The following is a 109,753-nucleotide window of genomic DNA, read 5'->3' as shown; positions in this document are numbered from 1 at the left end:
GTCTGGGTAGCGAGGCTCTTCACCTCGCTCGCGACCACGGCGAAGCCGCGCCCGGCCTCGCCGGCCTTTGCCGCCTCGATCGTGGCGTTGAGCGCGAGAAGGTTCGTCTGCCCGGCGATGTCATTGATCAGGCGCACGACGTCACCGATCCGCGCCGCACCCTCGGCCAGGCCGCGCACCGTGGCGTCGGTCGCCCGCGCCTGGGCCACCGCCTGCCCAGCAACGGCCGCAGCCTCCGAGACCTGCCGGGCGATCTCTCGGACGGAGGAGGCCATCTCCTCCGCCGCCGCGGCGACGGTTTCGGTGCTCTGCGCGGCCTCCCGGGCACTAACCGCTCCATCCGCCGCGCGCTCCGCCGTGCTCACCGCAAGCCCCGTCAGCGCCGCTGCCCCCTCGCGGACGGCCGCCGCCGAGGACTGGACGCGGTGCGCGATGGCCTCGAGGCCGCGCTGGACGTCGTCAGCGAGCGCCAGCGGCACCTACTGCTCCCGCGCCGCCGCCTGCTCATTCCGCACGGCGGCCTTGGCTTCCGCCTAGCGGGCGCGCCCGACGACGTTCTGCATCGCCGAGACGGCGCGGGCGAGCACGCCGATCTGGTCGCGGCGCGCGCTGGCGGCCTGCGTATGCGCGTCGATCGTGGTGTTCCCCTCGGCGACCCCCTGAACGGCCGCGGCCAAGTGCCCGATCGGCCGCAGCGACGTGGCGATGATCAGCCACAGAGCCAGCCCACCAAGCACCAACGCGCCGCCGCCGACGATGGCGGCGCGCAGGCGCATGCCTGTCAGTGTGGCGTTGATCTAATCGAGTGTTGCGCATGGGCCGCCATCCCCAGCACCCGTCCTTGGGCATCCTTTAGCGGCACGAAGCGGGAGATCCGCGGCACCCCATTCAAGGCAAAGCGCTGGATCGGCGGCTCGCCACGGCGCAGGACCGTTTCCAACACCGTCGGCTCGGTGACCTTCGTGCTCAGCACGCGCGGCGCGACGGCACCGCTGACCGCCACCCGCACGTCCTTGTGCATGATCGCCGCCGAGTTGCCGCTGGCCCTCTCCAGCAGCTCCACGCCCTCACTCCAGCCATTCAGGCGCTGCTGCCCGGTATAGAGCCCATCGGTACGCTCATCGAGCGGACCGAACTCCTTGATGCGCTCCACCAGCATGTTCAGGCGCGACTCCACGCCAAGGAGGAGCTGCGCCGTTAGCTCGGCTTCGGCTTTCTGCAGCAGCAGTCAGTTGCTGCTGCCCAGGGCAAGGGAGAGTAGCAGCAGTGCTCCCCCGATCAGGCCCGCGCTGAGCGGCACGCGGTCGAGAAGGCGGGATGAGGCTCTGCGCATTGTAAGGTCCGGAAGGCTAAGGAGACCCACACCGTCCGATGCAGGCGTGAAGGCTTTGTATCGCCAGGCGAGTGGAACGGCCTTTCGGCCGATCACCACAAACGCCCTCAGCCGAGAAAGCCGTCCAGCGCCGCCAGCACCTCCTCCGGCGCTTCCTCGGCCAGATAATGCCCGCTGTTCACCGGGCCGCCAGCGATCGTTCCGTCCGCGAAGTCGCGCCAGAGCTTCAGCGGCTCATACCACTGACCGATCCGCCCCTTCGCGCCCCAGAGCACGAGCATCGGGCATCCCACCCGAACCCCCGTCGTGCGCGATACCCGATCGTGCTCCAGGTCGATCCCCGTCGCTGCGCGGTAATCCTCGCAGATGGACTCGACGGTGCCGTCCAGTTGGAGGGCCGCGATGTAGTCCGCCCGCGCCTCCGGGTGGAAGAAGCCGTCATCCTTCGGCTCGCGCGAGGTCTGCAGGCGGAACCAGTCCTCCACGTCCCGGCGGATCATCCGCTCGGGCAGGGGGTGCTTCTGCGCCAGGAAGAACCAGTGCCAGTAGCCGAGCGCGAAGCCCATGTCGGTGCGCTCGAAATGCGCGAGGGTCGGCACGATGTCCATTACGCAGAGCCGTTCGACCCGCGCCGCGTGATCCAGCGCCAGGCGATGGGCCACCCGCGCGCCCCGGTCATGGGCGACGACGCCGAAGCGCTCATGCCCCAGCCCCTCCATCAGCGCCGCCATGTCCGCGGCCATAGCCCGCTTCGAGAAGGCGGCGCTGTCCGCGGAGATTGGCGGCTTGCCACTGAAGCCGTAGCCGCGCAGGTCCGGGCAGATCACCTCGAAGCGCCGTGCGAGAACCGGGGCCACCCGGTGCCACATCGCGTGGGTCTGCGGGTTTCCGTGCAGCAGCAGCAGTGGCGGACCCTCGCCCCCGCGTCGCAGCCGCAGCCGCACCCCGTTCGCCTCGCGGGTCTCCAGCGTGAAGCCCTCGAAAATCATGCCGCCTCCCCCAAGCACCCATGGCGCCAGCCATTACGGCGCCGTGGAACGAGCGCCTATCCTGGCCCGCCTGCGGCGAGCCGTCAGCCCGTTCCCCTGCACCGCGATCCATGCCATCGCTCACCCCAACTGCCGCGCCCGGCGCGGCCCGCCAGAAGGGAAGGGGCCTCTACCATGAGCATCCGCATCACCCGCCGCCATGCGCTCGCCCTGCCTCCTGCGCTCGCGACCGGCACGGCGGCGCGGGCGCAAGCTTCCTGGAGCCCAGGGCGCCCGGTAACGCTCGTCGTGCCCTATCCGGCTGGCGGCCCAACGGACGTGCTCGCCCGCCTCGTCGCCGGCGAGCTGGCGAAGGACCTGAACTCCCCTGTCGTGGTGGAGAACATCGCCGGCGGCGGCGGCGCCATCGGCAGCCGTCGCGTTGCGACCGGCCCGGCGGACGGCACCTCCATCATGCTCGCCTCGAACCAGACCCACGCCACCAACATCTCCCTCCTGCCGGATGGCGGCGGCTACGATCCGGTGCGCGACTTCGTGCCCCTCGCGGGGCTGGCGGACCTGCAGCATATCCTCGTCGTCCGCCCTGACCTGCCGGTGGGAAGCGTGGCGGAACTGCTCGCCCTCGCGCGCGCCGAGCCTGGCAAGCTCACCTGCGCCTCCACTGGCCAGGGATCCGCCTCCCACCTCACGCTCGAGCTGTTCCGGGCAAAGACCGGCGTGGACATGGTGCATGTCCCCTATCGCGGCTCCTCGCCGATGCTGAACGACCTGCTGGGCGGACATGTGCAGCTCTCCTTCGCCACGACCCCCACGGTTCTGACCCAGGTGCAGTCGGGCAAGCTCCGCGCCCTTGCCGTCGCTTCCCCCAACCGTTCCCCGCATCTGCCGAACCTGCCCACCCTGGCCGAGGCCGGCGTGCAGGGCGTCGAGGCCGATGCCTGGTTCGCGCTCTTTGCCCCCGCCGCGGTACCCGCTGCCGCTCTCGCGAGGCTCCGCGAACTAACCCTCGCAGCCATGGAGCGCGAGCCCGTCCGCACCCGCACCACCGAGGTCGGGATGACCGTGCATGTCCGCCCCGCCGAAGCCATGGCGTCCTTCCTGCGCGAGGACATCGCCCGCTGGGCCGAGGTCATCCGCACCGCGAACGTGAAGCCGGAATAGGGCGGGGGTTGGCCGCGCGGCGATGCGCGTCCTCGTCACCGGGGCAGCCGGCTTCCTCGGCGCCCGTCTCGCGGCCGCCCTCGCCGCCGATCCGCGAGTCTCTGCCGTGACGGGCCTCGACCGGGTGCCCGCCGGCGGCACACCCGGATTCATCACCGCAGAGATGGCCGATTTCGAGCGCGCTGCCCCGGCCGCCGACCTCGTGCTCCACGCGGCCGCCATTACCAGCCAGGCCAGCGAAGTCGATCCAGAGGCGGCCCATGCCGTCAACATCGACGGCGCCCGCGCCCTGCTCCGCTGGGCCCGTGCGCAGCCGAGCCCGCCCCGCATTCTCTACCTCTCCAGCGTCGCCGTGCTGGGGCATGGGGAACCGGTGGCGACGGAGGACTCTCGGCCGGCCCCGCGCTCCACCTATGGCACCACGAAAATCGTCGCGGAGGCCCTTCTCCAAGACGCTACCCGCCGCGGGGAGGCCAATGCGGTCATCCTCCGCCTGCCCGTGACCATCATCCGCACTGCTACCCGCATCGCCCCGCCCGGCGCCGGCTTCGTCTCGGACCTGATCGATTCCGCCCTGCGCGGGCGCCCCTTCACCGCGCCCCTGCCACCGGACCACGCCATTCCCGTCGCCTCGGTGAAGGCGGTCACCGCCCTGGCCCTTCGGGCAGCGCTTGGACCCGTACCTGCCCGGCTACTGCACGTCCCGTCACTCGCCGCATCCGTTGACTTGGCCCGGGCCGCCCTTTTGAGGTGCGGCTTCCCGGTGGAGGGCATCGGCTGCGCTCCCGACCCGGGCATTGTGCGCCTCGTTGCCGGCTGGCCCGCCCGGCTTGGCACGCTTTATCCCGCCTTCTCCGAGGACATCGCCGACCCAAGCCTCGAATCCATTATCCGCGCCTATGCTGCCCAGATCAGCCCTCGACGAGCAGTCATGAAAATGCCGCCGGCTCCGTTCGGAACCGGCGGCTGACAGCCGCATTGAGGAAACCAGAGGGCTCCTACCGCCCCCGCGCCCGCGCCTTGCGGGCCGCGTAGCGCCTGTCCCGCTCCGCCTTGGCCTCGATCAGGGCGAGCCGCGCCTGCTCCGCAGCCTCGGCCGCCTGCCGGGCCAGTTCCGCCTGGCGGGCCTCCTCCTCGGCGATAAGGCGCAGGCGCTCCGCCTCCTGGCGCGCCTTCTCCTCCTCCTTCAAGCGGCGGCGCTCCGCCTCGCGAACCTCGCGCGCCTCGATGATCCGCCGACGCTCCTCCTGTCGGGCGAGCACGGCCGGGTCATCCGCTGCCGGACGCGCCTTAAAGCGCTCCAGCAGGGCCTTCTTGGCCTCCATGGAATTCTTGCTGCGGTCGCTGAACTCTGTGCCCTTGAGGGTTCGCATCGTCGCTCTCTGCTGTGGGATCCCGCGGCCGGGGCTTGGACAGGATAACCGTGTCGGAATGGCCGCGTTGCGGGATGCGCGTCAGGTGGCATCACCGGGCGGAAAAAGAAAGCCTGTTGCCGCAGCTTGCAGCCATGTCCCCGTGGGTGGGCAAGCTCCCCGCTGGCGGCACTTGCCCACTCAGGGGCGAAAAAGATGGCCGCCAATCTCAGGGATCGGCGGCCAAGTCAAACAGGGAGGCTTCACGTCTAGGAGACGCGGGATCCAGAAGAATCCGTTCGGGTCAATCACCGAACAACCAGAAGGCTAAATCCAGCACCGTCATGCACGACACGCAAAGACCCGTTGCCAGCCATGCGCATCCAGCATCGAGTGCCGCTACATTCCCGCCAGTTCCGCCACCAAGAAGTCCCGGAACACCGCCACGCGCTTGGAATTCCGCATCTCTTCCGGATAGACGAAGAAGGCTTCGATCTTCGGCGCCTTTATCTCCGTCAGCACAGGCACGAGCTCAGCCAAGTCCTCACCCATGTAGTCGGGCAGTGCCGCCAGCCCGAGCCCGGACCGGACGGCCCGAAGCATGGCAGTCAGCGAGTTGACCTCCACCACCGCGCGGCGGGGCGAACCCGGCCGGCGCCCGGCCTCGGCCAGCCAGTTGATGTCGTCCACGGGAGGCCGGTAGTCGCCGTAGATGATCAGCCGATGCGCATCCAGGTCCTCCGCCCGGGTCGGCATTCCCGCGCTGCGCAGGTATTCCGGCGATCCCACCACCTTCCAGCCGAAGGTCGCGATGTGCCGCTGGATCAGGTCCGGCTGCCGCGGCGGGTGCATGCGGATCGCGAGATCGGCCTCGCGCATCGCCAGGTCCAGCTCGGTGTCGTCCAGCAACAGCGTGACGGTCACCTCCGGGTGCAGCTTGAGGAACTTCTCGAGTCGTGGCGCCAACCAAGTGGAGCCGAAGCCGGTCGTGGTCGTCACCTTCAGCCGGCCCGCTGCCCTTTCCCGGCTCTCGGTCAGCAACGCCTCGGTCATGGCGAGCTTGGCGAAAACCTCCCGCACCGTCTTGTTCAGCGTCTCGCCCTGTTCCGTCAGGATCAGTCCACGGGCATGACGGTGGAAGAGCGGCACCGCCAGGCTTTCCTCCAGCGCCTGGATCTGCCGGGAGACGGCCGACTGGCTGAGATTCAGCGTGTCCCCCGCATGGGTGAAGGACCCGGCCTCCGCCACTGCGTGGAACACCCGCAGCTTGTCCCAATCGAGCGGCATCAGGCGTCCACCGCGTCATAAGCGGCAGGGGAGGGGGCGTCGTCGGGCATATGCGCGAGCCACTTCTCGGCATCGAGCGCCGCCATGCAGCCGCTCCCTGCTGCTGTCACCGCCTGGCGATAGATGCGGTCCTGCACGTCGCCCGCGGCGAAGACGCCCGGCACGCTCGTCCGGGCCGACCCTTTCTCCGTCACGATATAGCCGTCCTCGTCTGTCTCGAGTTGCCCCCGGAACAGAGCGGTGGCGGGGTCGTGCCCGATGGCCACGAACATGCCGTGCACCGGCAACTCGAAATGCCCGCCACCCACCACGTCGCGCAGCTTCAGGGCCCGCAGTGCCGGGAAGCGATCCTCCGTCGCCAGCGCCGCCTCCACGGTGGTGTTCCAGAGGATCGAGATCTTCGGGTGCTTGAAAAGCCGCTCCTGCATGATCCGCTCCGCTCGCAGGCTGTCCCGCCGATGGATAAGCGTCACCTTGGAGGCGAGGCCGGCAAGATAGAGCGCCTCCTCCACGGCGGAATTGCCGCCGCCGATGACCGCCACTTCCTTGCCTCGGAAGAAGAAGCCGTCGCAGGTCGCGCAGGCCGAGACGCCGAAGCCGGACAGCTCCTTCTCTCCAGGAATCCCCAGCCAACGTGCTTGCGCGCCGGTCGCGATCACTATGGCGGAGGCCTCATAGTGGTCCCCCGAGTCCCCGACTGCCCGGAAGGGCCGCCCCTCCAGCACCACCTCGGTCACCACGTCCTGGATGATGCGCGTGCCCACGTGCTCTGCCTGCGCGCGCATCTGGTCCATCAGCCAAGGCCCTTGCACGGCCGCCGCAAAGCCGGGGTAGTTCTCCACATCCGTGGTGATGGTCAGCTGCCCGCCCGGCTGCAGCCCGGCGACCAGGATCGGCTCCAGCCCGGCGCGCGCCGCGTAGATAGCCGCGGTATAGCCCGCGGGGCCGGCGCCAAGGATGAGGAGTCGCGTGCGGTGGGTCTCGGCCACGTGAATGTCCCGGATGCAATGCAGAGTCGCGGCCGCACCATATCGGTGCGCGCCCCGTGTTGCACCACCCCAGGACAGGCCAAGGAGCCAAGCGCCCTTGAAGCCCTCCCCCCGGACGGGGGATAGTCCACTTCGTGAAGCGCCCGGGTCACACGGCCCGCACCCAGCCCTCAGAAGCGGTCCCCGTCAGCAGCCCCATGTCGGCCCCGAGAGAAGCACCGCCCTTGAGAGAACTCGGCCCCGCCAGCCTCGACGCGACCGACCGCGAGATCCTCCGTGAGCTACAGGCCGATGGCCGGATGACCAACGTGGCCCTTGCCGCCCGCGTCGGCCTCTCCGCTCCCCCCTGTCTCCGCCGGGTCCGCCGCCTGGAGGAAACAGGTATCATCCGAGGCTACCACGCGGACGTGGAGCCCGCCGCCCTCGGCTGGGAGATTACCTTCTTCGCGATCGTCGGCCTCGAGAGCCAGAAGCTCCCGGTGCTGGAAGCCTTCGAGGCCATGGTCCGCGATTGGCCGGAGGTGCGGGAGTGCCACATGATCCGCGGCGGGGGCGACTTCCTGCTGCGGCTTGTCGCCCGCAACCCTGCGCATGAGAACGAACTCACCAACCGTCTTACCGGCGCGCCGACGGTCATGTTGGTTCGCACCCTCCAGACGATCCGAACCTCGAAAGACGAGGCCGGAGTTCCGGTGGAGGGCTGACACCAATGCCCCTTCCGGGCGCCACGCGTGGGGCGCCCGCTGCACCGCCCTGCGCGGCTACCCGCGGCGAACCACGTAGTGCCCGGCCTCGAGTGCCGCGACGATCGCCGCGCCCTGCACCGAGTCCCGCACCTCTACCATCAGCTCCAACTCCGCCGTCTGTACGGAGGGGGAGGCGAAGAGGCGCTGGTGACTCACCTCGATCACGTTGCCCCCGGCTGCCGCGACGCGGGTGGAGATATCGGCGAGGACCCCCGGCCGGTCAGGGATCTCGAGGTGCAGCCGGAGGAAGCGTCCGTCCCTCAGGAGGTTCCGCAGCAATACGTTGGCAAGGATGCGCGGGTCGATGTTGCCGCCGCAGACCGTGGTTGCCACGCGCTTGCCCGCGAAGAGGGCAGGAAAAGCCAGTACCGCCGCCAGCCCCACGGCGCCGGCACCCTCGGCCGTCACCTTGGCATTCTCCGCCAGCACGGCGATGGCCTGTTCCACCACCGACTCGGGCACTACCAGCACCTCGATGCCCAGGTCGCGCAGCATGGCGAAAGGCAACTCACCCACGTCGCGCACGGCGATACCTTCGCAGACCGTGGGGCCGCCGACCGAGACGGGCTGCCCCGCCAGGCGCTGTGCCATGGCGGGATAGCCCTGGACCTCGACGCCGTAGATCTTGAGCCCGGGCCGCGCCTCCGCGGCGGCCGCGACGCAGCCGGCCAGAAGCCCGCCCCCGCCGACTGGCAGGATCAGCGCGTCCAGCTCGCCGGCATCCTCCAGGATCTCCAGCGCCATGGTTCCCTGGCCCGCGATGACGGCGGGGTCGTCATAGGGATGGACGAAGACCAGTCCCTCGCGCAGCGCCAGCTCATGGGCATGGGCCGCGGCTTCGGCCAGCGTTTCCCCGTGCAGCACGACGTTGGCGCCCCAGCCCTCGGTCCGCACCACCTTCGTCGCCGGCGTGAAGCGGGGCATGACGATGGTCGCGGCCACTCCGCGCAGCGCCGCGTGCCGCGCAACAGCCTGGGCATGGTTGCCGGCCGACATGGCAATGACCCCTGCCGCCCGCTCCCGCGCGGAGAGCAGAGCCAGCCGATTCGCCGCGCCGCGCTCCTTGAAGGCTCCGGTCGCCTGCAGGTTGTCGAGTTTCAGCAGCACCTCGGCGCCCGCGATCCGGCGGATCGCCTGCGGTTCCACCAGCGGCGTCCGCAGCACCGCGCCCCGGATCCGCTCCGCCGCCGCCTGCACGTCGGCCAGCGTCACCGCGGCGGGCGTGATCCCGGCCGGGACCATCGGGCCAGGCGCCACGGCGTTCGCCGGAGAGGGGGCCACCGCCCGTGCGAGGGACACGCGCCCGCCCCTAGCTGTAGGAGACGGCGGTGATCTCGACGGAGCGCGCGCCGCCCGGGGCGGGCACCTCGACGCTGTCGCCGACCTTTCGCCCGATCAAGGCGCGGGCTAGCGGGGAGGAGATGGAGATCGACCCGTTCTTCATGTCGGCTTCGTAGGCGCCGATGATCCGGTAGGTCTTCTCCTCCTCCGTCTCTTCGTCGACGATCGTGACCTTCGCCCCGAAGCGGACCTGATCGCCCGAGAGGCGCGAGACGTCGATGACCTCCACGGAGGGGATGACGGTCTCGAGGTCTGCGATGCGGCCCTCAATGAAGGACTGCTTCTCGCGGGCCGCGTGATACTCGGCGTTCTCCGAGAGATCGCCATGCGCGCGAGCCTCCGCAATCGCCCGGATCACGGCCGGCCGCTCCTCCGCACGGAGGACACGGAGCTCATCCTCAAGGCGCGCAAGCCCTTCGGCGGTCATCGGGAACTTCTGCACGGGCGGTGATCCCCCCAATTGCGACACGGACTCACGAGCGCCACCCGGCGCGCCCGCGAAGAGCACCGGATGGCCGAAGATGCGGCCGCCGCGCGGCCCCCGGGCCAAGCCCGGGAATTGCGCGGCGGGTAAAACGCTTTGGGGCGGGCGCCGGCCTTCCCAATCATGGGAAATCACCGGACCCGCCCCATTCGATGCAGACCCTCGCGGACCCGCTACGAGAACGAAGGCCGAAAATACGCCTGCAACGGCGCCACATCAAGGGTTCCGGCCCGGAGTGCCGCGATGGCGTGCACCGCCGCCCGCGCTCCGGCCACCGTCGTGTAGTGCGGAACCCCCTGCGTCAGGGCGCCGCGCCGGATGTCGAAGCTGTCGCTGACCGACCGTCCGCCGCCCGTTGTGTTGATCACAAGCTGAATGTCACCGGACTTGATGGCGTCCACGCAGTGGGGCCGCCCCTCCAGTACCTTGTTCACCACGCGAACGGCCAAGCCCGCCTCACGTAGCCGGACCGCGGTACCGCGGGTGGCCAGCAGGTCGAAGCCCATCTCCGACAGTCGCCGGGCGAGTGAGACGGCGTGCGCCTTGTCCGAATCCTTGACTGAGACGAAGGCCGTGCCTCCCTCCGGCAGTTTCACTCCCGCGCCCATCTGGGACTTGAGGAAGGCCCGCTCGAAGGAGAGGTCGAGGCCCATCACCTCGCCGGTGGACTTCATCTCCGGCCCGAGCAGCACGTCCACGCCAGGGAAGCGGTTGAAGGGGAAGACCGCCTCCTTCACCGCCACGTGGCGCGAGATGGTGGTGTCGTCGAGGTTGAACTCGGCCAGCTTGGCGCCAGCCATCACCCGCGCGCCGATCTTGGCCACGGGGATGCCGGTGGCCTTGGCCACGAAGGGCACGGTGCGGCTGGCGCGCGGGTTGACCTCGAGGACGAAGATCTCCCCGTCCTTCACCGCGTACTGCACGTTCATCAGCCCGCGCACCTTGAGGGCGCGCGCCATTGCCTCAGTCTCGGCCTTCAGCTCCGTCACGATGGAGGGCGGCAGGGAGTAGGGTGGCAGCGAGCAGGCGCTGTCGCCCGAATGGATCCCCGCCTCCTCGATGTGCTCCATCACCCCCGCGACATAGACCTCGCCGGCCTCGTCGGCGATGCAGTCCACATCCACCTCGATCGCGTCCTGCAGGTACTGGTCGATGAGGATCGGGTTCTCGCCCGAGACCTTCACCGCCTCCTTACCGAAGCGAAGAAGCTGCTCGTGGTTGTGGGCGATCTCCATCGCCCGCCCGCCCAGCACGTAGGAGGGGCGCACCACCACAGGGTAGCCGATGCGCTCCACCTCGCGCTCCGCCTCCTCAAGGTTGCGGGCGATGCCGTTCTGCGGCTGCTTCAGGCCGAGGCCCTTCAGCAGCTGCTGGAAGCGCTCACGGTCCTCGGCGATGTCGATGGCCTCTGCGGAGGTGCCGAGAATGGGGATGCCCGCCTTGTCCAGCGCCTGGGAGAGCTTGAGCGGCGTCTGCCCACCATACTGCACGATACAGCCGAGGACGGTTCCCCGCTCCTGCTCCTTGCGGATGAGGGCGATCACGTCCTCCTCCGTCAGCGGCTCGAAGTAGAGGCGGTCCGAGGTGTCGTAGTCGGTCGAGACCGTCTCCGGGTTGCAGTTGACCATGATCGTCTCGAAGCCGGCCTCGCGCAGGGCGTAGGCGGCATGGACGCAGCAGTAGTCGAACTCGATGCCCTGGCCGATCCGGTTCGGCCCGCCGCCGAGGATCACCACCTTCTTCCGGTCGGTCGGATCGCTCTCGCAAACGGGCGCCCCGAACCCGCCCTCATAGGTCGAGTACATGTAGGGCGTGCCCGAAGCGAACTCGGCCGCGCAGGTGTCGATCCGCTTATAGACCGGCTTCACCCCGAGCCGAGCGCGGCGCGCCTCCACCTCCGGCGCCTGAAGCCCCGTGAGCTTCGCCAGGCGCTTGTCGGAGAAGCCCAGCGCCTTGAGCTTGCGCATGCCGCTGGCATCGGTTGGCAGCCCGTCCCGGATCACCCCGGCCTCGGCGGCCACGATCTTCTCGATCTCCCGCAGGAACCAGGGGTCGAACTTGCAGGCCGCATGGATCGCCTCGACGTCCAGCCCGGCCCGGAAGGCCTGGGCCACCGTCAGCATCCGGTCGGGCGTGGGCGTCGCGAGGGCCGCGATATAGGCCTCGGGCGAGCCGTCTCCGGGAACGGGGATGTCGTCCAGGCCGGAGAAGCCCGTCTCCAGGCTGCGAAGCCCCTTCTGCAGCGCCTCGGGGAAGGAGCGGCCGATGGCCATCGCCTCGCCGACCGACTTCATGCTGGTGGTCAGAGTGTTCGGCGTGCCCGGGAACTTCTCGAAGGTGAAGCGCGGGATCTTCACGACCACGTAGTCAATGGTCGGCTCGAAGGCCGCCGGCGTGGTGCCCGTGATGTCGTTCGCCAGCTCGTCCAGCGTGTAGCCGACCGCCAGCTTCGCCGCGACCTTGGCGATGGGGAAGCCCGTCGCCTTGGAGGCCAGCGCCGAGGACCGCGACACGCGCGGGTTCATCTCGATCACCACCATGCGCCCGTCGGCGGGGTTGATGCCGAACTGCACGTTCGAGCCGCCGGTATCGACGCCGATCTCGCGCAGGCACGCGATCGAGGCGTCGCGCATCCGCTGGTATTCCTTGTCCGTCAGCGTCAGCGCGGGCGCGATGGTCACGGAATCGCCGGTGTGGACGCCCATCGGGTCGAGGTTCTCGATGGAGCAGACGATGATGCAGTTGTCCGCGCTATCGCGGACCACCTCCATCTCGAACTCCTTCCAGCCGAGCACGCTCTCCTCGATCAGCACCTCGGTCGTCATCGACGCATCGAGGCCGGAGGCGACGATCTGCTCGAATTCCTCGCGATTATAGGCGATGCCGCCGCCCGTGCCGCCGAGGGTGAAGGAGGGCCGGATGACGCAGGGCAGCTTCACCAGCTCCAGCCCGGCGCGCGCCTCCTCCATCGTGTGGGCGATGTGGCTGCGCGGGCTCTCAATGCCGATCTTCGTCATGGCATCGCGGAACTTCAGCCGGTCCTCGGCCTTGTCGATCACCTCGGCCTTGGCGCCGATCAGCTCGCAGCCATACTTCGCGAGAGCCCCGGAAGCGTCGAGCTTCAGCGCGGTGTTTAGCGCAGTCTGCCCGCCCATGGTCGGCAGGATGGCGTCCGGCCGCTCCTTGGCGATGATCTTCTCCACCACCTCGGGCGTGATCGGCTCGACATAGGTGGCGTCCGCCAGTTCCGGGTCGGTCATGATGGTGGCGGGGTTGGAGTTCACCAGGATCACCCGGTAGCCCTCGGCACGCAGCGCCTTGCAGGCCTGGGCGCCGGAATAGTCGAACTCGCAGGCCTGGCCGATGATGATCGGCCCGGCGCCGATGATCATGATGGACTTGATGTCGGTGCGCTTCGGCATGGCTCAGGCCCCCTGGGGCAAGGATGGAAGGTGTGCGCCGTGGGCGGCGCTGGGATCGGAAGGGCGCTGCGTCATCGCGCGCGCCCGAGGAACGGCTTCAGGATGAGGAACAGCAGCAGGTGCACCCCGGCCCAGAGCGCCGCGGCCACCGCGCGCCCCGTCTCAAACCCTTCGCCCGAAAAGAACACCACGCCGCCGAGCGCGAGGAAGGAAATTGCCACCCCGCCCGTCCAGGCGCGGTCCCGCGGCTGCCCGACGCGGGTCAGTGCCCACCAAGCGAGCAGCGAGAGCGGCAGGGCGAGGAACAGCAGCCGTATCACGGGTGCTTCTCCCTGAGGGCGAGGGTCGGCACGCTATCCCGCCTTCGCCATCATCCCGGTGAAGCGATGGAACAGGTAATGGCTGTCGCTCGGGCCGGGCGAGGCCTCCGGGTGGTACTGCACGGAGAAGGCCCGCTTCGCCTCGCAGGAGATGCCCTCGTTGGAGCCATCGAAGAGGCTCACATGCGTTACCTTAACGCCCTCGGGCAACGACTTGTCGTCCACCGCGAAGCCGTGGTTCTGCGAGGTGATCTCCACCCGGCCTGTGGCGAGATCCTTCACCGGCTGGTTCGCGCCCCGGTGCCCGCGGTCGAGCTTGTAGGTCTTCGCGCCAAGGGCGAGGGCCAGCAGCTGGTGCCCGAGGCAGATGCCGAAAACCGGCTTGCCGGCCTCGAGCACGCCCTGGATGGCCGGCACCGCGTACCCCGCCGTCGCGGCCGGGTCGCCGGGGCCGTTGGAGAGGAAGACCCCATCCGGCGCGTGGCGCAGGATCTCCTCGGCGGTGGCGGTGGCAGGCACCACGGTCACCTCGCAGCCGGCATCGGCCAGGCAGCGCAGGATGTTCCGCTTCGCCCCGTAATCGACGGCCACCACCTTGTGCTTCGGCGCCGTCTGCTTCCCGTAGCCCTCGCCCCAGGCCCAGAGGCTCTCGTCCCAGGAGTAGGACTGGCGGCAGGAGACCTCCTTCGCGAGGTCCATCCCCTCCAGCCCTGGCCAGCCCGCGGCCTCGGCCCTGAGCGCGGCGAGGTCGAACACCCCGTCCGGCGCATGGCAGATCACCCCGTTCGGCGGCCCTCCGTCGCGGATCATCACCGTCAGCGCCCGCGTATCGACGCCGGAGATGCCTGGCATGCCGTGGCTCTTGAGCCAGTCGTCCAGGTGGCGCGTCGCGCGGTAATTGGAGGGCTCGGTGAGATCGGCCTTCACGACCAGCCCGAGGGCGGCCGCCGTCGTTGCCTCCACATCCTCTGCGTTGGCGCCGACATTGCCGATGTGGGGGAAGGTGAAGGTGATGATCTGCCCGGCATAGGAGGGGTCGGTCAGCGTCTCCTGATAGCCGGTCATGCCGGTGTTGAAGCAGACCTCGCCCACGCGCTTGCCCGCGGCGCCGAAGCCGCGCCCCCAGAACACCGCGCCGTTCCCGAGGACGAGGCAGGCGGTCGCCCCCTCGGGCACCGCATCGGCCGTCCGGTTCGGGGCAGGGGTCATCGTGGGCTCCTGGGTGGAAGATATCGTGTGATCAGTTTCGGCGCGTGGGAGATCCTCCAGCGCCAACCCGGTGGCGGCGAGCACCGCTGGCCAGTGGCGTGGCGGAATGGCGCGTGCCTGCCGCCACTTGCGGATGGCTTCAGTGCCAACGCCGCAATGGGCCGCGGCGGCGCTGGCGCCGCCCATGAGGGTCAGGATCTGCTCGACCGTCCGCATCAGCTAGATATGTGGGAAAGAACTTCCCAATGGAAGGGGAAATGCGGTCGAGCATTGGGAAACCACTTCCCATTCCTTCGCGGTATCACGGCTGGGGCAGACGTGCGCCGCGTTCCCCTCTAAACCGCGCCCCCTTGTCAGATGGAGACCCGAGATGAGCCTGCGCGCCCGCTTCACTGAGGAAATGAAGGCCTCCATGCGCGCTGGGGACAGCGCCCGCACCTCCACGATCCGTATGATTTTGGCCAAGCTAAAGGACGCCGACATCGCCGCCCGCCCCTCAGGCGTGGAGGCAATCCCGGACGAGGCCGTTACCTCTCTCCTCCGTGGAATGGTGAAGTCCCGCCGCGAATCGGTGGAGATGTATCGCCAGGGCAGCCGCGAAGAACTCGCCGCCAAGGAGGAGGCCGAGATCGCCGTGATCGAGTCCTTCCTGCCACAGCAGATGGACGACGCCGCCATGCAGGCCGCCGTGAAGGAGGCCGTCGCCGAGACCGGTGCGACCTCGATCAAGGAGATGGGCAAGGTCATGGCTGCCCTGAAGGCAAAACACGCGGCGGTGCTGGACATGGCTAAGGCCGGTCCGATGGTGAAGACCGCGCTCGGCGGCTGAGAACTCTACTTCTAAGGCCGTCAAATCGGTAAAGAGGGGGTAGGATGGCTCTCCCCCCCAGCTTTCTCGACGAGCTTCGCGCCCGTACGCCTCTTGCGCCTCTCATCGGCCGCCGGGTCCGGCTGACCCGCAACGGCCGCCAGTGGAAAGGCTGCTGCCCCTTCCACAACGAGAAGACTCCCTCCTTCTACGTCTATGACGACCATTATCACTGCTTCGGCTGCGGCCAGCACGGCGACGCCATCGGCTTCACCATGCAGACCGAAGGCCTGCAGTTCCGCGAGGCCATTGAGCGCCTCGCGGGCGAGGCCGGGCTGGAAGTCCCCCGCGAGAGCCCGCGGCAGGTCGCGCGCGAGGCCCGCGCGAAGGACATTCACGAGGTTCTCCAGGCGGCCTGCGAGGCCATGCAGCGCCGTCTGCACGGTGCGGAGGGCCGGCCGGCGCTCGATTACCTCCGCCGCCGCGGCCTGACCGACGGGACCATCGCCCGCTTCGGCCTCGGCTGGTCCGGCGGGGGCCGCGGCGCGCTGGCCGCAGACCTTGCGCCGCTGGGGATCGAGCCCCGGCAACTGGCGGAGGCCGGTCTCACCAAACCCGCGGAGGGGCGGGAAGGGGCCTTCAACGACTTCTTCTACAACCGCGTCATGTTCCCTATCCGGGACCGCCGAGGCCGGATCGTCTCCTTTGGCGGCCGCATCCTCGGGGACGGCCAGCCGAAATACCTGAACGGCCCCGAGACCGACGTCTTCTCCAAGCGCCGCACCCTCTATGGCCTGGACATGGCGCGGGAGGCCGTCTTCCGCGGGAAGGCGCGGCTGATCGTCGCCGAGGGCTACATGGACGTGATCGCCCTCCATCAGGCGGGCTTCGAGGGCGCCATCGCCCCCCTCGGCACGGCGCTGACGCCCGAGCAGATGGAGGAGATCTGGCGCGTCACGCCCGAGCCGGTCCTCTGCCTCGATGGCGATGCCGCCGGCCTTCGCGCCGCCGCGCGCGCGAGCGAGATGGTCCTTCCCCTGATCGGCACCGAGCGCACGCTGCACTTCGCGACCTTGCCACTCGGCCAGGATCCGGACGACCTCATCGGGAAGAAGGGCGCCGCCGGCTTCGAGGCCGTGCTCGCCGCCGCAAGACCCCTCTCGACCGCCCTCTACGACCTCATGTCCGAGGGGAGGGCGCTCGGCACGCCGGAAGGCCGCGCCGCGTTTCGCAACGACCTGGCCGCCGCGGCCGGGCGTATCTCCGACAAATCCCTCGCGGCCGAGTACCGCAAGGCCCTGCTGGACCGCTTTTTCGAGAGCGCGCGACCGCAGCGCCCCGCGCGCCAGCCCTTCACGCCCGGCCCCCGTAAGGGCGGCGCCCCCTTCCGGCCGCCCCCGCGCCTTCCTCCCCGCGCCGCGCCCAAGGCGGGACACGCGCGAGTGGAGCAGGCTCGATGCCTGCTGGCCATCACCCTCGCCCATCCCTGGCTGCTCGACGAGGTGGAGGAGGCCTTCGCCCTGCTCGACCTTCCCCACGGCCACCCCTCGGCACTCCAGGCCGGCCTGCTGGCGTGGCATGCAGGACGCGCCCTCACGGATGTGTCAGAAGCCGATGGTGCTTCGCTTGACTCTGCTGATTTGGTTGACCACTTGAATGAGACCGGCCTGGAGGAGGCCCGGGCCTGGGTCATGGGCGCGACCGGCCTCCCGAGGGAGGCGAGCCCCGATGCCCAGCCCGCGGAAGCCCTCGACGGCTGGTGGCACTTCTTCGGCTTCCTTCGGGGTGAGGGCGCGCTGGTCGAGGATCTGGAGGCGGCAGGACGCGATCTGGTGGCGGCGAACGACGCCGCTGCGCAGGCACGCGTGATCCGCCTGAGCCAGGCCCTCTCCGCTCTTCGCCGCGGCGAGACGGGGTTGGAGGCGGGGCTGGAGAGCGGCGTCGGCAGCGCCTCTCCATAGTATAGAGACCTTTTTTCCTCCGGCGGCGGCCGCACCCGCTGCCCGGAGGGCATATCCGTGGCGGGAGACGAGCATGGCGACCAAGGTGGCGAACGGCACGGAGACGACGGAGCACCGCGACGACGCAGTCGAAGGTGCGATGCTCGACAGCCTCCTGGCCTCCGTCAAGAAGCTGATGGCGAAGGGCAAGGAGCGTGGGTACATCACCTACGACGAGTTCAACGCCGCGCTCCCTCAGGGCCAGGTTTCCTCGGAGCAGATCGAGGACACGATGGCGCTCTTCTCCGAGATGGGGATCAACCTCGTCGAGGCCGAGGAGAGCGCGGACGACGACGCCGAGAAGAAGGTTGCGCCCAAGGCCGAGGGCGAGGAAGGCGACGAGGAGAAGGAAAAGTCCGAGGACGAGGAGTCCGGCGGCAACGTGGACGAGGAATCCCTCGGCCGCACCGACGATCCCGTCCGCATGTATCTCCGCGAGATGGGCAGCGTGGAGCTGCTCTCGCGAGAGGGCGAGATCGCCATCGCCAAGCGGATCGAGGCTGGCCGCGACATGATGATCGGCGGGCTCTGTGAGAGCCCGCTCACCTTCCGTGCCATCGTCGGCTGGCACGAGGCCGTGCGCGACGGGAAGATGCTGCTGCGCGACGTCATCGACCTCGAGGCCACCAACAACGCCGACATGCCCGACGGCCCGCCGCCGGAGGCCGAGGAGTTCGAAGAAGGCGAGGAGGGCGAGGGTGTCGGCCTCTCCCTATCTGCCCTCGAGGAGAAGTTGAAGCCCGAGGCGCTGGCCGCCTTCGAGGCGATCGAGGCCGGCTACGCCAAGCTCGAGAAGATGTCCGCCAAGCGGATGGACACCTACACCTCTGGCGGCGAACTCGCCGGCCGCTCGGAGAAGTCCTACGAAAAGCAGCGCCTTGAGATCGTGGCGCTCGTGCAGAAGGTGCACCTGCACAACAATCGGATCGAGGAGTTGGTCGACCAGATCAAGGGCCTCTACCGCCGCCTCGTCGGCCTTGAGGGCCAGGTGCTGCGCCTGGCGGAAAGCCACAAGGTCAAGCGTGCCGAGTTCCTTGAGCATTGGGCCGGCGCCGAGATGGATCCCGCCTGGTTCGACCGCATTGCGAAGCTCAAGGGCAAGGGCTGGCAGGCCTTCGTCGCCAACTCGCGCGAGGACGCGGAGAACATCCGCGCCGAGATCGGCAAGGTCGCGGCGCTCACCGGCCTGCCGGTGGGCGAGTACAAGCGCGTCTACGCCACGGTGTCCCGCGGTGAGCGCGACATGACCCAGGCGAAGAAGGAGATGATCGAGGCCAACCTCCGCCTCGTGATCTCCATCGCCAAGAAGTACACCAACCGTGGCCTGCAGTTCCTGGACCTCATCCAGGAGGGCAATATCGGCCTGATGAAGGCGGTCGATAAGTTCGAGTACCGCCGCGGCTACAAGTTCTCCACCTACGCCACCTGGTGGATCCGGCAGGCGATCACGCGTTCGATCGCGGACCAGGCGCGGACCATCCGCATCCCCGTCCATATGATCGAGACGATCAACAAGCTCGTCCGCACCTCGCGCCAGATGTTGCACGAGATCGGGCGCGAGCCGCAGCCGGAGGAGTTGGCCGAGAAGCTCGGCATGCCGCTGGAGAAGGTCCGCAAGGTTCTCAAGATCGCCAAGGAGCCGATCTCCCTCGAGACGCCGATCGGCGACGAGGAGGACAGCCACCTCGGCGACTTCATCGAGGACAAGGCCGCCATCATCCCGCTGGACGCCGCCATCCAATCCAACCTGCGTGAGGCGACCACGCGCGTCCTCTCCAACCTTACCCCGCGCGAGGAACGTGTCCTGCGAATGCGCTTCGGCATCGGCATGAACACCGACCACACGCTGGAGGAGGTCGGGCAGCAGTTCAACGTGACGCGCGAGCGCATCCGGCAGATCGAGGCCAAGGCGCTGCGCAAGCTCAAGCATCCGACCCGCAGCCGCAAGCTGCGCTCTTTCCTCGACAACTAAGCGCCGGAATGTCCACGACCCCCGTCCAGGTCGAGGTCACCTTCCTCCGCATGGAGCGTCCGCCGGCCGATCGGCCGGCGGCGCTTCCTGCCGAAACCTTCGTGCTGCCGGTGCCGGACTGTACCGTCGGCTTCTACCGCTACCTTTATGACGGCGTTGGCCGGAACCATTGCTGGTGGCTCCGCCGCACCCTGCCCGATGCCCGCATCGCCGCCATCCTCCGGGACCCGGCGACCTCGATTCAGGTTCTCTACCGCAACGGGGAGCCCGCGGGCTTCCACGAGATCGAGCGCCGCTGGGACGGCACGACCAACCTCTCCTATTTCGGCCTCATGCCGCACGCGATCGGCCAGGGTCTGGGCCGCGCCTTCCTGCGTCACGCGATCGATGCCGCCTGGTCGGGCCCTTGCTCGCTACTGACGGTGAACACCTGCACCGCGGACCATCCTCGCGCCCTGCCGAATTATCTCTCGGCTGGGTTCCGCGTGATCCGGCGGGTGCGCGAGGAATGGCCCGTGCCCGACAACCTAGGACTTCGGCTGCCGCTGCGCGCCGGATAGGCGCGGTCCGCGGGATTAGTGCTCCCGCGCGAACTCCTCCACCACACTGAAGCCGCGCGTGGCGACCGCGATGAAGTGCACCCAGAGCGACTGGGAGAGCGCCTGCACATCCTTGTCGCGCGCCGCCCGCTCGCTCGCGAGGGAATAGGCTGACATCCATTCCCGCATGGCGAAGTTATCGCGGGCTGGCCCGGTCAGGCCCTGGGCCTCGCTCATGTTGATGATGCGCGAGGCCACCACCCTCCGGCCCCACCGCGTCCGCTGGTCCGGCGTCAGCTGGTCCCAGGCCAGGGCCGCCTCCAGGTCAGCGGCTTTCATCGCGCTCCTCCCCGATCCGTCTCCCGCTCGCGCAACAGCGAGGCGCCGTCACGAAGAGCAATTTACGGTCGCTGGAACGCGCTTGTCCCGCGGGCAACCCTGGGCCTGACGGGCTTGTGTCCGGAGCCGATGCGGCGCGGGGGGCCTCGTCGCGCTGCTGCCACAGCCGGGTGGAGAATGGATGCCCCGCCCTGGTGCAGGGCGGGGCGATGCCGGCTGCTACTTAGCCGCGGCGGCCGCAATACCCTGCTGGATCAGCTCCGCCGCCTTCTCGACCGAACCCCAGCCCGTGATCTTCACCCACTTCCCCGGCTCCAGATCCTTGTAGCGGGCGAAGAAATGCTCGATCTGCTGGCGCGTGATCTTCGGCAGGTCGTCGCAGCTGCGGATGTCGGAGAAATAGGGGTGCAGCTTGTCGTGCGGCACGCAGACGATCTTCTCGTCCTGCCCCGCCTCGTCTTCCATCAGCAGCACGCCGATGGGCCGGCAGCGGATGACGCAGCCCGGCACCACGGCGGCGGGGATCAGCACCAGCGCGTCGGTCGGGTCGCCGTCATCAGCGATGGTGCCGGGGATGAAACCGTAGGCCGCCGGGTAGTTCATGGGGGTGAAGAGGAAGCGGTCCACCACCACCGCGCCGCTGTCCTTATCCAGCTCGTACTTCACCGAGGAGCCCTCGGGGATTTCGATGACCACGTTGATGTCGTGCGGCGGGGCCTTGCCGCTGGGGATCAGGCTCGGGTTCATTCGGGCGGTGGTCCTGGCTCTCGTGGCCCCGGCCGGGGGCGGCCGAGGCGCATCGCCGCGGAATGCGACGAAATGTCGCGGCGGCTCTAGCAGCGCGGGCCCCGACCGGCAATTCGCCCGCTTGCGGGGCGCCCGCTCCCTCGCCAGCATGGCGCAGCCGAAACGGGAAAACGAGGGGAACGCCATGCCACAACGAGAGATCGCCCGCCGCGCGTTGCTGGCCGCGCCCCTGCTCGCGGCCCCGCTCGCCGCGCCTGCCCTGTTTGCCCCCCGCCATGCGCAGGCTCAGCAAGCGGCCGCCCAGCCGCTGATCGTCCGCAAGCAGGTCTTCGAGGCCGGCGAGTACCGCACCCGCGGCGGGGGCGTCGTGCCCAATGCGCGAATCGGGTACCAGACTGCAGGCACCCTCAACGCCGCCGGCGACAACGCTGTGCTCATCACCCATTTCTTCTCGGCTAACAGCCACGCCTTCGGCCGCTTCTCGCCAACGGGTCCCGCCGGGTACTGGGACAACATCGTCGGCCCGGGCAAGGCAATCGATACGGACCGCTTCTTCGTTATCTCCTCCGACACGCTGGTGAATCTGAACCTCAACGACGCCGCCACTACCAGTACCGGCCCGGCCACCATCGATCCCTCCACCGGCCGCCCCTTCGGCATGACCTTCCCGGTGGTTTCCATGCGGGACTTCATCGAGGTGCAGAAGCGCCTCCTCGACAGCCTCGGCGTGAAACGCCTCGCCCTCGTCGCCGGCCCCTCCATGGGCGCGTTGCAGGCCATCGAGTGGGCCTGCGCCTATCCGGAGATGATCGACCGCGTCATGCCCTCGGTCGTCACCGGGGAGTTCGACGCCTTCCTCCTCGGCTGGATGGAGATCTGGGAGGTTCCGATCCGCATGGACCCCAACTGGCGCAACGGCGACTACTACGGGGCCGGGCGCGAGCCCCCCGTACGGGGCCTCTCGGAGGCGCTGAAGATCGTCACGCTCCAGGCCCGGGACCGCGGCAGCCTGACGCAGTTCGGCCGCCGCGCCGTCGAGGGCCAGGATCCCGCCAAGCGGATCGGCGATAGCTTCGCGGTGGAGCGCTTCCTCGACGAGGCCGCAACCGCCCGCGCCAAGACCGCTGATGCGAACGCCTTCATCTATCTCACCCGTGCCAATCAGCTCTTCCTGAACGAGTATCAGGACAGCGCTGAGGCCCTCTCCCGCAGCAAGGCGAGTTGGCTCGTCCTGCCGGCTCCGGGGGACCGCATCTTCCCCATCGCCTATGGTCGTGATCTCGGCGAGACGCTCCGCAAGGCCGGCCGGCCTGTAACGGTCTTCGAACTGGAGGGCGGCCTCGGCCATCTGGAGGGTGTCGCGAGCATGAACAAGGCCGAAGGCGCGATCCGCACCTTCCTCGGGACCTAAGGCTGATCTAAGGATCGCGCGGGGAGGGCCGGTAGCTCAACGGTTAGAGCTGGCCGCTCATAACGGCTTGGTTGCGGGTTCGATTCCTGCCCGGCCCATCCCCCCTCTATCGCCCGAGCAGTCCCCGCAACAGGTCCTGAACCCGTGGCTCGCGTGCCCGGGGCGCCGGTGCCACGGGGGCGACGCCCACCGCTGGCGCTTCACCCCGCGCGACGGCGAGCTGCGCCGCGCAGTCCGGCGCGGCCGCCGCTGCCCCGCGCCCGCCGAGCAACCCTTCCGCCAGGGCTCCCAAGGCCGCGGTATCCGCGTCGTCCGAGCGTCGTGCCAGCCCGCCCAGCACCCCGGCCGCCGCGGCGGCGGCCGCATTCGGATCCACCGAGAAGCGCGGCGCGCTGAAACGGCCGGTCACCCCCAGCGGCGTCGTGATCGAGAGGTCTCCTACCCGCACCACAGGCCGAAGGCGGAAGGCCAGGGTCTCGTCACCGAGATTGGCCGCGCCTGCCCCGGTGGTGCTCGCCACCCGCGTCTCCAGCAACAGGGCGCGCGACTGCGCCACCCCACCGGAGAGGTCGAAGCGCAGCGCGAGGCAGCGCAACTCCGTCGCGCCTCCCAGCGCCTCGCCGGGTATCACGCCGCGCAGTGCGACCGTAGCGCCGGCCAGCAGCCGCTGGTCAATGTGCCCGCCCGTCATCGCCAGGCCGACATGGCCGGAAAGGCTCGCCGCCAGAGCGCGCGTTCCTGCCCCCTGGCCTGCCAGGGAAAGGTCCAGGGCCGCCGGTCCGGATACGGGCGATGAAAGGCCTAGCGCCCGGAACAGCGGCCCTGCATCAACGCCACCCTCACCGCTGCGCAGCGCGAGGGAAAGGCGCGGCACCGCTCCGTCCGCCTCTAGGGAGAAGGTTCCGGCAACCGGCCCGCCTGGGGTCATCGCGGAGAACCGCTCCCCCGCCAGCTTCCGGCCGCCGAGCACCGCGCGCAACGAGACATCACGCCAATCGGCGCCGCCGGACCGCAGCAGGGCGACCGTCGCCTCCGCATCGAGGTTGAACCCGGCATTCCGCACCGCCGAGAGATCAACGGGCTGATCGGGGATCACTCGCCCGTTCGGCCGCGCGGCCGCCGGAGCGGTGGAGGGCGGTGCCTCCGGCGTCGCTGGTGCGGAGGCCGGATTCGCCGCGGGAGCCGGGGCTGGCGGCTGAACCCTAAGCGCGTCCACGTCTACCCGCTCCATCGCGGCGCGCAGCAGCCCGCTCGGCACAGGCCCCACCCGCCAGCCGAAGCTCGCCCGCCCCGCTGCCTCGCGGGAGGCGAGAACGAACTCCTGGAGGTCTACGCCATCCCCCAGCACATGCGCCCGGCCGTCAAACGCCGCCTCGTGCAGGCCCGGCAACCCGGCGATGCCGGCGCGCTGCCCCAGCGCACGTAGGTCCGGCACCCGCAACGCGAAGGCCCAGTCTGTTCCTGCCAGCGTGCGCCCCGGCGCGAGCGCCCCCTGCACGGTCCCAGCCACCCCCTCGCCCTCGAGGCTGATCGCCAGCGGCCCCGCTCCGTCCGCCAGCACCTTCCCGAGCGTGGGGCCCTGCACACCAAAATTCACTGCCAGCCCGCCGCTGCGTAGCGACCCGCCGAGCGTAACCGGCGCCTCCGGGGAGGCCGCCGTGAACTGGAGCGGTCCGGCGGTGATCTCCCGGCTCCCGGCGCGCAGCGCCACCTCGTTCAGCGAGGCGTGCAGCGAGCGCAGCCCCGCGCCCGCCTCCGTTTCGACCACGAGGGAGAGGCCGCGTGCCTCGGGCAGCGCCACGCCCGGCAGGGCGGGCGCCAGCCGCGCCGCCGTGTCCGCCGTCGCCGCTACGCGCGCGCGCCAGGCTCCGCGGAAGGGAAGCGACAGGCTGCCGTTCGTCTCCGCGTTCAGGCCGGGCGCGGAAAGCCCCAGCCGGAACGGCCACTCCGAGGCCGCCTCCCCCAGCAGCGCCGCGAGCGGCCCCGACGTGCCGTTCGCCGTCGCCGTGACGCCGCGCGCCACCACCTCTCCCTCCGCGAGGATCCCACTCTCGGAACCGCGCAGCAGGAGGCGGGGCAACTCTAATACCTCCTCGCGGCCACCGGCACGCCAAGTGACCCGGCCAGCTTCGACCGCGACGGTCGCCACATCCAGGTCCAAGGGGCGCGGCGGTGGCGTGGCAGAGGTTGGAGCGGGGGCGGTCTCCGGCTTCGCGGCTCGCGCGAACTGCCAGTTGCCGTGCCCTTCCGCATCCACCTCCAGCAGCAGGTCCGCGCCGACAATGGTCAGCTTACGCACCTCCACCCGGCGCGACAGGAGCGGCAGGAGTGCCACCTCCGCCTCGATCCGTCGAGCGCGCAGCATGTCCGGCCGGGAGCCGCCGGGGGCATTCGACAGCACAGGTCCATCGAGCGTGATCGCCGGCACCAGCGAGGCCCGCAGCCCCACGGGGCCGGAGAGACTGAACTCCCGCCCTGTCGCGCTCCGCACCGCCGCCTCCACCCGGGGCCGGACGGCGTCGGAATTCAGCAGCAGGAGTAGTGCCCCATAGCCCGCCATTAGCAGGGCCAGCAGGACCACGAGCAGCCAGACCAGCCAGGGTCGCATCCGGCGGCGCGCGGGCCGCGGAGCCGATGCCTCAGCGAGCGCCATCTCAGCGCACCCGCTTCGGCGGCGGCGTGCGCGGCCGATCGAAACCAAGGAACTCGAAGCTCTCCTTCATGTGCGGCGGCAGCGGTGCCGAGACTGAGAGCGTGCCGCCCTCGGGATGTGGCACCTCGATTGTCCGAGCGTGCAGGTGCAGCAGTCCCGACATACCCTCCAGATGCGCGGCCGCCCCGCCATACTTGCCATCGCCAAGAATCGGGCATTTCAATGCGGCCGCCGCATGAACGCGCAGCTGGTGCGTGCGCCCGGTCAGCGGGTTCATCTCCAGCCAGGAGACGTGCTTGCGGGCATTATCCACCACGCGGAAGTCCGTGATGGCAGCGGCGCCGTCCTCTCCCTCTTCGGCCGGCGCTGTGCGTTCCCCGCGGGAGCCGCCCTGCCGGGCAAGAGGCATGTTGATCCGTCCGGCCAGCGGGTGCGGCCGCCCCACCACCAGCGCCCAGTAGGTTTTGTGCGCGTCCCGTCCGCGGAAGGCGGCCGCCAGGCGTGACGCCGCCGCTGCGCTCCGCGCCAGCAGCAACACGCCGGAGGTGTCCCGGTCCAGCCGGTGCACGAGCTTCGGCCGTTCCTCATGCCCGAAGCGCAGCGCGTCCAGCATGCCGTCGAGGTGCCGCGTGATGCTCGGGCCGCCCTGCACCGGCAGGCCGTGTGGCTTGTCGAGCGCGATGACGGAATCGTCGCGGTAGATCACCATCCGTTCCAGCATCGCCGCGTCGCGCTCGGACACCGCGGGGCGCACGGGCTCGGGGGAGGGGGCCTCGGGCATCGGCGGCACCCGGATCTCCTGCCCCGGCTGCAGGCGCGTACCCGTCTCCGCCCGCTTGCCGTCCACCCGTACCTGGCCAGTGCGCAGCATCTTCTGCAACGCGCCCTGGGTAAGGTTGGGGTGGTGGCGACGGAACCAGCGGTCCAGCCGCAGGTCGGCCTCATCGGGGAGAACGGTGCGAAGGGTGATGCTCATGCTGGGCAGCGTGTAGCACCCGGGCGAGCCTCCCATGCACCCCGGCGCTTCGCAGGTTCGGTCAAATCCCGCGAGACCGGGACAGGCACTCGGTTGGCAGCTTGGCTTAGCCGCGCCGCGGGGGCTTGCACGCCATCCGGGCTCGTTCTCAAACAGCGAGGCGACGACGCGAGGAACGCCCCATGACCGTGCAGGCCCGAGCCCCCATTCACCCGGAGGACCTCGCCCTCGTTCAGGACTGGTTCCGCAAGCTGGCCGAGCACGTCCGGGCCGTGGACTTCGCCCCCGCCCGGCCCCTCTTCGCCGAGGATTTCATCGCCTTCGGCACCTACAACGATTTCGTCAGCGGCCGCGACCACGCCGAGAACAACCAGTGGCGCAAGGTCTGGCCCACCATCGACGGCTTCACCTGGCGCCTCGACGGCGTGCAGGCCGTCGTCTCGCCGGACCGCCGCCATGCCACCGGGATGGCCGTGTGGGACTCCACCGGCTACCGCGAGGACGGTACCCCCTTCGACCGGCTCGGCCGCGCCACCGTCACCTTCGCGCGCGAGACGGTCGGCGACCCGTGGGTCGCCACCCACACCCATATGTCGCTTTTCCGGGGCACGCCCGATGTGTCGCACGGCCGGAAGCCCTCACGCAGCTGAACTAGCCGCGGGTGAATCTCAGCATGAGGTTGTTCGCCGGCATCTCCCGTAGTTCGGGTTCCCCGAACCCCTCGGACGCGGCCAGTGCGGCCACGGCCTCAAGGTCCCGCACGCCCCAGGCGGGGTCGCGCGAGCGCAGGTCCGCGTCGAAACCCGCGTTGCTCGGGGCGGTGTGCGCGCCGCCCCTCCGATAGGGACCGTAGAGGATCAGCGGCGCTCCGGACGCTAGCCGCGCCGCCGCGCCGCGCATCAGGCCCTCTGCTGCCGACCAGGGCGCAATGTGAATCATGTTGATGCAGAGCACGGCATCCACCGCGTCCACCGGCCATTTCGCCGCGGTCACATCCAGCCTCAGGGCGGGGCGGATATTTGCCGCGCCCGCCGCCCAGGCGTTAACGCTCGCGAGCGCCGCCGGATCGGGGTCGCTCGGCTGGAAGACCAGCCGCGGCAGCGCCGCCGCGAAATGCGCTGCGTGCTCGCCGGTTCCGCTCGCAACCTCCAGCACCAGGCCTTCCGACGGCAGCCATTCCCGCAGCACTGCCAGGATTGGTTCGCGGTTCCGCGCCGCCGCGGGCGCGTGCCGGCGTGCGTCCTCGCTCATGCCGCGCGCTGTCCCAGCAGCCAACCTAGTGTGAAGGCCCCGAGCCCGCCCGCGATCGTCACGCCGAGATAGAGCGCGGCGAGGGCAGGGGAGCGCTGGAACAACGCCCCCGTATCCAGCGAGAAAGCCGAGAAGGTGGTGAAGCCGCCCAGGACTCCCGTCACCAGGAAGAGCCGCAACTCGGGTGCCAGCGCTGCGCCCGCGGCCATCGCGCCCCCGATCACGCCAATCACCAAGCTGCCGATTACGTTCACCGTCAATGTGCCCCAGGGGAACTCCGCGCCGAAATGCCGCAGCGCCAACACCCCCACGAGGTACCGAAGCACCGAGCCGACCGCACCCCCCGCCGCTACGCAGAGCACCGGCACCGCTGAAAGCGGGTTCACCGGCCGCCTTCCCGGATCTCTTCCCGCAGGGCTTCGAGCCGTTCCAGATGCCGCGCGACCCGCGCTTCCGCGCCCCGCTCGGTTGGGCGGTAGAGCCGCAGCCGCTCCATGCCGTCCGGAAAGTAGTTGGCGCCGGAGAAGCCCTCCTCCGTGTCGTGGTCGTAGGCGTAGTCCCGTCCATAGCCGAGGCTCTTCATAAGCTTCGTCGGCGCATTGAGGATGTTCGCGGGCGGCATCAGGCTCCCTGTCTCGGCAGCGGCCGCCTGCGCCGCCTTCCAGGCAGCATAAGCGGCGTTGGACTTCGGTGCCGCGGCCAGGTGGAGCACCAACTGCGCCAGCGCCAGCTCCCCCTCCGGGCTGCCCAGCCGCTCGTAGCTTTCCCAGGCCGCCAGGGCGAGGTTCAGGGAGGACGGATCCGCCGCCCCCACGTCCTCCGAAGCGAAACGCAGCAAACGTCGGGCGATGTAGCGCGCGTCCTCGCCCCCCTTGATCATCCGCGCGAACCAGTAGAGCGCGGCATCGGGGTCCGAGCCTCTCAGGGACTTATGAAGGGCGGAGATGAGGTTGTAGTGCTCCTCCCGATCCTTGTCGTAGAGCGCGGCCCGGCGCGCGAGCAGCGAGGAAAGGCCCGCCACATCCAGCGGCCGCGTTCCAACGGGTAGGGCCTGCAACTGCTCCGCCATGTTCAGCAGGTAGCGCCCGTCGCCATCCGCCATGGCCCGGAGCGTTGCGCGTGCGGCCTCGTCGAGCGGCAGTGGGCGCCCGCCCTCCGCCTCGGCGCGCGCGAGCAGCAATTCCAGCGCCGCATCGTCCAGCCGCTTGAGCACCATCACCTGGCAGCGCGACAGCAGCGCGCCGTTGAGCGCAAAGGAGGGGTTCTCGGTCGTTGCGCCCACCAGAACGACGGTCCCGTCCTCGACCACCGGTAGGAAGCCGTCCTGCTGCGCCCGGTTGAAGCGGTGGATCTCGTCCACGAAGAGTAGCGTCACCTGCCCGTTGGCGCGCCGCATCCGCGCCTCGTCGAAGGCGCGCTTGAGGTCGGCCACCCCCGAGAAGACCGCGGAGATGGAGACGAAGCGCAGCCCCGCCTCCTCGGCCAGGAGCCGTGCGATGGTGGTCTTGCCTACGCCGGGCGGGCCCCAGAGGATCAAGGAGGCCAACGCCCCCCGATCCAGCATCCGCCGCAGTGAGCCTTCCTCGCCGAGCAACTGATCCTGTCCTACCACCTCGGCCAGCATCCGCGGCCGCAGCCGGTCCGCCAGGGGGCGCGGCCCGGCAGATGCCGCCGCGCCGGGCTCCGGTGAGGGTGCTGGCTCGTTGGCGCCGAACAGATCCTGGGAGGCAGGGCGACGGGGAGGCATCCGCCAAGGATAGGACATGCGGTGCGGCGCTTCGATGGGCGCGAGCCGCCGATCCGGGCTAGAAACGCGAAACGGAGGAACGATCATGCCTAAGCCGACCCGCCGCGCAACCATCCAGACCTTGGGCGCCGCCATTCTCGCCCTACCGGCGCTGCACGCCCGCCCGGTCCAGGCCCAGGTGCCCTGGCCGAACCGCCCGATCCGCTTGCTCGCCCCCTATACGCCCGGCGGCGGCGTGGACACGACCGCGCGCCTCCTCGCCACCCCTATGGGCGCGGCGCTAGGCCAGCCTGTGGTGGTGGAGAACCGCCCCGGTGCCGGCGGCAGCCTCGGCGCCGGCGAGCTGGCGCGCTCGGCCCCGGACGGTAATACCATCATGGTCGATGCCCTCGCCCATGTCGTGAACCCCTTTGTCCTGCGCGGCCTGCCCTTCGACTACGCCACCGCTTTTGCTCCGATCAGCGAGGTCGTCGTCCTGCCTCAGATCCTGGTGGTGGACCCGAGCAAGGTCCCGGTCCGGACCCTCCCGGAATTCATCGCCTGGGCAAAGTCCCGTCCCAATCTCTCCTACGGTTCCTCCGGCAACGCGACGGCAGCCCATCTCGCGGCCGCGCTCTTTCTTCAGCGCGCCGGGCTCGACATCCAGCACATCCCTTACCGCGGCGGCACCGCGGCGCTGCAGGACGTAATGGGCGGCAGCATCGCTTTCGTCTTCGGTACCGTCTCCTCCTCCATCCAGCTCGTCCGCGACGGGCGGCTGACCGCGCTGGGCGTCACCACCGCTGCCCGAATCCCGCCGCTGCCGGATGTGCCGACCATCGCGGAGCAGGGCTTCCCCGGCTACGAGCTGAACGAGTGGAACGGCCTCTACGCCCCCGCTCGCACTCCCGGACCAATCATCGCGAAGCTGTTCGAGGCATCCAGGGCGGCGCTGGCCGACGAGACAGTGAAGCAGCGCCTTGAGGCGCTGGGTGCCATTCCGGTCGGCACCGATCCCGCGACCTTCGCCGCCTATGTAACCGCCCAGCGCGCGGCAATGGGCGAGATCGTGCGGAGCGCGAAGATCGAGGCCGGCTGAGCGCGCGCCCTCAGCGGCGCGGCGGGCCCAGCCGCGGCTCGGCCCGGCGGCCCGCCTCTCGGCCGCCCTCCGGCCAGGCGGGCGGCGGGGGAATGGGCGGTGTCATCCGCGGCGCGCGCTCATCCCGATAACGCTCATCGCCCAGCGAGGCCCCAGGACGCATCATCGGCTCGTCGTAGGAATCATCGGCCACGACCGCCCGGCGCCGCATCCCGGGCTCCGGCAGGCGCATCGCCAGGCTACGGATCTCCTGCTGCACCTCGTCCAGCTGAGCCTCGATCGCGTCCAGACGCGACTTCGTGCCGAAAACGCTGAAGGGCATCATTACGAAGGCCAGGACGAAGAGCAGCCCCAGCAAGAGGATGACGAGCCCGCTCCATTCCGGCAGTCCCGGGATCGCCAGCCTCGCGGCGAGTTCCGAATTCAGCACGCCGCGTCCCTCCGTCCAGTCAGGTCACCCGCCCGTCACGCTCATGTGCCGGCCGACCGAGGGGCGGGCGTCCCGCCCGATGACGAAATCATGCCCCTTCGGCTTGCGGGCAATGGCTGAGAGGATCGCGTCCCGCAACCCCGCATCGCCGATGGAAGGGTCGCGCAATGGTGCCCGCAGGTCCGCCGCGTCCTCCTGGCCGAGGCACATGTAAAGGGTGCCCGTGCAGGTCAGCCGTACCCGGTTGCAGGATTCGCAGAAATTATGAGTCATCGGCGTGATGAAGCCGAGGCGGCGCCCGGTCTCGGCCACTGTATCATATCGGGCCGGGCCGCCGGTCCGATGCTCGCTCGGCACCAGGGTCCAGCGCTCGGCAATCCGGCGCCGGATGGTCGAGAGGGAGAGATACTGGTCCGTCCGGTCGCCGGTGATCTCGCCCATCGGCATGGTCTCGATGAGCGTCAGGTCGAAGCCGTGCTCGCCGCACCAGGCGATCATGCGGTCGTACTCGTGCTCGTTCACGCCCTTGAGGGCAACCGCGTTGATCTTCACCTCGAGCCCCGCTGCCTTGGCCGCGAAGATCCCGTCCAGTGTGCTGTCGAGCTTCCCCCAACGGGTGACGGCGGCGAAGGTCTGGGGATCCAGCGTGTCCATCGACACGTTGATCCGCCGAACGCCTGCCCGGAACAGGTCGTCCGCCATCTTCGTGAGCTGGGTGCCGTTGGTGGTGACCGTCAGCTCCCGCAGCCCGACGCCGGCTTCCTTCGGTCCGATCCGGCGCCCCAGCGCCTCAAAGAGCTGGATCACCCCCCGCCGCACGAGAGGTTCGCCCCCGGTCAGCCGGATGCGCTCGACACCGAGGTCGATGAACGCGCCACAGAGGCGCTCCAGCTCCTCTAGCGTGAGCAGCTCCCGCTTCGGGAGGAAGGTCATGTCCTCCGCCATGCAGTAGACACAGCGGAGGTCGCAGCGATCCGTCACCGACACGCGGAGATAGGAGATCCGCCGGCCGAACGGATCGAGCATGGAGGGGGTACTCCGTCGGGAAAAGGTGTAGCTGGGACGTTGCCGCCTGGGATTTGGGCCGCCTACCCCGGCTTTCGCAAGGGCGTGCCTATGCCAGCAGCGCAATGGCGCCCGCCAGGACGAGCGCCCCAAAGGCGAATCGGCGGTACCAGACAGTCGGGATCACGTGGAACAGCCGGGCTCCGACCCGGACGCAGAGCACCATCAGCGGCAGCAGCACGGCGGTGCGGACCAGGGCAGTTGCGTCGATCAACCCTCCCGCCAGTGGCGCGACCACCGCGACAATTGCGATGAGCCCGAAGAAGAGGATGAGGTTGGCCCGGTGCCGCCGCGCCTCCTCAGGCCCGGAGAGAAAATAGAGGATAATGGGCGGCCCCGACATGCCCGTGGCCCCCTTCAGCAGCCCGCCGATGCCCCCGACGGCGATGTTCAGCCAGAGCGGCCTCGCCCCGCGATAGCGCCAGGGCGAGAGCAGCAGCAGCCCGAAGACGAGGACCAGCCCCCCGATCGCCCGCCGCAAGGCCAGCCCGTCTGCGTAGAGCAGCACGCCTGCTCCGAGAGGCGTGGCGATTACGGCGGCGAGCCCGATCGGCAGTACCATCGCCCGGTCCGCTTCCTTGAAGGAGCGGGGCAGGAGCTGGATGGAGACGATCAGCTCCATCAGCAGAAGTACCGGCACCCCTTCGCGAGGGCCCCAGAGCGTGGAGAGTATCGGCGCGAGCAGGATTGCCGTGCCGAATCCGGAGTAGCCCCGCATCACGCCCGCCACGACGACGCCGAGCGCGGCGAGCAGGAAGGAGGGGGTCAGTACCGCGCCGGAAAATACGTCGTTGAGGCCGCTCACCGGCCTGGGCGGCCCGGTGGCACGCCGTCGAGGATCTCGAGAACGGTTAGTCCCGTATTAATCAGCAGCTTGCCAGCGTTCTCGAAGTTGACGGTGACCCGATCTCCGATGACGGACTGCACCTGGCCGGTGCCCCAATCGGGACGAGCGGGATGCCGGACGTATTGGCCGGGCTCAAAGATACTGTTCATGTGATATCGCCGTCCGCTCCCGGTTCTGCCCAGCGGTTGCCGGGATGCGACTTCTCTGGCCGGTCGCTTTACTAGCCATCAAGCACGGGAGTGGCAAAAGCGGCACTCTCAACAGGAGCGCACGGATGAATGTGCTGTCCCTCGCACAGGACCTCAGTGCGCGTATTTGCCACGATATCGGCGGCCCCCTGGGCGCGCTGTCAGGTGCCCTCGACCTTGCGGAGGTGGAGCCTGTCGAGGCCCTCTCGGTTGCCCGGGATGGGGCCACGGCCATGCGGCTGCGGCTGCGGCTCTGGCGCGCAGTCGCCGGGGCCGGCGCCGGGCCGCTCGGCCGCAGCGGGCTCGCGGAGCTGCTCGACGGTACCCTTTCCAGCGGCCGAGTCGTGGCCGACTTGTCGGGGTTGCCGGAAGCGCCACTTCCCGCCCCCCTCGCCCAGGCCGCCCTTGCCGCCGTCATGCTCGGGAGCGAGGCGCTGCCGCGCGGCGGCACGGTCTATCTGGCGGGGGAGGCAAGCGGGCTCGCGATCTGGCCCGAGGGACGGAACGCGGCCTGGCCGCACTGCCTCACCGCCGCCCTCGCCGGTGACGAGGTCAGCGGCCCGCGGGACGTGATGGCGCCCCTGCTGCTGCATCTCGCCGCGGCGGCCGGCATGGGGCCGGCCCTTGCCATGGGCCGCGAGGGCGCGGCCGCGCCGCTGACGCTCATGCGGCAGGTGGTCGCCGCTGACGCGTCGCGCCGCTGAGCATCGGCGCGGCTTTACCAATTCTTCGAGAGTTGCGCCGCATCCTGACCCCCGCAGATGGTTCGCGGGGTTCGCATGGACGACTTGATCGCAGACTTCCTTACCGAAACGAGCGAGGGCTTGGCTGGGCTGGATGCGGCGCTCCTCCGGCTCGAGCGTCATCCGGACGACCCGCGTACGATTGGTGAGATCTTCCGCCTCATCCACACAATTAAGGGGACCTGTGGCTTCCTCGGCCTCGGTCGCCTCGAGCGGGTCGCCCATGCCGGCGAGAACGTCCTCGGCCGCTACCGGGATGGCTCACTGACCGTCACCTCCGGCGGTGTCTCGCTCATCCTGCGGGTGGTCGACCGGGTGCGGGAGATCATGGCCGGGCTGGAAGCCTCCGGTTCGGAACCTGCGGGCGACGACAGCGCGATCATCGCCGAGTTGGATGCGGTCTTCGCCGGCGAGACCCCTGCGGAAGATGCCGCCCGCGCTGCAGATGCCGACCCCGAGGCAGCTGTGCCTGCGGCGAAGCCGGCCGGCCGCGCGAGGTCCGGCGGTACCAAGACGGCCAGTTCGTCGAGGGCCGAAGCGGCCGCCGCAGCGGAGAAGCCTGGCCGTGACCGGCGCGCGAAGCCTGCCCCTGCCAAGGTGCCGGAACCGGCCCCCGCCGTCGAAGTGCCTGCGGCGGCCGCCCAGGTCGCGGCCCCGCCTGCCGAACCAGTCCAGGCCATGGAGGGCGTTGGCGTGGCGCAGACGCTCCGCGTCAACGTGGACGTGCTTGAGAGCCTGATGACGCTCGTGAGCGAGCTTGTGCTGACGCGCAACCAGCTTCTCCAACTTTCCCGCGCGCGGAACGATAGCGCGCTGACGGGACCGCTGCAGCGTCTGTCGCACATCACCTCCGAGTTGCAAGAGGGCGTGATGAAGACCCGCATGCAGCCGATCGGCAATGCCTGGAAGGGCCTGCCGCGTCTCGTCCGCGATCTGTCGCGCGAGTTGGGCAAGAAGATCGAGCTGGAGATGCGGGGCGCCGACACCGAGCTCGACCGGCAGGTGCTGGAGATGATCCGCGACCCGCTGACGCACATGGTTCGCAACTCCGGCGACCACGGGCTGGAGGGGCCGGCGGAGCGGCGCGAGGCGGGCAAGCCCGAGGCCGGGCGCATCCTGCTCGACGCCTATCACGAGGGCGGGCACATCATCATTGAGGTTGGCGACGACGGGCGTGGCCTGCCGGTGGAGAAGATCCGCACGAAGGCCATCGCACAGGGCTTGGCGACCGAACAGGAACTGGCCGGCATGGGGGAGCGGGACATCCAGCGCTTCATCTTCCGGGCCGGCTTCTCCACCGCCGCCGCCGTCACCTCCGTCTCAGGCCGCGGTGTCGGCATGGACGTGGTGAAGACCAACGTTGAGAAGATCGGTGGCACGATCGATCTCCGCTCGCGCGAAGGGAAGGGAACGACCTTCCTTATCAAAATTCCCCTGACGCTCGCGATCGTCTCCGCGTTGATTGTGGACGCCGGCGGCGAGCGCTTTGCCATTCCACAGATCGGCGTGGTCGAGCTGGTGCGGGCCGGCGACGGCGTGATGCACATCAAGGACGCGCCGGTGCTGCGCCTGCGCGACCGGCTGCTCCCCCTCGTCTCCTTGTCTCGCCTGCTGCGTCTTGATGAGCGACGCGTGAAAGAGGGGGAGGCCGAGCGCGGCGGCTTCGTGGTGGTGACCCAGATCGGGCAGAACCTCTTCGGCATCATCGTGGACCGCGTGTTCGACACCGAGGAGATCGTGGTGAAGCCGGTGGCGCCGATCCTGCGCCATGTCACGATGTTCAGCGGCAATACGATCCTCGGCGACGGATCGGTGATCATGATCCTGGACCCCAACGGCATTGCCCGCGCGACCGGAGTCGGTGCGGAGGGCGTGCAGGAAGAGCGCCGCAGCACGGCTGTCACGACCGCCACCTCGGCCGAGCGTCTGTCGCTGCTGCTGTTCCGTGCGGGCGATGGTGGACCACGCGCCGTTCCGCTCGGCCTCGTCGCGCGCCTCGAGGATCTGCCCGCGGAGCGCATCGAAATGTCCCATGGCAAGCCAGTTGTGCAGTATCGCGGTGCGCTGATGCCGTTGGTTCCGATCGCCGACGGGTGGACGCTGCCGCCGCCCGGCGGGCGCCAGGCGGTGCTCGTCTTCGACGATAGCGGCCGTGCCATGGGCTTGGCGGTGGACGAGATCCTCGACGTCGTCGAGGAGTCGTTGAAGATCGAGAGCGGCCAGGATCGCCCAGGATATCTCGGTACCGCCGTCATCTCGGGCCGCGCGACGGAGGTGGTGGACTGCGCCTGGTGGCTCCGGCAGGCAGGCGCGGACTGGTTCGGACCGCAGCGCCCGGCATCGGCTCGCCGCGCGCGCGTGCTGGTCGTGGAGGATAGCGCCTTCTTCCGCAACATGCTCGTCCCCGCACTCAGCGCTGCAGGCTTCGAGGTGACGGCGACGGCGAGCGGTGCACAGGCAATCAAGCTGCGGGAGGCCGGCGAGAGCTTCGATGCTATCGTTTCCGATATTGAGATGCCCGAACTTGACGGGCTCGGTATGGCGCGAGCCATCCGCGACGGTGGCAGCTGGCACGAGACGCCGCTCATCGCGCTGACCTCACATACTGACGACGCCTCGGTTCGCCGCAGCCGGGACGCTGGCTTCATGGATCACGTGCCCAAGTTCGATCGTGATGCGCTGCTTGGAGCGCTGCGCAGTTGCCTGGCCGCCACCAAGGCGCCCGGCGGGCACTGAGCCTTTCCCCGACATACAGAAGGAGATGCCCATGGAAGCCGCTCTTGCCCCTCGCCGCACGGCCGTTCCCGCCGCCGCCGAGACGTCCGTTCTCACCCTGACCGTCGCGGGCCAGCTCTGCGGTGTGCCGGTGCTCGGCGTGCGCGACATCCTCGGCTCGCAGGCGATCACCCCCATCCCGCTTGCGCCTCCCGAGGTTGCGGGGGGGCTCAACCTCCGCGGCAGGATCGTGACAGCAGTTGATCTTCGGCTCCGCCTGGGCCTGCCCGCGCGGGAGGCCGGTGGCCCTCCGCCAATGAGCGTGGTTGTGGAAGGAGGGGGCGAGCTCTACGCGCTGCTCGCCGACTCCGTGGGTGACGTTCTAGCTCTTCCGGAGGCCGGACTGGCATCCAACCTACCGACGCTCGACCCACTCTGGCGCGAGGTGTGCGCCGGCGTGCACCAGGATGTTCCCGACAGCAGCGGTGCGGCAGGGGCACGGCTCCTGATCATGCTGGATGTTGAGCGCATCTTGGATATTGGTTGAGGGAGCGAAAGATGCCGGACTGCCTGGTAGTCGACGACAGCCGCACCGTGCGTCGCGTCGCGCGGCGGATGCTGGAAGCACAAGGCTTCGTGGTACGCGAGGCCGAGGACGGCCAGCAGGCGCTGGAAGCCTGCCGGGCAGCCCTTCCCTCGCTCGTGCTGCTGGACTGGAACATGCCAGTGATGGACGGCATCACCTTCCTGCGCCTTGCACGGCAGGAGTTCGGCTCGGATGAGCCGCGCATCATGCTTTGCACGACGGAGACCGACTTTTCACGTATCATAACGGCGCTGGAGGGCGGCGCTCAGGAATACATCATGAAGCCGTTTGACGAGGAGATTCTGGTCGGCAAGCTCGAGGTGCTCGGATTGCTACCGGACCAGGCGGCGTGAGCGATCCTTCTTCACACTCGCCCTTTGTCCAGGCCCTCACGCGCCGCGTGCGCGTGATGATCTGCGACGACAGTCCAACGGTGCGCGGCATCCTCGCGCGTCTTCTGGAGGTCGATCCCGAGATCGAGGTGGTGGCGCGTGTCGCTGACGGGCAGCAGGCGCTGAATGTTCTTGGCGAGGCGCAGCCGGATGTCGTGCTGCTCGATCTCGAAATGCCGGTAATGGACGGCATGACCGCGCTTCCGAAGCTGCTGCGGGCTGATTCGAGACTGGCCGTGATCGTCGCGAGCGCGGTGACGCAGCGTGGGGCGGCGGAGGCTATGGCGGCCCTGCGCGCCGGCGCGTCCGACTACATTCCGAAGCCTGGTGCTGGCCAGGGCGGAGCCTCGGATCCGGTATTCCGCGCTGAGCTGCTGGAGAAGGTGAAGGGCTGGGCGCGCATGCGCCGGAGGACGGCGGCGCAGGCTTCGTCCGGGGTCACTCCGTCGCCGGCCATTACGCCGACACCGCAGGCAGCGCCGAACGCGCCCCCCCAAGCCAATCCGGCTCTGCCGAGCCGCGGCCAAGGTGGAGAGGGGCCGAGGGGCGTTACTCCCTTGTCGGCGCCGGGCATTGGGAGGCCGCCTGTCCGAAGCGCGCCTGTCGCGCCGATTGCTCCAAACCGGGCAAGCTCGCCAACGCAGGCGACGAACGGTCGGCCGCCGCAGCCGCCGTTGCGGTCGATAAAGCCGCGCTCACCACAGTCGGCTCAGCCGCCAGTTCTGCTCGCGGTCGGATCATCGACCGGCGGCCCGCAAGCGCTGGCTGCTTTCCTCCGCGGCCTTACCCAGCTGCCGCCGGTGCCGGTCGTCATTGTGCAACATATGCCGGCCGGCTTTACGGCCATGCTGGCGGACCACCTGGACCGCCTCGGCCCACTTCGAATTGCCGAAGCGAAGGAGGCGGAGGGGCTCCGCCCCGGGCATGTCTATGTTGCGCCTGGCGACCGGCATTTGCTGGTCGAGCGCGGGTCGGCCGGCTTACTCGCCCGGCTGCGGGACGATTCGCCGGAGCACTTCTGCCGCCCGGCCGTGGACCCGATGCTGCGCAGCGCGGTGCAGTCCTGCGAAGGGCGCGTGCTCGCCGTCATTCTGACGGGCATGGGACAGGATGGTTTTGAGGGCTGCCGAAGTGTCGTTGCCGCCGGCGGCACGGTGTTCGCACAGGATGAGGCGTCCTCGGTCGTTTGGGGAATGCCCGGCGCGGTGGTGCGCGGCGGGCTCGCGCAGGAGGTTCTGCCGCCCGAGCGGCTGGGCGCTCGAGCTTCGGCCTTCCTGGCCGGGGCAGGTTTTCAGGCCGGGAGGATGGCGTCGTGAGCGGAGCGGCCTTCGAGACGATCGCGGGGCTTGTCCGCACGCGTGCCGGAATCGTTCTGGGGGCGGACAAGGCCTACATGCTCGACACGCGCCTTGGCGGGTTAATGCGCGAGCACGGCCTGGAAAGCCTGGACGCCGTGGCGGCGAAGCTGCGCGCGCCGGCGAGCGAACGGTTGGCAGCCGCAGTGACGGAGGCGCTGACCACCAATGAGTCCTTCTTTTTTCGCGACGGCAAACCCTTCGATCACCTTCGCCGCATCCTGCCGAAGCTGGCGGTAGCGCGTTCGGGCGGCCAGCGCCTTCGCGTGCTCTCCGCGGCCTGTTCCACCGGGCAGGAGGCTTATTCGATTGCAATGGTGGTCGAGGGTCTCGGGCTGGCTGGGCGGGTCGAGGTGCTAGGCACCGATCTCAGCACCGACGTCGTACGCCGGGCGCGAGAGGGACTCTACTCGCAGTTCGAGGTCCAGCGCGGCTTGCCCGTGCAGATGCTTGTGAAGCACTTCAGGCAGGAGGGTGCCCAGTGGCGCGTCTCTCCTGCTATTCGCGCCCTCGCCCGCTTCGAGACGGGCAACCTGCTGGCGGATCTGCGGTCGCTGGGCACGTTTGACGTTATCTTCTGCCGGAACGTCCTTATCTACTTCGACGCACCGACCAAAACGCGAGTGCTATCAGCGCTCGCGGGGCGGCTGGCACCGGACGGCGTTCTCTATCTTGGTGGCGCAGAAACCGTGCTCGGGCTGACCGACCGCTTCGCAACGGTTGAGGGCGAGCGTGGAGTCTATGCACCCGTCGTACGCAATCTTTTGGCTGGATAGTCATGGAGTTCGTGGTGCACGGGTCCAAACCCCGGCCCTGAAAGCGCGTTCCGGCGGTCCTTCCCCTTAAGAAGTGGGGGAACCGCCAGAGCTGTGCCAGAGTATTGGGGGCGGCCGCCCCTCAGGTCAGGCCGCTGCGTAGGTCGCCTCACCCGAGGCATTCTGCACCGGGGTTCCAAGCGCGTTGCTTCCGCCGAAAGCTTGGCGAGTGATGGAGGGGGTGGGGTCCCGCAGCACATAGCCGCGACCCCAGACGGTACCGATAAGATCCTCACAGCCTGCCTGAGCGAGCTTCTTGCGCAGCTTGCAGATGAACACGTCGATGATCTTCACCTCAGGTTCGTCCATTCCACCGTAGAGATGGTTGAGGAAGGCTTCCTTGGTCATGACCATGCCTTTGCGGAGGGTCAGCAGTTCAAGGATGGCGTATTCCTTGCCAGTCAAGTGGACCGGGCGACCGCCAACAGTCGCCTCACGAGCGCCGAGATCAAGGTTCAGTCGGCCGACGGTGATGCTCGGCTGAGCGAAGCCTTTCGTGCGGCGAATGATAGCCTGGATGCGGGCGATCAGCTCCTGGCTGTCGAAGGGCTTCACAAGGAAGTCGTCGGCGCCGAGGCCAAAGCCCTTCACCTTCGCTCCGGGCCGTGAAAGGCCGGAAAGGATGAGAACCGGAGTGGTGCTGCGCCCGGCGCGGAGCCGCCGGACGACCTCGTAGCCCTCCATGTCCGGAAGCATGATGTCGAGCACGACGATATCGTAGTCATAGAGCCGCGCGAGCTCGAGAGCCTCCTCACCGGTGTCGGCCGCGTCGACGATCATCCCTTGTGTCTTAAGCATGAGGGTCACCCCGCGGGAGGTGGTCAGGTCATCTTCTACCAGCAGGACGCGCATCGTTTCGTTCCTCACTCGTTCCAAGGTCATTAAGACAACTTATGCGCGAAAAATGAAGAGGTTTTTTACCTCGCGATCGTATTAAGAGGTGAGGCAAGGATCAAAAAATGCTCGATGACCGCCAGGGTTTTGCTGATCGAATGCTTAAGTCCGCAGCCGAACTGCTCAAAATCAATGTGTTTAGTAGCTTTGGTAGGATCCGCTCGGTGCAGGGTCTAGGGATGAACGTTGCTGGCTTGTATCCTAATCCACCAATCGGTGGTTGTATTCGTGTCGCTGTTGCTGGTCAGGTAGAAATACACGCAGAGGTTGTGTCGGGGAGCGATGCCGGAGTGTTGGCTGTTGGGCGCCGAGAGCTTGACGGTCTGACTGTAGGGGCGCGCGTAGAGCACGTGGGGCGCCTTGTCGTTCAACCTGATGTTGCCTGGCTTGGCCGCGTCGTCGACCCCACCGGCAGGCCGATCGACGGCCGTGGGCCACTGCCGTCGGGCCCTGTGCCCCGGCTCTTACGCGCCCCGCCGCCCGAAGCCGGAACGCGAGCCAGGCTCGGTCCGCGTGTGGATCTCGGAATAAGGGCGCTGGACGCCTTCACCACCTGTCGCCGCGGACAGCGGCTCGGCCTTTTCGCTGCGTCGGGCGTCGGCAAGTCAAGCCTGATGGCCATGCTAGCGCGCCATGCGGATTGCGATGTTGCCGTCATCGGGCTGGTTGGGGAGCGCGGGCGCGAGCTGCGGGAGTTTATTGAGGACGATCTCGGCCCCGAGGGCCTGGCCCGCAGCGTGGTGGTCTGCGCGACCTCCGATCAGGCGCCACTGATGCGGAGGGACGCGGCACTGGCCGCCATGGCCGTGGCCGAGCACTTCCGCGACGAGGGCAAGCGCGTCCTGCTGATGATGGACACCGTGACCCGCTTCGCCATGGCCTTGCGTGAGATCGGTCTCTCGGCCGGCGAGCCGCCGGCGACGCGCGGCTTTCCGCCGAGCGTCTTTGCTGAGCTGCCGCGGCTGCTCGAGCGGGCGGGTCCCGGCGCGGAGGGCTGCGCGGGGTCCATCACGGGTCTCTTCACCGTTCTTGTCGAGGGCGACGACCACGACGAGCCGGTGGCGGACGCGGTGCGCGGCATTCTTGATGGCCACGTCGTCCTGGATCGCCGAATCGGCGAGGGCGGTCGCTACCCTGCCGTGGACGTGCTCCGCAGCCTCTCGCGAACCGTCCCCGGCTGCCTGGAGCCGGCGGAGCGCTCGATCCTCGGACGGGCGCGGCGAATCCTCGCGCTCCACCGGGACATGGCAGACATGGTGCGCCTCGGCGCCTACCGGGCCGGCAGCGACCCCGCGGTTGACGAGGCAGTGCGGCTCGCCCCGGCGATTGAGGCCGTGCTGCGTCAGGGCAAGGAGGAGACGGGCAGCGTGGCCGGTGCCTTCGCCGCCCTGTCGCTCGCCATGGGGCCGGAGTCGTGAAGCGCGACCCGCTGGCCGTGCTGGCGCGCCTGAGAGGCGCCGAGGTCATGGCTGCGAGGCGCAGGATCGCAGAGGAGGCGATGTTCCATCAGGCCGCCGAAGAAAGCGCGCGGGCGGCGGCCTCTGCCCTCGTGGAGGAAGGCAGGCATAGCGGGGACTACGCGGCCTGGCTGCCGCGTGGCATGGCGCTGCGGGATGCCGCGGCTGCGGAGACGGAGCGGGCCGCGCTGCGCGTGTCCGATGCCGGCGCTGCCCTGGCCGCTGCGCGGGCCGCCGAGCGCGCCGTCGAGTCGCTTGCCGAGAAGCGCGCGGAGGAGGTGCGGCGCGCCCTCATGCGGGCCGAGCAGCGCGCGCTGGATGAGGCGGGAGCCCGGCGGGCTCAGCCCCAGCCCCGGTCGCCCGAAGCCTGACCTCCGGGAGGGATCGGGCTGGCCGACATGGCCTCGTCCAACAGCCCGGCGGCGCTGCCGACCGCGTCGTAGAGCTCCGCGTAGTCCTCGATGACGAAGTATACGGGCTGGACCTCATCGATCCGATAGGTGCTGCGGAGCACTCGCCGCAGATCGAAGCGAAGGCGGCGCGGCGCCGCCGAGAGCGCGTGCAGGGTCTCCGTGCGGGAGGACAGGATGCCGGCACCGTAGGCGCGCAGTCCGTCCCGCTCGGCGATGAGGCCGAACTCGACCATAAACCAGTAGAAGCGAGCCAGCGGTGCGAGTTGGCCGCGCCGCTCGGCTTGCAGTCCCAACTGCCCGTAGGCCTCCAGGAAGTCGGCGTAGTGCCGGTTGGTCAGCAGTGGGACGTGCCCGAGGAAGTCGTGAAAGATGTCGGGTTCGACGATGTAGTCGAGCTCCTCCGGCCGCCGGATCCACTCGGTGACGGGAAAACAGCGTTTTGCGAGCAGCGCGAAGAACTGGGCGTCCGGCAAGAGGCCCGGACAGGGAACCAGGCGCCAGCCCGTCGCGCCCTCCAGGATCTCGGAAGCATTGGAGAGGTCTGGCACGGCCTCGTCGCAGCGAAGACAGTCAAGTCCTTCCAGCCAGGCGGAGGCGGCCCGCCCGGGGAAGATGCCGCGCTGGCGGGTCACGAGGGCTCGCCAGGTGGCGTGGTCCGCCGCAGAGCGCTCCACAGCGGCATCGGGTAGCGTTCCGTCCGGTTGGGCGCGGTCGTAGTCGCCCCGCAAGCCCCGAGGCAGCGTCTCGGTGCCGATGATGCCGGTGGCCGGCTTTGTCGTGCCATCCATCTCGTCGTCTCCCTTCTTGTGCGGAGCCTAGCCGGCCTCGCGCGGCGAAAAGCGGCGAAACAGGCGTGTGGCTCGGCTATGAAGAGGGAGATTCGCTTCAGAGGACGGTCACAAGTGGTGAAAACAACTCCTCAGCTCGATGCGATCGATCGGCGGATGCTGCGCGCCCTTCAACGGGATGGTCGGCTATCGGTCGTAGCGTTGGCCGAGCAGGTCGGCCTTTCCCCCACGCCGTGCCAGCGCCGGTTGCGGCGCCTGGAGGAGCAGGGCGTCATCGGGCGCTACGCGGCGGTGCTCGATCCGGGGCGTGTCGGCCTGCCCTTGCAGGCCTTTGTGATGGTCGCGTTGTCCAGCCATGCGGAGGAGGTGGTGGAAGGCTTCCAGAAGGCTCTTTCCGCCCGGCCGGAAGTGCTGGCCGCCTACGCGATGAGTGGGGAGATGGATTATCTGCTGCACATCCTGGCCGCGGATTTCGAATCCTATGCCGATTTCGCCATGCGGGCCCTGTTACGCATGCCCGGAGTGAAGGAGACGAAATCCTCCTTCGTGCTTGCCGCACTCAAGCCGCCGGGCGAGGTGCCAGTCTGAGGCCGAGTTGGCGTAATTGGGTTTCTGATAACGTGCCCCTGTTCTCGTGCCGCCGAACGATGCGTGCTGTTCTGATGGCGGGCAAATTACGCAACGATGGGCTTACTACGACAAGAGAGGTGCCACTTCCGAAGGGGTGCTCCTTGTCCCCGCCTCAAACAGACGTCACCGGACGTATCACCTTCGTCAACGATGCCTTCGTAAGGGTCAGCGCCTTCGCGCAGAGGGAGCTTGTCGGCGCCTCCCTAACATCGTCCGCCACCCGCACATGCCGCGGACTGCCTTTGGCGACCTTCGGACGACGGTGCAGAGCGGTATGGTATAGGAAGGCCTTGTGAAGAACCGGGCGAGAGCCGACGGCTTCTACTGGGTGCGGGCGAACGTCACTCGCGGCCAGGGGCAGGCTGGTCCTTAATGGCGGCGAGCAGGGTACCGGCCTCACCTTCGACACGCCGCTCATGCTGCCGGTGACGCTCGTCAACGGAACTCGACAGGCGGCCTGAGGTGGACCCGGACCTGGCCGCGGCCTAGCCTTCCCGGCAACGGGTAAGGAGGAAGCTTTGGCCAGGATCGGCTTCGTAGGGCTGGGCAATATGGGCGCGCCGATGGCACGTAGCCTCGCCCGCGCCGGCCATCAGGTCTCCGTCTACGACCTCTCGGCAGAGGCGATGGCGCGCGCTGAGGGGACCACGCACGCAGCGTCGGGCGTGGAGGCGGCGCGGGGCGCGGAATTCGTTATCACCATGCTGCCGGCCGGCAGGCACGTGCGCGATGCCTGGCTGGGGGAGGGAGGCCTGGCTGCCGCCGCTCCGGAAGGAGCGGTGCTGATCGATTGCTCCACCATTGATGTCGCCACGGCCCGGGAGGTAGCGGCCGCGGCGAACCAGCCCTTCCTGGACGCGCCGGTGTCAGGCGGCGTCATGGGGGCAGAGGCGGCGACCCTCACCTTCATGGTTGGTGGACCCGCGGCGGGGTTTGCCCGTGCAGAGCCGCTGTTCCGTGCCATGGGGCGCACGGTGGTCCATTGCGGCGAAGCGGGGGCCGGGCAGGCGGCGAAAGCCTGCAACAACATGCTGCTTGCCATCAGCATGATCGGAACTTGCGAGGCCTTCATCCTCGCTGAGAAGCTCGGCCTCTCGCACGAGGCATTGTTCGAGGTTGCCTCCAAGTCCTCCGGCCAGTGCTGGTCGCTGACCACCTACTGCCCTGTGCCGGGTCCGGTTCCGGCAAGCCCCGCGAACCGCGACTATAGCCCGGGCTTCGCCGCGGCGCTGATGTTGAAGGATCTCGGCCTTGCGCAGCAGGCGGCTGAGGACACCGGGGCGGAGACGCCGATGGGTGCCCAGGCGCTGGGCTTATACCGGCGCTTCGTGGAGCAGGGAGGCGCCGAGACGGACTTCTCCGGGATTATCGGGATGTTGCGGGCCGGGGCGAGCTGATTCGCGCGGGGCCGCAACCCGCGGGCCCCGCGTGCCTTCTGATGGCGGCGAGGCCGATGGGGGGAAGCCGGGCGGGAATCGCCGGGCGTCGGGTGTCGCGGCAGAGGCTTCATGACACTTGACCAAGGGCTGGCCTTCGCGCTGATGGCAGCGACCATCGGCTTCTTTCTTTGGGGGCGGTTTGCTTACGACGCCGTGGCGCTGGGTGCGCTGCTTGCCGGCGTCCTCATCGGCGTCGTTCCCGCGAGCAAGGCCTTCGAAGGCTTTTCCGACGACGTGGTGCTAATCGTCGCCGCAGCGCTCGTGATCAGCTCGGCCGTCGCGAAGTCGGGCGCCGTGGAGACGATCATGCGCCCGGTGACGCCGAGGCTGCGCACGGCTTCCGTGCAGGTGCCGGTGCTCGTCGCCGTGACCATGCTGCTCTCCATGATCACCAAGAATGTCGGCGCGCTGGCGATCATGATGCCGGTCGCGCTCCAACTCGCGCGGCGCACGGGCACGCCGGTGGCGGCGATGCTGATGCCGATGGCGGCGGCGGCCATGGTCGGCGGCGTGGTCACGCTGGTGGGCACGGCACCCAACATCATCATGTCGCGTGTCCGGCAGGAGCTGACCGGCACCGCCTTCGGCATGTTCGACTACACGCCCGTCGGGCTCGGAGTCTGCGCGGTGGCGCTCCTCTTCCTCTCCGTCGGGTGGCGGCTGCTGCCGGGGGGGCGGCGCGGCGCGGCCTCGATGGGAGCGGCCTTCAACATCGGCAGCTACACGCTGGAAGCGCGTGTGCCTGAGGGCGGCGAGGCCGTGGGCCTGACTGTGGCGGGGCTGGAGGCTCTGGCCGAGGGAGAGGTGCGCGTCTCCGGCATCCTGCCACCGGACACGGCCCAGGAAGGGAAGGCTCCGGAACGCTCTCGCCGGTTGATGGCCAATTCTTTCCCCGCCGAGCCGCCCCAGCAGGACAGGCGCCTGGCCGCGGGCGAGGCGGTTCTGTTGCGGGGCGAGCCCGAGGAGTTGGAGCAATTGGTCGCCCGCGCCGGGTTGACTCTGGCCGAGGACAAGTCGCCGCCGGACGACCCGGAGACCGAGGAGGACGACCAGCGCGTGATGGAGGGGGTGATCACCGGAGATAGTCCGCTGGTCGGCCGCACCCCGGCCGCGGTGACGCTCCGCACCCGGCACGGCATGTCTCTGCTGGCGGTCAGCCGTCGCGGCGAGCAGCAGATCCGGAGCAGCCTGTCCCACCTGCGGTTGCGGGCAGGAGACGTGGTTCTGCTGCGAGGCCTCGCCGCCGCCATGCCGGACCGCCTGGGGGAGTTGCGCGTGCTGCCGCTGGCCGAGCGCGAGATGGCGCTGGGCAAGGGACGGCGTTCCTGGATCCCGCTCGGGGTGCTGGCCGTGGCGATGGCGCTGGTGGCGATCGGTGCGATGCCGATCGCGGTCGCCTTTTTCGGGGCCGTGGTCGCCCTGCTCGTCCTGCGGGTGATGACGACGCGGGAAGCCTATGAGGCGGTGGATTGGCCGGTGGTTGTCCTGCTGGCGGCGCTCATCCCGGTAAGCGGTGCCATCCAGCACACCGGCGGAACGGACCTGCTGGCTGGCTGGCTGACCGGTGCGGTGCAGGGCCTGCCGGGGATGGCGGCGCTGGCCGTGACCATGGTTCTGGCCATGGCAGTAACACCCTTCCTGAACAATGCAGCGACCGTGCTGGTAATGGGGCCCATCGCAGCGACCCTGGCCGGCAAGCTGGGGCTGAGCCCGGATCCCTTCCTGATGGCGGTAGCACTGGGGGCAGCAAGTGACTTCCTTACCCCGATCGGACACCAGTGCAACACGCTGGTGATGGGGCCGGGCGGATACCGCTTCGGTGACTACGCACGGCTGGGATTGCCGCTCTCGATCCTGATGCTGGGGGCGGGTGTGCCGCTGATTGCGTATTTCTGGCCGCTGACGCCACACTGAAAGAGACGGAGAAAGCCCCTCAGCGCCAGCGGCGGTGCATCCAGAGCCACTGCCCCGGGTGCTCCCGCACCCAGCCAGCGATGACATCGTTGATCACCTGCGTGGCCGCCGGCACGTCGACCAGCCCCTCGGCATCCCGCGGCATGGGAATGGGATCGGTCAGCTCGAGGCGGAAGCGGCTGCCCTCCAGGCGGATCGCACGGGCGCCACGCACGGGGCAGTCGAAGCGTCGGGCAAGGTTGGCCAGCAGCGGATTGGCCTGGGCGGGGCGGCCGAGAAAATCGATGCGCGGGCCGCGGCCGAAGCGCTGGTCCACCACCATGCCGACGACGGCGCGCCGCTGAAGGGCCTTGGCGAGCTTCGTGGGCGCCATCAGGCCGGCCGGGATCAGCTCTCCCATGGCATTCTGTCGCAAGGCGAGGATCGCCTCCGCGATCGGGCGGCTGTTCGGCGTGCGGTAGAGCACGGCGGCATCGAGCCCGTGGCGGGCGGCAGCGACGGCCGGCAGCTCCCAGTTCGCGAGATGGGCGGCGAAGATGAGGACGGGGCCGCCGTTCTCCCGCAACTCGGCGAAGCGGGCATAGGTCGCGTCGTCCACCTGGATGCGGCCGGCGGGGTCGCGCGCCTCGGTCAGGTCCCAGATGCGGTCGATATGGACGTACTCGCAGGCGACACGGCCGAGATTGTCCCAGGCCTCGTCGGCGATCCGCCGGTGCCAGGCCGCGTCCTTTTCCGGAAAGGCCGCCCGGATGTTGTCCATCGCGATGCGGTGGGCCGAGGTGAAGGGGCCGAGGCGGCGGGCCACGGCCGCGCCGACGCGGGGCGCGAGATCCGGGCCGAGCGCGCGGGGCACGGCGAAGCCAAGCTTGGTCAGGGCCGCCAGGGCGGCGTCGGCCGGGCCTCCGCCGCGGGCCATGGCTAGATCGTCACCACGATCTTGCCGAAGACGCGACGGCTCTCCAGCCGGTCCAGTCCTTCCGCGAAGTTCTCGAGCGGAATGACGCGGTCGAGCACGGGAGACATGCCGCCGGCCATCTTCGCCAGCCCGTCCGCCACGTTGCGCATGGAAGCGCCGAAGGAACCGAAGATGCGGAGCTGGCGCTGGAAGATCATCATCAGGTTCGTCTCGGCCGAGACGCCCGAGGTGCTGCCGCAGGTAACGAGCCGCCCGCCCATCTTCAGCGCGAGGAGGGAGCCTGCCCAGGTGGTGGCGCCGACATGCTCGAACACCACGTCCACACCGGCCTTGTTCGTCAGGCGCCGGGCAACGGAGGCGAAGTTCTTCTCGCTGTAGTTCACGACGTGATCGGCGCCGAGCTCCTTCGCCTTCGCGCACTTCTCATCGTCACCGGCGGTCGCGATGACGGTGCAGCCGAGCGCCTTCGCCTCCTTGATGGCGACGGTACCGATGCCCGAGCCCGCGGCTTGTATGAGGATCGTCTCGCCGGGTTGCAGCTTCGCGTTGTCGAAGAGCATGTGCTCGACGGTTGAGAAGGTGACGGCGGCGCAGGCGGCGTCGTTGTCGGAAACGGCTTCAGGCACGCGCACCATCAAGCGCGCCTTCTGGTTCACGTAATCCCGCGCGAAGCCGTCGAGGTGGAAGCCCATGACGCCCGCGACGTTCTCGCAGAGGTTGTCGCGGCCTTCCACGCAGGCGCGGCAGTGGCCGCAGGTCTGGGCGCCGTAAGGGGCGACGCGGTCGCCGACCTTCCAGCCTTCCACGCCCTCGCCGAGTGCCACGATCTCGCCGACCGCCTCGGCGCCGACGCAGATGGGAAGCTGGCGCTGGGCGAAGGCCATGCCGCGCCAGCCCCAGACGTCGATATGATTCAGGGCGATGGCGCGCATTCGGAGCCGTGCCTCGCCCGGGGCGGGCGGCGGAGGCTCGGGGATGTCCTCAAGGCGTAGGTCGCGGTCGCCGTGCAGGCGAAGGGCGCGCATCAGGCGGGCTCCGCCGAGAGGACGAGGCAGACATTCTGCCCGCCGAAGCCGAAGGAGTTGGAGAGAACGTGGCGCACCGTCGCGTCGCGCGCGACGTTGGGCACGACGTCGAGCGTTATGCTCGGGTCGGGCTCGTCGTGGTTGATGGTAGGTGGCAGGCGCTGGTCGCGGATGGTGAGCAGGGAGAAGACCGCCTCCAGCGCACCCGCGGCGGAAAGGGTATGGCCGATCATGCTCTTGTTCGAGGAGATGGGCGGCGCGCTCTCGCCGAAGACGGCGCGCATGCCAAAGTTCTCCATCTTATCGTTCTCCGGCGTGCCGGTGCCGTGGCCGTTGACGTAGGAGATGTCGCCCGGCTCCAGGCCCGCATCGGCGAGGGCGTTCCTCATCGCGCCCACGATGGCCCGGCCATCGGGGTTGGAACGGGTGCGGTGAAAGTTGTCCGCGCGCTCGCCCGCGCCGGAGACAAGGCCGAGGATGGTGGCGCCGCGCGCCTTGGCTGTCTCGTAGTTCTCCAGCACAAGCGCGCCGGCGCCCTCGGACATGACGAAGCCCGCCCGGTTCTTCTCGAAGGGGCGGGAGGCCTTGGCCGGGTCGTCGTTGCGGGTGGAGAGGGCGGAGAGGAGGGAGAAGCGGATCAGCGCCTCGGGCTGCACGGTGCTGTCAGCGCCGAGCGCGATGCAGGCGTCGCACTCGCCGCGCTGGATAGCCTCCACGCCGAGCTGGATGGCAGTGGCGCCGGTGGCGCAGGCGGTGGTGACGGAGATGGGGGCGCCGCGCGTGCCGAAGCGGGCGGCCAGGCGCTCGCCCACGCCGCCGTAGAGGAAGGTCTCGTACACGTCCCTCCGGCCCTCCGCCTGCTTCGTCATCGCGGCATAGGAGGGGTCATGAGCGCGGCGGGCGAGGTCGAAGCGCGTCGGCCACTCCACTTCCACGGGCGGCATGCCGAGGAAGAGGGGGCCGGGGAAGGCGCCCTTGCTGCCGATGCCGGCCTCGCCGACGGCCTCCTCGATAGCCATGCCGGCCATGCGCTCCACCCGCACGGGGCTGGTGAGGCCCTCGTCGTTCGGGAGGTCCACCGTGCCGGCGATGGTGGTCTTCAGGTGGTCGGTCGGGAAGCGGGTAATGCGGCGGATGCCCGACTGGCCCGCGAGCAGGCGCGACCAGTTGTCCTTTACGCCAAAGCCGAGGGAGGTAACGGCACCGATGCCGGTGACGGCGACGAGGGGGCGGCCGAGATGGTCGCGCATGGCTCAGGACTCCGCGCGGGACAGGGTGGCCAGAGCTTCGCCGCGCCACTGGCCGAAGCCGGTGACCAGGACGCGCGCGGGCGCGTCCTCCGGGTCCATCGCCGGGTCGGCCGGGTCCATGGGGGCGTAGAAGCCACCCCTGTGCAGGGCGAGGGCGGCCAGCGCCACATGGGTGGGGAAGGCGCCCTCCACCCCGTGGCCGATGAGGCTGGCGGGGCGGCGGACGGGGGCGGCGACCTCGCGCAGGAAAGCCTCCTCCTCCTCCCAGGCACCGGGGGCACCGGTGGCGCCGGAGATGACGGCATCGACGCCCTGCGGCGCCACGCGCGGGAGAAGAGCGCGGGCGGATGTGGCGGCCTCGCCCGGTGCCGCGCGGCGGGTGGCGTTGCTGGCGACGGCATCGAGCCGCGCGAGGATCCGGGCGCCGCGGGTGCGGGCGTGCTCCTCCGTCTCCAGGACGAGGAAGCCGGCCATGCCGCCGAGGACCATGCCGGGCTGCCCGCGCTGCGAGAGCGGCCTGTGCGGCCCCTGCCAGAGCCCGTCCTCGCCGCGGTAGAGCAGCAAAAGGTCCCAGCGCTGCGCAGTCATGGCGCCGCCGACGAGGGCGATGCCACCGCGCCCTTCGGCGAGGCGGGCATGGGCGATGCGGAGCGCGTCCGCGGCAGCGCTCTCCTCCCCCATGAAGGTGCGGGAGGAGCCGGTGACGCCGTGGACGATGGAGATGTTGCCGGCCAGCAGGTTGGAGAGCTGCGCCAGGAACAGCGTGGGCCGCAGGCCGGTGGCCAGCAGCTCGTTCAGCCGCGCACCGTTGTTGGCGTCTGCCAGTTCGGCGTTTACCTGCTCGTCCAGCGCCAAGTCACGCTCGCCGCCGCCGGCGGCGACGATCAGGTGCATGTCCTCCACCAGCCCGCGCGCGTTCGCGTCGTCGATGGCCAGGCCCGCGGCATAGGTTCCCAGGCGCTGCCAGGGCTCCATCTGCCGCTGGTCACCCTTCTTCGGGATCTGCCGGTCGAGCGTTAGGGGCGGCAGCGGGTGCACGGGCCAGGGCGCGTAGGTCTCGTTGTCCACCACGGGCGCGGTGCCGGCGGAAAGGGCGTCCCAATGCGCCTCGGGGCCCTCACCGAGGGCGGTGACGAGGCCGATGCCGGTGATGACGACGTCCCGGGGCGTCATGCGCCGTATCCCGGCAGGCCGATCCGCGCGGCGTTGGCGCGCATGGCGGCCTCCAGTTCGGGATTGGGGAAAGGCATGGAGCGCAGAAGGATCTCGGCCTCGGCGATGCGCTTGCCCCTGCTTGTCAACCTCGCCTCAGTCACCGTGTAGCCGGAGCCCTCGTGGCTAATGCGGGCGGTGACGTCGAGCGGCGCGTCGGGACCAACGAAGGAGCGGAACTTCGCCTCCTTCACGGTCATCAGGAACGGCATGCGCGCGAAGCCGTTGCGCCCGAGGATGAGCCAGCCGCTGGCCTGCGCCATGGTCTCCACCAGCAGCACGCCGGGTACCAGAGGATGTCCGGGGAAGTGCCCCTCGAAGACCGGGGAGGCCTCCGGCACGCGGCTTTCCACCACGATGGCGTCGCCGTCCAGCGACACCACCCGGTCGATCATCTGGAAGTATTCAAGGCGCATCCGCGCCTCAGCCCGCCTTGGCGGCGACCAGCTCGTCGATGCGGGCCGCGAGGTTCTTCATGACGAAGTAGTGGTCCGCGGGCTTCTCGCCGGCATTCACCTCCTGCGTCCACTTCTCCACCGGCACCTTGATCCCGAAGGCCTTGTCGATCGCGAAGACGATATCGAGGAAGTCGAGGCTGTCGATGCCGAGATCCTCGGTCACGTGGCTGTCCGGCGTGATGCTGTCACGCGCAACCTCGCTGTTCTCCGCGATGATATCGGCCACCCGGTCGAAGGTGGGAGAGGTCTCGGCAGCCATAGGGCGGTTCCTGGTCGGGCGCGGCCGCGCTGCGCAGGGCACCGGGCCGGGTACTGGATGATCGGCGCGGGTGATGGACCGGAATCGGGTGGAAAGTCCAGGGGCGGGCCGATCCGTCGGGGCGGGTCAGGGCTGCGCCGCGCCGCTACCGGGAGAGCCGGTGCCCGCGGGACCGGGTGCGCCGAACAGCCCGAGCGCCCGGTCCAGCAGCAGCGCGAGCCAGGCGGTGAAGATCGCGCCCTGCAGGACATAGGACGGGTTGGCATTGGCAAGGCCGGTCACGATGGGCGTGCCGAGGCAGCGCGCGCCCGCAACAGCCCCGACCGCGGTCGTTGCGACGGAGAGGGTGAGCGCGACCCGCATCCCCGCCAGCAGCACCGGCCGGGCGAGGGGCAGTTCCACGTCCCGCAGGCGCTGCCAGGGCGAGAAGCCCAGGCCCCGCGCCGCCTCGGTCGCGCTGGCCGGGACTGACTCGAGGCCGGACACCGTGGCGCGAAGAACCGGCAGGGCCGCGTAGAGGACGAGGGCGAGCAGCGTGGGCGCCGCCCCGAAGCCGAGCAGCGGCAGAGCCAGCGCGACGGCCGCGACCGGCGGGATGCCCTGGGCAAGGGAGAAGACCGCATCCAGCAGCGGCCGCATCCGCCGTCCCGCCGGGCGCGTGGCGAGGATGCCGGCGGGGATGCCAATGAGGGCCGCCAGCCCCACGGCGCCGAGCGAGAGGACGAGATGCCAGCCGAGGAGCAGGAGCCAGGAGTCCTGCTGGAAGGTCGGCCGCGCGACCTCGGGGAAGAGGGCGTGCCAGAGCGCCTCGGCCCGCGGGGCGGCGAGAAGGGCGGCCAGGAAGGCCAGGGTCTCGGCGGCGAGGCGGGCGGCGCGCGCGCGCCTCACGGGGCGGAGGCGCGGAGGATCGCGGCCATGCTCAGGTGCCGCGGCGGCGCTCCCTCCAAGGACACGCTGCCGGTGCCATGGGCGAGCATGAGCAGGAGGGCGTCCTCCAGCGTGGCGCCGGCCGGCAAGCCGGGGGAGCCGAGCGCCGGACCATCCTCGGCCGCACCGGCTGCGGGCAGGGCGGCGAGCCGGTGAAGGGCCAGGGCGCCGGTCCGCACCATCCGCCGCACCGCCTCAGGCGCTCCCGGGCCGAGTACCTCGGCGGGCGGGCCTTCGGCGACCAGCCGCCCCTCCGCCATCACCGCGATCCGGTCGGCCAGGACGAGGGCTTCCTCCAGGTCGTGGGTGACGAGCAGGATCGTCTTGCCGGTTTCCGCATGGATGCGCCGAAGGGCCACCTGAAGTCCCCGCCGCGTGCCTGGGTCCAGCGCCGAGAACGGCTCGTCCATCAGCAGGACGGGCGGGTCCGCCGCCAGGGCGCGGGCGAGGCCAACCCGCTGCGCCTGCCCGCCCGAGAGCGTCGCCGGCCGCCGGTCGCGATAGGCGCCGGGATCGAGCCCAACCATCTCCAGCAGGGCGTCCACTCGCGCTTCGACGCGCGGGCGGTCCCAGCCGAGCAGGCGAGGGACCGTCGCCACGTTCGCAGCCACGCTGCGATGGGGAAAGAGGCCGACTGACTGGATGACGTAGCCAATGCCGCGCCGGAGCGCCTGGGGGTCGATCCCCGCTACGTCCCGCCCGCCGAGGAGGACGCGCCCGGCCGTGGGCTCGATCAGGCGGTTGACCGTCCTTAGCAGGGTGGACTTGCCCGAGCCGCTCTCGCCCAGCAGCACGCAGAGGGCGCCCGCCGGTACCTCGAAGCTGACGCCGCGCAGGGCCTCGAGCGCTCCGTACTGGTGCGACACCCCGTCGAAGCGGATCATGCGGGCACCAGCCGGGCGAGCAGGGCGAGGCCGGCATCCACGACCAGCGAGAGAGCCAGGACCGGGAACACGCCCAGCAGGATAAGGTCCGTGGCCAACTGGCCGATCCCCTGGAAGACCAGCGTGCCCAGCCCGCCGCCGCCGACCAGGGCGGCCAGCGTGGCCAGCCCCACAGCCTGCACCGCAGCCAAGCGCAGCGCTCCGAGCATGACGCCCGCCCCGAGCGGCACGCGAAGGCCCCAGAGAACCCCGGACGGAGAAAGACCCTGGCCACGAGCGGCCTCCACTAGATCCGCCGGGGCGACGCGCAGGCCGGAGAGGATCCCCCGGGCGAGCGGCAGGACGAGGTAGGCCGCGATGCCGAGAATGGCGGGGGCAGGGCCGATGCCGCCCAGGCCGAGCTCCCGTAGCACCGGAAACGCCGAGGCGAGGGCAGCGAGCGGCGCGATCAACAGTCCGAAGAGGGCGAGGGAGGGGATCACCTGAATGCTGGAGGCGGCGGTGAGGAAGGCTGCCTCCAGGCGAGGACGGCCCATGGCGAGGGCCGAGAAGGGAACGGCCAGCATCAGCGCGAGGAGGAGCGCGGCGAGGGAGAGCGCGACATGCCCCGCGAGGGCGTCGCGCAGTTCGGCTGCGCGGCCGGCGGCTTCGCGCATGAGGGAAAGGGAGTCGAGCACCCCGGTCGCTCCGAGCACGGTGAGGCCGAAAAGGCCGACGAGGAGCGGAAGCGCCGGCATGCCGCCCCGCATCACGGCCGCTGCGGCAAGGGCAAGGGAGAGGACGAGCAGGGAGAGCCAGGCGCCCGCGGCGGGCGCGGCGCGCGCCACGGTGCTGTCGGCGGGCAGCGCGGCCGCCGTGCCGAGGCCGACCGTGGCCGAGAGGAAGAGGATAGCCAGGATTGTCGCAGCCTCGGGCAGCCAGGAAAGCCGCGGACGACAGGCGGAGAGCAACGTCCCGAGGAGGGAGAGATAATAAAGCACCGCGGCGGCAAGCACCGGTGGGTTGCCCGGCAAAGCAGCCGCGCGCGGCGATAGCAGCCGGTTGGGCGCGATCGAGATCCAGCCGAGCAGCGGGGGAAGCAGAGCTGCCGCCAGGGCGAGGGGAATCAGGGCCGTCATGCCAACGGCGCGCGGGGCGTTTGCGCTGGCTGCGCGCGGCACCTGCGGGCTCAGCCGGCCTGCCCGACGCTGCGCAGGTGCTCGCGGGCGACGTCGCGCAGCGGCCGGCCCTCCACCACGACCGCGGCGTTCAGCGCCTGCAGCCGCTCGAGTGTCAGGCTGGCGAAGGCTGGCCCCAGCCAAGCCTGCAACTCGGGCAGCCGGCGGGTCACCTCTCCGCGCACGCAGGGGGCGGGCTGATAGACGATCTGCGCGCCCTTGGTGTCCTCCAGCACGCGCAGGGAGAGGGCGGCGATGGCGCCGTCCGTGCCGTAGACCATGGCGGCATTCACCCCGTTCAGTCCCTCCCCGGCCGCACGCATGGTGACCGCCGTGTCGCCACCCGGCAGCACGAGCAGTTGCGAGGAGGAGAGGATGAAGCCGTAGGCGCGCTGGAAGGCGGGCAGGGCAGCGGGGCTCTCCACGAACTCGGCGGAGGCCGCGAGCTTGAGGGTGCCGCCGCCTGCGAGATAGCGGGCCAGATCCTCCAGGCTGCGCAATCCCCCCCGGCCGGCGAGATCGCCCCGCACGGCGATCGCCCAGGTGTTGTTGGCGGGCGCGGGGCGCAGCCAGGCGATGTCGTTGCGCGCGCCGTCCAGTTCCTTCACGCGTTCATAGGCGGTGTCGGCGCGCTTCCAGGCGGGGTCGTCCTCCTGCTGGAAAAAGAAGGCGCCATTGCCGGTGTATTCCGGATAGAGGTCCACCTCCCCCGCCAGAATCGCCTGCCGAAGGATGCGGGTTGGGCCGAGCTGGAGCCGGGCGCGAACGGCCACGCCCCGCGCCTCGAGAGCGAGGGCCATCATCTGCCCGAGCAGCGCTCCCTCCGTGTCGAGCTTGGAGGCGACGGTGACCGGCCCGGAAGCCTGGGCACGCACCCCGGTGCCTCGCAGGGCCGGCAGGGCGAGGCTCGTCGCGAGCAGGATGCGGCGCGTCGGCTCGGCGGGCATGCTCATTCCTCTCCTGGTCGCTGGCGCCAAGCCTCGGCCAGGCCGCGCGGGTTTGCAAAGCGCTATCCGATCATCGCGCGGACGCGGGCTGCCAGAGCCTCGATCTCGAAGGGCTTGGTGATCAGCTCCATCCCCGGGTCGAGAAAGCCGCCGTTGCTCGCCGCGTTCTCCGCATAGCCCGTCATGAACAGCACCTTCAGCCCCGGACGGTGGCGGCGCGCCGCATCGGCCAGCTGGCGGCCGTTCAGCCCCGGCAAGCCGACATCGGTCACGAGGAGGTCGATCCGCGCACGGGATTCGAGGATGTGGAGCCCCGCGGGCCCGTCCGCCGCCTGGATGGCGCGGTAGCCGAGTCCCGACAGCACCTCGACGACGAGGTCACGCACCACGGCCTCGTCCTCGACCACCAGCACCACCTCGCCGCTCTCCGTCTGGTGTGCGGCCGCGGCGGGGGCGGGCGCGTCCTCCTCCTCATCGGTCTCGCTGGGGCCGCGTGGAAGCAGGAGGCTGACCGTCGTGCCGCGGCCAGGGGCCGAGACGATCCTCGCGTGCCCCTCCGATTGGCGGGCGAAGCCGTAGACCATCGAGAGGCCGAGGCCGGTGCCCTGGCCGATAGGCTTCGTGGTGAAGAAGGGCTCGAAGGCGCGCTCCACGGTGTCGGCATCCATCCCCGCGCCGGTGTCGGAGACGTGGATGACGATGTAGTCGCCGGGCAGGAGCCCGCGCTCCGCCTCGTCCCGGGCATCCGAGGGCTGGTCGGGCGGCGCGGCCCCGATGCGGGTGTTCACCGTCTCGATCGTCAGGCGGCCGCCGTCGGGCATGGCGTCCCGCGCGTTGATCGAGAGGTTGAGGACGGCGCTCTCGAGCTGGTGCGGGTCGCACAGAGTGGGCCAGAGCCCTGGTGCGGTCACGATCCGGAGGCGGATGCTCTCGCCGATGGTCCGGCGCAGCAGGTCCTCCATCGAGGTCACGAGTGCGTTCGCGTCCACCGGCTTCGGGGCCAGCGGCTGGCGCCGCGAGAAAGCGAGGAGCCGGTGGGTGAGGGCCGCCGCCCGGTTCGCCGAGGCGATGGCGGCCGCCACGTAGCGCCCGGCTTCCTCGGTGCGGCCGGCGGCGATGCGCCGCTGCATGAGGTCGAGGCTGCCGATCACGCCGGTGAGCAGGTTGTTGAAGTCGTGCGCGATGCCGCCGGTGAGCTGGCCGACCGCCTCCATCTTCTGTGCCTGGCGGAGCGCGGCCTCGGTCGCCTGCAACGCCTCCGCCGCCTCCTTCTCGGCTTGGATGTCGCGGCCGACCGCGTGGATGAAGTTCTCGTCCGGCACGGCCGTCCAGGAAATCCAGCGGTAGTCGCCGTCCTTCTGTCGATAACGGTTCTGGAAGCGTAGCGTGGTCAAGCCCTCTGCCAGCTTGGCGGCTTCCGCGCACGTGGCCTCTACATCCTCGGGATGGACGAGGCCCATGAAGTCGTGGCCGAGCAGTTCCTCCTCCGCCCAGCCGAGCATCGAGGTCCATGCGGGATTTACCGCCTCGATGCGGCCATCGAAGCGGGCGACAAGCATGATGTCCGTCGATAGCCGCCACATCCGGTCGCGGTCGCGCGTGCGCTCGGCCACGCGTGCCTCCAGGTCCTCGCGCGAGCGGGCGAGCGTCTCCCGCGCCTCGACGATCTCTTGGATGTCACTGCAGACGCCGATCCAGCGATGCACGGTGCCATCCTCGCCACGCACCGGCTGCGCGCGGACGAGCCACCAACGGTAGGTGCCGTCGGCGCGCCGTAGCCGGCACTCGACCTCGTAGGGCATCCCTGTCGCAAGGCTCTCGGACCAGCGTGCGTTCGCGCGTGGCAGGTCCTCGGAATGGACGAAGGCCTGCCAGCTGTGCCGGCGAAGGGAGACGCGGCTGTTGCCCGAGTACTCGAACCAGCGCTGGCTGCTGTACTCGACCCGGCCATCTGGATCTGCCGTCCAAACGAAGCCGGGGACCGCCTCCGCCCCCTCCCGCAGCCGCGCCTCGCTGAGCGCGAGCGCCCGCTCGGCCTCGCGCTGGGCGGTGCGGTCGCGCAGCACCTTCACGAAGCCGACCAGCGCGCCCGCGTCGTCGCGCAGCGGCGTCATCTCGCCGCTGGCCCAGAAGCGCTCGCCGGTCGAGCGCATGTGCCAGCGCTCGTCGGGGGAATAGCCCTTCTCAATTGTTTCCTGCCGCTCGGCCGCCAAGCGGCCGCCATCCAGGTCCTCGGGCGTGAGAATGCGGTCGGCGGGATGGCCGAGCATCTCCTGCTCGGTCCATCCGAAGGCGCGGCGGGCCCCCTCGTTCCAGCGGGTGATCCGCCCTTCGGTGTCCGTGACGATGATCGCGTGGTCCGTCACGCTGTCAAAGATCTGGTGGGCCAAGGCCTCGCTGTCGCGCAGGGCGCGCACCGAGAGCACCTGCCGGGTGGTCTCCATGACCGGGCAGAAGAAGCCGCCGACCTCGTCGCTCTCGCCCCGGACAGGGGTGTAGGAGAAGGCGAAATGTGCCTCCTCCTGGTAGCCGTTGCGCTGCAGGACAAGGCTGATGTCGTCCATCTGGACTGAGCGGCCGGCTTCAACCTGTTCAACCAGCGGAACGAGATCGTCCGCGACCTCTTTCCATACCTCCAGGAAGCGCTCACCGAGCGCGGAAGGGTGCTTTGCCCCGAGGATCTCCGCGTAGCCGTCGTTGTAGAGCATGATCCTCTGCGGCCCCCAGGCGACGAACATCGCGTGGCCGGAACCGAGCATCACGCCGACGAGGGTCTTCAGCGAGGCTGGCCACCGCTCCGGCGGCCCGAGCGGATTGGCCGCCCAGTCGAAGCCGCGGATCAGGGCGCCCAGCCTTCCTCCGCCCGAGAGGAAGCTCAGCATGAACGGCGGTGCGGGGTGGTCAGCCGCCGGCCTGACGGCGCAGCACGAAGAAGCTGCCCTAGCTTCGCATTATCGGAGTGGCGGTGCATTGGTAGCAGGAAGGCGCCTAGCGGGATCGAGTTTCAGGCCCGGCAAAGGCGTCGTTCCTGGCCCTTCGGGGTTGTGCCGCCCAGGCTCGTTGATGGGTTTGGTGCGGGTGGTCGGGCTCGAACCGACACTCCGTTGCCGGAAACGGATTTTGAGTCCGTCGCGTCTACCGTTCCGCCACACCCGCAGCGCCTGTGGCCAGGGGCGCTGATGCCACGGGCCGCCCCGTCTCGTCCAGCCAGGACGCGCTCAACTTCGGGGCGCCTCGGCCTCGGCGGTCCGGAAGGCGGCGGGGGAGGTGACCTCCAGCATCTCCAGGTCGTCCGAATGCCCGACCTCGCGGTGGCGGATGCCCGGGGGCTGGACCACGCTGTCGCCGCGCTCGAGCAGCACCTCGCCGATGTCCTCATACTCGAACCGAACCCAGCCCTGGAGCACGAGGACGAGTTGAAAGCCGAGCTCGTGGGTATGCCAAGCGGGCTTTGGGCCCTCGCCGGGCACGGCCCGAATGATATGGGCCGCGTGGCCGCCGCCGGTTGCCTCCCGCGCACCGAGGTCGCGATAGGCGAAGAAGCCCCGCAGCCCGGCATCGTAGGTGGCGTCGGCCGCCCGGCTGACCGTGGTTCGCATCCTGGACCTCCCCTTTGGCCGGTGTCCCGCTATGCGTCCGGCGGGGCTTGCCCGGCGAAGGGTCGGGCGCCAGCCTGCCCCGATGAGCGCCGAGATGAACACGGGACAGATGAGCACCGGGGCGACGACTCGGCAACACGCGGCGGCCGTGGCCCTGCTGGCCGCCGCGGCGCCGCTCGCTGCCCTCGCCTCCGAGCGCTTCCTGGAGATGGCGCCCTGCGCCCTCTGCCTCTGGCAGCGCTGGCCCTACTGGCTGGCGGCGGTGCTGGCGGCGCTCGCGGCCGGGATACGGTCCCGGCCGCTGCTGGCGCTGGCGGGGCTGGCGGTGCTCGTCTCCGGCGCGATCGCCGCGCTGCATGTCGGGGTCGAGCAGGGATGGTGGCCAAGCCCGCTGCCCTCCTGCGCCGTGCCGACCGCGGGCGCCACGATGTCGGTGGACGACCTCATGCGCAGCCTGGCGGCCCGGCCGGCCAAGCCCTGCGACGCCGCCGCCTACCTCATCCCCGGCCTGCCGGTCTCGATGGCCGCGATGAACCTTCTCTACGCGCTTGCCCTGGGCGCCCTCGCGCTTACTTGGTCGCGGAGAGGAGCACAGCGATGAGTGATGCGAGGGACGGGGCTGACGAAGGGCGCGCGGGGCGCGTGACGCTGGAAGGCCGCCTGCCCGGTGATCCGACGCCGCGCGACTACGTGGCGCGCACCATCCGCGTAGACCACGCCGGCGAGTACGGCGCGAAGCGGATCTATGAGGGCCAGCTCGCCGTGCTCGGCCGCACGAAGTACGGCCCGGTGCTGGAGCACATGAAGGCGCAGGAGCAGGTTCACCTCGACACCTTTGCCGGCCTGATCGGCGAGCGGCGCGTGCGGCCGACGGCGTTGCTGCCCATCTGGCACGTCGCCGGCTTTGCCCTTGGCGCCGCGACCGCCCTCATCGGCCATCGCGGGGCCATGGCCTGCACGGTGGCCGTGGAGGAGGCGATCGACGAGCACTACGCCGCCCAGCACGCGACGCTAGGCGACGACGAGGCGCCACTTCGCGAGAAGATCGAGCGCTTCCGGCAGGAGGAACTGGAGCACCGCGACATCGGCCTTGAGAACGAGGCGGAACTCGCGCCGGCTTACAAGCTGCTCTCCCGGGTCATCAAGGCCGGCTGCAAGGTCGCGATCAAGGTAAGCGAGCGTATCTGATCCCGGCCGCCGCGGCGCGTCAGGTCCGGAAGGCCGGGCCGAGGGGCGGCGCGGGCGCTGGCGCGCGCGGCGTGGCCTGGCGAGGCGGCCCGGGTGGCCTCGCGCCTGGAAGGGGGAGCGGCAACTCGATCGCCGGGGCCGCCTCGGCCCGCTCCGGTTCGGGCGCACGGCCGGAGAGGGCAACGAGGAGCCGCATCGTTATCGCCAGCAGGGGATCGCGGGCGCCCTGCCGCGGCTCGACTGTCTCGGGCGCCACCAGGGTCACCACGAAGACGCGGCGATCGAGCATGGCGGCGCAGCCGAGCTGGCGGCGGGGAGTCTCTCCCCGAAGATGCACGTCGAGGCAGCGGGCAGAGGGGCCGGACTCGGCAACGCGGGCGCCGAAATGGCGGAAGGTGGCGTCCTCCCGGCGGGAGGCGGCATCGACCGCGGTGGCGCGGGCGAAGACCTCCACGGCGGCGCTCACCTCCGGTCCGTCCTCCCCATCGCGGGCGCCGGAGCGGCGTGTAGGGGGCAGGGCATGGACGGAAGCCGAGGCGCGGTTCGGATGGGCGAAGCGGGCGATCAGGCCAGGGCCGTTGCTGTCGTCGGGGCGGGACTTGTGGAAGCCGCCGATCTCCTCCGGCAGGCGGGCGAAGGCGCCCTCGGTGGTCAGGCCGGAGGTGGCGGACCCGGCGCAGGCGCCGAGGAGCGGCGTGATCGTGACGAGGAGCAGGAGAGCCCTTGGCAGCATGCGCTATTCCTAGCCGAGACCCGGCGCGGCGGATAGGAACCCGCGGCTCAGGGATGCGGCAGGCGCAGCATCGGCACGCGCTCGACCCTTAGCCAGCTTGGCCAGCCGACCACCCGCTCCAGCGCCACGATGCCGATCGAGAGCGCGAGGGTGGCCATTATCACGAGAAGCGCGCCGCGCGACGGCGGGCGACGCCACAGGCGCCACAGGAGGAAGAGCACCCGGTCCATCGGGTCACGCGCCGGGTGCGGCGCGGCCTGCTCGTCAGCTCTCCAACTCGCTGTCCCAGTAGAGGTAGTCGCGCCAGCTCTCGTGCAGGTGGTTCGGCGGAAAGCCGCGCCCGTTCTCCTGCAACTCCCAGGAGGTCGGCTGGCGGGGCGGCTGGCGCGGGTGCATGCCGATCTCCCGCGGCAGCTTGGAACCCTTGCGGAGGTTGCAGGGCCCGCAGGCCGCGACGACATTTTCCCAGGTGGTGCGCCCGCCACGGCTGCGCGGGATCACGTGGTCGAAGGTGAGGTCAGGGGCGGGGCGGTCGGCGCCGCAGTACTGGCAGGCGAATCGATCCCGCAGGAAGACATTGAAGCGCGTGAAGGCCGGACGGCGCGCGGCGGGGATGTATTCCTTCAGCGCGATCACGCTCGGCAGGCGCATCGTCAGGCTGGTGGAGTGGACCTCCGTCTCGTACTCGTTGAGCACCGAGACCCGGTCCAGGAAGACCGCCTTCACGGCATCCTGCCAGGACCAGATGGAGAGCGGAAAGTAGGAGAGCGGGCGAAAATCCGCGTTCAGCACCAGAGCTGGATAGTTGCGCCCGCCGGGGGAAGTTCCGGCGGAGGCGCCCAGGGCACCGAAGGCGGGCAAGTCACCGATACTGTCGCCGAGCTGGGTTCCGTCTGGCACGCGCTGCTCCCTGCCGGGGGCGCGGCTTCACAAGCGCTGGGGCTCCACCGGGCGGTCGGGCCCCAGATCAAGTGGCGCCGCCCCGTACAGCGGCAGGATGGCAGGCGCCTGCAGGGGGTGCAACTCACCCGCCGACGGCTTCACGGGACCGTCACGCCTTCAGGCCGGGGCCAGCCCCGCCGCGGCGCGCTGGAGAAAGAGGGCGCCGGCTGCCATGCCCGCCTCGTCGATTCCGTGGCCGAGGCGTGGCGAATAGACCGCCTCGACGGGCACGCCGGCGTCGCGCAACTCCCGCTCCGCCGCGCGACTGCCGGCGACCGGCACCACCTCATCCACCTCGCCATGCACCAGCAGGACCGGCGGCCGCCCACGGATCTCCGCGCCGAGCGACTCGGGCGCGATCAGGATGCCCGAATAGGCGAGGATGGCCGCGGGCGGCGTCGCGCGGCGCAGGCCGCAGAAAAGCGCGGTCATGGCGCCCTGGCTGAAGCCCATCAGCATGACATGAGTCTCGGGCAGGCCGGCGGCCGCGCACTCGCGGGCGATCATCGCGTCCACCGCTGGAAACACGGCGCGCAGGCCTGCCTCCATCCGCGCGGGGTTGCGGTCCGTCAGGTCGAACCACTGTCGGCCGAAGGGTGCTCCCTGGTAGGGGCTGGGGGCGTGCGGCGAGATGAACAGCGCGTCCGGCACGGCGCGGGACCAGCCGGGCGCGAGGTCGATCAGGTCGTTCCCGTCCGCGCCCAGCCCATGCAGCAGGAAGACGATTTGCCGCGGCTGCTCCTTGGAGGCGGGGCCCCAGCGCGGTCCGTCAAGATCAGCCATCCTGCTTCCCCTACCTGTCCCGTCCCGCTAACCCGGCCGGCGCGATGGCAGCAACCCCCCCGTTCTCTCGGCCGACGACCACCCGCTTCGCGCCAAGCCCGACGGGCTTCCTGCATCTCGGCCATGCCCGCTCCGCCCTCATCGCCTGGCGCGCGGCGCGGGAGGCTGGTGGCCGCTTCCTGCTGAGGATCGAGGACATCGACCGCACCCGCTGCCGGCCGGAATACACCGCGGCCATCCTGGAGGACCTGGCCTGGCTTGGCCTGGACTGGGACGGGCCGGTGCGCGTTCAGTCCGGGCACTTCCCGGATTATCGGGCGGTGCTGGACAGCCTCGCGGCGCGTGGGCTCCTCTACCCATGCTTCTGCACGCGGGCCGAGATCGCGCGCGAGGCGGCGGCCATAGGCGCCGCGCCGCACGGGCCGGAAGGGCCGCCCTATCCCGGCACCTGCCGGCGCCTCTCGGGCGCAACACGGGCAGCGCGGATCGCGGCGGGTGATTCCTACGCGCTGCGGCTGGACGTGGAGGCGGCTTTGGCCTCGATCAAAGAGCCGCTCCACTTCGAGGAGGTGGGGGAGGGGCTCCTCCGCTGCGACCCGGCTCGCTTCGGGGACGTGGTGCTGGCGCGGAAGGACACGCCCGCTTCCTACCATCTCTGCGTGACGCATGATGACGCACTTCAGGGCGTGACGCTCGTGACGCGCGGCGAGGATCTGAGGCCGGCGACGGACCTGCACCGCCTGTTGCAGGTGCTCATGGGCTGGCCCGCGCCGGCCTACCGCCATCATCCGCTGATGCTGGGGGCAGATGGGCGGAGGCTGGCGAAGCGGGACGGCGCCTTGGCCATCCGGGAACTGCGGGCGAGGGGCATCAAGGCCGCTGCCGTGCTGGAGATGGTGGAGGGCGAGGGCGCAAGCACCTCAGCAGGCCTTTTTCCGCCGGTTCAGAACTCCTGATCTCCGTGCCGCGCCTGGCGCGCTGCCGTGCGCTCTCACAGCATCACCTCTCCCCGCAGCATCGGAACACAGCGCCCGCCGACCGTTGCCCGGATGCCCTGCTGGGTCCTCCGGGCGGTGGTCTGCAGAAGACTTGGCCGGCCCATCTCCACGCCCTGGGTGATGTCCAGCGCGGCGCTGTCGGCACCCGAGAGGTGCAGCAGGAAGCCGGCGAGCGGCGTCGCGGCGCTGCCGGTTGCCGGGTCCTCCGGCGTGCCGGCGAGGGGGGAGAACATCCGGGCGCGGACGGCGGCGCCGTCCCGGCAGTAGAGATAAAGGGACAGGTGTCTCCCGAGCGCGGCCGGGTGCTCGGCCAGGGCGCGGCGGAACGCGGCCGTGTCGGGCGAGGCGGCGGCGAGCCCCAAGGGCGTCACCTCGACCAGCAGACGGTGGTTGCCGCCGTCGGAAGCGAGAGTGGGCTCGTGCTGGGCAAGAACGACCTCCTCCGCACCGATCCCGGCGCAGGCCGCGGCGAGGGCGGCGGGCAGGGTGGCGCCAACCTTCAGGACCTGCGGTGCCGTGATGGTTGCGCCGCTCCCGTCGGGCGTCATGCGTACCTCCACCAGGCCCGCGATCTGCTCGAAGCGCAGCACCCCGCCCACGGCGCGATTCGCGAGGACGAAGCCCGTACCGACATTCGGATGGCCCGCGAAGGGCATCTCGGCGGTGCGGTTGAAGATCCGGACACGCGCGGTGTTTGCGGGATCCTCGGGCGGCAGGACGAAGGTGGTCTCGCTGAGGTTGAACTCGGCGGCCAGGGCCTGCATCTCGCCGTCCGAGAGGCCCCGTGCGTCGGGGAGGACGGCCAGTGGGTTCCCGCCGAAGCGGCGGTCGGTGAAGACGTCGACGGTCACGAAGGGGAAGGCTCGCATGGCGCGATCCTGGCCCGGGCCGGGCGGCGGCGTAAGGGCCCCTCGCCGCGCGGACGAAGGATGAGGCGTTGGGGGCGGCACGTCGGCAGGCCTTCAGCCCTCTATCGGGCGTCGCCGACTGGCGTGCCGCGTCCCACCGTGCCTGGGGAACCATTCATGGGCTGGCTACGCTGCTGCCGGACGCCGCCCTCCCGGCAGACGCCGATGCAGGAGGTGCTGGGCGGGGGGCGCCCCCGGTCGGGCTAGTCCGCCGCCGGCGCGACCGCCGCGTCGCCCTGCCCGCTGGAGGACAGGGCATGGGCGACGAAGCCGGATGCCTTCATCTCCTCCACGAAGGCGCGGACGAAGGGCAGGCCGGCGTCGCGGCCCGCGGGAATGCCGACCGCCTGCTCAATCACCATGAAGCGGCCGGGAATGACGCGCACCGCCGGGTGGTTGCGCGCGTATTCTACCAACGGCTGCTTGACGCCGGCGGCGGCCTCAAGCCGGTCGCGCAGGAAGAGGTCGATCGCCTCGGCCGAACTGGGTGCACGGACCAGCTCGGCCTGGCGCAGCGCGCGGGTTAAATAGAGGTCGTAGGCGCTGCCCCGGCCGACCGCGATCCGCGTGCCCGGCCGGTCCAGCTCCTCCACCGCCTGCAGGGGGGAGGCGTTGCTGACCATGTAGGTTCCCTCGATCACCACATAGGGCGCGGTGAAGAGGATCCCCTGGGCGCGCACGGGGTCGCGGGCCAGGAAGGCGACGTCCCAGGCTCCCTCCTTCCCGGCATCCGTCACCTTCCCCGCGCTGTCGAAGGTGAGGAAGGTGACAGGCACGCCCAACCGTCGTGCAAGCTCGGTCGCGAGCTCGGCCGAGACGCCGCGCGGGGCGCCCGTGGCCGGGTCGGGCTGGGCGAGCACGGTATTGCCGAAGTTGATGGCCGCTCGCAGCGTGCCGGTGGGGGCGAGGGTCGTGACGACCTCTCGCGACGGGGATTGCGCACTGGCCGGGCCGGTCATGAGGGCGATTCCGAGAAGGGCGGTGGGCAGGCCTGCCGGCCAGCACAGCTTGCGCGCCATGTTGCGTGATTCCTCCCGTTTCCCGCGAGGCTAGCACGCGCCACGGACGGCGGAAGGCCGCGCATGGCTCAGCCCGCCGCCTGCGGCTGGATGCCGGCGCGGCGGGCGGCGTCGCCCCACTTCTCCAACTCGGCCTCGACGAAGCGGCGTGTTTCCTCGGGCGTGGAACGCACGACCTCGGCGCCGAGCGCCGCGTGGCGCGCCGCGATCTCGGGCCGCATGACGGCCGCGCCGCAATCCGCGGAGAGCTTGGCGAGGACCGGCGCCGGGATGTTGGCGGGGCCGATCACCATGCCCCAGGTGGTGGCCTCGTAGCCCGGCATGAAGGCTTCGGTCAGGGTGGGCACGTCCGGCAGCTGCGGGGCGCGGGCGGCCCCGGTGGTGGCCAGGGCCTTAAAGGCGCCGGACTGGATGTGGCCCAGCGCCGCGGGCACCGTGTCGAACATGATGTCCACCCGGCCCGCCATGAGGTCGGGATGCGCCTGGGTGGAGCCGCGATAGGGAACATAGGTCATCTCCACTCCTGCCCGCTGTGCGAAGAGCACGGGCGCCAGGCGCACGACGCCCCCGGTGCCGGCGAAGGTGACGTGGCCCGCGGGATTGGCCTTGGCGTAGGCCACGAGCTCGGCTGCGGTTGAGGGGCCGAATCCCTTCCCGGCGCAGAGCACCAGCGGCGTCCTTGTCGTGAGCGTCGCGAAGGAGAAGTCGCGCATCGTGTCGTAGGGCAGGCGATAAAAGGCGGCGTTTACCGGATGCCCGACCGAGACGAGGGCGAGCGTCTGCCCGTCCGGCGCCGATTTCGCGACCACCTCCGTCCCGATGATGCCGTCGGCGCCGGCGCGATTCTCGACGGGCACGGGCTGGCCCCACTGGGCGGCCAACGGCTCCGCGATAAGCCGCGCGGTGATGTCAGAGACGCCGCCGGGTGTGTAGGGGACGATGATGCGCACGGGTCGGGTTGGAAAAGCGCCCTGTGCGCGAGCGGGAAGGGCGGCGAGAAGCGCGGGTGCGGCCAGGGCGATGCGGCGCGTGATGAGCATAGTTTCCTCCTCTTCTGCCGTCGGCGCGGCTTTGGGCGAAGGCTGCGCGCCGGGCGCGACAACCGCAACCGGGCAGGGGGGCGCGGGATCGCGTCGGCGTCCGCGGGAAGGGAACGACGATGGCTCTTCCGACCGATCACGAATTCGTGTAATCGTTCGATCAGCATCCAGGAGGATGGAGGCAGATGGGCACGGCGTATATCTCGGACAGCCAGATGGCCGGGGCGGAGGCGCTGCGCTTCGTCTCCCATGCCAGCCCCATTCCCAGCCTGAACAACTGGGACAAGGCGGCCGTTTATGCTGCCGACGGCTATGTCATGCCCTCGGCTCATCACTTCGCCCTCAACCTGACGGATGGCGCGACCTACGACATCTACGCCTACCGACTCTTCTCGGGCACGGACGCGACGCCGACGCTCAGCCTCGAGGATTCCTTGGGCAACCTGCTGACCGCATCCTCCGGTACGCACGCGGCCAGCTATGCGCTCGACACCCTTCTGCACTTCGTCGCGCCCGTTTGCGGCCGCTACTATGTCAGCATCGGCACGGCACCGGGCGGACCACCGCAGCCCTTAGCCCTCGGCGTCCTTGAGGATATCGATACCGCGACCCCCGCGCATGTCGCGCCTTCGATCCTCCTCGGGACGGGCAGCGCAGAGGTGCTGGCGGGCGGCCGGGGGGCGATACGCTCTACGGCCTGGGTGAGGACGACCTGATCAATGCCGGGGACGGCAACGACACCGTCGCGGGCGGCGACGGGGATGACATCGTCCTCGGCTGGTTCGGCGACGACCTGATCCTCAGCGAGGCCGGCAGCGACACCCTCTACGGCGGTATGGATGCGGACCATCTCCGCGGCGGCGGCGGCAACGATGCCCTTTCGGCCGACGTGGGAATGACATCCTCGTGGGAGAGGCGGGCAACGACCTCGTCTTCGGTGGTGACGGCAACGACACGCTCTACGGCGAGGCCGGTGACGACCACCTGCGCGGCGATGGCGGCGACGACACGCTGATCGGCAGCGACGGAACCAACATCCTGGTGGGCGGGGCCGGCAACGATGTCTTCGTGCACGGCCCGGCCAGCGCCGCAGGCGCGATCGACACGATTTATGAGTTCACCCGGCTGCCGGGGGACAGCGACGTCATCCACTTTCTGCCCGGCAGCTTCGCCAGCTTCGAGGCGGTGATGGCGGCCAGCCAGCAGGTCGGCGCCGACGTGCAGATCCGCGCTTCCGCGACGGATGGCTTCAACCGCGTGGATACCTCTCTCTCCGTGCTCGTGGCCGCGGACTTCCTGTTCGGGTAGGGGGCGTCAGCCCAGCAGCGCGTCGATCGCCGCCGCCATGGCGAGGTCCCGCTCGCTGAGGCCGCCCGCGTCGTGCGTGGTGAGGGTGATCTCCACCCGGTTCCAGACATTCGACCATTCGGGGTGATGGTCGTGCTTCTCGGCGAGAAGCGCGACGCGGGCCATGAAGGCGAAGGCCTCGGAGAAATCCCGGAAGAGGAACCGGCGGTGCAGCGCGTCGCGTCCCTCGGCCACGGACCACGCCGGCAGCAGACTGGGCAGCGCCTGGCGACGTGCGGAGGGAAGGGGTTCGACCATCGCGCTCTTCCTGCTTGACCTCGGCCCCCCTTATGGCCCCCTTCACCCATGCCGAACACCGGGATGAAGTGGGGTGCCCCGCCCACAGCCGAGGATCTCGCCGCCCTGGCCGAGGCCGCTCTCGCCGCCATTCCCGAGGCCCTGCGCGAGGCCGTGCGCGGCACCGCCATTCTCGTGGAGGAATTGCCCGACGACGAGACGCTGGAGGCGCTCGGACTCGAGCACCCCTGGGAGCTGACCGGCCTGTACCGCGGCACCCCCCTGACGGAGAAGTCCGTGCTCGACCCGCCCTCCGGCCCCGACCTGGTCCTGCTCTATCGCGAGCCGATCCTGGTGGAGTGGGTGGAGAGCGGCGAGGACCTGTTTCGGCTCATCCGTAACGTCCTTATCCACGAGATCGCCCATCATTTCGGCTATTCTGAGGAAGGAATCGCCCGGCTGGAGGGGGAGGGGTAGCAGCCCCTTCTCCGGCCCCAGGCCCGCGCATCGTAATCGGCAGTCCCCCTCGCATTCCCTCCATCGGTACCGCACGGCCCCGACCGGGCTTGCGACCCTTCGTCACCGCTGGTAACGCGCGATTGCAAGTAAGTCGCATTACGCTGCGCCGGAGACAACGACCGCCATGCCCCGCCGACCGAGGCCCGCCCCCACCCGCCAGCCTTCCTCCACCTGGGCTGGGCGCGCCGCCCTTCTCCTGGCGGCAACTGCCCTGGGATCGGGGGCCGTGCCCTTCGCCCTCGCCCAGACCGCAGCGCCCGAGCCGTCGTCGGACGGCGTTGTCGCCGTGCCCACGGTGGACGTGCGCGCGGCGCCCGCCAGCACGAACGGGTATCAGGCTACCCGCAGCCGCACGGCCACCCGCACCGACACGCCGCTGCGCGACGTGCCGCAGAGCGTGGGCGTCATAACCCAGGAGGCGATCCGCGACCTTTCGGTGCAGAACCTGCAGGACGCCCTCCGCTTCGTGCCGGGCGCCGGCTTCGCCCAGGGCGAGGGCAACCGCGACACGCCCGTGCTGCGCGGCTATTCCAGCACCGCCAACCTTTTCGTGGACGGGCTGCGCGACGACGTCGAGTACTACCGCGACCTTTACAACATCGACCGGGTCGAGGTGCTCCTCGGGCCCAGCGCCATGATCTTCGGGCGCGGCGGTGGCGGCGGCGTGGTCAACCGCGTGACCAAGCAGCCCGATTGGGAAACGATCCGTGAGGTCCGCCTCCAGACCGGCTCCTACAACAACTACCGCGGCACGATCGACCTCGGGCAGGCCATCAACGAGAGCGTCGCCTTCCGCATCCTCGGCATGTACGAGGACACGGACACCTACCGCGACGGCGTCAGCATCCGCCGCTACGGCATCAACCCCAATGTCGCCTTCCGCATAGGTGACAGCACCACGCTGCGCATCAGCTACGAGAATTTCCGTGACGAGCGGAACACCGATCGCGGCATTCCCTCGTTCAACGGAAAGCCCGTGCGGCTCGGCGTCTCCACCTTCGTGGGCGATCCCAACCTCAGCGTGAACCACGTCAACCTGAACGCGGTGAACGTCACGGGCGAGCACCGCTTCGACAACGGCGTAGTCGTGCGCAACCTCTTCCGCTACGCCACCTACGACAAGTTCTACCAGAACGTCTTCTCCGGCGCCGTGAACGCCTCGGGCACGGCGGTGCAACTCGCGGCCTATAACAACGCCACTCAGCGCGATAACATCATCAACCAGACGGACGTCCAGTTCGCGCTTGACACCGGGCCGATCCGGCACACCTTCCTCGCCGGCTTCGAGTACCAGCGCCAGGTGTCCGACAACTTCCGTAACACCGGCTACTTCACGGCCGTTGGCCCGAATGCCACGAGCTTCACGACGCCGCTGAGCGCCACACGCGTCAGCACGCCCGTCCTGTTCCGGCAGAGCGCAACCGACGCGAACAACCACGGCGTGGCGACCTCGGCGGCCGTCTATGTGCAGGACCAGATCCAGCTCCTGCCGCAGGTCCAGCTCATCGCCGGGCTGCGCTACGAGAACTTCGACGTCGACTTCACCAATAATCGCAACGGCGCCCAGTTCAACGCTACCGACAACAAGGTCTCGCCGCGCATCGGTCTGGTGTACAAGCCGATCGAGCCGGTCTCGCTCTATGCCAGCTACAGCACGTCCTACCTGCCGCGCGCGGGTGAGCAGCTGGCCTCGCTGAGCCTGACCAATGCCAACCTCCGGCCGGAATCCTTCACGAACTACGAGATCGGCGCCAAATGGGACCTTGCACAGAGTGTCAGCCTCAACGCTGCCCTTTTCCGGCTTGAGCGCAATAATGTCGCCGTAACTGACCCCAACGACATCAGCCGCCTCATTCTCGTGGACGGGACACGGGCGCAGGGCTTGGAGATCGGTGCCCGCGGCCGCGTGACCAACGCCTGGAGCGTCATCGGCGGCTACGCCTACACGGAGGGGGAGATCAGCAGCGACCAGTCCACGACCATCCGCAAGGGCAACAGCGTGCCCTACCTCGCCCGTCACACCGCCTCCCTCTGGAATCGCTACGACTTCACGGAGAACTGGGGCGCAGGGCTCGGCGTGATCGCGCAGTCCGCCTATTTCGCGGCCACCGACAACGCGGTCCGCATCCCCGGTTTCGCGCGGGTGGATGCCGCTGTCTTCTGGAAGATCAACGAGCGCTGGGGCGCCCAGGTGAACGCGGAGAACCTGCTGGGCACCCGCTACTACCCGGTTGCCCACAGCAACAACAACATCACTCCGGGTGCGCCCTTCAGCGTCCGGGCAGCGCTGACCGCCCGCTTCTAGGGGCTGCACGCCGCGGGCGGGAAGGGGGCGGCCGTGTCCCGCCCTCCCTCAACCCGCCCGGCGGCGAGGCGTTGGGCACGGGAGGAGAACCCATCCCCATGCCGCAACCGTCCCAGCGATGGCCGAACACGCTATGGATCGTCCGCCACGGCGAGAGTGCGGGCAACGTCGCGCGCGATGAGGCGCACCGCTCCGGCGCCGCGCGGATCGCGGTAGCCGGGCGGGACGTGGACGTGCCGCTCAGCCCGCTCGGCGAGGAGCAGTCGCGTTCCCTCGGCCGCTGGTTCGGCCGGATGGCGGAGGATGAGCGGCCCGAGGTGGTGCTCTGCTCCCCCTACCGCCGGGCGCGTCAGACGGCGGCGCTGATCCACGATGCCGGCGGCCTGCCGGTGGTGCCCGAGGACTTCGTCATCGACGAGCGCCTGCGGGAGAAGGAGTTCGGCGTGCTGGACGGGCTGACCACCCGCGGCATCCGCGACGTGTATCCGGACCAGGCGGAGTTCCGGCGGTTGCTCGGCAAGTTCTATCACCGTCCGCCGGGAGGCGAATCCTGGTGCGACGTGATCCTGCGCCTGCGCTCCGCGCTGGACACGATCAGCCTGCACCATGCGGGGCAGCGGGTGATCGTGGTTGGCCACCAAGTGGTCGTGCTCTGCATGCGCTACCTGCTCGAGAACATGACGGAGGAGGCAATCCTCGCCGTGGATCGCGAGGGCGATGTGCCGAATTGCGGGATCACCGAGTACCGTTTCGATGCCGGCACCGGCTCCAGGGGGGCGCTGCGGCTGGCCCGCTACAACTTCGTGGCGCCGCTGGAGCGCGAGGGCACGCCGGTAACCGCCGAGCCCGACGCGAAGGAGGTCGCCCCTTGAGGATCGTCCCGGCCATGAGGCCCCTGGCATGACCGCGATTGATCCCTCCTGGTTGCGCGCCCATCCGCTGCCCATCCCGGCCGACGACGACGACAAGTCCCAGCGCGGCACCGTGCAGGTGGTCGGCGGCTGCTCCGAAGTGCCCGGCGCGGTCCTCCTCGCCGGGGAGGCCGCGCTCCGCGCCGGCGCGGGCAAGCTGCGCCTGGCCACCGTCCGCTCCGCCGCCTTCCATCTCGCGCTGGCGGTGCCGGAGGCCTTGGTCGTCGCCCTGGACGAGACGGAGGAGGGGCTGATCGCCCCCGGCGCCGCCCGGGCGCTGCTGTCCCGGTTGAACCGCTGCGCCGCGCTGCTTCTTGGGCCAGGCATGATGGGTGCGGGAGCGGAGGCACTGGTCGGCGCGCTGCTCGGCGGCCTGGAGCCCGGTGCGGGCATCGTGCTGGACGCCGGCGCGCTGAACGACCTCGCATCGCACCCTGAGCCGCTCCGGCGCCATGTGGGCCGGACGGTCGTCACTCCTCATGCCGGCGAGATGGCGAGCATCCTGGGCATCCCGAAGGAGGAGGTTTCGGCCGATCCGCTGGCGGCCGCCCGACGCGCGGCGGAAGCACTCGGCGCCGTGGTCGCGATGAAGGGCTCGCACACCTGGGTGGTCGCGCCTGACGGGCAGGCCCTGTCCTGCGACCACGGCATGGTCGGGCTCGCTACCTCCGGTTCGGGAGACACGCTGGCCGGGATCGTGGCGGGGCTGCTCGCCCGCGGCACCGATCCGGTACAGGCGACCGCCTGGGCAGTATGGATGCATGCGGAGGCCGGGCACCGCCTTGCCCGACGAAGAGGCCCTCTCGGCTTTCTCGCCCGCGAGCTGCTGGCGGAGGTGCCAGCGATCATGGCGGACCTCTCCGCCAGGGAGGGCTGACGGATCAGCGGGCTGCCACGGCCACCGCGGCGCCCGCCATCACCGCTCCCGTTCCACGGTTCAGCGCCCGCACCGACCGGGGCGAGGTGAAGAGCCGCCGCGCGCGGGAGGCCGCGAGCGCGTAGGCGGCGAGTACGCTGGACAGGATCACGATGCTCAGCCCGGCGATCTCAAGGAACCCGGCGAGGCTGAGCGTCTCCAGATGCACCACCGTCGGCAGCAGGGCAAAGAAGAAGGCGATCACCTTGGGGTTCCCGAGCGTAACGGAAAGTCCGGCAAGGTAGAGGCGCGGCCCCGTCTCGGGCCGGCCCGGCCGCTCTAGCCCGCTGCCGGAAGTGGGCGCCGTCCAGAGCCGGAAGGCCAGGAAAAGCAGATAGGCCGCGCCCGCGTACTTGATGACCAGGAACAGCGCTGCAAAACTCTGGGCGAGTACCGCAAGCCCGGCCGTTGCGATGCAGAGCCAGGCAAGATCGCCGGTCACGAAGCCCGCGATGAACCAGGGCACGCCCGCCGTTCCGCGCGCCAGCACCCGCGCAACCAGCGCCGCGATCCCGGGGCCGGGCGAGGCGGTTGCCATGAGGTAGGTGGCGGCAAAGACGAGCAGGCCGGAGAGGGACATGCGGAGCATCCTGGCAGTGCCGTAGCTTCGGCCAGGACGCCGCCTTCGTGAAGGCCGTCCTCTTTGCCGGTGCTCGCGGTGCCGGAGAAGGCGCGGCCCTGATCCCGAAGTCACCCGCGGCCGTCATGCAGGGCAGACCGCGCCATCAATCAGCCAGCGCCCGCTCCACCTCCTGTCGGAGCGCCGGGATCACCTCCGCGTCGAACCACGGGTTGCGCTTCGCCCAGACGAGGGTGCGCCAGGAGGGGTGGGGCAGGGGGAAGTGCGCGGGCAGCGTCTCCGCGTAGCGCGCCACCCGCTGGGAAAGGGTCACCTTCGTGCCGAGCACGAAGCGCACGGCATAGGACCCAACCAGCAGCCGCAACCGCAGGCCGGTGAAGCGCGGCAGGACGCGCGGGTGCCAGAGCGGCGCGCATTCCGGCCTCGGCGGGCAGTCGCCGCCGCGCGGCAGGCGGCCGGGATAGCAGAGCCCCATCGGCAGGATGGCGACTTTCGTCGGGTCGTAGAAGATGTCCCGGCCCAGGCCCAGCCAGTCGCGCAGGCGCTCCCCCGAGGCGTCCTCGAAGGGGATGCCGGAGAGATGTGCCTTGGTTCCGGGCGCCTGGCTGGTGATGAGGATGCGCGCCCGCGCGTGAAGCTGGTGAATCGGGCGCGGGCCGAGCGGAAGATGGGGGGCACAGAGGGTGCAGGCGCTGGCCGCCGTGGCCGCCTCCTCCATCGTCGCACCGGGAGCCAAGCCGGGATCGCGCGCGGGGATCACCCCCACTTGGCCAGCACCTCTTGCACGAAGGCGGGAACGAGTTGCGTGGCGGGCCCGTCCCGCGCCTCGTCGAAGAGGTGGCTGCCCTCGCTCGGCTCGAGGTTCAGCTCCAGCGTATCGGCGCGGTGGCGAACCTCCCGCACAAAACCCGCGGCGGGATAGACGGCGCCGCTGGTGCCGATGGAGACGAAGAGGTCGCAGGCATCGAGCGCGGCCTCAATCCGCTCCATCTCCAGAGGCATCTCGCCAAACCAGACGACATGGGGGCGGAGGCCGCCGACCTCGCCGCAGGCGGGGCAGGGAGTCTCGGGGAGGAGGTCGCCCTCCCACGGACCGACCGTGCCGCAGCGCAGGCAGCGGGCTTTCGCCAACTCCCCGTGCATATGGATCAGCCTGCGGGAACCCGCGCGGTCATGCAGGTTGTCCACGTTCTGGGTCACCAGCAGCAACTCGCCCGGCCAGCGCCAGTCCAGTTCAGCCAAGGCTTCGTGCGCGGCGTTGGGGCGGATCTCGGGGTCGCACAGGCCGGCGCGGCGGGCGTTGTAGAAGCCCTGCACGAGGGCGGGGTTACGGGCGAAAGCCTCAGGCGTCGCCACGTCCTCGATCCGGTGGCGGGCCCAGATGCCGTCGGGGTCGCGGAAGGTGTGCAGGCCGGATTCGCGGGAAATCCCGGCGCCGGTCAGGATGACGATCTTGGGGGCTGGCATGCTCCCCCACAGATCGTCATCCCCGTCCGGTCAGGCAAGCTCGTACTCGACTTCCGGCACATAGACGGGGCTCTCCTTTCCCAGGCGGGAGGAGAAGAGGGTGAAGTGCTCCATCGTCTCCGGCGGCGCGCGGAACAGGTTATGCGCCTGAACCCAGGCGACGAGCTTGTCCGGTGGCGCGCGGTCGGTGCGGGCCAGCGTCACATGGGGCGCGAAGCGGCGCCGTTCCGGCTCCAGCCCCACGCGCTGCAAGGCGGTTTCGATCTTCGACTGCAGGTGCGTCAGCCCGTCATTCTTCTCCACACCGATCCAGAGGGCCTGAATTTTCCCGGCCTTCTCGAAGGTGCCGACGCCGCGGAGCGACAGGTCGAAGGGCTTGCAGCGGATGGCGGAGAGCGCCTCGTCCACCTCGTCGGCGCGCCAGTTCTCGACTTCACCGATGAAGCGCAGCGTGAGGTGGTAGTTCTCGGGGGGCACCCAGCGAGCGCCCTGGATACCGCCCGCGAGCATCGAGAGCTGCATGCGCAGGGATTCCGGCAGGGCGAGCGCGACGAAGAGACGGACCATGGCAGCTCAGGCGGGCCTCACCTTTTCGAGGAGCGTCTCGACCACCGGAAGCAACCGGCGGACCATCTCATCAACGCCCCGGGAGTTGGGGTGGATGCCGTCAGGTTGGTTCAGCGCGGAATCGCCGGCCACGCCGTCGAGCAGGAAGGGATAGAACACGGCCTCCGGGTGTTCCCTGGCCAGCGCCTCGTACACGCCCGCGAACTCCCGGCCGTAATCGGCGCCGAGATTCGGCGGCGCGTACATGCCGGCCAGCATGGTTGGGATGCCGCGGGCCTTCAGCATATCGAGGATGGCCGCGAGGTTCGCCCGGCTCGTCCGCGGCTCGATCGCCCGCAGCCCGTCATTGCCGCCGAGTGCGACGATCACGGCGTCCGGCTTCTCCGCCAATGACCAATCCAGCCGGGCGCGGCCGCCTGCCGTCGTGTCGCCGGACACCCCGGCATCGATCACCGTGACCGGCCGCCCCTTGCCGCGCAGTGCCGCCTCCAGCCGGGCTGGCAGTCCTTCCCCCCGGGAGAGGCCATAGGCGGCGGTGATGCTGTCGCCGAGCATGAGGAGGCGCAGCGAACGCGGCTCCTGGGCAAGGGTCTTTCCGGTCAGACACAGAACGAAACCTCCGGCGCCCCTAGTGATGAGCCCCCGGCGCCCCAACTTCGCGTCCATGCCGGATTCCCTGACCCAGAGCTCGACCGCCCCGAAGGGGGCTGCCACAGAGACAATGGCGAGCGCGCCCCTGATCGATGCGCGCTCCCTGGCCTTCAGGGTGGTGGGGGCAGGGGGTGAGGTCAACATCCTCCGGGGTGTCGATCTGCTCGTTTCCCCCGGCGAGGCCGTCGGGATCGTCGGTCCCTCTGGTTCGGGCAAGACCTCCCTCATGATGCTGCTCGCTGGGCTGGAGCGCCCCAGCGGCGGCACCCTGCGCGTCGCCGGAGAGGATCTGGCCGGCTTGGACGAGGACGAGTTGGCCCGATTCCGGCGCGACAGCCTTGGCATCGTCTTCCAGGCCTTCCACCTCGTCCCAACCATGACGGCGCTGGAAAACGTGGCCATCCCCCTCGAATTCGCCGGCCGCCCCGATGCCTTCGCCCGCGCGGAGGAGGCGCTGAAGTCGGTCGGCCTCGGACACCGCATCGGCCACTACCCCGGCCAGCTCTCGGGCGGCGAGCAGCAGCGTGTGGCCCTCGCCCGTGCCTTCGTGGCCGAGCCCGCCCTGCTGCTGGCCGACGAACCCACCGGCAACCTTGACCGCGCGACGGGGGAGAAGGTCATGGACCTCCTCTTCGGCCTCCGGGAGCGTTTCCGCACAACCCTTCTCCTCATCACGCACGATCCCGCCCTGGCCGCGCGCTGCGAGCGGCAGATCCGGGTGGAGGACGGCCGGATCGTCTCCGATACCGGCCTCGAAGCGGACGTTGCCGCGTGAACAACTGGCGGATGGGCTGGCGCCTCGCGCGCCGAGAGTTGCGTGGCGGCGTGCGCGGGTTGCGGATCGTCCTTGCCTGCCTCGCGCTGGGTGTCGCAGCCATCGCCGCGGTGGGCACGCTCCGCGCCGCCGTCCAGGCGGGACTGGAGGCCGATGGCGCCCAGCTGATGGGCGGTGACGTGCTTGCCGCCAATTCGCGGCCCTTCCCGCCGGAGGCCCGCGCCTGGATTGAGGGCCGTGGCGGGCGGGTCTCCCAACTTGTTCTCACCCGCTCCATGGTCGTCGCTTCCTCGGGCGAGCGGACGTTGGTGGAGCTGAAGGCGGCGGACAACGCCTATCCCCTCTACGGCGAGCTGGCGATCGACCCACCTGGCCCTCTTTCAAGCAGCGGGGGCCTGCCACCCGCCGTGCTCGACCCGCTGGTCGCGCAGCGGCTGAACCTCGCGCCCGGCGACACCGTGCGGATCGGCGACGCCCGCTTCGCCTATCGCGGCGCCCTTATCTCCGAGCCCGACAAGGCCGCCGGCGCCGCCATTCTCGGTCCGCGCGCCATCATCCCCCTCCCAGCGCTCGAGGCGGCGGGGTTGGTGCAGCCCGGCAGCCTCGTGACCTACGAGCTGCGCGCCGCCCTGCCACCGAGCACCAATTCCCGCACCTTCGCCGATACCCTGCGCGCCCAACCTTTCGCCGACGGCGGCTGGCGGGTGCGCGACGCCTCTCAGGGGCAGCCGGGCGTGAACCGCTTCCTCGACCAAGCGGCCTCCTTCCTCGTCCTCGCAGGACTGACCGCGCTGCTCGTCGGCGGCATCGGGGTCGCGACCGGCGTCCGCTCCTGGCTGGAGCAGCGGGCACGCACCATCGCGACCCTCCGCTGCCTAGGCGCGCCGGCGGGGGCGATCTTCGCGACCTACCTTATTCAGGTGGCGGGCCTGGCGATCCTGGGCACCGTGATCGGGCTGGTGGCGGGCTACGCGCTCACCGGCCTCGCCGCAATCGCCTTGGCCGGCATGCTGCCGGTGCCGCCGCGACTGGGCTTCTACCCGCTGCCTCTGGCGCTCGCCGCTGCCTACGGCCTTCTCACGGCCCTCTCCTTCGCCCTCTGGCCCCTTGGCCGGGCGCGGGACATTCCCGGCGCCGCCCTGTTCCGCGACAACCTGCTGCCTGACGCGCGGCGGCCGCGCCTGGGCCTCGTCCTCGCCAATGGCGCCGCGGTGGCCGCCCTCGTCGCGCTCGTGGTGGGCACGGCGGAGCGCCCGCTCTTCGCGCTGTGGTTCTGCATCGCGGCGCTTGCCACGCTTGGCCTCTTCCGCTTGGCTGCCGTCGGACTCCAGGCCCTGGCGCGGCGGCTGCCGGTACGGCGGCGCCCCTCCGTCCGGCTCGGCCTGGCGAACCTGCACCGCCCGGGGGCGCCGACGGCGCTGATGCTCGTCTCGCTCGGCATTGGCCTCTCCACTCTCGCAGCCATCGCCCTGATCCAGGGCAATATCCGCCAGCAGATCAGCGAGAGCCTGCCGGACGCCGCGCCCTCCTTCTATTTCATCGACATTCAGTCCGATCAGGCCGCCGAGTTCGACCGCGTGGCGGGGGCCGTGCCGGGCGTTACCGAGGTGCGCCGCGTGCCCTCGCTGCGCGCCCGGATCGCGAAGGTGAATGGCGTGCCGGCCGACCAGGTCCAGGCAACGGAGGAGACCCGCTGGGCACTGCGCGGCGACCGCGGCCTCACTTATGCCGCGACGCCGCCGGAGGGCACCCGCATCGTGCAGGGGCGGTGGTGGGCGCCGGAATACCGTGGTGAGCCGCTCGTCTCCCTTGACGACAACCTTGCCCGTGGCTGGAACGCGGGGCCCGGTTCCACCATCACGGTCAACGTGCTCGGACGCGACATCGACCTGCGCGTCGTCTCCACCCGGGACATCGAGTGGCGCGGCCTGGGGCTGAACTTCGCCATGGTCGCCTCGCCCGGCTTGCTGGAAGCGGCGCCGCATACCCACATCGCGACTGTCCGTGGCAACCCCGCGGAGGATGCGAGGCTGCTGCGAGCGGTGACGGACGCGCTGCCCAATGTGACCGGCATCCGCGTGCGGGATGCCTTGGACGCTCTCGCGGTCCTGCTGGGCCGCCTCGGCACGGCGCTATCCTCCACGGCGGCGCTCACCCTTGTCTCAGGCCTGCTGGTCCTCGCCGGGGCGGTCGCGGCGGGGCAGCGGCGGCGGATCCGGGACGCGGTGGTGCTGAAGACGCTCGGCGCCTCTCGCGCCCAGATCCGGCGGGCTTGGCTGGTGGAGTTCGGGCTGCTCGGGCTCGTGGCGGGGCTCGTGGCCGCCGCCGTCGGCACGCTCGCCTCCTGGGGCGTCACGCGCTTCGTCATGCGGACGGACTGGACCTTCCTGCCCGGCACGCTCTCCGTGACGATCGTCCTCTGCGTCGCCCTCACCCTCGCGATGGGCTATGCGGGCACCGCGCTGGCGCTGCGCGCTAAGCCGGCGCCGCTGCTCCGGAATGAGTAGGCGGTTTAAAGCCGGCTCACTCCTCCGTTAGGGAGCGGTCGCCGGCCAGTTGATGCCAGCGAGTGTGGCAACGCCTTCGAAAATGGGGCGGGCAAAGAAGTAGCCCTGCATGAAGCGAACGCCGACGGAGCGTAGCGCCTCGACCTCCCCCAGGCGTTCGACTCCCTCCGCGACGACTTTCACCCCGATGCCCCTCCCCATGGCGACCATCGAGCGGAGGATTTCGAGACGCACCCGGTCCCGGTCGCAATCCACCACCAGCGCGCGGTCGAGCTTGATGATGTCTGGCCGGAGATTGGCAAGCCGCGAAAGCCCCGAGTAGCCGGTGCCGAAATCGTCGAGCGCGATGCGGAACCCGTGCCGGCGATACTCCTGCATGATCGACAGGATATGCGCCTCCTCCGCGATATGCTCGTTCTCGGTGAACTCGAAGGTCAGCCGGTCCGTCGGGAAGCCGGTGCGGAGGGCGGCGTCCAGCGTCATGCGGATGCAGGCTCGGGGCTCATAAACCGCACGGGGCATGAAGTTGATGTTGAGATCACCCCCTAGGCCGAGTTGGGCTGCCATCTCGATGGCTCTAACGCGGCAGGCCTGATCGAAGGCGTAGACGTTGGCCTCGGTGACCTGTCCGAGGATCGAGGCGGCGCTCTCTCCCTTCGGGCCGCGCACCAGGGCCTCGTGCGTGTCGATGCGGCCCTCTTGCAGGTCCACGACGGGTTGGAAGGCCATGGTGAAGGGGAAACCAAGTCGGCCCAGCCGGCATCCTGAACATCCACGAGGCGTCCCAGCCATAACTTCTCCGCTTCGTCAGGGATGATCGTTCGATCGAGCAATACAACAAGACAGATTGTGATCGAAATGAGTTCAGTGCTGATTCTCTGCCCGCACGCGAAGATTTGTCAGGACGTTATCCGATGCGGCAGGTTGCGAGGGCGGCTAGAGCGTGTTCGCCTGACGAAGAGTGGTGAAGCAGACGGTACACTACCCCATGCGCTAAATATCCTCGGCAGCGCGGGCAGCTCGTCGGCCAGGGCGAGCGCGTGAATGCCGCGGCTCAAACGCCGGGACGAACCCTGCACCGGGCTCGGTCATCGTGAGTAGCCTCAGGCCGCCTCCCCGGGCCCGGACCTTTCGGTGGACTTACATGTGGATTGCCGCTTGATCCGCATTACAGGAAGTCCATATATCCCCCAGTCAGGGGTGGGCGGGTGCCCTCCCCGGAAGGAGTTGTGAACCTCATGGCCTTCGGTCCCGACAACCGTCTCCAGAACGGCCCGTCCGTCTGGAACCAGCCGCTGGGTCGCGCCGCTACCGATGCCGCCACACTGGATGCCGGGCTGCGCGCCTACATGCTGCGCGTCTACAACTGGATGGCTTCCGGCCTCGCGCTGACGGCCATCACCGCCTACGTGATCGCGAACACCGGCCTCGCCGAGCTGTTCTTCAACGTGGTGCGGACGCCGCGCGGCCTTGCCACCCAGCCCACCATCCTCGGCTTCGTCGCGATCTTCGCGCCGCTGGCCTTCGTGATGGTGCTGTCCTTCGGCATCAACCGCCTGTCCAAGGGCACCACACAGGCGCTGTTCTGGGCCTTCTGCGTGGCGATGGGCGCCAGCATGGCGAACATCTTCGTCGTCTATGTCGGCGCCTCGATCGCCAGCACCTTCTTCGTCACCGCCGGCATGTTCGCGGCCGTCAGCCTCTACGGCTACGTCACGAAGGCCGACCTGACGCGGATGGGCGGCTTCCTAATGATGGGCCTGATCGGCATCCTCATCGCCGGTCTGGTCAACGCCTTCGTCGGCAGCTCGGCGCTGCAGTTCGCGATCTCGGTCCTCGGCGTGGTGATTTTCACGGGTCTCACCGCCTATGACACGCAGCGGATCAAGAACGACTACATCGAGTACAGCTACGCCGAGGGTTCCGACGAGGCGGGCAAGCGCTCCGTGATGGACGCGCTGGGCCTCTACCTCAACTTCGTGAACCTCTTCCAGCTGCTGCTGCAGTTCATGGGCGTGCGTAACTCGTCCGACTGATCGGCCGGGCCGCGACGCGGAACGGAACCCCGGGGAGCGATCCCCGGGGTTTTTTCACACACGCCGCTCAGGCGGCCGGCCCGCGCAGGCGAAGCGCCGCCGTGGCCGAGGCGAGCGCCAGCAGCATCAGCACCGCTCCATAAACGACGGCGGTCGCGTGCAGCCCGAAGACCGGAACGGCCATGCCCGCCAGGACGGTCGGAAGGCTGAAGGCGAGGTAGCTCTCGACATAGTAGGCGGCCATCAGCCCGGCCCGCTCGGCCGCGCCCGCCAAGGGGAAAACGCCGCGCACCGCGCCGGAAAAGGCGGCGCCGAAGGCAAGTCCGGCGACGAGCGTGCCGCCGATCAGAAGCGCGGCATTCGTCGCATAGACGCCGATCAAGGTGAGGCCGATGCCCAGCGCCAAGCCCAGCGCGCCCGAGGCGATGCACCGCGCAGGCGGAAGGTGACGCAGCACGCCCAGGCTGAGGGATCCAGACAGCGGCAGGATGGCAATCACCGCCGCGGTGGCCACCGGCGGCAGGGCGCCGACACTGGCCCGCAGCAGCGCCGGCATAAGCGAGAGGTAGAATCCGCCCAGCGCCCAGGCAGCGGTGTTCACCGGCGTGATGAGCAGGAGCATGGCCCGGGCCTGCCGTGGGACATGCACGCGCGGCCGCAGCGCGCCCCAGGCACCCGGGTGGCGCGCCGCCGTTTCCGGCAGGAACCAGACCCCGGCCGCGAGCAGGAGGAAGAGCGCCGCCGTGACGGCATAGATGAGCGCCGCCGGATGAGGGGCGTGGTTGACCAGCACCGCGGCCGCGATCAGGCCCACGGCCATGCCGAGGAAGGGCGCAATGCTGCTGACGAGCGCCCCCCGCGCGCGGTCCACGTCCAGCATCGCCGCACCGAGCGCCGACAGCGCCGCCCCCGTTGCGAGCCCCTGGATCAAGCGCGCCGCGACGAGCGCAGCAAGGGAATCTGCGGTGATGAAGACGAGCATGGCGAGGATGCTGACCAGCATGCCTGCGGAGATCATGGGCCGCCGCCCCACATGGTCAGAGAGGGAGCCAAGGGTCAGCAGCGCGAGCAAGAGGCTGCCTGCATAGGCCGCGAAGACGAGGGTGAGGCCGGGCGCGGTGAGGTGGAGGCCGTCGGCGTAGAGCCGGAAAAGCGCGGTCGGCTCTGCCGATCCTGCCAGCAGCGCGCCGGTCGCGAGTCCTCCAAAGCCGACCATGGAGAAGCCGCGGGTTCCGCTTGGCAGCTGGACCGGGGAGACGCAGGTGGACACGAGAAGACCTCCTAAACACCACAGATTTGCGTTAAGAGGGAGGTAAGACGGCTTACAGGCTTAACGCAACTTTTTTGCGTTAACTTTTGCTGGGCACGAGTTGGAGAGAATGTCGGAAGCGGTCATCAGGCAGGTCCGCGCCGGCGGGCGCAGCGCACGTATCCAGGCCGCCGTGCATGAGGCGACGGAGGCGCTGATTTCAGAGATTGGCCGCGCGGCGTTGACGGTGCCGGCCATCGCCGTGCGGGCCGGTGTCACGCCATCCACGATCTATCGCCGCTGGGGTGGCCTTCCGACCCTGCTAGCCGATGTGGCGGCCCGCCACCTCCGACCCGTGGCCGAGCCTGCCGATGCTCCGACGCTACGGGAGGCCCTGCAGGCCTGGGTGGAGCAATATGCCGACGAGATGTCCTCGGAACCCGGCCGCGCCCTGATCCACGACGTTCTCAACGGCAGCGCGGACCCGGAGTTCATAGGGCGCTGCTGCAGCTACACGATCGACCAGCTGCGCGTCATTTCCGACCGTGCCGTGGCCCGGGGAGAGCCACCCCTGCCACTGGAGGAGGTGGTGGACCACGTGGTGGCCCCCATCATGTACCGGATCATCTTCGGACTGGACCTCACGGATCCCGCCTGGTGCCGCCGGTTGGTGGACCGGCTCTTCGACGGCAGCTCGCCGCTGCAAGGCTGAGCGCCCGGCCGCCGCAAGGCAGCCGGATCGGCTCAAGGGCGGCCTACTTCTCCGCCTTCTCGCCCTTCTCGCTCGTCTTCAGGTGGTCCAGCAGCTTCTGAGTCGCCGCTGCCTTGTCCGTGCGGTCCAGTGCGCCGACTTCCGCCGCAAGCCGCTCCAGCGCCAGCTCGTAGATCTGCCGCTCGGAAAAGGACTGGTCGGGCTGGCCGGCGTTGCGGTGCAGGTCGCGCACCACCTCGGCAATGGCGATCGGGTCACCCGAGTTGATCTTCTGCTCGTATTCCTGGGCACGGCGGGACCACATGGTGCGCTTGATCCGAGCGCGACCGCGCAGCGTCTCCATCGCCTCGCCCATCACCTTCTCGGAGGCGAGCTTGCGCAGGCCCGAGGAGGCGGCCTTGGCCATCGGCACCTTCAGGGTCATCCGGTTCTCCTCGAAGGTGACCGTGATCACCTTGAGGGTCTGGCCGGCGATCGGCACGTCCTCGATGCCCTGTACCTGGCCGACGCCATGGGTGGGATAGACGACGAAGTCGCCCGCGCGGAAATCCTTTCCGGCATTGCCCAGCGGCTTCGGCGGCGGGGCCGGGCGCATCGGCGCCTGGATCACGGGCTCCGCGGCGGTCGGCGGCGGCTCAGGGGCGGCCGCCTGTGTCTCAGCCATGCCCGGCGCCTCCGTGACCTTCGCACGGGCCGAAGACTCGGTCTTGGCCGCGACGTCCGTGCGCGCTGCGGCAGCCTTCGGCTTCGGCGCTGGGCCGGCCGCCACGGTCGTGGCCGTCTTCGGCGCCGCTTCCGTCCTGCGCTCGGTCGCCATGGCCTTGGCCGCCGGCGCGGCGGCCGTGGCCGGGCTCGTATTGCTCGGGGACTTGCTCCCGGCGGGTGCCTTCATCATGCTCTCCGCAATCTCTCTCGCCGCATGCCCTGCCAGGACCGCCCGAAGGCCGATGCAGCGGCCGGCGACGGAAACCGGAAGGAGGACGAGGGGCCTGCCTTCCCGGGTGCCGCGCCGGTCAGGGCAAGCGCCCTCGGCCTCGCCAGGGCGAGCCCCGTCGCAACGACCTTCATGCATCGGCCCGGTCGCCCGGATGGCTGAACCGTTCCGCAGCAGACAGTATCACGAATCGCTGGACCGGTCACGCCGCAGGGGATCATCACGGCGCAACGCGGCGGAGGCGCGCGGGTTGTCCCCTTCGGGAGCGGCCCGGCCCTAAAGCCGGGTGCCGAAAGCCTCAGCCCTGGCCGGGGGAGGCGTCGAACAGCTTCGCCTTATCGGGCTTGCCGTCCCACTCCTTCGCGTCGTCAGGCGGCTCGCCCTTGCGGGAGATGTTCGGCCACTGGGCAGAATAGGTGCGGTTCAGTTCTGCCCAATCGGTCGCGCGCTCGTCGCTGTCCGGGAAGATCGCCTCGGCCGGGCATTCCGGCTCGCAGACGCCGCAGTCGATGCACTCGTCGGGATGGATCACAAGCATGTTCGCGCCGACGTAGAAGCAGTCCACCGGACAAACCTCGACGCAATCCATGTACTTGCAGCGGATACAGTTCTCGGTGACGACGTAGGTCACAGTCAGCCCCTCATACGGCCCACGGAACGGCGGGCGGCCCCGACGGGGCGGAGATGGACCGGGTAAGCCCGGCATGCAAGCGCGTGAATCGCCCGGCAGGACCGCAGCGGGCGAACAGCGCGCGGGGAAGGCTCATTCAACCGGCCGGAAGCTCCTCATAGAGGAGCCGCGCCTCGGCCGGAGGGCCACGCCGCTCGGCCAGCGCCTGCACGCGCCAGACCTTCACCACACCACGCTCCGCCCCGCCGAGGGCGAGAGTCAGCACGTCCCCGGGGCGGAGCCGGGCATGCGGCTTGTCCACGGGCTGGCGGTTCAGGCGCACCCCTCCGCGCTCGACGAAGGCAGCGCAGGCGGAGCGTGTCTTGGATAGGCGCGCGCACCAGAGCCACTTGTCCAGCCGCTGCCAGTCCCGGTCCTCAGTCTCCGCCATGCCGGCGCGTCAGGTCTTTCCGAGCTTCAGCCGGGCGAGCACGGCGAAGGGGCTGTCCGGATCGGCGCCCTTCTCGCGCCGCGCCTCGAAGACGGGGCGGGGCTGCGGCGGGCTGTCGTCACGCCGGTCGCGGCGGGGGCCGCGGTCGCCGCGAGGCCCATCGAAGCGCTGCCCCTCGGGGCGCGGCCCGCGCGGTGGTCCGTCCCCGTTCGGGCGGGGGCCACGGTCCTGGCGATTGCCACGGTCACCGGCGGGCCGACCCTGCTGGCCGCCTTCCGCATTGCGTTCGCCACTCTGGCGGTTGCCGTGTCGGTTGTCGCGGCGTGGCGGGCGCGCCTCGCGGGCGGCCGGAGCACCCTCGGCCTGGGCCGCGGCGCCTTCAGCGGACGCGGCCTCCGTACCCTCGGGGGTTGGCGTGCCCTCCGCCGGAGCGGCCTGGGCGCCGTCGCGGTTCTGCCGGTCGCGCCCGCGGCCACGCCGGTCGCCGTCGCGCTGCCGCCCCTCGGCCGGCTGGCCCTCGCGGCGCGGGCCGCGGTGGCGGTGGCTGTCCTCGCGCCGGGCGGCGACGAGCTGCGGCGCGGGAGGGCCGTAGGCACCCTCCTCCAGCGGCTCCGGCGCCAGCAGGCGGAAGCCGAGGGCGTTTAGCACCGCCGGCAGCGTGTCCGCCTTCGCGCCGAGGCGGCTGGCCACGTCCATCGGCAGGGCGGCGGGGGAGCGGCGGGTCAGGTGGCCCAGCTCCCCCGCGATCCGCTCTGCCACGTCCAGCCGCACCAGGGCGGGGCCGGCCTGGACCCAGCCCATGGTGGCCGCGAAGCCGCGGGGCCAGTCGCGCGGCGGCACGATGGAGACGAGGCCGCCGCCGGGAAGGGAGGGCACGGCCGAGTTCGCTTGCAGCGCCCAGAGCTGGGCGCGGAGCGCCATCGGGCGGGGCTTCAGCATTTCCGGGATGTAGAGGGCGAAGCGCCCGGCGCGGACGCCGATCGCCTTCAGCTTGCCGCGCAGCTCCGGCGTGATCTCGCGCTCCGTACCGCCGGGGAGCAGGCCAAGGTATTCGCGCAGGCGGAAGAGGTGCCCGCGCAGCTCCGCGTCCTCGGCCGCCTTGCCCTCGGCCTCGATCAGCGGCGCGAAATCACGGGCCACCAGGGCGTCGAACCAAGTTGCGAGCTTCGCGCGGATACGGTCGCGCTGGGCACTGTCGATGAACTCGGAATCGATGGGCTCGATCACCGGCTTCTCGGGGGAGGTGCCGGGCTTGAGCTTGGCGACCTCCGCCGGCTCGTCCGCCCCCTCGGCCTTCCAGGTGATGCGCTGGAACTTCGTCAGAGCGAAGGCGTCGTCCGGCGCGGCCTCCAGGGCGGTGACGCGGCGCGGCATCTCCTCGCGCAGGGCGCGGCGGGCGGCGCGGAGCATCACCTTGCGCTCCTCCTCGTCCTCGGCATCGGCCGAGGTCTCGAAGACGAAGCCCTTCACCTGGCCGACGGGATGGCCTTCCACCACCACGTCGCCGTTGCGCGCGACGGCGGAGAGAAGGTCCTCGTCCCCCTCGTCGAGCTTGCGGATGAGGTGGGCCGCCCGGCGGTCCACGAAGCGGGCGGTCAGGCGTTCGTGCAGCGCGTCGGAGACGTGATCCTCGGCGGCGCGTGCGGCCTCCTGCATGGCGGTTGCGTCCTTCAGCCAGTCGGCACGTGCGGCGACATAGGTCCAGGTGCGGATGCCCGAGAGCCGGGCCATCAGCGTATCGAGGTCGCCTTCGGTGTTGTCGAGGTAGTTAATCTGCGATGCCGCCCAATCGCTGGGCAGCGTGCCCTCCTGCGCCAGGTGCCCGAAGACCCGGGCGCAGAAGCGGGTGTGGCTCTCGTCGGCCAGCTTGCGGAAGTCCGGGATCTGGCAAGCCTCCCAGAGGAGGCGCACCCGGGCGCGGGAATCTGCCAGCCGCCGCACATCCGCCTCGCGCGAGAGGGCCTCGAGGGTCACGTAGTCGGTCGCGTCGTTCCCGCGCGCGAGGCCCTGGAAAGGCGGCGGCTGGGAGAGGCTGTTCAGCAGTCCGTCGATGCTCGCGAGGTCCAGGTCGCTATTGCGCCAGGCCAGCGTCGTCAGCGGCTCGAAATGATGGCCCTCGATCTTGTAGACCATCTCGTCCGAGAGCGGCGGGCAGTCGGCGGTGACGCCGAAGGTCCCGTCCCGCATGCCGCGCCCGGCGCGGCCGGCGATCTGCGCGGCCTCCTGCGGGTGCAGCAGGCGGGGGCGGTGGCCGTCGAACTTCTGCAGGTTGGCGAAGGCGACATGGTCCACGTCCATGTTCAGCCCCATCCCGATCGCGTCCGTCGCGACCAGGAAGTCCACCTCCCGGTTCTGATAGAGCGCCACCTGCGCGTTGCGGGTGCGGGGCGAGAGGCGGCCCATCACCACCGCGCAGCCACCACGGCGGCGCCGGATGGCCTCGGCGATGGCATAGACCTCCCCCGCCGAGAAGGCGACGACGGCGCTGCGCGAGGGCAGGCGGGTGAGCTTGGCCGGACCCGCATAGGTAAGCTGGGAGAGGCGCGGGCGGCTCTCGATCTCGGCCTGGGGCACCAGCCGCTGGAGGAGGGGGCGGATGGTCTCGGCGCCCAGGAACATCGTCTCGACCAGCCCGCGCGCGTTCAGCAGCCGGTCCGTGAACACGTGCCCGCGGTCAGCGTCGGCGCAGAGCTGAATCTCGTCCACGGCCACGAACTCGGCCTGGCGATCGAGCGGCATGGCCTCCACCGTGCAGGCGAACCACTTCGCCCCCGGGGGGATGATCTTCTCCTCCCCGGTGATAAGGGCAACGTTGCGCTCGCCCTTGGCGGCCACCATGCGGTCGTAGTTCTCGCGGGCCAGCAGGCGCAGCGGGAAGCCGATGATGCCGCTGGAATGGGCCAGCAGGCGTGTGATGGCCAGGTGTGTCTTGCCGGTATTCGTGGGGCCGAGGACAGCCTTCACGCGGGAGGGGAACATCTGGCGGTCTGAGGACGGGCTCATTAGGCGCGACGTGTGGCCCCGCATGGCCTCCTTGGCAAGCGCCGAGGTTGGGGGGAGGGTGGGGCGGCCCATGAACGCACCGCTTTCCGGACCCTCGCCCGCCGCCGAATCCCTCCCCAGCGGTGACGATCGGGCCACACACGCGCAGAGCGAGGGACTTGCCGCCGCCGATCCTCAGCCGTCGGGCAAGCCGCCACCGGAGCCACTGGTCCGCCTTGCCCTGCTGCTTGGCACCTGCTTCCTCGGCGTGGGCGTGACCATGCCCTTCCTGCCCCCCTTCCTTGCCGGCAAGGGACTTGGGCCGGAAGCGGTGGCGGGGGTGCTCTTCGCGGGCTCGCTGGTGCGCTTCGCCGTCGGCCCCGCCTTCGGGCGCCTCGCGGACCGGCTGGGGGACGGGCGGCTGGTCCTGGCGCCTTGCGCCGCGGCGGCCGCGCTCGCCGCGCTCCTGTTCCTGCCGGCCGAGGGGTTCCTGGCGGTGCTGGTCGTGCAGCTGGCCTTCGCGGCCGCCATGGCGCCCCTTGGACCCCTGGGCGAAGCCCTGACCCTGGCCGCCACCCGCCGCGCCGGCGCGGATTTCGGTCGCGTCCGCTCGGCCGGGTCGGCGGCCTTCATCCTCGCGGCGACCGGGGCCGGGGCCGTGGCCTCCTGGATCGGCTACTCCGCCATGCCATGGCTCCTGGGTGTATGCTACGCCGCCGCCGCCCTCACCGCCTGGGCTCTTCCCCGCGCTGAACGGGCACCAGGTCCGCCCACCGCGGCAAAGGGTGGGCTTCGAAGCATTTTCGCGCTCCACCTACTGCGCCTGCCAGGCTTCGGGCGGCTGGTCGCCATCACCGGGCTCGTCCAGGGAAGCCACGCCGCCTATTACGGCTTCTCCTCCATCCACTGGGCGCGCGCCGGGCACTCCCCGGACACAATTGGCCTTCTTTGGTCCGAGGGGGTGCTGGCGGAGGTGCTGCTCTTCTTCTGGGCGCGGCCGCTCCTCGGGCGCCTCTCTCCCCGTGCCCTCATGCTGCTGGCGGCAGGCGCGGGGCTGCTGCGCTGGTCTGCCCTGGCGGCCACGACCGAGCTCTGGGTCCTCGTGCCGCTGCAACTCCTGCACGCGCTCACCTTCGGCGCGCAGTATCTCGGCGCCATGCGCTGGCTTTCGGCCCATGCGCCGCCGGGGGAGGCGCTCTCGGCCCAGAGCCTGCACGCCGCACTCGGCAATACCGGGGCGCAAGCCCTGGCGATGCTGGCGGCCGGGGCGCTCTATGCCGCCGTGGGCCCCGGCGCCTTCCTGGCCATGGCAGGGCTTTGCGCCCTCGCGCTTCCGGTGGCTTGGCGTTGGCGGGCGGAGTGAAGGGCCGCGCCGCTCTCTAGGACCACCTCTCGCCATCCCAGTGATGCGCCGTCCAACTGGCCCGGCCGTTCTCCACCACCACGCGATTATAGGCGTTCTGCTCCCCCCTGAGCCGGGTGGAGATGGCCGAGCCCGCCTGCAGCACGAGCAGCGTATCCCCTTCCGCCGCGGTGACGGCGTGCAGGTTGTGGTAGCCCACATGCAGGTGCCCGGAGAGCACCAGCCGCACGCCGGACTGGGCGAGGTCCCGCAGCGCCCGCTCCCCGCGCTTCACCACCGGCGTGTCCGGCCGCTCCGGCGGCGCGAGGAAGGGGTGATGGGCCACGACGATCCGGAAGGGCCCCTCCGGCAGGCGCCTGAGCCGGCGGAGCAGTCGCAGCAGGCCGGAGCGGGGGATTTTCCCGTTCTCCCAGTTGAGGTGCAGCCCTCCGCGCGAGACGGTGTTGAGGCCGATCACCTGGATCTCTTCGTCCTCGAACATCGGCTCGGTGTCAGGCGCGATCATCGACTGCCACCGCCCGAAAGGATCCAGCAGGCGTTCCCAAAGGTAATAGGCGGTGATGTCGTGGTTCCCCGGCACCGCCAGCCAGGGCACCTTCAGCGCGTCGAGGAAAGCGCGGGCGGCGCGGAACTCGCGCGGGCGGGCGCGCATCGTCAGGTCGCCCGAGATCACGACGAGGTGGGCGGGGTCCGAGTTCAGCCGTTCCAGCAGCGCGTCCGCGGCCCGCAGGTCGACCCGTCGGAAATGGAGGTCGGAGATGTGGTCGATGATCCTCACCGTCCCGACTCCGGCGGGGCAAGGACCGTGAGCGCGCGCGGGTGGATGGCGTATTGCAGAGGCGTCGCCAGGATGCAGGCCTCGCCGTCGTTCATCACCCGAAGGCGTCGGCGGCGGGAACGGATGGTGAAGGCCGGGCCGGAGACGATCTCGATCTCGCGCGACCGCTTCCAGATGCCGAGCGCCATGGCCAGCAACATCTTCGCCGACCAACCGATGGAGAAGCGGCGGCTGACATAGAGGTGCAGCGCCCCCCCATCGAGGCGGGGGCGGTGGAACATCCGCCCTGTCCCCTCCTCATAGTCGTTGTTCACGACCGAGAGGGCCCGGGTCCAGATCCGCCAGGGCTTGTGCCAGCCCGGTGCGTTGACCATCAGCCGGTGCGGCCGCTGGCGCAGCAGCGTGCGGAAAGCCGCGATGAAGACCTTCAGCAGGGAGCGCCAGGTCTTCTCGCGCCGGTGCAACTCGCGGTAGCGATTGATCGTGTTCGGCAGCCCGATGACGGACTGGCAGAGGAAAACCTCGCCGTTCACCTCCCCGACATCGATCCGCCGCTCGGTTGCGCGGCCAAGGGCGAGCGCCGCCTCCACGGGATCGAGCGGCATGCCGAGGTCGCGGGCAAGGAGGTTGAGCGTGCCGAGCGGCAGGACCGCGAGGATCTTGCCGCTCTCGCCAAGGCGCGCAGCGACGCTGCGGATGGTCCCGTCGCCGCCGCCGACGATGACGATCGGCGCATCGGTGGCGATGGCCGCCTCCACCCGCCCCTGCATGTTGGGCGCGGCGTCCTCGGCGATGATGGTGAGGTCGAAGCCCGCGCTGCGCAGGGCCTGCGGAATAAGCTGCGGCAGTTCAGGACGGGCCGAGAGCGTTCCCGCCCGCCCGTTCATCACCAGGACAGCCCGCCTCATGGGGCGCCGAACGTCCAGAACCCTAGCTCCCCCTTTTGCGCCGGGCGAACGCGGGGCAGCGCGGCAGGGTTTCGCGGGCGGTACGGCCTGCATGCGAAAAGGGGCGCGGACCCTTCGGACCGCGCCCCCTCAACTTCTTCGCCGTAGACCTTAGATCAGGCGGCGACCTTAACCCCGGCCATGCTGCGGAGCACGTAGTGCAGGATGCCGCCCTGCTTGTAGTACTCAACCTCGTCCGCCGTATCGACGCGGCACTGGACCTGGGTGCGGACCTCGGTGCCGTCGGCGCGGTGGATGACGATGTCGAGCAGCATGCGCGGCTTGAGGTTCTCAAGGCCGAGAATATCCACGGTCTCGTTGCCGGTGATGCCGAGGCTCTTGCGGTCCTCGCCCGGCTTGAACACCAGCGGCAGCACGCCCATGCCCACGAGGTTCGAGCGGTGGATGCGCTCGAAGCTCTCGGCGATCACGGCCTTCACGCCGAGCAGCATCGTGCCCTTGGCCGCCCAGTCGCGGGAGGAGCCGGTGCCGTATTCCTTGCCGCCAAAGATCACCAGCGGCACGCCCTCGGCCTTGTACTTCATGGCCGCGTCGTAGATCGGCATGACGTCGCCCGAGGGGTAGTGCTTGGTGATGCCGCCCTCGATGCCCGGGACGAGCTCGTTCTTGATGCGGATATTGGCGAAGGTACCGCGCATCATGACCTCATGGTTCCCGCGGCGGGCGCCGTAGGAGTTGAAGTCGGCCTGCCGGACCTGGTGTTCCAGCAGGTACTCGCCGGCGGGCGAGGCCTTCTTGATGGAGCCGGCCGGGGAGATGTGATCGGTCGTGATGCTGTCCGCGAGCTCCGCCAGGATGCGGGCGCCCGACACGGAGGCGACCGGCGCGGGCTCGGGCGAGATGCCCTCAAAATAGGGCGGGTTCTGCACGTAGGTGGAGCCGGAGTTCCAGCGGTAGGTGTCGCTGCCCATCTCAACCTGGATGCCCTGCCAGTGCTCGTCGCCCTTGAAGACGTCGGCGTAGCGGGACTGGAACATCGTGCGGGTGAGGACGCGGTGGACGACCTCGTTAATCTCCGCCTGCTCCGGCCAGATGTCCTTCAGGTAGACGGGCTGGCCATCGCTGCCGGTGCCGAGCGGCGCCGTGGTGATGTCCTTCGTGATGGTGCCGGCCAGGGCATAAGCGACCACCAGGGGCGGGGAGGCGAGATAGTTCGCGCGCACGTTCGGGTGCACGCGGCCCTCGAAGTTGCGGTTGCCCGAGAGGACGGAGGCGACGACGAGCTTGTTCTCCTCGACCGCGTCCACGATGGCATCCTCGAGCGGGCCGGAGTTGCCGATGCAGGTGGTGCAGCCGTAGCCGACGGTCTGGAAGCCCAGCGCGTCCAACTCGGGCTGCAGGCCGGAGGCGTTCAGGTAGTCCGTCACCACCTGGGAGCCGGGGGCGAGCGAGGTCTTCACCCAGGGTTTGGGCTTCAGCCCCTTGGCCCGCGCCTTCTGCGCCACGAGGCCGGCGGCCACGAGCACATAGGGATTGGAGGTGTTGGTGCAGGAGGTGATCGCCGCGATCACCACGTCGCCGTGCCCGAGGTCGTAGTTCGCGCCGGTGACCGCCACGCGCGCATCGGCCGGCGGGGCGCCCGGGGGCGTGAGGTTCGGCAACTCCTTCGCGAAGGAGGTGGCGATGTCCGTCAGCACCACCTTGTCCTGCGGCCGCTTCGGCCCGGCCATGGAGGGCTGCACGGTGGAGAGGTCGAGCTCCAGCGTGTCGGTGAAGACCGGGTCCGGCGTGGAGTCATCGCGCCACATGCCCTGGGCCTGGGCGAAGGCCTTCACGAGGGCGATGCGGTGCTCCTCGCGGCCGGAGAGGCGGAGATAGCCGAGCGTCGCCTCGTCCACCGGGAAGAAGCCGCAGGTCGCGCCGTACTCGGGCGCCATATTGCCGATCGTCGCGCGGTCGGCGACGGGCAGGTGCGTCAGGCCCTGGCCGTAGAACTCGACGAACTTGCCGACGACGCCCTTCTTGCGGAGCATCTGCGTGACGGTCAGCACGAGGTCGGTGGCGGTGACGCCCTCGCGCAGCTTGCCGGTCAGCTTAAAGCCGATGACGTCGGGGATGAGCATGGCGATGGCCTGGCCGAGCATCGCGGCCTCGGCCTCGATGCCGCCCACGCCCCAGCCGAGCACGCCGAGGCCGTTCACCATCGTGGTGTGGCTGTCGGTGCCGTAGCAGCTGTCGGGATAAGCGTACTCGTCACCGGCATCGGTCGCGGTCCAGACCACCTGGGCGAGGTACTCGAGGTTCACCTGGTGGCAGATGCCGGTGCCCGGGGGAACGACGCGGAAGTTATCGAAGGCGGCCGAGCCCCAGCGGAGGAACTCGTAGCGCTCGCCGTTGCGCTCGTACTCGATGTCGACGTTCTTCTTCAGAGCGTCGGCGGTGCCGGAGACGTCCACCATCACGGAGTGGTCGATGACGAGGTCGACCGGGACCAGCGGATTCACCTTCTGCGGGTCACCGCCGAGCTTCAGCATGCCGTCGCGCATGGCCGCCAGGTCAACCACGGCGGGGACGCCCGTGAAGTCCTGCATCAGGATGCGCGCGGGGCGGAAGGGAACCTCGCGGTCGGACTGGCCCTTCTCGAGCCAGCCGGCGATCGCCTTGGCGTCATCAACCTTGTAGGTGCCGCCGTTCTCGAAGCGGAGGACGTTCTCCAGCAAAACCTTCAGGCTGTTCGGCAGGCGGGCGAAGTCGGTGCCCAGGGCCTTACCGGCTTCAGGGATGGAGAAGTAATGATAAGTCTTGCCGTCGACGGACAGCGTGCGCCGCGTCTTGAGGGTGTCCTGGCCGATCTTGCTCATGCGTCGCAACTCCCCTGGGCATGCTTGAATTTCGTGGCTGCTTGAAGCATGGCGGTGCTTTCCGGTCCAGGGGCAGGACCGATACCTTGGGGGTATGGCAGCTTGCTGGCGGCGGATGAACTGGCCGCCCGGCGCGGCGGCAGGGTGGTCTTCGCCGGCCTCTCCCTGCGGGCCGAACCGGGGGAGGCGCTGCTGCTCCTCGGGCCGAACGGCGCCGGCAAGTCGACCCTCCTGCGCGTGCTGGCCGGCCTGCTTCGTCCCGCCGCCGGAAGGCTGAACTGGGAGGGGGAGGAGATCGCCCTCGATCCCGCTGCCCACGGCGCGCGCACCCGCTATCTCGGCCACCAGGACGCCATCAAGCCAGCCATGACACCGGCGGAGGACCTCGCCTTCTGGGCTCGTTTGCGCGGCGGCGATCCGGCGGCGGCGCTGGCAGCGCTGGGCCTCTCCGCCTTGGCGAGGCTGCCCTGCCGTACCCTCTCGGCCGGGCAGCGCCGCCGGCTGGCGCTCGCCCGCTTGCTGCTCGGCGATGCGCCCCTTTGGCTACTGGACGAACCGACGCTCGGGCTCGACACTGCCTCGGTCGCGCGGCTCGGCACCATCCTCGCGACGCATCGCGCGCGCGGCGGGATCGTCCTGGCCGCCACCCACCTGCCGCTGCCACTGCCCGGCGCGCGCGAGTTGCCGCTTTGATCGCCGTCTTCCTGCGCGAGCTGCGCCTTGCCCTGCGCCACCCCGCGGAGGCGCTGGCAGCGGTGCTCTTCTTCGTCATCGTCTGCGCGCTGTTTCCTTTCGGCATCGGGCCCTCGCCCGAGGCACTGGCGCGGCTGGCGCCGGGCGCGCTCGTTACGGCGGCGCTGCTCGCCGCCCTGCTGCCGCTCGACCGCCTCTTCGCGGCGGAGGCGGAGGACGGCTCGCTCGACCTGCTGCTCACCGCCGGCCTCCCGCCCGCCGCGCTGGCCGGCGCCAAGGCCGCAGCGCACTGGGCCGTGACGGGTGTGCCCCTGATCCTCGCAACGCCTGTCGCCGCCGCCCTTCTTGCCCTGCCGACCGAGGCCTGGGGCGTGGCGATTCTCGCCCTCGGACTCGCCTCCGCCGTCCTCTCCCTTCTCGGCACGGTGGGCGCGGCGCTGACCCTCGGCGCGCGCCGGGGAGGGGTTCTGCTCCCGCTGCTCGTCCTGCCGCTCGCGGTGCCCGTCGTCATCTTCGCCGCCGGGGCGATCGAGGCGGCCTCGGCAGGCGGGGAGGCGCGGCCTTTCCTGCTGCTGCTCGCGGCCTTCCTCGCCGGCGCCCTGCCGCTGGCCCCTCTCGCCGCCGGCGCGGCGCTGCGCGAGGGTTGAACGCGGGGCGTCTTCCTTGCGCTCCCGGCTGCGCTACGATGGGGCATGGCATTCAAGGGAAAGCCGCCGGGTTCCGGCTCCGGGGAGATGTCGCGCCGCACGGTGATGCTGCGCCCGGCCATCGACCTTGAGCCCCGCAAGCGCGACGAGGCGCGCCGCCTCCGCCGCGCCGGCCACGAGCCCGCCTTTATTGCCGAGACCATCGGAGCGCCCATCGAGGAGGTGGAGAAGGCACTCGTCCAGATGCGCATGCCGCGCCCCGAGACTACGCGCGGCACCCTGAACGTCACGCTCGCCGCCCATGCGCTGGTGATGAAGGAGCGCCAGGGAAACGAGCCGCTCTGGCAGACCATGGATCGCCTGCTGGATGAGCTTCTCCGCCTGCGCGCCGCCGAATCCGCCCGCGCCCGGCGCCGGCGCGAGGGCGAGGGCGCGCTGCCCCTCTTCCCCGAGGGCTAAGGGCGGCCTGACGCGGGCCGCCCCTCGGTGCAGAATAGGGACATGACGTTCCGCCGCGCCGCGCTGATCCTCGCCTGCCTTCTCGCCGGGCCGGCACTTGCCCAGGCGCCGCGGCCCTCGGGCACCAGCGCCGGCCCCTCCGCCCGCCAGCAGCCTGCCGCCGCGGCGGGTAAGCAGCCGACGGCCAAGGGGACCGCCGCACCTAACCGCCCGGCCGCCACGGCAACGCGCGGTGCCGTGCCGCCCCGCAGCGCCTCCGCATCCCGGCCTGCCGCGCCGCGCGGGGGCACTGCGGCTTCGCGCACAAGGCCGCCGGGCGCCGCCGCATCCCGCCCGGGTCTCGCGGCGCCGCGCCCTCCCGTCCGGCCGACACCCGCCGCTGTTCCTGCCGCGCCCGTCGTCATCCCCGCGCCCGAAGCGGCCGCCGTGCCGCAAGGCGCTGCGCCCCTCCTCCCCGCCGCAGCGGCCGCGCTCTCGGCAGTGCCGGTCGCACGTCGCGGGGCACCCGTGCTCGCCGGGCCCTTCCTTCCGGCGCCCGAGCCTTCCGGCCCCACCGCCTCCTGCGAGCCACCCGGCGCCCCCGTGCGGAACCTCGAGAGCACCGGCTTCTACGCAGATCCCGCCTTCTCCCGGCCCGATCCCCTGCGGATGCGGGCGGATGCGGAGGCCGGGCGCCCGCTGGTCGAATGGCTCACCCTCGTACAGCGCGCCGTCGCCCGGCACCGCGCGGGCGAGGCCGGGGCGGCAGACTGCGCCCTCGCGGCGCTGGACCAATGGGCGAAGGGCGGCGCGCTGCTCGGCGCCTTCAACCTCCAGGGCGGCTACCACAGGAAATGGGCGCTCGCCGGCGCCGCGCTTTCCTTCCTGGCCATCCGCGAGGCGCCGGGGCTCGACCCCGTGGCTCTCGGCCGCACTGCCCGCTGGCTCGGCGAGGTGGCCGAGGCGGTGCGGCCCCATTACGAGCGCAACTCCACCGCTATCATCAGCGACGTCCGCAACAACCACGCCGCCTGGGCTGGCCTCGCGGTGGCCGCCGCCGGCATCGCGGGTGGGAACCGAGTACAACTCGACTGGGGCGTGGCCCGCCTTCGCGCGCAGCTCGCCCAGGTCGATGAGCGCGGCGTCCTCCCGCAGGAAGCAAAGCGCGGCGCCATGGCCCTGCACTACCACCTCTTCGCACTCGACGCGGTCGCAGCGCTGGAACGACTGGCCGCCGCGAACGGCATCGCACTGACCGGGGGGGAGCGCTCCGCCTATGCCCGCCTGCGCGACCTCTGCCTCGCCGCGGCGCGCGACCCGGCCCGGATGGAGGCGATCGCGGGGGTTCCCCAATCCGACCCCTGGCTGGGGGAGCGCGCGCCGCTCGCCACGGCGGATGGACTGGAGATCGCCTCCATCGCCACGCCCACTCCGGAGCTGGACGAGGCACTGGCCTCCTTCCGCCCCTATGCCGCGCGGTGGCTGGGCGGCGCAATCACCGGATGGTGGAAGGGCTGAGGCCTACCCGCGCGAGTCGCGCGCTGGGCTCCCGCTCTGGCCGCTCTCTCTCCCGCCCTCGGCACCACGGCACGCGCTTGCCAGCACGGCAGTCAGGGCCGCAGGATTCAAGGGTTTCTGCAGGATCGCGAGCGGCCCAGTCGCCTCGCAGCGCGCGCGGAAGGCCGGGTCGCCGGAGCCGGTGACGAAGAGGAAGGGCGGCCCGCCGCGCGCCCGCAGCATCCCCGCGAGGTCCACGCCGTCTGCCCCGCCCGGCAGCTTCACGTCAAGACTGACGAGATCGACCGGCCCGCCGTCGAGGAGCCGAAGGGCGGCCGCCACGGTCGGCGCGATACCCACCACCTCGTGACCAGCATCCTCGATCACCTGCCCGAGGTAATCTGCGATGAGAAGCTCGTCCTCGACGACGAGCACCTTCAGGGGGCGATGCCCCGTGTTGGAACCGTGATCCGCCATGTCGTGCCGGGGGCTGATGCCCCGCCGGTCTCCATCTCGCCGCCGACCTGCTGCACGAGGCGATGGACCAGCCGCATACCCAACCCCCCCGATCCGCCCTTGGGCTCCGCCGGCCGCTCCCCGCTGCCGTTATCCGATATCTCAAGGCGGAAGCGCTCCGCGTCAATCCGATGGAAGCGGACGCCCAGCCGCCCCTCGTCCTCGGGGAAGCGCGCGTGCTGGAGCGAATTGGTCATCAACTCATTCGCGACCAGGGCGAGGGGCACCGCCAGGTCCACCGGCAGGGGGGTGGCCTCCACCTCGACCGAGGCCTTTACGCCCCGGCTATCGAGCCCGAGCAGGTCGTCCACGAGCTGCCCCAGAAAATCCGCGAAGTCTACGCGGCGGAAGTCGCCCCCGCGGTAGAGCCGCTCCTGCAACAGGGAGAGCGACTGCACGCGCCGTCCGAGATCCTGGAGCTTCGTTCGCGCGTCCGCATCCTCGATCGCGCGGGCGGTGAAGCTGATCAACCCAACCACAAGCTGCAGGTTGTTGTGCAGGCGGTGGTAGAGTTCCTGGGTCAGGAGGTCCCGGTTCTCTTCCAGGCCGCGTCGTGTCTCCGCCCTCGTCACGGCCGCCCGCGTGGCGGCGGCCAGCCGCTGCAGCTGCCGCGCCGACTTCACGACGTAGTCGTCGAACCCCGCCTTGATGGCGCGGACCGCGACCTCCTCGCTGCCGGTGCCGGTGAACATCACGGCGGGGCAGCCCGGCGCCACGGTCCGAACCCTCTCCAGGATCTCGAAGCCGGTCGTCCAGTTCAGTTCGAGGTCGGAGACGAGCAGGCCGGGCGGCGCCCGCAGCGCCTGGTCCAGGGTGGCCGGATCGCCGGCTTCCAGGATCTCGGCCTCCGGGAACTCGCGCCGCATCGCCCGCGCGGCCAGGCCTCGGAAATCAGGGTCGTCATCGGCAATCAGGATTCGCATCGCCCGAGAACGACACGGCCCTGGCCAGGGTTGATCCCAGCCCTTCGGCGCGATCGTGCCACAGGATGAAACCCGCCGCGGGCTGCTTGTCTTGGAATGTACCCTTGCTTGAGGCGGACGAAAGGAGACGGTCCCGGGCATGATGGCGATGCTGAGCGAGGCAGAGCCCTATGGCCGTTCGACGGGGCGAGGGGGCCTTGGCCCGCCCGCTTGGCGGCCACGATGGACAGGCGACCTCTCGGTCCTCGCAGCCGTCGCCGTGGCTACCTCCCTGGCGATGCTCATGGCAGGGGTCATCCTGCTGAACATCAACCTGCGGCGGATCGCGGAGGCGCGGGCCTTGGTGGAGGGCACGGTAGCCGTGCTGGACGGCGCCAGGTCCGTCGTCGTCGGCATCGTCAACGCCGAAACCGGCCAGCGTGGCTACCTCTTGACGGGCGAGGCGCAGTACCTCGAGCCCTATGACGCGGCGGTCCAGCGGATCTGGAACGATTGGGAGAACCTGATCGCCCGGGTGCGCCTGCCGGACCAGCGGCGGCGGCTGCTGGCGGTCCGCCCGCTCATCGAAGAAAAGCTGGCAGAGTTGGCGGAGACCGTCCGCCTTCGCCAGCACTCACTTGACGACGCTCTGCAGGTGGTGCGGACCGACCGGGGCATCCGGATCATGGACGAGATCCGCGCCCGCTTCAGCGAGTTCGAGGCGGTGGCGCGCGACCTGCTGGTGGAACGTAGCCGCATGCAGGAGGAGCGCACCCGCTTCACCACATGGGTGGCGCTCGGCTGCGGCGCCCTGGCCCTCATCTCCGCCGTCCTCGGGGGCTTCATCGTCCTGCGCCGCCGAGACATGCGCCGGCTGGCCGAGCAAAACCTCCGCCTGGAGCGCCAGGTGACGGCGCGGACGGCGGCGCTGGAGGAGTCCAACGACGAGTTGCAGGCCTTCGCCGCGGCCATCTCGCATGACCTGCGTGCCCCCGCCCGTGTCATCGGCGGCTACGCGGCCGCGCTGGAGGAGGATGCCGGCGAGCGCCTGGCTGCGGAGGAGCGCGGCTTCCTCGCGCGGATCGCCGGGGCGGCGGCGCGAATGGACGGGCTGATCGACGATATTCTCGGCTACAGCCGCCTCGCGCGGCAGGATCTGCCGCTGAGACGGGTTGCGCTGGAGGACGTGGTCGATGCCGTCCTGGACGGCCGGCGGGAGGAAGCCGCCGCTGTCAATGCGCGGATCGAGCTGCGCCGCCCGATGGGCGCAGTGCGCGGCCACCTTTCGGCGCTCACCCAGGCCTTCGGCAACCTCTTCGGCAATGCGCTGAAGTTCACCGCGCCGGGCCAGAGGCCGGAGGTTCTCATCCATACGGAGCCCGGCTCGGTCGGGACGATCCGTCTTCTGGTGGAGGACCGCGGGATCGGCGTCGCGCCCGGGCAGGAGGAGCGTGTGTTCCGCCCCTTCGAGCGCCTGCACGGCCGGGAGGCCTATCCCGGCACCGGGGTTGGGCTTGCGATCGTGCGGCGCGTGGCCGAGCGCCTCGGCGGCCGCTGCGGCGTCGCTCCGCGGCCGGGAGGCGGCAGCCGCTTCTGGATCGAGCTGCCGGCTTGGACGGAGGAAGGCGACGGCAGCCCGATTCGCCGCCCGCCGGAATAGCAAGCCGGCTACTCAGCGCGCGGCGGGCGGCCCATCAGGCGCTCCACGGCCGCGCCCATTTCCAGTGTGCCGTCCAGCACGGCGGCAACGGCGGCGCAGACCGGCAGCTCCACCCCCGCCTGCGCCGCGCGGGCGAGAAGGGCCGGCGCCGTTGCCACGCCTTCCGTTACCGACTGCCGCCCGGCCAGCACGGCCGCCGCCGCTTCCCCGCGCCCGAGGGCGAGGCCAAGCGAGAAGTTCCGGCTGCCCGCCCCCGCGCAGGTGAGCATGAGGTCGCCGAGGCCCGAGAGCCCCGCTACTGTCTCCGCCCGCCCGCCGAGGGCCACGACAAGCCGCGCGATCTCGGCCAGGCAGCGCGTGACGAGGGCGGCGCGAGCGTTCTCGCCCAGCCCCGCGCCCATCACCGCCCCGGCCGCAATCGCCGCCACATTCTTCGCGGCCCCCGCTACCTGCACTCCCAGCGGGTCCGTGCCGGCGTAGAGGCGGAAGCCCGGGGAGGCGAGGCGCGCCATCACCTCTCCCCGCAGCGCCCCGTCCGCCCCCGCCACTACGGCCGCGGCGGGAAGCCCCGCCGCAACCTCATGCGCGAAGTTCGGGCCGGAGAGCACCGCCGCCGGCAGCTGCGGCCGGGCCTCTGCGAGGATTTCCAGCGGGAAGCGCAGCGTCCCGGTCTCCACCCCCTTCGCGACAACGACGCAGGGCGGCAGCGCACCTAATCCCTTCAGCACGGCGCCCAGGTGCTGGGTCGGCACTGCCAGGATCGCGAGGGAGGCGCCGGCCAGCGCCGCTCGCGCATCTCCCGTTACCGCCAGGCCAGGGGGCAGGGGGGTGCTCGGCAGGTGCCGCGCGTTCTCGCGCAGCGCCTCGATCGAGAGCGCCCGCGCCGGCTCCCTTGCCCAGAGAACCACTTCCTGCCCCGGCGCTTCGGCCGCGCGCGTGGCCTGGATGGCCAGTGCGGTTCCCCAGGCACCGGCGCCGATCACCGCGACCTTGTCGCCCCCGCTCATTCCGGCACGATCTCTGTAACGGCCCAGCCGCCGCCCTTCTCGTGGTCGTCGAAGCGCGCGTGGAGCGCGGCCAGAAGGGAGCGGGCCGTCTCCGCGAAGCCGTAGGGCGGATTCACGACGAGGAGGCCGCAACCGTTCAGCCGCCGCGGGTCGGTCGGCTCGCGCAGCCACAGCTCGCAGCCGATCACGTCCCGCAGGCCGAAGGCGGCGATGCCGTCGGCGAATGCGCGCACCGGGGCCCGGTGCTTGATTGGATACCAGGCCGCCTGCACTGCGGGGCGGAAGCGCTGCGCCAAGCGGGCCATCGCGGCCGAGAGCCGGTCGAACTCGTCCTCCACCTCGAAGGGCGGATCGAAGAGCACCAACCCGCGCCGCTCCGGAAAAGGGGTAAGGGCGGTGATGGCTTCGTAGGCGTCTCGCCGGTGCACGGAGACCTGGGGGTCGCCCTTGAAGGCCGCGCGCAGCGTTGCGGCGTCCTCCGGGTGCAACTCGCAGAGGGTGAGATAGTCCCCCGGCCGCAGCATGGCGCGGATTAGAGCCGGGCTGCCCGGATAGGTGCCGGGCGTGAAGCTCCGCACCAGGGTGAGCCAGGGCAGGAGCGGGCCGTCCTGGATGGCCTCCAGCAGTCCAATGCCGTCGCGCCATTCTCCGGTACGCCGGGCCTCCTCGGATTGCAGGTCGTAGAGGCCGATGCCGGCATGGGTATCGAGCACGCGGAAGGGCGTCGCCTTCCGGCCCAGCGCCGCGACAAGGGCATGCACCAGGGCGTGCTTCATGCAGTCCGCGAAATTCGCGGCGTGGAAGGCGTGCCGGTAATTCATGTGGGCGGGGTCAACTCATCCAGCGGCCAGCGGGGGCGTGGGGCGTGGTCCCAGGGATCGGTGAGGCCGGCGCGCAGGCGCTCGATCCCCGCCCAGGCGACCATCACCGCGTTGTCGGTGCAGAGGCGGATAGGGGGAGCGACCATCGGCAGCCCCGCGGCCGCCGCGACGGCCATCAGTGCGGCGCGCACGCCGCTATTGGCCGCGACGCCGCCCGAGACCACCAGCGCGGTCGCGCCCGGCGCCATGGCGAGCGCGTGCCGCGCCCGGTCAGCCACTACTGCGGCGACCGAGGCCTGAAAGGAGGCGGCGATGTCGGCCGGCGCTGCCACGCCCTTGGCCACCGCCTGGGCAACGGCTGTCTTGAGGCCGGAGAAGGAGAAGTCGCAGCCCGCCCGCCCGAGCAGCGGACGCGGGAGCGGCACGCGGGCGGCATCTCCCCCAGCCGCCAGCCGCTCGAGATGCGGGCCGCCGGGCCAGGGCAGGCCGAGCAGCTTGGCCGCCTTGTCGAAGGCCTCCCCCACCGCATCGTCCAGGGTCGTGCCGAGGCGGCGGTAGCGTCCTAGCCCCTCCACCGCCACGCACTGGCAGTGCCCGCCCGAGAGCAGAAGAAGAAGATAGGGGAAGACAGCCCCGCCCGGCAGCAGCCCGGGAAGCCGGGGCGTCAGCGCGTGCGCCTCCAGGTGGTTAACCGCCACAAAGGAAAGCCCGTGGGACAGGGCCATGCCCTTGCCGAAGCTCGCGCCCACGATCAGCCCGCCGATCAGTCCAGGGCCGGAGGTGGCGGCGACCCCGCCGAGGTCGCCCGGCGCGACGCCCGCGCGCTCCATCACCCCGGCCACCAGGCCCGGCAGGTGGGACAGGTGGGCGCGCGCGGCCAGCTCGGGCACCACGCCGCCGAAGCGGGCGTGGTCCTCGGTCTGGCTGAAGACCGCTTCGGCCATGATCGTTCCGTCTGGCGCCAGCACGGCCGCCGCCGTCTCGTCGCAACTGCTCTCGATGCCCAGGACCGGACCCTTCAGGTCCATCCGCCATGCCCCCGCCTGCTCGCGGCGGCTTCTAGAGCAATTCAGGCGCGGGGAGGAAATGCGCGGCAGATTCCCGCTCCGGTCGTTTCCGGAGAGCGGCGAACCTCTCTATAAGGCCGCCATGTCGCTCGCCCATCCCGGCCCCCGTTCCAGCCACGGGGGCGGCGCATCCGCGGAAGCAACGCGGGTGCGGCCCCATATGCGCTCCCTGCCCCTTCGCGTGGGCACGCGCGGTTCGCCGCTCGCCCTCTGGCAGACCCGCTGCTTCGTGGGGATGGTCACGCATTTCTGCCCGGTGCTCCGTGCGGCCAATGCCTTCGAGGAGCATGTGATCCAGACCTCGGGCGACCGGATCCAAGACCGGCGCCTGGCGGATCTCGGCGGCAAGGGGCTCTTCGCCAAGGAGATCCACGAGGCGCTGCTCGACGGCCGCATCGACTTCGCGGTGCACAGCCTGAAGGACCTCGAGACCGAGATGCCGCCCGGGGTGGTGCTCGCCTGCACCCTCAAGCGGGAGGACAGCCGCGACGTCCTCATCCCCGGCCCGCACCTGCCGCCTCTCGACCCCTCGGACCCGATTGGCAGCATCCCCGCCGGCACGCGGCTGGGCACGGCCAGCCTCCGCCGGCAGGCGCAAGTGCTGCACGTCCGGCCGGACCTGCGTGTCGGGATGATCCGCGGCAACATCCAGAGCCGCCTCCGCAAGCTGGAGGAAGGGGAGGCGGACGCCACGCTTCTTGCCCTCGCCGGGCTGCGCCGGATGGAGCTGGCGCCGGAGGGGATGATGGTCATCGACCCCGAGGCGATGGTGCCGGCGGCGGGCCAGGGCATCGTCGGCGTCACCGTGCGGGCCGAGGACACCGAGCTGCACGAGCTCCTCTCCGGCATTGAGGACAGGGAGGCCCGCGCCGTCTCCCGCGCCGAGCGCGCCCTGCTCGCCTCGCTCGACGGCTCCTGCCGCACGCCCATCGGTGGCCATGCCCGCCTGCTGCCCGACGGCCGCCTCCACCTGACCGGCCTCGTCGCGCGGGCGGACGGTTCCTTCCTTCTCAAGCGCAGCCTGCACGGTCCGGCCGCCGACGCGGAGCGGATCGGGGTGGAGCTGGGCAGCAGCCTCCGTGCCGACAGTCCGGCGGACATCTTTGGTTGAGAACGAGGGTGAAGCGGGCGCGCCCGCCTGCCTGATCACGCGGCCCGAACCAGGGGCCGCCGCCACCGCGGCGCGGGTCGCGTCGCTCGGCTGGCGCCCCATCCTGGCGCCGGCCCTCGTCCTCACGCCCTTGCCGATGCCGCCCGCGCCTGCCGCGCAGGCAGCGCTCGTGGCGAGCGCCGCCGCCGTTCCCGCCCTCGCGGCCGCCTGCCCGCTGGGGTTGCCGCTACTTGCGGTGGGGGAGGGGACGGCCGAAGCCGCGCGCGCCGCCGGCTTCGCCACCGTGTTCGCCGCCGGCGGCGATGCCGAATCGCTCGCGGCCCTCGCCGCCGCCCGGCTGGCTCTGGGCGATGGTCCCCTCCTGCTCGCCGCCGGCCGCGGCTACGGCGACGACCTCGCCGCGTCCCTTACCACCCGCGGCTTCGCCCTCATCCGCCGTGAGGCCTATGTCGCTGCCGAGGCCGCTGAACTGCCAGCGCCCGCCCGCGCCGCACTCGTTGCAGGCTCGGTCCGCGCGGCGCTATTCCTCTCGCCGCGCAGCGCCCGTGCGACCGCTTCCCTCCTGCGATCGGCCGGCTTGTCCGGCGCGGCAACTGCCATCCGCGCCGTCGCGTTGAGCGGCCGGGTGGCCCGCGCCCTGGACGGCCTGCCCTGGGGGGGGCTGGACGTGGCGGCGCGACCGGATCAGGACACGTTGCTGGGCCTTCTCGGCCCCGCTCCCCCGCTGGCCTCTCACGCCCGACCAGAAGGATAACCCCGACCTCATGAGCGACAAGCCCAGCACGCCCCCCGGGGGACCCGGCGCCAAGGGCCGGTCCGCGGCGGATACGTCAGGCAGGGGGAACAAGCCCGGCACGACTAACCCCGCCGGGCGGGACGCGACGACCTCCGGCGCCGGCGTTCCCTCCGCGGCGGAGCTGGCCTCGTCCTCGTCCTCCTCGGCCGCCGCTTCTTCCGCAGCTGCACCGATCCCGGCAGCCACAGCACCCGTACCACCCAGTGCCGCAGCGCCCTCCGGTGGCGCGGGCTCCTCGTCCGCGCCGGCCATGCCGCCTCGCCCGCCCGCCGCGCCCGCGAAGCGATTCGAGCCGGCCATCCTTCCGATCGCGGCCGCGCTGATCGTGCTGGTCGGCGCCATCGCCTATCTTCTCTCCAGCCCGCGCGCCACGGTGAACAACCCTGTCGCCCTGCAGCAGGCCGATGCGGCGCGGATGAACGCGGTGGATACGCGCCTCGCCGCCCTTGAGGCCCGTCCCTCCGCCGCTGGCCTCGCCGAGCGCGCCGCTGCCACCGAGCGCCGGCTGGACGCCGCCGAGACGACCGTGCGCGAGCTGGGCGCCAAGCCCGTCGTGGATGCCGATGCCCGCGCGGGCGTCACGGCCCTGACCGCCACGGTCGAGACCGCCCGCAATGCCTCCGCCGAGGGGCTGAAGCGGCTGGAGGATCGCCTCGCGGCGCTCGACGCCCGGACGCAGGAGGAGCGGCGCCAGGCCGATGCCCGCCTCGCCGCACTCGACACCCGCGCCCAGGAGGACGCCCGCCGCACGGAGGCGCGAATCGCCCAGGCCGAGGCGACCCTCGCCAACCGCCTGACCGGCGCCGAGCAGTCCCTCGCCGCCCGCGTGACTGCGGCCGAGCAGGCCTTCGCCCCGCGCCTCGCGGCCCTCGACGCCGCGCTGAACCAGCGAGTGGAGGCGGCCGGACAGTCCATGGCCCAGCGCCTGGACGCCGCCGGCAAGAGCCTCGATGAGCGGCTCGCCCGCGCCGAGGCCGGCGTGAACGAGCGCATGGGCCAGCAGGAGGCGGCCCTCGCACAGCGCGTGCAGGGCTTCGAGCAGCGGCTTGCCCAGGCCGAGGCCGCCGAGCGTCGGCTGACCGCGCTCGCCGCCCGCGGCACCATTCAGGCCGCGCTGGAAGCCGGACGCCCGCTCGGGCAGGCCCTTTCCGGCCTGCCGGGCACGCCGCCGGTCGCGCTCACCCGCTATCGCAACGCGGCGCCGCCGACCGAGGCCGCGCTGCGCCTCTCCTTCGAGGACGCGGCCCGTGCCGCCCGGCTCGCGGCCGAGCCGCAGGGGCAGTCGGTGACCGATACCGCTCTATCCCGCCTCCAGGGCCTCGTTACCGTCCGCCGCGGCGAGCAGGTGGTGGTCGGCGACGCCGTTTCGGGCGAGCTGGAGCGCGCCCGCCGCTCGCTCGACGCTGGCGACCTGTCCGGCGCGGTGGAGCGGCTGGAGAAGCTGCCCGCTCCGTCGCGCGACGCCATGGCCGGCTGGATCGGCCAGGCGCGTGAGCTGGTGGAGGCCCGCGTGGCCCTCCGCGATATTGGCACGGGGTCCAACTGATGCTCCGCGCGATCTGGCTGCTGATCCTCCTCGCCCTCGGGGTCTGGGCCGCGCTCTTCCTCCGCCAGATGGGCGGGAACGTGGAGATCAGCGTCGGGCAGACCTTCATCGGCATCCCCGTCTGGCTGGGGCTGCTCGCGCTGGTGGTCGGCTTCGTGGTGCTGCACGGCATCCTCTCCGCCTGGAAGTCGCTGCGGGGCTGGCCGGCGCGGATGCGTGCCCGCCGGGCCGAGCGGCACCGCCGCGACGGCGATGCCGCCGTCACCCGTGCCCTGGTAGCGCTGGCCGCCGGCACTCCCGACCAGGCCCGCACGGAGATTCGCCGCGCCCGCAGCCTGCTGGGCGATACGCCGCACACCCTGCTGCTGACCGCCGAGGCCGAGCGCATGGCCGGGCGCAACGACGCCGCCAACGAAGCTTTCCGTGCCCTGGTGGCGCGGGAGGACGGCAAGTTCCTCGGCCTGCGCGGCCTGCTGCGGGATGCCATGCAGCGGGAGGACTGGCCGACCGCGCAGCGACTCGCGCGCGAGGCCGAGGCCGCCCAGCCCGGCGCCGAGTGGGTGAAGACCGAGCGCGCGGCGCTCGCCCTTCGCACGCGTGACTGGCGCGAGGCGCTGGCCCTCTCCCCACCCGGGCAGCTCACCGGCCACCGGCGCGCGGCGCTCGCCCTGGCGGCCGCCATGCAGGAGCCCGACGCGACGAAGGCTGCCACCTTGGAGAAGGAGGCGCTCTCGGCCGATCCGCGCTTCGCCCCGGCGGCCCTGGCCGTTGCCCGGCGGCAGGCGGCAGAGGGCAGCCCGCGCCGCGCAAAGACCACGCTGCAGACCGCCTGGACCGCCGCCCCGCACCCCGACCTCGCCACCGCTTATCTCGGCGAGGAGGTGGACGCGCTGGCCCGGGTGAAGTCGGCGGAAGCCCTGACGCACGACAATCGCGGCCATCCCGAGAGCCGCCTCGTGCTCGGCCGCACGGCGCTCGCCGCCGGGCTGACCGGGCGGGCGCGGGCGGAGCTGGAGGGGCTGGTCTCCTCCGGCCAGGCCGACCGCCGCGCCTATCTGGCGATGGTGGACATGGACGCGGTGGAGCTGGGCGACAGCGCCGCCGGCCGCGCGGCCGAGGCGAAGTGGCTGCGCCTCGCCGCTGCCGCACCGCCCGAGCCGCGCTGGCAGTGCCTCTCCTGCGGCACGGCGCACAAGGCCTGGGAACCGCTCTGCGAGAGCTGCGGCACACCCGGCCGCATCGAGTGGACCGGCGGTGCGCCGGTCGTCGATCCCGGGGCGGCCAAGGGCGGTGCGGTGGCCACGGCCTGAGCCTCGCGCGACGCAAGTGGTGTTGCCCCCGCGCGCGGGGGCGGCTAGAAGGCGCCGCAGGACGTCGTTGCCCCCGCGGGCACGGCGTCGGGGCCGGGTTAGCACAGCGGTAGTGCAATCGATTCGTAATCGATAGGTCGCGAGTTCGATTCTCGCACCCGGCACCATCCTTTCTCTGAAGATCCATGCCAGATCGTTCTTCGTCGCCGCTTTGCAGGCCGAGGCGGACTTCCCGCGCGCGCAGGCGATGCCGTGTGATCCTGTGCCTGTTGGTAGCGCTTATCCTCCCTTCCACGGCCGGTGCGCGCGAACCGCTTATCCCCCGCTCGGAACTGCCCGGCCTCGGCGTCGCCGACCCACGGCAACCCGTGGAGGCCAGTGCCGCGCCCTGGGCGGCGCTCGGGCGGGTGCAGACGGAACTCGGTGGCCGTTGCACGGGCACCCTCATTAGTCCCCGCAAGGTGCTGACCGCCGCGCACTGCCTTGTTGCGCCGGGCGCTAAGAGATGGGTGCGGCCTTCCTCCGTTCATTTTCTTCTCGGCTACCGGCGAGGAGCCTGGAGGGGGGAAGGGCGGGCCAGCAGCTTCGTCACTGGCCCCGGCTTCGACCCGGTGTCGCGCGCGCCGGCGGGCGCCGACTGGGCAATCCTCACCCTCGCCGCGCCCCTGTCCAACGATGCCGCTCTGACGCTGATCGACATCGGTTCGTTGCCTGGGACACCCCTGATGCTGGGCGGCTATCAGCAGGACCGGCCCGAGATCCTTCTGGCGGACATTTCCTGCCATCTCCTGGGCGGTGCCGTTCACGAAGGGCGCACGCTGCTCGTCCATGACTGCGGCGGCACGCGCGGGACCAGCGGAGGACCGGTGCTTGCCCGTGGAAGCAATGGAGCCTGGGCGGTCGCGGGCGTCGCAGTTGCCGCATCCCGCGCCCGGGCGCTCGGCCTTGCCGTGCCTATCGCCGCCCTGCGCCAAGCCTCTGAGCGGGTAGGGGAGTAGTGCGAGGT

108 protein-coding genes, 3 tRNA genes and 2 pseudogenes (1 of these 113 cut by a window edge) are annotated in these 109,753 nt (G+C 70.4%); 48 read left to right on the top strand and 65 right to left on the bottom strand.

What is annotated here, in order from left to right:
* The 4 genes from D9599_RS14965 to D9599_RS14950 all read right to left on the bottom strand — a co-directional run.
* Nucleotides 1-479 carry the 5' portion of a methyl-accepting chemotaxis protein gene (locus tag D9599_RS14965; RefSeq protein WP_309228635.1) on the bottom strand. Its footprint begins 412 nt before the window's first position, so the window shows 479 of its 891 coding nt (coding positions 1-479); its start codon is at nt 477-479; the stop codon falls past the left edge of the window.
* Between the two features lie 54 nt (nt 480-533).
* Entirely contained in the window at nt 534-776 is a 243-nt protein-coding gene (locus tag D9599_RS14960; RefSeq protein WP_198382050.1) for a hypothetical protein, read from the bottom strand.
* Nucleotides 777-781: 5 nt separating this feature from the next.
* Nucleotides 782-1,159, bottom strand: a complete 378-nt coding sequence (locus D9599_RS14955; RefSeq protein WP_198382048.1) for a cache domain-containing protein — start codon at nt 1,157-1,159, stop codon at nt 782-784.
* Between the two features lie 281 nt (nt 1,160-1,440).
* On the bottom strand, nt 1,441-2,322 hold the full coding sequence (locus tag D9599_RS14950; RefSeq protein WP_198382042.1) for an alpha/beta fold hydrolase: 882 nt from the start codon (nt 2,320-2,322) through the stop codon (nt 1,441-1,443).
* A 174-nt stretch (nt 2,323-2,496) separates the two neighbouring features.
* Here D9599_RS14950 and D9599_RS14945 point away from each other — a divergent pair, with 174 nt between their 5' ends.
* Both D9599_RS14945 and D9599_RS14940 read left to right on the top strand, forming a co-directional pair.
* Nucleotides 2,497-3,483 carry a tripartite tricarboxylate transporter substrate binding protein gene (locus D9599_RS14945; protein WP_198382041.1) on the top strand — a complete coding sequence of 329 codons (987 nt, stop codon included), beginning with the start codon at nt 2,497-2,499 and terminating at the stop codon, nt 3,481-3,483.
* A gap of 22 nt (nt 3,484-3,505) precedes the next feature.
* The gene (locus tag D9599_RS14940) at nt 3,506-4,453 is read left to right on the top strand and encodes an NAD-dependent epimerase/dehydratase family protein (RefSeq protein WP_198382040.1); all 948 of its coding nucleotides are present in this window, start codon (nt 3,506-3,508) and stop codon (nt 4,451-4,453) included.
* Between the two features lie 28 nt (nt 4,454-4,481).
* Here the strand turns inward: D9599_RS14940 and D9599_RS14935 are convergent, their stop codons facing one another.
* The 3 genes from D9599_RS14935 to trxB all read right to left on the bottom strand — a co-directional run bounded on the left by D9599_RS14935 (nt 4,482) and on the right by trxB (nt 7,111).
* Entirely contained in the window at nt 4,482-4,856 is a 375-nt protein-coding gene (locus D9599_RS14935) for a DUF6481 family protein (RefSeq protein WP_198382037.1), read from the bottom strand.
* 378 nt (nt 4,857-5,234) lie between these two features.
* Complete coding sequence (locus D9599_RS14930) at nt 5,235-6,122, bottom strand: LysR family transcriptional regulator (protein WP_198382036.1); 888 nt, start codon at nt 6,120-6,122, stop codon at nt 5,235-5,237.
* Complete coding sequence (trxB, locus tag D9599_RS14925; protein WP_198382034.1) at nt 6,122-7,111, bottom strand: thioredoxin-disulfide reductase; 990 nt, start codon at nt 7,109-7,111, stop codon at nt 6,122-6,124. The genes D9599_RS14930 and trxB overlap by 1 nt, the downstream gene beginning before the upstream one ends.
* A gap of 197 nt (nt 7,112-7,308) precedes the next feature.
* On the opposite strand from trxB, the gene D9599_RS14920 reads away from it, so the two are divergent.
* On the top strand, nt 7,309-7,815 hold the full coding sequence (locus D9599_RS14920) for an Lrp/AsnC family transcriptional regulator (protein WP_198382032.1): 507 nt from the start codon (nt 7,309-7,311) through the stop codon (nt 7,813-7,815).
* 57 nt (nt 7,816-7,872) lie between these two features.
* On the opposite strand, the gene D9599_RS14915 is transcribed toward D9599_RS14920, so the two are convergent.
* The 5 genes from D9599_RS14915 to carA all read right to left on the bottom strand — a co-directional run bounded on the left by D9599_RS14915 (nt 7,873) and on the right by carA (nt 14,849).
* Nucleotides 7,873-9,099: a threonine ammonia-lyase gene (locus tag D9599_RS14915; RefSeq protein ID WP_198382146.1), complete on the bottom strand. Its 1,227-nt coding sequence runs from the start codon at nt 9,097-9,099 to the stop codon at nt 7,873-7,875.
* A gap of 67 nt (nt 9,100-9,166) precedes the next feature.
* The gene (greA, locus tag D9599_RS14910) at nt 9,167-9,640 is read right to left on the bottom strand and encodes a transcription elongation factor GreA (RefSeq protein WP_198382031.1); all 474 of its coding nucleotides are present in this window, start codon (nt 9,638-9,640) and stop codon (nt 9,167-9,169) included.
* 215 nt (nt 9,641-9,855) lie between these two features.
* A complete protein-coding gene (carB, locus tag D9599_RS14905) occupies nt 9,856-13,104 on the bottom strand; it encodes a carbamoyl-phosphate synthase large subunit (RefSeq protein WP_198382029.1) in 3,249 nt (1,082 codons plus the stop codon).
* Nucleotides 13,105-13,175: 71 nt separating this feature from the next.
* A complete protein-coding gene (locus tag D9599_RS14900) occupies nt 13,176-13,424 on the bottom strand; it encodes a hypothetical protein (RefSeq protein ID WP_198382024.1) in 249 nt (82 codons plus the stop codon).
* Between the two features lie 33 nt (nt 13,425-13,457).
* Nucleotides 13,458-14,849 (bottom strand): glutamine-hydrolyzing carbamoyl-phosphate synthase small subunit, encoded by a 1,392-nt coding sequence (carA, locus tag D9599_RS14895; RefSeq protein WP_198382022.1) that lies wholly within the window; start codon nt 14,847-14,849, stop codon nt 13,458-13,460.
* 154 nt (nt 14,850-15,003) lie between these two features.
* Here carA and D9599_RS14890 point away from each other — a divergent pair, with 154 nt between their 5' ends.
* The 4 genes from D9599_RS14890 (at nt 15,004) to D9599_RS14875 (ending at nt 19,973) form a co-directional block, all read left to right on the top strand.
* Nucleotides 15,004-15,462 (top strand): GatB/YqeY domain-containing protein, encoded by a 459-nt coding sequence (locus tag D9599_RS14890; protein WP_198382018.1) that lies wholly within the window; start codon nt 15,004-15,006, stop codon nt 15,460-15,462.
* A gap of 44 nt (nt 15,463-15,506) precedes the next feature.
* Nucleotides 15,507-17,402 carry a DNA primase gene (gene dnaG, locus D9599_RS14885; protein ID WP_198382017.1) on the top strand — a complete coding sequence of 632 codons (1,896 nt, stop codon included), beginning with the start codon at nt 15,507-15,509 and terminating at the stop codon, nt 17,400-17,402.
* Between the two features lie 73 nt (nt 17,403-17,475).
* Entirely contained in the window at nt 17,476-19,413 is a 1,938-nt protein-coding gene (gene rpoD / locus D9599_RS14880; RefSeq protein WP_198382016.1) for an RNA polymerase sigma factor RpoD, read from the top strand.
* 8 nt (nt 19,414-19,421) lie between these two features.
* A complete protein-coding gene (locus tag D9599_RS14875) occupies nt 19,422-19,973 on the top strand; it encodes a GNAT family N-acetyltransferase (RefSeq protein WP_198382015.1) in 552 nt (183 codons plus the stop codon).
* A gap of 15 nt (nt 19,974-19,988) precedes the next feature.
* Here D9599_RS14875 and D9599_RS14870 read toward each other — a convergent pair whose 3' ends face one another.
* Both D9599_RS14870 and ppa read right to left on the bottom strand, forming a co-directional pair.
* On the bottom strand, nt 19,989-20,291 hold the full coding sequence (locus tag D9599_RS14870) for a hypothetical protein (RefSeq protein WP_198382014.1): 303 nt from the start codon (nt 20,289-20,291) through the stop codon (nt 19,989-19,991).
* Nucleotides 20,292-20,510: 219 nt separating this feature from the next.
* Nucleotides 20,511-21,038, bottom strand: coding sequence for an inorganic diphosphatase (gene ppa / locus D9599_RS14865; protein WP_198382013.1), 528 nt, complete (start codon nt 21,036-21,038; stop codon nt 20,511-20,513).
* Between the two features lie 184 nt (nt 21,039-21,222).
* Between ppa and D9599_RS14860 the strand changes: the two genes are divergently transcribed.
* Complete coding sequence (locus D9599_RS14860; protein ID WP_198382012.1) at nt 21,223-22,449, top strand: homoserine O-acetyltransferase; 1,227 nt, start codon at nt 21,223-21,225, stop codon at nt 22,447-22,449.
* Nucleotides 22,450-22,474: 25 nt separating this feature from the next.
* A tRNA-Ile gene (locus tag D9599_RS14855) sits at nt 22,475-22,547 on the top strand.
* Between the two features lie 8 nt (nt 22,548-22,555).
* On the opposite strand, the gene D9599_RS14850 is transcribed toward D9599_RS14855, so the two are convergent.
* The gene (locus D9599_RS14850) at nt 22,556-25,102 is read right to left on the bottom strand and encodes an AsmA family protein (protein ID WP_198382011.1); all 2,547 of its coding nucleotides are present in this window, start codon (nt 25,100-25,102) and stop codon (nt 22,556-22,558) included.
* A 1-nt stretch (nt 25,103) separates the two neighbouring features.
* Nucleotides 25,104-26,078, bottom strand: a complete 975-nt coding sequence (locus D9599_RS14845) for an RluA family pseudouridine synthase (RefSeq protein WP_198382010.1) — start codon at nt 26,076-26,078, stop codon at nt 25,104-25,106.
* A 182-nt stretch (nt 26,079-26,260) separates the two neighbouring features.
* On the opposite strand from D9599_RS14845, the gene D9599_RS14840 reads away from it, so the two are divergent.
* Nucleotides 26,261-26,728: a DUF4440 domain-containing protein gene (locus D9599_RS14840; RefSeq protein WP_198382009.1), complete on the top strand. Its 468-nt coding sequence runs from the start codon at nt 26,261-26,263 to the stop codon at nt 26,726-26,728.
* Nucleotide 26,729: 1 nt separating this feature from the next.
* Here the strand turns inward: D9599_RS14840 and D9599_RS14835 are convergent, their stop codons facing one another.
* From D9599_RS14835 to D9599_RS14825, 3 genes are read right to left on the bottom strand one after another with little or no spacing between them, the layout of a single operon-like run.
* Complete coding sequence (locus tag D9599_RS14835; RefSeq protein ID WP_198382008.1) at nt 26,730-27,329, bottom strand: DUF938 domain-containing protein; 600 nt, start codon at nt 27,327-27,329, stop codon at nt 26,730-26,732.
* Nucleotides 27,326-27,715, bottom strand: a complete 390-nt coding sequence (gene crcB, locus D9599_RS14830) for a fluoride efflux transporter CrcB (RefSeq protein WP_198382007.1) — start codon at nt 27,713-27,715, stop codon at nt 27,326-27,328. The genes D9599_RS14835 and crcB overlap by 4 nt, the downstream gene beginning before the upstream one ends.
* Nucleotides 27,712-29,076, bottom strand: coding sequence for a replication-associated recombination protein A (locus tag D9599_RS14825; RefSeq protein WP_198382145.1), 1,365 nt, complete (start codon nt 29,074-29,076; stop codon nt 27,712-27,714). The genes crcB and D9599_RS14825 overlap by 4 nt, the downstream gene beginning before the upstream one ends.
* Before the next feature lie 85 nt (nt 29,077-29,161).
* Here D9599_RS14825 and D9599_RS14820 point away from each other — a divergent pair, with 85 nt between their 5' ends.
* Entirely contained in the window at nt 29,162-30,154 is a 993-nt protein-coding gene (locus D9599_RS14820) for a tripartite tricarboxylate transporter substrate binding protein (RefSeq protein WP_198382006.1), read from the top strand.
* Nucleotides 30,155-30,164: 10 nt separating this feature from the next.
* Here the strand turns inward: D9599_RS14820 and D9599_RS14815 are convergent, their stop codons facing one another.
* The 4 genes from D9599_RS14815 to D9599_RS14800 all read right to left on the bottom strand — a co-directional run bounded on the left by D9599_RS14815 (nt 30,165) and on the right by D9599_RS14800 (nt 32,645).
* Nucleotides 30,165-30,584 carry a hypothetical protein gene (locus D9599_RS14815; RefSeq protein WP_198382005.1) on the bottom strand — a complete coding sequence of 140 codons (420 nt, stop codon included), beginning with the start codon at nt 30,582-30,584 and terminating at the stop codon, nt 30,165-30,167.
* 24 nt (nt 30,585-30,608) lie between these two features.
* Nucleotides 30,609-31,610, bottom strand: a complete 1,002-nt coding sequence (gene moaA / locus D9599_RS14810) for a GTP 3',8-cyclase MoaA (RefSeq protein WP_198382004.1) — start codon at nt 31,608-31,610, stop codon at nt 30,609-30,611.
* Between the two features lie 88 nt (nt 31,611-31,698).
* Entirely contained in the window at nt 31,699-32,454 is a 756-nt protein-coding gene (locus tag D9599_RS14805) for a sulfite exporter TauE/SafE family protein (RefSeq protein WP_309228634.1), read from the bottom strand.
* The gene (locus D9599_RS14800; protein WP_198382003.1) at nt 32,451-32,645 is read right to left on the bottom strand and encodes a DUF3553 domain-containing protein; all 195 of its coding nucleotides are present in this window, start codon (nt 32,643-32,645) and stop codon (nt 32,451-32,453) included. Before D9599_RS14800 ends, D9599_RS14805 begins: the two co-directional genes overlap by 4 nt.
* A gap of 125 nt (nt 32,646-32,770) precedes the next feature.
* Between D9599_RS14800 and D9599_RS14795 the strand changes: the two genes are divergently transcribed.
* The 6 genes from D9599_RS14795 to D9599_RS14770 all read left to right on the top strand — a co-directional run bounded on the left by D9599_RS14795 (nt 32,771) and on the right by D9599_RS14770 (nt 39,251).
* The gene (locus tag D9599_RS14795; protein ID WP_198382002.1) at nt 32,771-33,388 is read left to right on the top strand and encodes a histidine phosphotransferase family protein; all 618 of its coding nucleotides are present in this window, start codon (nt 32,771-32,773) and stop codon (nt 33,386-33,388) included.
* Between the two features lie 75 nt (nt 33,389-33,463).
* Complete coding sequence (locus D9599_RS14790) at nt 33,464-36,163, top strand: chemotaxis protein CheW (RefSeq protein ID WP_198382001.1); 2,700 nt, start codon at nt 33,464-33,466, stop codon at nt 36,161-36,163.
* Nucleotides 36,164-36,194: 31 nt separating this feature from the next.
* Complete coding sequence (locus D9599_RS14785; RefSeq protein WP_232480523.1) at nt 36,195-36,689, top strand: chemotaxis protein CheW; 495 nt, start codon at nt 36,195-36,197, stop codon at nt 36,687-36,689.
* Nucleotides 36,690-36,700: 11 nt separating this feature from the next.
* Complete coding sequence (locus tag D9599_RS14780) at nt 36,701-37,081, top strand: PleD family two-component system response regulator (RefSeq protein WP_198381999.1); 381 nt, start codon at nt 36,701-36,703, stop codon at nt 37,079-37,081.
* Nucleotides 37,078-38,436, top strand: coding sequence for a chemotaxis-specific protein-glutamate methyltransferase CheB (cheB, locus tag D9599_RS14775; RefSeq protein WP_309228633.1), 1,359 nt, complete (start codon nt 37,078-37,080; stop codon nt 38,434-38,436). The genes D9599_RS14780 and cheB overlap by 4 nt, the downstream gene beginning before the upstream one ends.
* Nucleotides 38,433-39,251, top strand: coding sequence for a protein-glutamate O-methyltransferase CheR (locus D9599_RS14770; RefSeq protein WP_198381998.1), 819 nt, complete (start codon nt 38,433-38,435; stop codon nt 39,249-39,251). Before cheB ends, D9599_RS14770 begins: the two co-directional genes overlap by 4 nt.
* A gap of 126 nt (nt 39,252-39,377) precedes the next feature.
* Here D9599_RS14770 and ctrA read toward each other — a convergent pair whose 3' ends face one another.
* Nucleotides 39,378-40,142 carry a response regulator transcription factor CtrA gene (gene ctrA / locus D9599_RS14765; protein ID WP_198381997.1) on the bottom strand — a complete coding sequence of 255 codons (765 nt, stop codon included), beginning with the start codon at nt 40,140-40,142 and terminating at the stop codon, nt 39,378-39,380.
* 140 nt (nt 40,143-40,282) lie between these two features.
* On the opposite strand from ctrA, the gene D9599_RS14760 reads away from it, so the two are divergent.
* Nucleotides 40,283-41,602, top strand: a complete 1,320-nt coding sequence (locus D9599_RS14760; protein ID WP_198382142.1) for a FliI/YscN family ATPase — start codon at nt 40,283-40,285, stop codon at nt 41,600-41,602.
* A complete protein-coding gene (locus D9599_RS14755) occupies nt 41,599-42,012 on the top strand; it encodes a flagellar FliJ family protein (RefSeq protein WP_198381996.1) in 414 nt (137 codons plus the stop codon). The genes D9599_RS14760 and D9599_RS14755 overlap by 4 nt, the downstream gene beginning before the upstream one ends.
* On the opposite strand, the gene phhA is transcribed toward D9599_RS14755, so the two are convergent.
* A complete protein-coding gene (phhA, locus tag D9599_RS14750; RefSeq protein WP_198381995.1) occupies nt 41,982-42,842 on the bottom strand; it encodes a phenylalanine 4-monooxygenase in 861 nt (286 codons plus the stop codon). The two genes, D9599_RS14755 and phhA, sit on opposite strands and share 31 nt — an antisense overlap.
* A gap of 117 nt (nt 42,843-42,959) precedes the next feature.
* On the opposite strand from phhA, the gene D9599_RS14745 reads away from it, so the two are divergent.
* The 3 genes from D9599_RS14745 to D9599_RS14735 all read left to right on the top strand — a co-directional run bounded on the left by D9599_RS14745 (nt 42,960) and on the right by D9599_RS14735 (nt 46,825).
* Entirely contained in the window at nt 42,960-43,430 is a 471-nt protein-coding gene (locus D9599_RS14745) for an Lrp/AsnC family transcriptional regulator (protein WP_309228632.1), read from the top strand.
* A 560-nt stretch (nt 43,431-43,990) separates the two neighbouring features.
* Nucleotides 43,991-44,869 carry a 3-hydroxyisobutyrate dehydrogenase gene (gene mmsB / locus D9599_RS14740; RefSeq protein WP_198381993.1) on the top strand — a complete coding sequence of 293 codons (879 nt, stop codon included), beginning with the start codon at nt 43,991-43,993 and terminating at the stop codon, nt 44,867-44,869.
* A gap of 111 nt (nt 44,870-44,980) precedes the next feature.
* Nucleotides 44,981-46,825 carry an SLC13 family permease gene (locus tag D9599_RS14735; RefSeq protein WP_198381992.1) on the top strand — a complete coding sequence of 615 codons (1,845 nt, stop codon included), beginning with the start codon at nt 44,981-44,983 and terminating at the stop codon, nt 46,823-46,825.
* 19 nt (nt 46,826-46,844) lie between these two features.
* On the opposite strand, the gene D9599_RS14730 is transcribed toward D9599_RS14735, so the two are convergent.
* From D9599_RS14730 to D9599_RS14670, 13 genes are all read right to left on the bottom strand, one after another.
* Nucleotides 46,845-47,741, bottom strand: a complete 897-nt coding sequence (locus D9599_RS14730; protein ID WP_198381991.1) for a lipid A biosynthesis lauroyl acyltransferase — start codon at nt 47,739-47,741, stop codon at nt 46,845-46,847.
* Between the two features lie 2 nt (nt 47,742-47,743).
* The gene (locus tag D9599_RS14725; protein WP_198381990.1) at nt 47,744-48,766 is read right to left on the bottom strand and encodes a zinc-binding dehydrogenase; all 1,023 of its coding nucleotides are present in this window, start codon (nt 48,764-48,766) and stop codon (nt 47,744-47,746) included.
* The gene (locus D9599_RS14720; RefSeq protein WP_198381989.1) at nt 48,766-50,016 is read right to left on the bottom strand and encodes a beta-ketoacyl-ACP synthase; all 1,251 of its coding nucleotides are present in this window, start codon (nt 50,014-50,016) and stop codon (nt 48,766-48,768) included. The genes D9599_RS14725 and D9599_RS14720 overlap by 1 nt, the downstream gene beginning before the upstream one ends.
* Nucleotides 50,017-50,019: 3 nt before the next feature.
* A complete protein-coding gene (locus D9599_RS14715; protein ID WP_198381988.1) occupies nt 50,020-51,189 on the bottom strand; it encodes a beta-ketoacyl-ACP synthase in 1,170 nt (389 codons plus the stop codon).
* Nucleotides 51,186-51,644, bottom strand: coding sequence for a 3-hydroxyacyl-ACP dehydratase FabZ family protein (locus D9599_RS14710; protein WP_198381987.1), 459 nt, complete (start codon nt 51,642-51,644; stop codon nt 51,186-51,188). Before D9599_RS14710 ends, D9599_RS14715 begins: the two co-directional genes overlap by 4 nt.
* Before the next feature lie 7 nt (nt 51,645-51,651).
* Nucleotides 51,652-51,945 carry an acyl carrier protein gene (locus tag D9599_RS14705; protein WP_198381986.1) on the bottom strand — a complete coding sequence of 98 codons (294 nt, stop codon included), beginning with the start codon at nt 51,943-51,945 and terminating at the stop codon, nt 51,652-51,654.
* A gap of 126 nt (nt 51,946-52,071) precedes the next feature.
* Nucleotides 52,072-52,833, bottom strand: coding sequence for an ABC transporter permease (locus tag D9599_RS14700; protein WP_198381985.1), 762 nt, complete (start codon nt 52,831-52,833; stop codon nt 52,072-52,074).
* Nucleotides 52,830-53,756 (bottom strand): ABC transporter ATP-binding protein, encoded by a 927-nt coding sequence (locus tag D9599_RS14695; protein ID WP_198381984.1) that lies wholly within the window; start codon nt 53,754-53,756, stop codon nt 52,830-52,832. The genes D9599_RS14700 and D9599_RS14695 overlap by 4 nt, the downstream gene beginning before the upstream one ends.
* Nucleotides 53,753-54,874 carry an ABC transporter permease gene (locus D9599_RS14690; RefSeq protein ID WP_198381983.1) on the bottom strand — a complete coding sequence of 374 codons (1,122 nt, stop codon included), beginning with the start codon at nt 54,872-54,874 and terminating at the stop codon, nt 53,753-53,755. Before D9599_RS14690 ends, D9599_RS14695 begins: the two co-directional genes overlap by 4 nt.
* 50 nt (nt 54,875-54,924) lie before the next feature.
* Complete coding sequence (locus D9599_RS14685) at nt 54,925-55,860, bottom strand: ABC transporter substrate-binding protein (protein WP_198381982.1); 936 nt, start codon at nt 55,858-55,860, stop codon at nt 54,925-54,927.
* Nucleotides 55,861-55,922: 62 nt separating this feature from the next.
* Nucleotides 55,923-58,742, bottom strand: coding sequence for a PAS domain S-box protein (locus D9599_RS14680; protein ID WP_198381981.1), 2,820 nt, complete (start codon nt 58,740-58,742; stop codon nt 55,923-55,925).
* Nucleotides 58,743-58,930: 188 nt separating this feature from the next.
* A tRNA-Leu gene (locus tag D9599_RS14675) sits at nt 58,931-59,016 on the bottom strand.
* Nucleotides 59,017-59,078: 62 nt separating this feature from the next.
* Complete coding sequence (locus D9599_RS14670; protein ID WP_198381980.1) at nt 59,079-59,459, bottom strand: cupin domain-containing protein; 381 nt, start codon at nt 59,457-59,459, stop codon at nt 59,079-59,081.
* A 94-nt stretch (nt 59,460-59,553) separates the two neighbouring features.
* Between D9599_RS14670 and D9599_RS14665 the strand changes: the two genes are divergently transcribed.
* Together D9599_RS14665 and D9599_RS14660 are read left to right on the top strand one after the other, a co-directional pair.
* On the top strand, nt 59,554-60,060 hold the full coding sequence (locus D9599_RS14665; protein WP_232480522.1) for a disulfide bond formation protein B: 507 nt from the start codon (nt 59,554-59,556) through the stop codon (nt 60,058-60,060).
* Entirely contained in the window at nt 60,057-60,647 is a 591-nt protein-coding gene (locus tag D9599_RS14660; RefSeq protein WP_198381979.1) for a demethoxyubiquinone hydroxylase family protein, read from the top strand. The genes D9599_RS14665 and D9599_RS14660 overlap by 4 nt, the downstream gene beginning before the upstream one ends.
* A gap of 19 nt (nt 60,648-60,666) precedes the next feature.
* On the opposite strand, the gene D9599_RS14655 is transcribed toward D9599_RS14660, so the two are convergent.
* From D9599_RS14655 to D9599_RS14640, 4 genes are all read right to left on the bottom strand, one after another.
* Complete coding sequence (locus D9599_RS14655; RefSeq protein WP_198381978.1) at nt 60,667-61,380, bottom strand: hypothetical protein; 714 nt, start codon at nt 61,378-61,380, stop codon at nt 60,667-60,669.
* A gap of 47 nt (nt 61,381-61,427) precedes the next feature.
* A complete protein-coding gene (locus tag D9599_RS14650) occupies nt 61,428-61,610 on the bottom strand; it encodes a hypothetical protein (protein ID WP_198381977.1) in 183 nt (60 codons plus the stop codon).
* A gap of 34 nt (nt 61,611-61,644) precedes the next feature.
* Nucleotides 61,645-62,223: an HNH endonuclease gene (locus tag D9599_RS14645; RefSeq protein ID WP_198382140.1), complete on the bottom strand. Its 579-nt coding sequence runs from the start codon at nt 62,221-62,223 to the stop codon at nt 61,645-61,647.
* A gap of 216 nt (nt 62,224-62,439) precedes the next feature.
* Nucleotides 62,440-63,105 (bottom strand): alpha/beta hydrolase, encoded by a 666-nt coding sequence (locus D9599_RS14640; RefSeq protein WP_198381976.1) that lies wholly within the window; start codon nt 63,103-63,105, stop codon nt 62,440-62,442.
* A 44-nt stretch (nt 63,106-63,149) separates the two neighbouring features.
* On the opposite strand from D9599_RS14640, the gene gluQRS reads away from it, so the two are divergent.
* Complete coding sequence (gene gluQRS / locus D9599_RS14635) at nt 63,150-64,061, top strand: tRNA glutamyl-Q(34) synthetase GluQRS (RefSeq protein ID WP_198381975.1); 912 nt, start codon at nt 63,150-63,152, stop codon at nt 64,059-64,061.
* Between the two features lie 35 nt (nt 64,062-64,096).
* On the opposite strand, the gene D9599_RS14630 is transcribed toward gluQRS, so the two are convergent.
* From D9599_RS14630 to D9599_RS14620, 3 genes are all read right to left on the bottom strand, one after another.
* Nucleotides 64,097-64,972, bottom strand: coding sequence for a PhzF family phenazine biosynthesis protein (locus tag D9599_RS14630; protein WP_198381974.1), 876 nt, complete (start codon nt 64,970-64,972; stop codon nt 64,097-64,099).
* 242 nt (nt 64,973-65,214) lie between these two features.
* Complete coding sequence (locus tag D9599_RS14625; protein WP_232480521.1) at nt 65,215-66,030, bottom strand: ABC transporter substrate-binding protein; 816 nt, start codon at nt 66,028-66,030, stop codon at nt 65,215-65,217.
* A 68-nt stretch (nt 66,031-66,098) separates the two neighbouring features.
* Nucleotides 66,099-67,070 (bottom strand): tripartite tricarboxylate transporter substrate binding protein, encoded by a 972-nt coding sequence (locus tag D9599_RS14620; protein WP_198381973.1) that lies wholly within the window; start codon nt 67,068-67,070, stop codon nt 66,099-66,101.
* 185 nt (nt 67,071-67,255) lie between these two features.
* Between D9599_RS14620 and D9599_RS14615 the strand changes: the two genes are divergently transcribed.
* The 3 genes and pseudogenes from D9599_RS14615 to D9599_RS14605 form a co-directional block, all read left to right on the top strand.
* Nucleotides 67,256-67,786: a hypothetical protein gene (locus tag D9599_RS14615; RefSeq protein ID WP_198381972.1), complete on the top strand. Its 531-nt coding sequence runs from the start codon at nt 67,256-67,258 to the stop codon at nt 67,784-67,786.
* A pseudogene (locus tag D9599_RS32445) lies at nt 67,768-67,935 on the top strand (calcium-binding protein); the annotation flags it as partial. The gene D9599_RS14615 and the pseudogene D9599_RS32445, both read left to right, overlap by 19 nt.
* A gap of 29 nt (nt 67,936-67,964) precedes the next feature.
* Nucleotides 67,965-68,378: pseudogene (locus tag D9599_RS14605) on the top strand (hypothetical protein); the annotation flags it as partial.
* Nucleotides 68,379-68,384: 6 nt separating this feature from the next.
* Here the strand turns inward: D9599_RS14605 and D9599_RS14600 are convergent.
* A complete protein-coding gene (locus D9599_RS14600) occupies nt 68,385-68,675 on the bottom strand; it encodes a 4a-hydroxytetrahydrobiopterin dehydratase (protein WP_198381970.1) in 291 nt (96 codons plus the stop codon).
* A gap of 48 nt (nt 68,676-68,723) precedes the next feature.
* On the opposite strand from D9599_RS14600, the gene D9599_RS14595 reads away from it, so the two are divergent.
* The 4 genes from D9599_RS14595 (at nt 68,724) to D9599_RS14580 (ending at nt 73,266) form a co-directional block, all read left to right on the top strand.
* Entirely contained in the window at nt 68,724-69,131 is a 408-nt protein-coding gene (locus D9599_RS14595; RefSeq protein ID WP_232480520.1) for a metallopeptidase family protein, read from the top strand.
* 166 nt (nt 69,132-69,297) lie between these two features.
* A complete protein-coding gene (locus tag D9599_RS14590) occupies nt 69,298-71,478 on the top strand; it encodes a TonB-dependent siderophore receptor (protein ID WP_198381969.1) in 2,181 nt (726 codons plus the stop codon).
* A 98-nt stretch (nt 71,479-71,576) separates the two neighbouring features.
* Nucleotides 71,577-72,350 carry a histidine phosphatase family protein gene (locus D9599_RS14585; RefSeq protein WP_198381968.1) on the top strand — a complete coding sequence of 258 codons (774 nt, stop codon included), beginning with the start codon at nt 71,577-71,579 and terminating at the stop codon, nt 72,348-72,350.
* A 28-nt stretch (nt 72,351-72,378) separates the two neighbouring features.
* Nucleotides 72,379-73,266 (top strand): NAD(P)H-hydrate dehydratase, encoded by an 888-nt coding sequence (locus D9599_RS14580; RefSeq protein ID WP_198381967.1) that lies wholly within the window; start codon nt 72,379-72,381, stop codon nt 73,264-73,266.
* A gap of 4 nt (nt 73,267-73,270) precedes the next feature.
* On the opposite strand, the gene D9599_RS14575 is transcribed toward D9599_RS14580, so the two are convergent.
* The 5 genes from D9599_RS14575 to D9599_RS14555 all read right to left on the bottom strand — a co-directional run bounded on the left by D9599_RS14575 (nt 73,271) and on the right by D9599_RS14555 (nt 76,585).
* Nucleotides 73,271-73,885 (bottom strand): LysE family translocator, encoded by a 615-nt coding sequence (locus D9599_RS14575; RefSeq protein WP_198381966.1) that lies wholly within the window; start codon nt 73,883-73,885, stop codon nt 73,271-73,273.
* Nucleotides 73,886-74,030: 145 nt separating this feature from the next.
* Nucleotides 74,031-74,603, bottom strand: coding sequence for a uracil-DNA glycosylase family protein (locus D9599_RS14570; RefSeq protein WP_198382137.1), 573 nt, complete (start codon nt 74,601-74,603; stop codon nt 74,031-74,033).
* A 38-nt stretch (nt 74,604-74,641) separates the two neighbouring features.
* The gene (cobB, locus tag D9599_RS14565; RefSeq protein ID WP_198381965.1) at nt 74,642-75,352 is read right to left on the bottom strand and encodes a Sir2 family NAD+-dependent deacetylase; all 711 of its coding nucleotides are present in this window, start codon (nt 75,350-75,352) and stop codon (nt 74,642-74,644) included.
* Nucleotides 75,353-75,382: 30 nt separating this feature from the next.
* Nucleotides 75,383-75,919: an RNA 2',3'-cyclic phosphodiesterase gene (gene thpR, locus D9599_RS14560; RefSeq protein ID WP_198381964.1), complete on the bottom strand. Its 537-nt coding sequence runs from the start codon at nt 75,917-75,919 to the stop codon at nt 75,383-75,385.
* A gap of 6 nt (nt 75,920-75,925) precedes the next feature.
* A complete protein-coding gene (locus tag D9599_RS14555) occupies nt 75,926-76,585 on the bottom strand; it encodes an arylesterase (protein ID WP_198381963.1) in 660 nt (219 codons plus the stop codon).
* A gap of 55 nt (nt 76,586-76,640) precedes the next feature.
* On the opposite strand from D9599_RS14555, the gene D9599_RS14550 reads away from it, so the two are divergent.
* Together D9599_RS14550 and D9599_RS14545 are read left to right on the top strand one after the other, a co-directional pair.
* A complete protein-coding gene (locus D9599_RS14550) occupies nt 76,641-77,345 on the top strand; it encodes an ABC transporter ATP-binding protein (RefSeq protein WP_232480519.1) in 705 nt (234 codons plus the stop codon).
* Entirely contained in the window at nt 77,342-79,852 is a 2,511-nt protein-coding gene (locus D9599_RS14545) for an FtsX-like permease family protein (protein ID WP_309228631.1), read from the top strand. The genes D9599_RS14550 and D9599_RS14545 overlap by 4 nt, the downstream gene beginning before the upstream one ends.
* A 27-nt stretch (nt 79,853-79,879) precedes the next feature.
* Here D9599_RS14545 and D9599_RS14540 read toward each other — a convergent pair whose 3' ends face one another.
* On the bottom strand, nt 79,880-80,581 hold the full coding sequence (locus D9599_RS14540) for an EAL domain-containing protein (protein WP_309228630.1): 702 nt from the start codon (nt 80,579-80,581) through the stop codon (nt 79,880-79,882).
* Between the two features lie 509 nt (nt 80,582-81,090).
* Between D9599_RS14540 and D9599_RS14535 the strand changes: the two genes are divergently transcribed.
* Nucleotides 81,091-81,888 carry a Bax inhibitor-1/YccA family protein gene (locus D9599_RS14535; protein WP_198381960.1) on the top strand — a complete coding sequence of 266 codons (798 nt, stop codon included), beginning with the start codon at nt 81,091-81,093 and terminating at the stop codon, nt 81,886-81,888.
* A gap of 67 nt (nt 81,889-81,955) precedes the next feature.
* Here the strand turns inward: D9599_RS14535 and D9599_RS14530 are convergent, their stop codons facing one another.
* Nucleotides 81,956-83,158 (bottom strand): MFS transporter, encoded by a 1,203-nt coding sequence (locus D9599_RS14530; protein ID WP_198381959.1) that lies wholly within the window; start codon nt 83,156-83,158, stop codon nt 81,956-81,958.
* A gap of 109 nt (nt 83,159-83,267) precedes the next feature.
* On the opposite strand from D9599_RS14530, the gene D9599_RS14525 reads away from it, so the two are divergent.
* On the top strand, nt 83,268-83,849 hold the full coding sequence (locus D9599_RS14525) for a TetR/AcrR family transcriptional regulator (RefSeq protein ID WP_198381958.1): 582 nt from the start codon (nt 83,268-83,270) through the stop codon (nt 83,847-83,849).
* 43 nt (nt 83,850-83,892) lie between these two features.
* Here D9599_RS14525 and D9599_RS14520 read toward each other — a convergent pair whose 3' ends face one another.
* From D9599_RS14520 to D9599_RS14505, 4 genes are all read right to left on the bottom strand, one after another.
* Nucleotides 83,893-84,744, bottom strand: a complete 852-nt coding sequence (locus D9599_RS14520) for a CarD family transcriptional regulator (RefSeq protein WP_232480518.1) — start codon at nt 84,742-84,744, stop codon at nt 83,893-83,895.
* A gap of 337 nt (nt 84,745-85,081) precedes the next feature.
* On the bottom strand, nt 85,082-85,414 hold the full coding sequence (gene fdxA / locus D9599_RS14515; RefSeq protein ID WP_198381957.1) for a ferredoxin FdxA: 333 nt from the start codon (nt 85,412-85,414) through the stop codon (nt 85,082-85,084).
* A 136-nt stretch (nt 85,415-85,550) separates the two neighbouring features.
* A complete protein-coding gene (locus D9599_RS14510) occupies nt 85,551-85,844 on the bottom strand; it encodes an RNA-binding S4 domain-containing protein (protein WP_198381956.1) in 294 nt (97 codons plus the stop codon).
* 9 nt (nt 85,845-85,853) lie between these two features.
* Nucleotides 85,854-88,871: a helicase-related protein gene (locus D9599_RS14505; protein ID WP_232480517.1), complete on the bottom strand. Its 3,018-nt coding sequence runs from the start codon at nt 88,869-88,871 to the stop codon at nt 85,854-85,856.
* Between the two features lie 46 nt (nt 88,872-88,917).
* Here D9599_RS14505 and D9599_RS14500 point away from each other — a divergent pair, with 46 nt between their 5' ends.
* Nucleotides 88,918-90,189 (top strand): MFS transporter, encoded by a 1,272-nt coding sequence (locus tag D9599_RS14500; RefSeq protein ID WP_198381955.1) that lies wholly within the window; start codon nt 88,918-88,920, stop codon nt 90,187-90,189.
* 16 nt (nt 90,190-90,205) lie between these two features.
* On the opposite strand, the gene D9599_RS14495 is transcribed toward D9599_RS14500, so the two are convergent.
* The 3 genes from D9599_RS14495 to acnA all read right to left on the bottom strand — a co-directional run bounded on the left by D9599_RS14495 (nt 90,206) and on the right by acnA (nt 94,736).
* Complete coding sequence (locus tag D9599_RS14495; protein WP_198381954.1) at nt 90,206-90,967, bottom strand: metallophosphoesterase; 762 nt, start codon at nt 90,965-90,967, stop codon at nt 90,206-90,208.
* Nucleotides 90,964-91,875 (bottom strand): diacylglycerol kinase family protein, encoded by a 912-nt coding sequence (locus tag D9599_RS14490; RefSeq protein WP_198381953.1) that lies wholly within the window; start codon nt 91,873-91,875, stop codon nt 90,964-90,966. Before D9599_RS14490 ends, D9599_RS14495 begins: the two co-directional genes overlap by 4 nt.
* Nucleotides 91,876-92,030: 155 nt before the next feature.
* The gene (acnA, locus tag D9599_RS14485) at nt 92,031-94,736 is read right to left on the bottom strand and encodes an aconitate hydratase AcnA (protein WP_198381952.1); all 2,706 of its coding nucleotides are present in this window, start codon (nt 94,734-94,736) and stop codon (nt 92,031-92,033) included.
* 48 nt (nt 94,737-94,784) lie between these two features.
* Between acnA and ccmA the strand changes: the two genes are divergently transcribed.
* From ccmA to D9599_RS14465, 4 genes are read left to right on the top strand one after another with little or no spacing between them, the layout of a single operon-like run.
* Nucleotides 94,785-95,429 (top strand): heme ABC exporter ATP-binding protein CcmA, encoded by a 645-nt coding sequence (gene ccmA, locus D9599_RS14480; RefSeq protein ID WP_198381951.1) that lies wholly within the window; start codon nt 94,785-94,787, stop codon nt 95,427-95,429.
* Nucleotides 95,426-96,076 (top strand): heme exporter protein CcmB, encoded by a 651-nt coding sequence (ccmB, locus tag D9599_RS14475; protein WP_198381950.1) that lies wholly within the window; start codon nt 95,426-95,428, stop codon nt 96,074-96,076. The genes ccmA and ccmB overlap by 4 nt, the downstream gene beginning before the upstream one ends.
* A 45-nt stretch (nt 96,077-96,121) precedes the next feature.
* Nucleotides 96,122-96,535, top strand: a complete 414-nt coding sequence (locus tag D9599_RS14470) for a hypothetical protein (protein ID WP_198381949.1) — start codon at nt 96,122-96,124, stop codon at nt 96,533-96,535.
* Between the two features lie 42 nt (nt 96,536-96,577).
* A complete protein-coding gene (locus tag D9599_RS14465) occupies nt 96,578-98,032 on the top strand; it encodes an alginate lyase family protein (RefSeq protein WP_198381948.1) in 1,455 nt (484 codons plus the stop codon).
* A 3-nt stretch (nt 98,033-98,035) separates the two neighbouring features.
* Here the strand turns inward: D9599_RS14465 and D9599_RS14460 are convergent, their stop codons facing one another.
* Nucleotides 98,036-98,488 carry a response regulator gene (locus D9599_RS14460; protein ID WP_198381947.1) on the bottom strand — a complete coding sequence of 151 codons (453 nt, stop codon included), beginning with the start codon at nt 98,486-98,488 and terminating at the stop codon, nt 98,036-98,038.
* The gene (locus tag D9599_RS14455) at nt 98,449-99,450 is read right to left on the bottom strand and encodes a sensor histidine kinase (RefSeq protein ID WP_198381946.1); all 1,002 of its coding nucleotides are present in this window, start codon (nt 99,448-99,450) and stop codon (nt 98,449-98,451) included. Before D9599_RS14455 ends, D9599_RS14460 begins: the two co-directional genes overlap by 40 nt.
* A 139-nt stretch (nt 99,451-99,589) precedes the next feature.
* Here D9599_RS14455 and D9599_RS14450 point away from each other — a divergent pair, with 139 nt between their 5' ends.
* Nucleotides 99,590-101,089 carry a CHASE3 domain-containing protein gene (locus tag D9599_RS14450; protein ID WP_198381945.1) on the top strand — a complete coding sequence of 500 codons (1,500 nt, stop codon included), beginning with the start codon at nt 99,590-99,592 and terminating at the stop codon, nt 101,087-101,089.
* Between the two features lie 8 nt (nt 101,090-101,097).
* Here D9599_RS14450 and D9599_RS14445 read toward each other — a convergent pair whose 3' ends face one another.
* Genes D9599_RS14445 through tsaD form a run of 3 tightly spaced genes read right to left on the bottom strand, consistent with a single transcriptional unit; the run spans nt 101,098 to nt 103,945 of the window.
* Complete coding sequence (locus tag D9599_RS14445) at nt 101,098-102,096, bottom strand: NAD(P)H-dependent glycerol-3-phosphate dehydrogenase (RefSeq protein ID WP_198381944.1); 999 nt, start codon at nt 102,094-102,096, stop codon at nt 101,098-101,100.
* Entirely contained in the window at nt 102,093-102,917 is an 825-nt protein-coding gene (locus D9599_RS14440) for a 23S rRNA (adenine(2030)-N(6))-methyltransferase RlmJ (protein WP_198381943.1), read from the bottom strand. Before D9599_RS14440 ends, D9599_RS14445 begins: the two co-directional genes overlap by 4 nt.
* Complete coding sequence (gene tsaD, locus D9599_RS14435; protein ID WP_198381942.1) at nt 102,914-103,945, bottom strand: tRNA (adenosine(37)-N6)-threonylcarbamoyltransferase complex transferase subunit TsaD; 1,032 nt, start codon at nt 103,943-103,945, stop codon at nt 102,914-102,916. Before tsaD ends, D9599_RS14440 begins: the two co-directional genes overlap by 4 nt.
* Before the next feature lie 121 nt (nt 103,946-104,066).
* On the opposite strand from tsaD, the gene hemC reads away from it, so the two are divergent.
* The 6 genes from hemC (at nt 104,067) to D9599_RS14405 (ending at nt 109,745) form a co-directional block, all read left to right on the top strand.
* Nucleotides 104,067-105,095 (top strand): hydroxymethylbilane synthase, encoded by a 1,029-nt coding sequence (gene hemC / locus D9599_RS14430; protein WP_198382133.1) that lies wholly within the window; start codon nt 104,067-104,069, stop codon nt 105,093-105,095.
* Entirely contained in the window at nt 105,088-105,849 is a 762-nt protein-coding gene (locus tag D9599_RS14425; protein WP_198381941.1) for a uroporphyrinogen-III synthase, read from the top strand. Before hemC ends, D9599_RS14425 begins: the two co-directional genes overlap by 8 nt.
* Before the next feature lie 10 nt (nt 105,850-105,859).
* On the top strand, nt 105,860-107,437 hold the full coding sequence (locus tag D9599_RS14420; protein WP_198381940.1) for a mitofilin family membrane protein: 1,578 nt from the start codon (nt 105,860-105,862) through the stop codon (nt 107,435-107,437).
* On the top strand, nt 107,437-108,747 hold the full coding sequence (locus tag D9599_RS14415) for a heme biosynthesis HemY N-terminal domain-containing protein (RefSeq protein WP_198381939.1): 1,311 nt from the start codon (nt 107,437-107,439) through the stop codon (nt 108,745-108,747). The genes D9599_RS14420 and D9599_RS14415 overlap by 1 nt, the downstream gene beginning before the upstream one ends.
* Nucleotides 108,748-108,839: 92 nt before the next feature.
* Nucleotides 108,840-108,914 (top strand) — tRNA-Thr (locus D9599_RS14410).
* A gap of 87 nt (nt 108,915-109,001) precedes the next feature.
* The gene (locus D9599_RS14405) at nt 109,002-109,745 is read left to right on the top strand and encodes a trypsin-like serine protease (protein WP_198381938.1); all 744 of its coding nucleotides are present in this window, start codon (nt 109,002-109,004) and stop codon (nt 109,743-109,745) included.
* Nucleotides 109,746-109,753 lie beyond the last annotated feature (8 nt).

Origin of the sequence: Roseomonas sp. KE2513 (genome assembly GCF_016107305.1) — a bacterium.
Classification (GTDB): Bacteria; Pseudomonadota; Alphaproteobacteria; order Acetobacterales; family Acetobacteraceae; genus Roseomonas.
This window is presented reverse-complemented; position numbering and strand designations above follow the sequence as displayed.

Excerpts from the sequence above, each read along its gene's own strand:
- hemC (WP_198382133.1), top strand. The coding sequence starts at position 104,067 with ATGTCGCTCGCCCATCCCGGCCCCCGTTCCAGCCACGGGGGCGGCGCA.
- D9599_RS14730 (WP_198381991.1), bottom strand. The coding sequence starts at position 47,741 with ATGGCCCGCGGCGGAGGCCCGGCCGACGCCGCCCTGGCGGCCCTGACC.
- D9599_RS14625 (WP_232480521.1), bottom strand. The coding sequence starts at position 66,030 with ATGGCGCGCAAGCTGTGCTGGCCGGCAGGCCTGCCCACCGCCCTTCTC.
- D9599_RS14540 (WP_309228630.1), bottom strand. The coding sequence starts at position 80,581 with ATGGCCTTCCAACCCGTCGTGGACCTGCAAGAGGGCCGCATCGACACG.
- D9599_RS14950 (WP_198382042.1), bottom strand. The coding sequence starts at position 2,322 with ATGATTTTCGAGGGCTTCACGCTGGAGACCCGCGAGGCGAACGGGGTG.
- D9599_RS14500 (WP_198381955.1), top strand. The coding sequence starts at position 88,918 with ATGAACGCACCGCTTTCCGGACCCTCGCCCGCCGCCGAATCCCTCCCC.
- D9599_RS14525 (WP_198381958.1), top strand. The coding sequence starts at position 83,268 with ATGTCGGAAGCGGTCATCAGGCAGGTCCGCGCCGGCGGGCGCAGCGCA.
- D9599_RS14620 (WP_198381973.1), bottom strand. The coding sequence starts at position 67,070 with ATGCTCATCACGCGCCGCATCGCCCTGGCCGCACCCGCGCTTCTCGCC.
- D9599_RS14630 (WP_198381974.1), bottom strand. The coding sequence starts at position 64,972 with ATGCGAGCCTTCCCCTTCGTGACCGTCGACGTCTTCACCGACCGCCGC.
- D9599_RS14520 (WP_232480518.1), bottom strand. The coding sequence starts at position 84,744 with ATGATGAAGGCACCCGCCGGGAGCAAGTCCCCGAGCAATACGAGCCCG.
- D9599_RS14860 (WP_198382012.1), top strand. The coding sequence starts at position 21,223 with ATGCCACAACGAGAGATCGCCCGCCGCGCGTTGCTGGCCGCGCCCCTG.
- D9599_RS14915 (WP_198382146.1), bottom strand. The coding sequence starts at position 9,099 with ATGGTCCCGGCCGGGATCACGCCCGCCGCGGTGACGCTGGCCGACGTG.
- D9599_RS14585 (WP_198381968.1), top strand. The coding sequence starts at position 71,577 with ATGCCGCAACCGTCCCAGCGATGGCCGAACACGCTATGGATCGTCCGC.
- D9599_RS14735 (WP_198381992.1), top strand. The coding sequence starts at position 44,981 with ATGACACTTGACCAAGGGCTGGCCTTCGCGCTGATGGCAGCGACCATC.
- ctrA (WP_198381997.1), bottom strand. The coding sequence starts at position 40,142 with ATGCGCGTCCTGCTGGTAGAAGATGACCTGACCACCTCCCGCGGGGTG.
- D9599_RS14670 (WP_198381980.1), bottom strand. The coding sequence starts at position 59,459 with ATGCGAACCACGGTCAGCCGGGCGGCCGACGCCACCTACGATGCCGGG.
- D9599_RS14945 (WP_198382041.1), top strand. The coding sequence starts at position 2,497 with ATGAGCATCCGCATCACCCGCCGCCATGCGCTCGCCCTGCCTCCTGCG.
- D9599_RS14690 (WP_198381983.1), bottom strand. The coding sequence starts at position 54,874 with ATGACGGCCCTGATTCCCCTCGCCCTGGCGGCAGCTCTGCTTCCCCCG.
- D9599_RS14955 (WP_198382048.1), bottom strand. The coding sequence starts at position 1,159 with ATGCTGGTGGAGCGCATCAAGGAGTTCGGTCCGCTCGATGAGCGTACC.
- phhA (WP_198381995.1), bottom strand. The coding sequence starts at position 42,842 with ATGGATGGCACGACAAAGCCGGCCACCGGCATCATCGGCACCGAGACG.
- D9599_RS14785 (WP_232480523.1), top strand. The coding sequence starts at position 36,195 with ATGGAAGCCGCTCTTGCCCCTCGCCGCACGGCCGTTCCCGCCGCCGCC.
- dnaG (WP_198382017.1), top strand. The coding sequence starts at position 15,507 with ATGGCTCTCCCCCCCAGCTTTCTCGACGAGCTTCGCGCCCGTACGCCT.
- D9599_RS14600 (WP_198381970.1), bottom strand. The coding sequence starts at position 68,675 with ATGGTCGAACCCCTTCCCTCCGCACGTCGCCAGGCGCTGCCCAGTCTG.
- D9599_RS14665 (WP_232480522.1), top strand. The coding sequence starts at position 59,554 with ATGAACACGGGACAGATGAGCACCGGGGCGACGACTCGGCAACACGCG.
- ccmA (WP_198381951.1), top strand. The coding sequence starts at position 94,785 with ATGGCGGTGCTTTCCGGTCCAGGGGCAGGACCGATACCTTGGGGGTAT.
- D9599_RS14960 (WP_198382050.1), bottom strand. The coding sequence starts at position 776 with ATGCGCCTGCGCGCCGCCATCGTCGGCGGCGGCGCGTTGGTGCTTGGT.
- D9599_RS14505 (WP_232480517.1), bottom strand. The coding sequence starts at position 88,871 with ATGCGGGGCCACACGTCGCGCCTAATGAGCCCGTCCTCAGACCGCCAG.
- carA (WP_198382022.1), bottom strand. The coding sequence starts at position 14,849 with ATGCGGACGGTCGAGCAGATCCTGACCCTCATGGGCGGCGCCAGCGCC.
- acnA (WP_198381952.1), bottom strand. The coding sequence starts at position 94,736 with ATGAGCAAGATCGGCCAGGACACCCTCAAGACGCGGCGCACGCTGTCC.
- D9599_RS14445 (WP_198381944.1), bottom strand. The coding sequence starts at position 102,096 with ATGAGCGGGGGCGACAAGGTCGCGGTGATCGGCGCCGGTGCCTGGGGA.
- moaA (WP_198382004.1), bottom strand. The coding sequence starts at position 31,610 with ATGCTCGATCCGTTCGGCCGGCGGATCTCCTATCTCCGCGTGTCGGTG.
- D9599_RS14535 (WP_198381960.1), top strand. The coding sequence starts at position 81,091 with ATGGCCTTCGGTCCCGACAACCGTCTCCAGAACGGCCCGTCCGTCTGG.
- D9599_RS14935 (WP_198382037.1), bottom strand. The coding sequence starts at position 4,856 with ATGCGAACCCTCAAGGGCACAGAGTTCAGCGACCGCAGCAAGAATTCC.
- D9599_RS14715 (WP_198381988.1), bottom strand. The coding sequence starts at position 51,189 with ATGACGCCCCGGGACGTCGTCATCACCGGCATCGGCCTCGTCACCGCC.
- D9599_RS14940 (WP_198382040.1), top strand. The coding sequence starts at position 3,506 with ATGCGCGTCCTCGTCACCGGGGCAGCCGGCTTCCTCGGCGCCCGTCTC.
- D9599_RS14595 (WP_232480520.1), top strand. The coding sequence starts at position 68,724 with ATGCCGAACACCGGGATGAAGTGGGGTGCCCCGCCCACAGCCGAGGAT.
- D9599_RS14510 (WP_198381956.1), bottom strand. The coding sequence starts at position 85,844 with ATGGCGGAGACTGAGGACCGGGACTGGCAGCGGCTGGACAAGTGGCTC.
- thpR (WP_198381964.1), bottom strand. The coding sequence starts at position 75,919 with ATGGTCCGTCTCTTCGTCGCGCTCGCCCTGCCGGAATCCCTGCGCATG.
- D9599_RS14550 (WP_232480519.1), top strand. The coding sequence starts at position 76,641 with ATGGCGAGCGCGCCCCTGATCGATGCGCGCTCCCTGGCCTTCAGGGTG.
- D9599_RS14725 (WP_198381990.1), bottom strand. The coding sequence starts at position 48,766 with ATGCGCGCCCTTCGCCTGCACGGCGACCGCGACCTACGCCTTGAGGAC.
- D9599_RS14845 (WP_198382010.1), bottom strand. The coding sequence starts at position 26,078 with ATGAGCATCACCCTTCGCACCGTTCTCCCCGATGAGGCCGACCTGCGG.
- D9599_RS14930 (WP_198382036.1), bottom strand. The coding sequence starts at position 6,122 with ATGCCGCTCGATTGGGACAAGCTGCGGGTGTTCCACGCAGTGGCGGAG.
- cobB (WP_198381965.1), bottom strand. The coding sequence starts at position 75,352 with ATGCCAGCCCCCAAGATCGTCATCCTGACCGGCGCCGGGATTTCCCGC.
- gluQRS (WP_198381975.1), top strand. The coding sequence starts at position 63,150 with ATGGCAGCAACCCCCCCGTTCTCTCGGCCGACGACCACCCGCTTCGCG.
- D9599_RS14420 (WP_198381940.1), top strand. The coding sequence starts at position 105,860 with ATGAGCGACAAGCCCAGCACGCCCCCCGGGGGACCCGGCGCCAAGGGC.
- rpoD (WP_198382016.1), top strand. The coding sequence starts at position 17,476 with ATGGCGACCAAGGTGGCGAACGGCACGGAGACGACGGAGCACCGCGAC.
- D9599_RS14720 (WP_198381989.1), bottom strand. The coding sequence starts at position 50,016 with ATGCGCGACCATCTCGGCCGCCCCCTCGTCGCCGTCACCGGCATCGGT.
- D9599_RS14870 (WP_198382014.1), bottom strand. The coding sequence starts at position 20,291 with ATGAAAGCCGCTGACCTGGAGGCGGCCCTGGCCTGGGACCAGCTGACG.
- D9599_RS14695 (WP_198381984.1), bottom strand. The coding sequence starts at position 53,756 with ATGATCCGCTTCGACGGGGTGTCGCACCAGTACGGAGCGCTCGAGGCC.
- D9599_RS14840 (WP_198382009.1), top strand. The coding sequence starts at position 26,261 with ATGACCGTGCAGGCCCGAGCCCCCATTCACCCGGAGGACCTCGCCCTC.
- D9599_RS14460 (WP_198381947.1), bottom strand. The coding sequence starts at position 98,488 with ATGGCGGATCACGGTTCCAACACGGGGCATCGCCCCCTGAAGGTGCTC.
- D9599_RS14705 (WP_198381986.1), bottom strand. The coding sequence starts at position 51,945 with ATGGCTGCCGAGACCTCTCCCACCTTCGACCGGGTGGCCGATATCATC.
- D9599_RS14555 (WP_198381963.1), bottom strand. The coding sequence starts at position 76,585 with ATGGACGCGAAGTTGGGGCGCCGGGGGCTCATCACTAGGGGCGCCGGA.
- D9599_RS14825 (WP_198382145.1), bottom strand. The coding sequence starts at position 29,076 with ATGCCTCCCCGTCGCCCTGCCTCCCAGGATCTGTTCGGCGCCAACGAG.
- D9599_RS14800 (WP_198382003.1), bottom strand. The coding sequence starts at position 32,645 with ATGAACAGTATCTTTGAGCCCGGCCAATACGTCCGGCATCCCGCTCGT.
- D9599_RS14575 (WP_198381966.1), bottom strand. The coding sequence starts at position 73,885 with ATGTCCCTCTCCGGCCTGCTCGTCTTTGCCGCCACCTACCTCATGGCA.
- D9599_RS14820 (WP_198382006.1), top strand. The coding sequence starts at position 29,162 with ATGCCTAAGCCGACCCGCCGCGCAACCATCCAGACCTTGGGCGCCGCC.
- carB (WP_198382029.1), bottom strand. The coding sequence starts at position 13,104 with ATGCCGAAGCGCACCGACATCAAGTCCATCATGATCATCGGCGCCGGG.
- D9599_RS14835 (WP_198382008.1), bottom strand. The coding sequence starts at position 27,329 with ATGAGCGAGGACGCACGCCGGCACGCGCCCGCGGCGGCGCGGAACCGC.
- D9599_RS14685 (WP_198381982.1), bottom strand. The coding sequence starts at position 55,860 with ATGCCCGCCGAGCCGACGCGCCGCATCCTGCTCGCGACGAGCCTCGCC.
- D9599_RS14795 (WP_198382002.1), top strand. The coding sequence starts at position 32,771 with ATGAATGTGCTGTCCCTCGCACAGGACCTCAGTGCGCGTATTTGCCAC.
- D9599_RS14875 (WP_198382015.1), top strand. The coding sequence starts at position 19,422 with ATGTCCACGACCCCCGTCCAGGTCGAGGTCACCTTCCTCCGCATGGAG.
- D9599_RS14655 (WP_198381978.1), bottom strand. The coding sequence starts at position 61,380 with ATGCTGCCAAGGGCTCTCCTGCTCCTCGTCACGATCACGCCGCTCCTC.
- D9599_RS14680 (WP_198381981.1), bottom strand. The coding sequence starts at position 58,742 with ATGCTGAGCTTCCTCTCGGGCGGAGGAAGGCTGGGCGCCCTGATCCGC.
- D9599_RS14660 (WP_198381979.1), top strand. The coding sequence starts at position 60,057 with ATGAGTGATGCGAGGGACGGGGCTGACGAAGGGCGCGCGGGGCGCGTG.
- D9599_RS14465 (WP_198381948.1), top strand. The coding sequence starts at position 96,578 with ATGACGTTCCGCCGCGCCGCGCTGATCCTCGCCTGCCTTCTCGCCGGG.
- D9599_RS14490 (WP_198381953.1), bottom strand. The coding sequence starts at position 91,875 with ATGAGGCGGGCTGTCCTGGTGATGAACGGGCGGGCGGGAACGCTCTCG.
- D9599_RS14470 (WP_198381949.1), top strand. The coding sequence starts at position 96,122 with ATGGCATTCAAGGGAAAGCCGCCGGGTTCCGGCTCCGGGGAGATGTCG.
- D9599_RS14780 (WP_198381999.1), top strand. The coding sequence starts at position 36,701 with ATGCCGGACTGCCTGGTAGTCGACGACAGCCGCACCGTGCGTCGCGTC.
- tsaD (WP_198381942.1), bottom strand. The coding sequence starts at position 103,945 with ATGGACCTGAAGGGTCCGGTCCTGGGCATCGAGAGCAGTTGCGACGAG.
- ppa (WP_198382013.1), bottom strand. The coding sequence starts at position 21,038 with ATGAACCCGAGCCTGATCCCCAGCGGCAAGGCCCCGCCGCACGACATC.
- D9599_RS14710 (WP_198381987.1), bottom strand. The coding sequence starts at position 51,644 with ATGCGCCTTGAATACTTCCAGATGATCGACCGGGTGGTGTCGCTGGAC.
- D9599_RS14415 (WP_198381939.1), top strand. The coding sequence starts at position 107,437 with ATGCTCCGCGCGATCTGGCTGCTGATCCTCCTCGCCCTCGGGGTCTGG.
- D9599_RS14440 (WP_198381943.1), bottom strand. The coding sequence starts at position 102,917 with ATGAATTACCGGCACGCCTTCCACGCCGCGAATTTCGCGGACTGCATG.
- D9599_RS14920 (WP_198382032.1), top strand. The coding sequence starts at position 7,309 with ATGTCGGCCCCGAGAGAAGCACCGCCCTTGAGAGAACTCGGCCCCGCC.
- D9599_RS14760 (WP_198382142.1), top strand. The coding sequence starts at position 40,283 with ATGCTTAAGTCCGCAGCCGAACTGCTCAAAATCAATGTGTTTAGTAGC.
- D9599_RS14580 (WP_198381967.1), top strand. The coding sequence starts at position 72,379 with ATGACCGCGATTGATCCCTCCTGGTTGCGCGCCCATCCGCTGCCCATC.
- D9599_RS14450 (WP_198381945.1), top strand. The coding sequence starts at position 99,590 with ATGATGGCGATGCTGAGCGAGGCAGAGCCCTATGGCCGTTCGACGGGG.
- D9599_RS14590 (WP_198381969.1), top strand. The coding sequence starts at position 69,298 with ATGCCCCGCCGACCGAGGCCCGCCCCCACCCGCCAGCCTTCCTCCACC.
- D9599_RS14455 (WP_198381946.1), bottom strand. The coding sequence starts at position 99,450 with ATGCGAATCCTGATTGCCGATGACGACCCTGATTTCCGAGGCCTGGCC.
- D9599_RS14890 (WP_198382018.1), top strand. The coding sequence starts at position 15,004 with ATGAGCCTGCGCGCCCGCTTCACTGAGGAAATGAAGGCCTCCATGCGC.
- D9599_RS14850 (WP_198382011.1), bottom strand. The coding sequence starts at position 25,102 with ATGGCGCTCGCTGAGGCATCGGCTCCGCGGCCCGCGCGCCGCCGGATG.
- D9599_RS14615 (WP_198381972.1), top strand. The coding sequence starts at position 67,256 with ATGGGCACGGCGTATATCTCGGACAGCCAGATGGCCGGGGCGGAGGCG.
- D9599_RS14570 (WP_198382137.1), bottom strand. The coding sequence starts at position 74,603 with ATGGAGGAGGCGGCCACGGCGGCCAGCGCCTGCACCCTCTGTGCCCCC.
- D9599_RS14790 (WP_198382001.1), top strand. The coding sequence starts at position 33,464 with ATGGACGACTTGATCGCAGACTTCCTTACCGAAACGAGCGAGGGCTTG.
- D9599_RS14650 (WP_198381977.1), bottom strand. The coding sequence starts at position 61,610 with ATGGACCGGGTGCTCTTCCTCCTGTGGCGCCTGTGGCGTCGCCCGCCG.
- D9599_RS14640 (WP_198381976.1), bottom strand. The coding sequence starts at position 63,105 with ATGGCTGATCTTGACGGACCGCGCTGGGGCCCCGCCTCCAAGGAGCAG.